Origin of the sequence: Ktedonobacter robiniae, assembly GCF_016587375.1 — a bacterium.
GTDB lineage: Bacteria > Chloroflexota > Ktedonobacteria > Ktedonobacterales > Ktedonobacteraceae > Ktedonobacter > Ktedonobacter robiniae.
Genome location: NZ_BNJG01000003.1, coordinates 341,669 through 457,011 on the forward strand (window position 1 = coordinate 341,669; position 115,343 = coordinate 457,011).

Annotated in this window: 92 protein-coding genes, 4 pseudogenes and 1 riboswitch (1 of these 97 cut by a window edge); of the genes and pseudogenes, 47 read left to right on the forward strand and 49 right to left on the reverse strand. The window is 53.9% G+C overall.

Annotated elements, in window-relative coordinates; all coding sequences use genetic code 11:
• The 3 genes from JMJ04_RS34050 to JMJ04_RS34060 form a co-directional block, all read right to left on the reverse strand.
• Positions 1-681, reverse strand: the 5' portion of a protein-coding gene (locus JMJ04_RS34050; RefSeq protein WP_201374832.1) for a carbohydrate ABC transporter permease. It extends 216 nt beyond the left edge of the window; only the first 681 of its 897 coding nucleotides appear in the window; it begins with the start codon at positions 679-681; its stop codon lies beyond the left edge, outside the window.
• 59 nt (positions 682-740) lie between these two features.
• Positions 741-1,709 carry a carbohydrate ABC transporter permease gene (locus JMJ04_RS34055; RefSeq protein WP_201374833.1) on the reverse strand — a complete coding sequence of 323 codons (969 nt, stop codon included), beginning with the start codon at positions 1,707-1,709 and terminating at the stop codon, positions 741-743.
• Positions 1,710-1,980: 271 nt separating this feature from the next.
• Positions 1,981-3,276, reverse strand: a complete 1,296-nt coding sequence (locus JMJ04_RS34060; protein ID WP_201374834.1) for an ABC transporter substrate-binding protein — start codon at positions 3,274-3,276, stop codon at positions 1,981-1,983.
• A gap of 605 nt (positions 3,277-3,881) precedes the next feature.
• Here JMJ04_RS34060 and JMJ04_RS34065 point away from each other — a divergent pair.
• The 5 genes from JMJ04_RS34065 (at position 3,882) to JMJ04_RS34085 (ending at position 9,908) form a co-directional block, all read left to right on the forward strand.
• Positions 3,882-5,099, forward strand: coding sequence for an ROK family transcriptional regulator (locus JMJ04_RS34065; RefSeq protein WP_201374835.1), 1,218 nt, complete (start codon positions 3,882-3,884; stop codon positions 5,097-5,099).
• 170 nt (positions 5,100-5,269) lie between these two features.
• A complete protein-coding gene (locus tag JMJ04_RS34070; RefSeq protein ID WP_201374836.1) occupies positions 5,270-6,364 on the forward strand; it encodes an extracellular solute-binding protein in 1,095 nt (364 codons plus the stop codon).
• Positions 6,334-8,226: an ABC transporter permease gene (locus JMJ04_RS34075; RefSeq protein ID WP_201374837.1), complete on the forward strand. Its 1,893-nt coding sequence runs from the start codon at positions 6,334-6,336 to the stop codon at positions 8,224-8,226. The genes JMJ04_RS34070 and JMJ04_RS34075 overlap by 31 nt, the downstream gene beginning before the upstream one ends.
• The gene (locus JMJ04_RS34080; protein WP_201374838.1) at positions 8,168-9,265 is read left to right on the forward strand and encodes an ABC transporter ATP-binding protein; all 1,098 of its coding nucleotides are present in this window, start codon (positions 8,168-8,170) and stop codon (positions 9,263-9,265) included. The genes JMJ04_RS34075 and JMJ04_RS34080 overlap by 59 nt, the downstream gene beginning before the upstream one ends.
• 295 nt (positions 9,266-9,560) lie before the next feature.
• A complete protein-coding gene (locus JMJ04_RS34085; RefSeq protein WP_007920962.1) occupies positions 9,561-9,908 on the forward strand; it encodes a hypothetical protein in 348 nt (115 codons plus the stop codon).
• Between the two features lie 252 nt (positions 9,909-10,160).
• On the opposite strand, the gene JMJ04_RS34090 is transcribed toward JMJ04_RS34085, so the two are convergent.
• From JMJ04_RS34090 to JMJ04_RS34100, 3 genes are all read right to left on the reverse strand, one after another.
• Positions 10,161-10,595: a VOC family protein gene (locus JMJ04_RS34090; protein ID WP_201374839.1), complete on the reverse strand. Its 435-nt coding sequence runs from the start codon at positions 10,593-10,595 to the stop codon at positions 10,161-10,163.
• A gap of 141 nt (positions 10,596-10,736) precedes the next feature.
• Positions 10,737-11,669, reverse strand: a complete 933-nt coding sequence (locus JMJ04_RS34095; RefSeq protein WP_201374840.1) for an AraC family transcriptional regulator — start codon at positions 11,667-11,669, stop codon at positions 10,737-10,739.
• Between the two features lie 171 nt (positions 11,670-11,840).
• A complete protein-coding gene (locus JMJ04_RS34100; protein ID WP_268887427.1) occupies positions 11,841-13,940 on the reverse strand; it encodes an alpha-galactosidase in 2,100 nt (699 codons plus the stop codon).
• A 404-nt stretch (positions 13,941-14,344) separates the two neighbouring features.
• Between JMJ04_RS34100 and JMJ04_RS34105 the strand changes: the two genes are divergently transcribed.
• The 3 genes from JMJ04_RS34105 to JMJ04_RS34115 all read left to right on the forward strand — a co-directional run bounded on the left by JMJ04_RS34105 (position 14,345) and on the right by JMJ04_RS34115 (position 17,490).
• Entirely contained in the window at positions 14,345-15,238 is an 894-nt protein-coding gene (locus tag JMJ04_RS34105) for an aldo/keto reductase (RefSeq protein WP_236038762.1), read from the forward strand.
• 134 nt (positions 15,239-15,372) lie between these two features.
• A complete protein-coding gene (locus JMJ04_RS34110) occupies positions 15,373-16,257 on the forward strand; it encodes a nucleoside hydrolase (RefSeq protein ID WP_201374843.1) in 885 nt (294 codons plus the stop codon).
• Between the two features lie 252 nt (positions 16,258-16,509).
• On the forward strand, positions 16,510-17,490 hold the full coding sequence (locus JMJ04_RS34115) for a CHAP domain-containing protein (protein WP_201374844.1): 981 nt from the start codon (positions 16,510-16,512) through the stop codon (positions 17,488-17,490).
• 50 nt (positions 17,491-17,540) lie between these two features.
• On the opposite strand, the gene JMJ04_RS34120 is transcribed toward JMJ04_RS34115, so the two are convergent.
• Positions 17,541-18,161: a TetR/AcrR family transcriptional regulator gene (locus tag JMJ04_RS34120; protein ID WP_201374845.1), complete on the reverse strand. Its 621-nt coding sequence runs from the start codon at positions 18,159-18,161 to the stop codon at positions 17,541-17,543.
• Between the two features lie 254 nt (positions 18,162-18,415).
• Here JMJ04_RS34120 and JMJ04_RS34125 point away from each other — a divergent pair, with 254 nt between their 5' ends.
• Positions 18,416-19,780, forward strand: a complete 1,365-nt coding sequence (locus JMJ04_RS34125; RefSeq protein ID WP_201374846.1) for a cytochrome P450 — start codon at positions 18,416-18,418, stop codon at positions 19,778-19,780.
• Here JMJ04_RS34125 and JMJ04_RS34130 read toward each other — a convergent pair.
• From JMJ04_RS34130 to JMJ04_RS34155, 6 genes and pseudogenes are all read right to left on the reverse strand, one after another.
• Entirely contained in the window at positions 19,768-20,097 is a 330-nt protein-coding gene (locus JMJ04_RS34130) for a DUF1622 domain-containing protein (protein ID WP_201374847.1), read from the reverse strand. The genes JMJ04_RS34125 and JMJ04_RS34130 overlap by 13 nt on opposite strands.
• Positions 20,094-20,525: a DUF1622 domain-containing protein gene (locus tag JMJ04_RS34135; RefSeq protein ID WP_201374848.1), complete on the reverse strand. Its 432-nt coding sequence runs from the start codon at positions 20,523-20,525 to the stop codon at positions 20,094-20,096. Before JMJ04_RS34135 ends, JMJ04_RS34130 begins: the two co-directional genes overlap by 4 nt.
• A gap of 307 nt (positions 20,526-20,832) precedes the next feature.
• Positions 20,833-22,453 (reverse strand): annotated as a pseudogene (locus JMJ04_RS34140) (nuclease/transposase family protein); the annotation flags it as partial.
• Positions 22,454-22,685: 232 nt separating this feature from the next.
• Entirely contained in the window at positions 22,686-24,002 is a 1,317-nt protein-coding gene (gene melA / locus JMJ04_RS34145; protein ID WP_236038764.1) for an alpha-galactosidase, read from the reverse strand.
• A gap of 124 nt (positions 24,003-24,126) precedes the next feature.
• The gene (locus tag JMJ04_RS34150) at positions 24,127-25,164 is read right to left on the reverse strand and encodes a LacI family DNA-binding transcriptional regulator (protein ID WP_201374850.1); all 1,038 of its coding nucleotides are present in this window, start codon (positions 25,162-25,164) and stop codon (positions 24,127-24,129) included.
• A gap of 147 nt (positions 25,165-25,311) precedes the next feature.
• On the reverse strand, positions 25,312-26,220 hold the full coding sequence (locus tag JMJ04_RS34155; RefSeq protein ID WP_201374851.1) for an LLM class F420-dependent oxidoreductase: 909 nt from the start codon (positions 26,218-26,220) through the stop codon (positions 25,312-25,314).
• 324 nt (positions 26,221-26,544) lie between these two features.
• Here JMJ04_RS34155 and JMJ04_RS34160 point away from each other — a divergent pair, with 324 nt between their 5' ends.
• The 6 genes from JMJ04_RS34160 to JMJ04_RS34185 all read left to right on the forward strand — a co-directional run bounded on the left by JMJ04_RS34160 (position 26,545) and on the right by JMJ04_RS34185 (position 33,485).
• Positions 26,545-27,774 (forward strand): NAD(P)/FAD-dependent oxidoreductase, encoded by a 1,230-nt coding sequence (locus JMJ04_RS34160; protein WP_201374852.1) that lies wholly within the window; start codon positions 26,545-26,547, stop codon positions 27,772-27,774.
• 44 nt (positions 27,775-27,818) lie between these two features.
• Positions 27,819-29,042, forward strand: coding sequence for a macrolide family glycosyltransferase (locus JMJ04_RS34165; protein ID WP_201374853.1), 1,224 nt, complete (start codon positions 27,819-27,821; stop codon positions 29,040-29,042).
• A 135-nt stretch (positions 29,043-29,177) separates the two neighbouring features.
• Positions 29,178-29,990 carry an ABC transporter ATP-binding protein gene (locus JMJ04_RS34170; RefSeq protein ID WP_236038766.1) on the forward strand — a complete coding sequence of 271 codons (813 nt, stop codon included), beginning with the start codon at positions 29,178-29,180 and terminating at the stop codon, positions 29,988-29,990.
• Between the two features lie 21 nt (positions 29,991-30,011).
• On the forward strand, positions 30,012-31,274 hold the full coding sequence (locus JMJ04_RS34175; protein ID WP_201374854.1) for an ABC transporter permease: 1,263 nt from the start codon (positions 30,012-30,014) through the stop codon (positions 31,272-31,274).
• A gap of 198 nt (positions 31,275-31,472) precedes the next feature.
• Positions 31,473-32,135 (forward strand): response regulator, encoded by a 663-nt coding sequence (locus tag JMJ04_RS34180; RefSeq protein ID WP_201374855.1) that lies wholly within the window; start codon positions 31,473-31,475, stop codon positions 32,133-32,135.
• A gap of 54 nt (positions 32,136-32,189) precedes the next feature.
• On the forward strand, positions 32,190-33,485 hold the full coding sequence (locus JMJ04_RS34185; protein WP_201374856.1) for a sensor histidine kinase: 1,296 nt from the start codon (positions 32,190-32,192) through the stop codon (positions 33,483-33,485).
• 134 nt (positions 33,486-33,619) lie between these two features.
• On the opposite strand, the gene JMJ04_RS34190 is transcribed toward JMJ04_RS34185, so the two are convergent.
• Positions 33,620-35,374, reverse strand: coding sequence for a peptide ABC transporter substrate-binding protein (locus JMJ04_RS34190; RefSeq protein ID WP_201374857.1), 1,755 nt, complete (start codon positions 35,372-35,374; stop codon positions 33,620-33,622).
• Positions 35,375-35,986: 612 nt separating this feature from the next.
• Between JMJ04_RS34190 and JMJ04_RS34195 the strand changes: the two genes are divergently transcribed.
• Positions 35,987-37,150, forward strand: coding sequence for an aminotransferase class V-fold PLP-dependent enzyme (locus JMJ04_RS34195; RefSeq protein ID WP_201374858.1), 1,164 nt, complete (start codon positions 35,987-35,989; stop codon positions 37,148-37,150).
• Between the two features lie 131 nt (positions 37,151-37,281).
• Here the strand turns inward: JMJ04_RS34195 and JMJ04_RS34200 are convergent, their stop codons facing one another.
• The 3 genes from JMJ04_RS34200 to JMJ04_RS34210 all read right to left on the reverse strand — a co-directional run bounded on the left by JMJ04_RS34200 (position 37,282) and on the right by JMJ04_RS34210 (position 41,500).
• Positions 37,282-38,790 (reverse strand): glycine hydroxymethyltransferase, encoded by a 1,509-nt coding sequence (locus JMJ04_RS34200; protein WP_201374859.1) that lies wholly within the window; start codon positions 38,788-38,790, stop codon positions 37,282-37,284.
• A gap of 41 nt (positions 38,791-38,831) precedes the next feature.
• Positions 38,832-38,920, reverse strand: a riboswitch (ZMP/ZTP riboswitch).
• A gap of 76 nt (positions 38,921-38,996) precedes the next feature.
• Positions 38,997-40,799 carry a sensor histidine kinase gene (locus JMJ04_RS34205; RefSeq protein WP_201374860.1) on the reverse strand — a complete coding sequence of 601 codons (1,803 nt, stop codon included), beginning with the start codon at positions 40,797-40,799 and terminating at the stop codon, positions 38,997-38,999.
• A 77-nt stretch (positions 40,800-40,876) separates the two neighbouring features.
• Positions 40,877-41,500 (reverse strand): TetR/AcrR family transcriptional regulator, encoded by a 624-nt coding sequence (locus JMJ04_RS34210; protein ID WP_201374861.1) that lies wholly within the window; start codon positions 41,498-41,500, stop codon positions 40,877-40,879.
• A gap of 117 nt (positions 41,501-41,617) precedes the next feature.
• On the opposite strand from JMJ04_RS34210, the gene JMJ04_RS34215 reads away from it, so the two are divergent.
• Positions 41,618-42,505 (forward strand): TIGR03621 family F420-dependent LLM class oxidoreductase, encoded by an 888-nt coding sequence (locus JMJ04_RS34215; protein ID WP_201374862.1) that lies wholly within the window; start codon positions 41,618-41,620, stop codon positions 42,503-42,505.
• Between the two features lie 77 nt (positions 42,506-42,582).
• Here the strand turns inward: JMJ04_RS34215 and JMJ04_RS34220 are convergent, their stop codons facing one another.
• The 10 genes and pseudogenes from JMJ04_RS34220 to trhA all read right to left on the reverse strand — a co-directional run bounded on the left by JMJ04_RS34220 (position 42,583) and on the right by trhA (position 52,466).
• On the reverse strand, positions 42,583-43,164 hold the full coding sequence (locus tag JMJ04_RS34220) for a hypothetical protein (RefSeq protein WP_201374863.1): 582 nt from the start codon (positions 43,162-43,164) through the stop codon (positions 42,583-42,585).
• A 141-nt stretch (positions 43,165-43,305) separates the two neighbouring features.
• Positions 43,306-44,010 carry an HPP family protein gene (locus tag JMJ04_RS34225; protein ID WP_201374864.1) on the reverse strand — a complete coding sequence of 235 codons (705 nt, stop codon included), beginning with the start codon at positions 44,008-44,010 and terminating at the stop codon, positions 43,306-43,308.
• A 68-nt stretch (positions 44,011-44,078) separates the two neighbouring features.
• The gene (locus JMJ04_RS34230) at positions 44,079-44,405 is read right to left on the reverse strand and encodes a hypothetical protein (protein WP_201374865.1); all 327 of its coding nucleotides are present in this window, start codon (positions 44,403-44,405) and stop codon (positions 44,079-44,081) included.
• Positions 44,402-45,001 (reverse strand): QcrA and Rieske domain-containing protein, encoded by a 600-nt coding sequence (locus JMJ04_RS34235; protein ID WP_201374866.1) that lies wholly within the window; start codon positions 44,999-45,001, stop codon positions 44,402-44,404. The genes JMJ04_RS34230 and JMJ04_RS34235 overlap by 4 nt, the downstream gene beginning before the upstream one ends.
• 292 nt (positions 45,002-45,293) lie before the next feature.
• Positions 45,294-45,806: pseudogene (locus tag JMJ04_RS49135) on the reverse strand (4Fe-4S dicluster domain-containing protein); the annotation flags it as partial.
• A 22-nt stretch (positions 45,807-45,828) separates the two neighbouring features.
• The gene (locus tag JMJ04_RS34245) at positions 45,829-48,123 is read right to left on the reverse strand and encodes a molybdopterin oxidoreductase family protein (RefSeq protein ID WP_201374867.1); all 2,295 of its coding nucleotides are present in this window, start codon (positions 48,121-48,123) and stop codon (positions 45,829-45,831) included.
• Between the two features lie 46 nt (positions 48,124-48,169).
• The gene (locus JMJ04_RS34250; protein ID WP_201374868.1) at positions 48,170-49,339 is read right to left on the reverse strand and encodes a hypothetical protein; all 1,170 of its coding nucleotides are present in this window, start codon (positions 49,337-49,339) and stop codon (positions 48,170-48,172) included.
• A gap of 303 nt (positions 49,340-49,642) precedes the next feature.
• Positions 49,643-51,016: a cytochrome P450 gene (locus JMJ04_RS34255; protein WP_201374869.1), complete on the reverse strand. Its 1,374-nt coding sequence runs from the start codon at positions 51,014-51,016 to the stop codon at positions 49,643-49,645.
• 112 nt (positions 51,017-51,128) lie between these two features.
• Positions 51,129-51,674, reverse strand: a complete 546-nt coding sequence (locus tag JMJ04_RS34260; RefSeq protein WP_201374870.1) for a histidine phosphatase family protein — start codon at positions 51,672-51,674, stop codon at positions 51,129-51,131.
• A gap of 96 nt (positions 51,675-51,770) precedes the next feature.
• Positions 51,771-52,466: a PAQR family membrane homeostasis protein TrhA gene (gene trhA / locus JMJ04_RS34265; RefSeq protein ID WP_201374871.1), complete on the reverse strand. Its 696-nt coding sequence runs from the start codon at positions 52,464-52,466 to the stop codon at positions 51,771-51,773.
• A gap of 332 nt (positions 52,467-52,798) precedes the next feature.
• Here trhA and JMJ04_RS34270 point away from each other — a divergent pair, with 332 nt between their 5' ends.
• A complete protein-coding gene (locus tag JMJ04_RS34270) occupies positions 52,799-54,724 on the forward strand; it encodes an alpha-amylase family glycosyl hydrolase (RefSeq protein ID WP_201374872.1) in 1,926 nt (641 codons plus the stop codon).
• Positions 54,725-54,927: 203 nt separating this feature from the next.
• On the opposite strand, the gene JMJ04_RS34275 is transcribed toward JMJ04_RS34270, so the two are convergent.
• Complete coding sequence (locus JMJ04_RS34275; protein WP_201374873.1) at positions 54,928-55,470, reverse strand: hypothetical protein; 543 nt, start codon at positions 55,468-55,470, stop codon at positions 54,928-54,930.
• A 287-nt stretch (positions 55,471-55,757) separates the two neighbouring features.
• On the opposite strand from JMJ04_RS34275, the gene JMJ04_RS34280 reads away from it, so the two are divergent.
• Positions 55,758-56,486 (forward strand): bacteriorhodopsin, encoded by a 729-nt coding sequence (locus JMJ04_RS34280; protein ID WP_201374874.1) that lies wholly within the window; start codon positions 55,758-55,760, stop codon positions 56,484-56,486.
• Positions 56,487-56,597: 111 nt separating this feature from the next.
• Here the strand turns inward: JMJ04_RS34280 and JMJ04_RS34285 are convergent, their stop codons facing one another.
• Entirely contained in the window at positions 56,598-57,326 is a 729-nt protein-coding gene (locus JMJ04_RS34285; protein ID WP_201374875.1) for an SDR family oxidoreductase, read from the reverse strand.
• 150 nt (positions 57,327-57,476) lie between these two features.
• On the opposite strand from JMJ04_RS34285, the gene JMJ04_RS34290 reads away from it, so the two are divergent.
• A complete protein-coding gene (locus JMJ04_RS34290; protein WP_201374876.1) occupies positions 57,477-58,346 on the forward strand; it encodes a helix-turn-helix transcriptional regulator in 870 nt (289 codons plus the stop codon).
• Positions 58,347-58,371: 25 nt separating this feature from the next.
• Here JMJ04_RS34290 and JMJ04_RS34295 read toward each other — a convergent pair whose 3' ends face one another.
• From JMJ04_RS34295 to JMJ04_RS34310, 4 genes are all read right to left on the reverse strand, one after another.
• The gene (locus JMJ04_RS34295; protein ID WP_201374877.1) at positions 58,372-59,214 is read right to left on the reverse strand and encodes a lysophospholipid acyltransferase family protein; all 843 of its coding nucleotides are present in this window, start codon (positions 59,212-59,214) and stop codon (positions 58,372-58,374) included.
• Positions 59,211-60,368, reverse strand: a complete 1,158-nt coding sequence (locus JMJ04_RS34300; RefSeq protein WP_201374878.1) for a glycosyltransferase family 2 protein — start codon at positions 60,366-60,368, stop codon at positions 59,211-59,213. Before JMJ04_RS34300 ends, JMJ04_RS34295 begins: the two co-directional genes overlap by 4 nt.
• A gap of 46 nt (positions 60,369-60,414) precedes the next feature.
• On the reverse strand, positions 60,415-61,470 hold the full coding sequence (locus JMJ04_RS34305; RefSeq protein WP_201374879.1) for an NAD(P)/FAD-dependent oxidoreductase: 1,056 nt from the start codon (positions 61,468-61,470) through the stop codon (positions 60,415-60,417).
• Between the two features lie 111 nt (positions 61,471-61,581).
• The gene (locus tag JMJ04_RS34310) at positions 61,582-62,100 is read right to left on the reverse strand and encodes a DUF1269 domain-containing protein (RefSeq protein ID WP_201374880.1); all 519 of its coding nucleotides are present in this window, start codon (positions 62,098-62,100) and stop codon (positions 61,582-61,584) included.
• Between the two features lie 239 nt (positions 62,101-62,339).
• Here JMJ04_RS34310 and JMJ04_RS34315 point away from each other — a divergent pair, with 239 nt between their 5' ends.
• The gene (locus tag JMJ04_RS34315; RefSeq protein ID WP_201374881.1) at positions 62,340-63,458 is read left to right on the forward strand and encodes an AI-2E family transporter; all 1,119 of its coding nucleotides are present in this window, start codon (positions 62,340-62,342) and stop codon (positions 63,456-63,458) included.
• A gap of 8 nt (positions 63,459-63,466) precedes the next feature.
• On the opposite strand, the gene JMJ04_RS34320 is transcribed toward JMJ04_RS34315, so the two are convergent.
• Positions 63,467-63,676: a hypothetical protein gene (locus tag JMJ04_RS34320; RefSeq protein WP_201374882.1), complete on the reverse strand. Its 210-nt coding sequence runs from the start codon at positions 63,674-63,676 to the stop codon at positions 63,467-63,469.
• Between the two features lie 539 nt (positions 63,677-64,215).
• Between JMJ04_RS34320 and JMJ04_RS34325 the strand changes: the two genes are divergently transcribed.
• Positions 64,216-65,085 carry a GNAT family N-acetyltransferase gene (locus tag JMJ04_RS34325; RefSeq protein WP_201374883.1) on the forward strand — a complete coding sequence of 290 codons (870 nt, stop codon included), beginning with the start codon at positions 64,216-64,218 and terminating at the stop codon, positions 65,083-65,085.
• 46 nt (positions 65,086-65,131) lie between these two features.
• Here JMJ04_RS34325 and JMJ04_RS34330 read toward each other — a convergent pair whose 3' ends face one another.
• Positions 65,132-65,884, reverse strand: coding sequence for an IS630 family transposase (locus JMJ04_RS34330; protein WP_236038973.1), 753 nt, complete (start codon positions 65,882-65,884; stop codon positions 65,132-65,134).
• The gene (locus JMJ04_RS49515) at positions 65,788-66,255 is read right to left on the reverse strand and encodes a helix-turn-helix domain-containing protein (protein ID WP_201371899.1); all 468 of its coding nucleotides are present in this window, start codon (positions 66,253-66,255) and stop codon (positions 65,788-65,790) included. Before JMJ04_RS49515 ends, JMJ04_RS34330 begins: the two co-directional genes overlap by 97 nt.
• A 146-nt stretch (positions 66,256-66,401) precedes the next feature.
• On the opposite strand from JMJ04_RS49515, the gene JMJ04_RS34340 reads away from it, so the two are divergent.
• Positions 66,402-66,965, forward strand: a complete 564-nt coding sequence (locus tag JMJ04_RS34340; protein WP_201374884.1) for a GNAT family N-acetyltransferase — start codon at positions 66,402-66,404, stop codon at positions 66,963-66,965.
• Here the strand turns inward: JMJ04_RS34340 and JMJ04_RS34345 are convergent.
• A complete protein-coding gene (locus tag JMJ04_RS34345) occupies positions 66,962-67,471 on the reverse strand; it encodes a MaoC family dehydratase (protein ID WP_201374885.1) in 510 nt (169 codons plus the stop codon). The genes JMJ04_RS34340 and JMJ04_RS34345 overlap by 4 nt on opposite strands.
• 204 nt (positions 67,472-67,675) lie before the next feature.
• On the opposite strand from JMJ04_RS34345, the gene JMJ04_RS34350 reads away from it, so the two are divergent.
• Positions 67,676-68,089 carry a PPOX class F420-dependent oxidoreductase gene (locus JMJ04_RS34350; protein ID WP_201374886.1) on the forward strand — a complete coding sequence of 138 codons (414 nt, stop codon included), beginning with the start codon at positions 67,676-67,678 and terminating at the stop codon, positions 68,087-68,089.
• Positions 68,090-68,197: 108 nt separating this feature from the next.
• Here JMJ04_RS34350 and thrS read toward each other — a convergent pair whose 3' ends face one another.
• Entirely contained in the window at positions 68,198-70,072 is a 1,875-nt protein-coding gene (gene thrS / locus JMJ04_RS34355; RefSeq protein WP_201374887.1) for a threonine--tRNA ligase, read from the reverse strand.
• A 667-nt stretch (positions 70,073-70,739) separates the two neighbouring features.
• Here thrS and JMJ04_RS34360 point away from each other — a divergent pair.
• From JMJ04_RS34360 to JMJ04_RS34385, 5 genes and pseudogenes are all read left to right on the forward strand, one after another.
• Positions 70,740-71,236 (forward strand): annotated as a pseudogene (locus JMJ04_RS34360) (DUF4395 domain-containing protein).
• A gap of 6 nt (positions 71,237-71,242) precedes the next feature.
• Positions 71,243-71,695 carry a thioredoxin family protein gene (locus JMJ04_RS34370; RefSeq protein WP_201374890.1) on the forward strand — a complete coding sequence of 151 codons (453 nt, stop codon included), beginning with the start codon at positions 71,243-71,245 and terminating at the stop codon, positions 71,693-71,695.
• Positions 71,696-71,980: 285 nt separating this feature from the next.
• Positions 71,981-72,454 (forward strand): FMN-binding protein, encoded by a 474-nt coding sequence (locus JMJ04_RS34375; protein WP_201374891.1) that lies wholly within the window; start codon positions 71,981-71,983, stop codon positions 72,452-72,454.
• 2 nt (positions 72,455-72,456) lie between these two features.
• Positions 72,457-73,200, forward strand: coding sequence for an FAD:protein FMN transferase (locus JMJ04_RS34380; RefSeq protein WP_201374892.1), 744 nt, complete (start codon positions 72,457-72,459; stop codon positions 73,198-73,200).
• Positions 73,197-74,717, forward strand: coding sequence for an RnfABCDGE type electron transport complex subunit D (locus JMJ04_RS34385; RefSeq protein WP_201374893.1), 1,521 nt, complete (start codon positions 73,197-73,199; stop codon positions 74,715-74,717). The genes JMJ04_RS34380 and JMJ04_RS34385 overlap by 4 nt, the downstream gene beginning before the upstream one ends.
• An 80-nt stretch (positions 74,718-74,797) precedes the next feature.
• On the opposite strand, the gene ilvA is transcribed toward JMJ04_RS34385, so the two are convergent.
• Positions 74,798-76,138, reverse strand: a complete 1,341-nt coding sequence (gene ilvA, locus JMJ04_RS34390; protein WP_201374894.1) for a threonine ammonia-lyase — start codon at positions 76,136-76,138, stop codon at positions 74,798-74,800.
• 469 nt (positions 76,139-76,607) lie between these two features.
• Here ilvA and JMJ04_RS34395 point away from each other — a divergent pair, with 469 nt between their 5' ends.
• From JMJ04_RS34395 to JMJ04_RS34420, 6 genes are all read left to right on the forward strand, one after another.
• On the forward strand, positions 76,608-76,886 hold the full coding sequence (locus tag JMJ04_RS34395) for a MoaD/ThiS family protein (RefSeq protein WP_201374895.1): 279 nt from the start codon (positions 76,608-76,610) through the stop codon (positions 76,884-76,886).
• Between the two features lie 40 nt (positions 76,887-76,926).
• Entirely contained in the window at positions 76,927-78,306 is a 1,380-nt protein-coding gene (locus JMJ04_RS34400) for a WD40/YVTN/BNR-like repeat-containing protein (RefSeq protein ID WP_201374896.1), read from the forward strand.
• Positions 78,307-78,777: 471 nt separating this feature from the next.
• A complete protein-coding gene (locus JMJ04_RS34405) occupies positions 78,778-79,281 on the forward strand; it encodes a MarR family winged helix-turn-helix transcriptional regulator (protein WP_201374897.1) in 504 nt (167 codons plus the stop codon).
• The gene (locus JMJ04_RS34410; RefSeq protein WP_201374898.1) at positions 79,278-81,005 is read left to right on the forward strand and encodes an ABC transporter ATP-binding protein; all 1,728 of its coding nucleotides are present in this window, start codon (positions 79,278-79,280) and stop codon (positions 81,003-81,005) included. The genes JMJ04_RS34405 and JMJ04_RS34410 overlap by 4 nt, the downstream gene beginning before the upstream one ends.
• Positions 81,002-82,888, forward strand: a complete 1,887-nt coding sequence (locus JMJ04_RS34415) for an ABC transporter ATP-binding protein (protein WP_236038770.1) — start codon at positions 81,002-81,004, stop codon at positions 82,886-82,888. The genes JMJ04_RS34410 and JMJ04_RS34415 overlap by 4 nt, the downstream gene beginning before the upstream one ends.
• A gap of 146 nt (positions 82,889-83,034) precedes the next feature.
• Positions 83,035-85,170: a pectinesterase family protein gene (locus JMJ04_RS34420; RefSeq protein WP_201374899.1), complete on the forward strand. Its 2,136-nt coding sequence runs from the start codon at positions 83,035-83,037 to the stop codon at positions 85,168-85,170.
• Between the two features lie 73 nt (positions 85,171-85,243).
• Here the strand turns inward: JMJ04_RS34420 and JMJ04_RS34425 are convergent, their stop codons facing one another.
• The 3 genes from JMJ04_RS34425 to JMJ04_RS34435 form a co-directional block, all read right to left on the reverse strand.
• The gene (locus tag JMJ04_RS34425; protein ID WP_201374900.1) at positions 85,244-86,326 is read right to left on the reverse strand and encodes a fatty acid desaturase family protein; all 1,083 of its coding nucleotides are present in this window, start codon (positions 86,324-86,326) and stop codon (positions 85,244-85,246) included.
• A 311-nt stretch (positions 86,327-86,637) separates the two neighbouring features.
• The gene (locus JMJ04_RS34430) at positions 86,638-87,336 is read right to left on the reverse strand and encodes a response regulator transcription factor (RefSeq protein WP_201374901.1); all 699 of its coding nucleotides are present in this window, start codon (positions 87,334-87,336) and stop codon (positions 86,638-86,640) included.
• Between the two features lie 19 nt (positions 87,337-87,355).
• Positions 87,356-89,629 carry a sensor histidine kinase gene (locus JMJ04_RS34435; protein WP_201374902.1) on the reverse strand — a complete coding sequence of 758 codons (2,274 nt, stop codon included), beginning with the start codon at positions 89,627-89,629 and terminating at the stop codon, positions 87,356-87,358.
• A gap of 265 nt (positions 89,630-89,894) precedes the next feature.
• Here JMJ04_RS34435 and JMJ04_RS34440 point away from each other — a divergent pair, with 265 nt between their 5' ends.
• The gene (locus tag JMJ04_RS34440; protein ID WP_201374903.1) at positions 89,895-91,289 is read left to right on the forward strand and encodes an MFS transporter; all 1,395 of its coding nucleotides are present in this window, start codon (positions 89,895-89,897) and stop codon (positions 91,287-91,289) included.
• Between the two features lie 239 nt (positions 91,290-91,528).
• Positions 91,529-92,860, forward strand: a complete 1,332-nt coding sequence (locus JMJ04_RS34445) for an MFS transporter (RefSeq protein WP_236038772.1) — start codon at positions 91,529-91,531, stop codon at positions 92,858-92,860.
• A gap of 32 nt (positions 92,861-92,892) precedes the next feature.
• Here JMJ04_RS34445 and JMJ04_RS34450 read toward each other — a convergent pair whose 3' ends face one another.
• Positions 92,893-93,783, reverse strand: a complete 891-nt coding sequence (locus tag JMJ04_RS34450) for a LysR substrate-binding domain-containing protein (protein ID WP_201374904.1) — start codon at positions 93,781-93,783, stop codon at positions 92,893-92,895.
• Between the two features lie 140 nt (positions 93,784-93,923).
• On the opposite strand from JMJ04_RS34450, the gene JMJ04_RS34455 reads away from it, so the two are divergent.
• Positions 93,924-94,439 (forward strand): MFS transporter, encoded by a 516-nt coding sequence (locus JMJ04_RS34455; protein ID WP_236038774.1) that lies wholly within the window; start codon positions 93,924-93,926, stop codon positions 94,437-94,439.
• Positions 94,440-94,744: 305 nt separating this feature from the next.
• Here the strand turns inward: JMJ04_RS34455 and JMJ04_RS34460 are convergent, their stop codons facing one another.
• From JMJ04_RS34460 to JMJ04_RS34470, 3 genes are all read right to left on the reverse strand, one after another.
• Positions 94,745-96,607, reverse strand: a complete 1,863-nt coding sequence (locus JMJ04_RS34460) for an acyl-CoA synthetase (protein ID WP_201374905.1) — start codon at positions 96,605-96,607, stop codon at positions 94,745-94,747.
• 80 nt (positions 96,608-96,687) lie between these two features.
• A complete protein-coding gene (locus tag JMJ04_RS34465) occupies positions 96,688-97,560 on the reverse strand; it encodes a GntR family transcriptional regulator (RefSeq protein ID WP_201374906.1) in 873 nt (290 codons plus the stop codon).
• 40 nt (positions 97,561-97,600) lie between these two features.
• Positions 97,601-98,521: a fumarylacetoacetate hydrolase family protein gene (locus JMJ04_RS34470; protein WP_201374907.1), complete on the reverse strand. Its 921-nt coding sequence runs from the start codon at positions 98,519-98,521 to the stop codon at positions 97,601-97,603.
• Between the two features lie 449 nt (positions 98,522-98,970).
• Here JMJ04_RS34470 and JMJ04_RS34475 point away from each other — a divergent pair, with 449 nt between their 5' ends.
• From JMJ04_RS34475 to JMJ04_RS47370, 3 genes and pseudogenes are all read left to right on the forward strand, one after another.
• The gene (locus tag JMJ04_RS34475; RefSeq protein WP_201374908.1) at positions 98,971-101,196 is read left to right on the forward strand and encodes a bifunctional 3-(3-hydroxy-phenyl)propionate/3-hydroxycinnamic acid hydroxylase; all 2,226 of its coding nucleotides are present in this window, start codon (positions 98,971-98,973) and stop codon (positions 101,194-101,196) included.
• Positions 101,197-101,288: 92 nt separating this feature from the next.
• Positions 101,289-101,963, forward strand: coding sequence for a nitroreductase family protein (locus tag JMJ04_RS34480; protein WP_201374909.1), 675 nt, complete (start codon positions 101,289-101,291; stop codon positions 101,961-101,963).
• A 323-nt stretch (positions 101,964-102,286) separates the two neighbouring features.
• Positions 102,287-103,257 (forward strand): annotated as a pseudogene (locus tag JMJ04_RS47370) (LysR family transcriptional regulator).
• Between the two features lie 90 nt (positions 103,258-103,347).
• On the opposite strand, the gene JMJ04_RS34495 reads toward JMJ04_RS47370, so the two are convergent.
• The gene (locus JMJ04_RS34495; RefSeq protein WP_201374911.1) at positions 103,348-104,502 is read right to left on the reverse strand and encodes a hypothetical protein; all 1,155 of its coding nucleotides are present in this window, start codon (positions 104,500-104,502) and stop codon (positions 103,348-103,350) included.
• An 80-nt stretch (positions 104,503-104,582) separates the two neighbouring features.
• The gene (locus tag JMJ04_RS34500) at positions 104,583-105,773 is read right to left on the reverse strand and encodes a hypothetical protein (RefSeq protein WP_201374912.1); all 1,191 of its coding nucleotides are present in this window, start codon (positions 105,771-105,773) and stop codon (positions 104,583-104,585) included.
• 283 nt (positions 105,774-106,056) lie between these two features.
• Here JMJ04_RS34500 and JMJ04_RS34505 point away from each other — a divergent pair, with 283 nt between their 5' ends.
• The 6 genes from JMJ04_RS34505 (at position 106,057) to JMJ04_RS34530 (ending at position 113,431) form a co-directional block, all read left to right on the forward strand.
• On the forward strand, positions 106,057-106,647 hold the full coding sequence (locus JMJ04_RS34505; RefSeq protein WP_201374913.1) for a TetR/AcrR family transcriptional regulator: 591 nt from the start codon (positions 106,057-106,059) through the stop codon (positions 106,645-106,647).
• A gap of 11 nt (positions 106,648-106,658) precedes the next feature.
• Entirely contained in the window at positions 106,659-107,546 is an 888-nt protein-coding gene (locus JMJ04_RS34510; RefSeq protein ID WP_201374914.1) for a R2-like ligand-binding oxidase, read from the forward strand.
• A 403-nt stretch (positions 107,547-107,949) separates the two neighbouring features.
• Entirely contained in the window at positions 107,950-108,183 is a 234-nt protein-coding gene (locus tag JMJ04_RS34515) for a ferredoxin (protein ID WP_236038975.1), read from the forward strand.
• Entirely contained in the window at positions 108,180-109,694 is a 1,515-nt protein-coding gene (locus JMJ04_RS34520; protein ID WP_201374916.1) for an NAD(P)/FAD-dependent oxidoreductase, read from the forward strand. The genes JMJ04_RS34515 and JMJ04_RS34520 overlap by 4 nt, the downstream gene beginning before the upstream one ends.
• Positions 109,691-110,917 carry a cytochrome P450 gene (locus JMJ04_RS34525; RefSeq protein ID WP_201374917.1) on the forward strand — a complete coding sequence of 409 codons (1,227 nt, stop codon included), beginning with the start codon at positions 109,691-109,693 and terminating at the stop codon, positions 110,915-110,917. The genes JMJ04_RS34520 and JMJ04_RS34525 overlap by 4 nt, the downstream gene beginning before the upstream one ends.
• A gap of 120 nt (positions 110,918-111,037) precedes the next feature.
• On the forward strand, positions 111,038-113,431 hold the full coding sequence (locus tag JMJ04_RS34530; protein ID WP_201374918.1) for a glycoside hydrolase family 65 protein: 2,394 nt from the start codon (positions 111,038-111,040) through the stop codon (positions 113,429-113,431).
• A gap of 20 nt (positions 113,432-113,451) precedes the next feature.
• Here JMJ04_RS34530 and JMJ04_RS34535 read toward each other — a convergent pair whose 3' ends face one another.
• Positions 113,452-115,248 (reverse strand): ATP-binding protein, encoded by a 1,797-nt coding sequence (locus JMJ04_RS34535; protein ID WP_201374919.1) that lies wholly within the window; start codon positions 115,246-115,248, stop codon positions 113,452-113,454.
• Between the last annotated feature and the right edge of the window lie 95 nt (positions 115,249-115,343).

A 115,343-nucleotide genomic window follows, 5' to 3' on the forward strand; every position in this document is an offset into this window, starting at 1 on the left:
GGCAATAAAGGTAATCACGCTTAAGGCCGCAATGATGCCATAGGAATTAGGCACCACAATACGCCAGAAGACGCCCCAATACCCCAGGCCATCCACACGACCCGCCTCCTCCAATTCATGCGGAAAACTCAGGAAGAACTGGCGGAACAGGAAGGCCGTAAAGCCGCTAAAGACGCCGGGCACCACCAGGCCCTGCAAGGTGCTGACCCAGTTGAGATACGATACGACAACGTATACTTCAACGAAGATGACCGCAAAAGGAATCATCAGCGTGAGCAGGACAGCGTAGAGAATCGCGTTTGACCAGCGATAGGGGATACGCGCCAGGCCATAGCCAGCCAGGGCGGAAATCAGAATCTGCCCCGCCGTCTGCAAGATAGCAATCGAGGCCGAGTTTTCCAGGCCGCTGATGAAAGGCACATCGGGATCACTGAACAACTCTTGAATATTCTCGAAATGGAGGGCGGAGGGAAAGAAGGTCCAGTGGGGCGAGGTAATTTCAAGATCCGTCGCCAAGCCGTTTCTTACAATCAGATAGAACGGCAACAGAAAAATGAGCGCCAGGATCACAAGCGCCGCATAGCGTATGATGGTCCAGATGATTTTACCAGGAGAAACACTCGTTCTCTGGCGTGCGCCAACGGATGGAGATTGTACGGTCTCTGAGGTGGATGCTGCCATACCCTTTTCCTTTATTCTCTGCTAGGATTACTACTGCTGATGAGAAATTGCAGTTGCGCTTAATCACGCGTGCCAAAGCCCAGTAAACGTCCCTGGACCAGGCTAAAGATGATGATAATCAGCGTGAGGATAATGCCGCCCGCGCTACCGGTACCGTAGTTTTGCCCGGTCAAGGCCACATTATAGAGGTAGACCAGCGGAGGACGCGCCAGAATCGAGTTTCCACCCGTCATAATGTTGAAAAACTCATCAAAGGCCTGGAAAGCGGCGATCACATTCAGCAAGAGCACGGAGATAGAGGCGTTACGTAGTAAAGGGAAGGTGATGGACCAGAAGGACTGCCAGCCTTTCTTCGCACCATCGACATACGCTGCCTCGTAAAGCTCGCGCGGAATGTCCTGCAACCCGGCAATAAAAATGATCATGTAAATGCCGATTTGCAGCCAGAGGCGTACCGTCGTCAGCACCAACCAGTACCAGGGGGGATTCGGACTGGAGATCCAGAGAATAATATCAAGGCCAAAGGCATGACGAATAGCGTTCGCCAGGCCGTAGGTCGAGCCATTAAAGATGCTCATCTTCCAGATAATCGAGGCCAGAACATAAGAGCAGGCCGTGGGCAAGAAGAAGACTGAGCGGAAGAAGCTCTGGGCAAATTTTATACTATTGACCAGAAGCGCCAGACCAAGCGAGCAGGCAAAGGTCGTTGGCACAATGAAAAAGGCGAAAATGGTAAAGACCAGCAAGGCATGCGTAAAGTCAGGATCTGTGAGCATCGTAATATAGTTCTGTAAGCCCACAAACTTGGTTGGGGTGATGGTCGCGCGCGCATCGGCGAAGCTGAGGATAACACCCCAGATAATGGGAATATAAAAAAAGATTATCAGCCCAAGAATCAAAGGGCCAACAAAGCTCCAAAAGACCAGTGTCGTCCGGCGTGAGTGTCGCCGTATGCGCTTCTGGGCGCTCAGTTCCATCCCACGCGCTGGCTGCGCCTCGGGGACCGAAGAAGTAGTAAGAGACTTCATAAGTTCATCCTTCCATAAGCAGAGCTTTCCAATTCTTGGAAGCATGGGGAGGCTCCACTTTCTCAGGAGAGCCTTCGCGCCTGCGGCGCTCAGGGGTAAGGGTGTGCGCGGAAAATGGCAAAGCCATTTTCCGCGCACACCCTTACCCCGAAGGCTCGCTACGCGAGCCGAGGCAAGAGCCGGAAGAGATTTGGAAGACCCCGCTTCCATAAGGGCCTGGAATTGACAAGTTGAATTAACCAGTTAGAGAGGGTTTTCCAGGACCTTAGAACTAGCTGAGCTCTTTCTGCAACTCGCTGTTGCACTTCTCAGCCGCGGCATCCAGGGTCGCCTTGGCGTTCTGGCCAGTCTTGACAATCTGACTGACCGCGTTCTGCAAGGCTGTATCCATAGCAGCGTTCCAGAGAGGGGAGACCGCGTGTCCATACTTATTCAGGATGTCCACGGCATCCGCGGCCTGGCCTTGCGTCAGTTTATCGGTCTGGGCGGAGGTGCTAATGCGCGGAGGCACATGGAAACCATAGCCCACATTCCAGTCCTTCTGGATCGTGCTATTGGTAACCCACAGCCACTTCACATAGGCCTTAGCCGCGTCAAGATTCTTGCTCTTGGCGCTGACCATCTGCGCCCAGCCACCATTGATGGTCGCGGGCTGGCTCTGAGCGTCAAGCGCTGGGAAGGGGAAGACGCCAAAGTCATCGCCAACCGCGCTCTTCTTGATGAGCGGCATCGCCCAGAGGCCACACCACTGCATCGCTACCTGGCCCTGCTGGAAGGTCGAGGAGTCCCACCAGAAGGTAGGCGCATCTGGCAAAATACCACCAGAGGTACTCAGCTCATGCAATTTCTGATAGGCTGCGGCCATACGATCCGTATTAAACGCGACTTTATTATCCGAAGAGAGGTAATCGCCGCCAGAGGCCCAACCAGCAATGAGATAGAGCGCGTTTACGCCTCCATCGGGACCAACATAAATACCCTTGCGATCCGACGTTGTCAGCTTTTTGGCCGCGGCAATCAGATCATCTATCGTTTTAGGAATGTCCAGGCCAGCCTGCTGGAACATACTCTTGCGATAGTAGACAAAGGTGGGATCATTGATCATCTTGATGCCATAGACCTTGCCATTGACAGTAAAGGGCGCCAGCGAGGCAGGCTTGAAGTCGCTCTTAACATCGGCAATGATATCGTCCAGTGGGGCCAGCAAACCAGCTTTGACCTGGTCGAGAGAGAGGGATGAGTTCTCAAATACGTCGGGGGGATTAGAACCGAGCAAAGCCGAACGCACCTTGTCTGGATATTCATTGCCCGTGCCAGGCAACCAGCTCACAGACACCTTTGCCTTGTCATATTGCTTGGCATATTTGAGGACAGCATCGTGAGTGCCGGGCTCTCCATACTGGTGATACCACTGCGTCAAGGCAGGAAGATCGCTGCTACCGCCACTACTACCACTGCCACCGGTACCGGCGCAGGCCGCCAGCAGGGAGCCGCCCAGCATCATAGAACCAGAATATTGCAGGAATCGACGGCGAGAGAGATCCGCGCGGACACGCATGTGAGACATAGGTTAAGCTCCTTGTCACTATTTCAGTACGACAATGTAACCGAAAGCTATTCCCTCAACCTTGCAAATACTGAAGGAATAACCAACAAGCTTATAAGTATTCCATGCTCTCACATAAATAAACAAATGCACATATGTGCATACACACATGGTAGAAAGCAGATGTGCATTATTGTTCGGCAAGAACAACAGACAGATCACATGCCTTTCTACTAATCATATGATTAATAGCACACATGAAATGCTATGTGAGAGATGGAGAGAAAGTATTGCCTTTTCACAAAACTTTGTAGCGCTGCACTACATTGAACAGCTAGAACTTAAAAGATTTACTATTTTCAATGCAAGCCGTCGAAAAATACTCGTATTCCTGGCAGAAAAATCGTGGTCGCATACTGATGTCTATCAGGCAATCCTGATACTGCTGCCTGTATTCCAAATCGGCTATAATTAAGCTATAATGTTCTGGCCAGGAAGTATAACCACCACCTTCTATTGACGCATCTCAATTCTTAATTCCCACTTGTAAGATTAATAATAGCATTTTCTTCTGACTTTTGTCAATGAATGATAATAGTTTTTTGCAGGAAAAGAGGTGCAGGGAAATGCAACTACAACCTATCGGACGTAAAAAGATTCGTGCGATCAATCAAAATATGCTGCTTAATCTTATTCGCATGCATGCGCCCATCTCGCGCACACAATTGCAAAAAATCTCCGGCTTAAGCCAGGGGACGGTGGTGAGCTTAATTACACAACTCATTGAGCGCGAGCTAGTCATCGAAACGGGCATGGCTGCCTCAACGGGTGGTAGAAAAGCAGGCCTGCTAGAACTCTCTCCCCAGGGGGCCTATGCCATTGGCGTTCACCTTATGGAGCACCATATAATTGCTGCTCTCCTGAATCTACAGGGAGAGATCCATACCATTGAGACTATTCCCCTGCACCTGCGCGACCACGGAGAAGAGGCGGTCGCCCTGATCGCCTCATGCGTAGAGCAATTTATCGCAAAGAGTGGTATTCCCCGGCAAAAAATTATTGGTCTCGGCTGTGGAATTTCGGGTCCCGTGAATCGCCTGACGGGCGTAAGCGTCGATAGCTGGATTCTCAATTGGCATCAAATTTCTATCCGCCAACCTCTGTCAGAGCGCCTGGGCATACCCATATTTGTTGAGAATGCAGTGAACTGCCTAGCGAGCTATGAGAAGCTCTATGGGCGAGGAGAAACATGTAGTGATTTCCTCGTTATCTCCCTGGGGCGAGGGCTGGGGCTGGCGACCGTCCTGAATCACGGTGTTTACAGGGGCACAAAAGGCATCGGGGCCGAATTTGGTCATATTCCTCTCTTCAACAATGGCCGCCTTTGTGAATGCGGCAACCAGGGCTGCCTGGAAGCATATGTGGCGGACTACGGCATTGTCGAAACCTACCGTGAACTGGGAGGAAACATCGAACCTCTCCAGCGTGAACAGGTGGACGAGCGTATCATCGATATCCTCTACAGGCGCGCACAAAATGGTGATGCCGCAGCCATTCTTGCCTTCCATCGTACCGGCAGATTTCTCGGGCTGGGAATCGCCTCACTCGTCAATCTCTATAATCCCGCCTGTATCATGATATACGGGGGAGCCGGCCATCGTATCGAACTCATGCGCAACACGATGCATGCTACCCTGGAAAAACATATTTTCTCTCAGCTAGGACAGGGCCTAACTATGCATATCGATACAGATACAAACATGGACAACTGGGCGCGTGGAGCGGGCTGCCTCGCCTTGCAAGATTTTTTTGCACCTACGCTTTTTAACGAGCGAGCCTTGTAACAAGTGTAGCATGTAACAAGTATTCTAATGTAACAAATATTACAATTCATTAACATTTGGATTAACTTGGATTAACTTTGGGCCTTTACAATGTGTAACGTGAGACATCCTCTCCAGCCTTTCGCTGCTCTACTGCGAAATTTTCTTTATCTAAGGAGTTACACATCGTAATGGGTATACACCTTGCCTTGGCACGCAGGTCACGTTTCAATGTATTATTTTTGCTCGCTTGTATAGCGAGCTTACTTGTTGCCTGCGGCGGAAACACCTCCAACGCTGCATCAAATAACACGCAAAGCGCTGCCAGTTGTGATAAGCAAACAGGCTTCACGCTCTATTCGGCTATCGGCTATGACTCGGATGCCGCCAAAGCTTTCCAGAAACAGACGGGTATTCATGTCAAACTGGTCGACGATAGCACTGGCAACCTCCTGGCTAAGATCTCTGCTGAACGCAATAATCCTCAGTGGGATGTGACCTGGTTCGATGGCAATGTAACGATGCAGACCCTTGATGACCAGGGCTACTTGCTAAAATGGAACTCACCCAATATTAACAACTATACCACGCAGGGCATGAGCAACATTCCCAGCGATCACGCCTACTATCCTACGGGCCTTACCGCGGCTGGCGCCATCGTTTATAACACCAAGCATATCCCGGCCGCCGGACTCCCCAAGGACTGGCAGGATCTCACCAAACCCGAGTATAAAAACCTGCTCGCCGAAAATGATCCCGCGTTCTCTGGACCCGCGTATCCCTTTATCTCGGGTGTCTCTCAGGTGATGGGCGGCGAGGATCAGGGCAAGCAGTTCTTCCAACAGCTCAAAGCCAATGGCGACAAAATCTTCCAGACAAACGATCCGACGTTGAATAGCGTCGAGTCGGGCGCGCGCGAGTTCGCGATTGTACAGGATAGCGCCTATTATGCCGCGAAAAAGGCTGGACAGCCTCTGGGCATTATCTATCCCACCTCTGGCGTTACCTCACTGCCCAGCGAGATTGGTATAGCCGCTAACAGCCGGCACAGTGCTTGCGCCCAGCAGTTTGTCAACTGGGTCCTCTCGTCCGCCGGCCAGACCGTGGCGATTAACCATGATCCTACGGATGGCGATACATACTTCGTTGAGATCATCAAAGGGGTCACCCCTATCGTCTCTCGCCAGACAGATGGCATCAACTTTGTCACCCTGGACGTTCCCAAGTGGGCTAGTGTGGAGAATGAGCTAAAACAATGGTTCCACAACAACATCGTTCGACAGTAAACGATCAGGTGGCAATGGAGGTTGGAGCAGAAGCTCCAGCCTCCAGGCCCTTACCTTTTTGGCACATCCTACTACGAAGAGGCAGCCAGTTCCTTATAATAGCACTTCCGCTGCTACTGCTGCTGCTCTTTGTGCTCTATCCTCTGGCCGCCATCATCCTCCAGAGTATCTTTCCCCACATCTATGATCCGCTCCCCAACCTGGAGTTTAGCCTGAAAGCGCTTACGAAAGTCTTCTCTAACTCAGAAAACTACCTGGCTTTCTTCAATTCGCTCTGGATAGGCCTGGTGACTGCACTCATCGCCTGTGCTTTAGGCACGCTGCTGGCGTTTCTCGCGAGGCGTACAGACCTACCGCTTCGCCGGAGCATGGATACCCTGGTCTGGATCGTCTTCTTTACGCCCTCGTTCTTGCTTGGCGAGGCCTGGTCGCTGATCTTCATTCGCGGCGGCATACCCGATCAATACTTCCACTTCCCAGCGGCATTGATCAATGGTTTCTTCTCGCCTGCTGGGGTGATCTTCATTCTCAGCCTAAAGAGCTTTCCCTACGTCTACCTTTCTGTGACAGCGGCTCTGCACTGGCTAGGTTCAGAGTTTGAGGATGCGGCTCGTATCCTGGGCGCTCGTAGTTGGCGCGCATGGCTCTCCATCAACATGCCACTCCTCCTGCCCGCTATCCTGGCGGCAGGGCTGATCGTGTTTGCCGAGGCTCTCTCTGACTTTGGTACAGCGGCCACCATCGCCCAAAGTTCGAATGTGATCCTTGTCACTTATCAAATCTATACATCGATCAACACCTCGCCGGTTGATTTTGAGCTAGCGGCCTCTCTCTCGCTCTTCTTGTTTATCGCTATCAGCCTGGCGCTCCTGCTCCAGTCGGCCGTACTGCGCACGCGTTCCTTCCAGGTTATCAGCGGCAAGAACAAGCCTGCCCATACGCTCACGCTGGGTGCCTGGAAATGGCCTGCGACCATCTTTTGCATCGCGGTCTTCGTAATCGCATTGCTGGTTCCATTGAGTATGTGCCTGGTATTATCGTTACTGCATGCCTTCGGACAAGGTCTGACAGCCAACAACTGGACTCTGGATAACTATACGGCGGTCCTGGCACATGGCTCCGACGACCTGGATGCCTTGCTGCGTACGCTCTGGCTCGCCCTGACAAACGCCTCAGTCACCGCTCTGGTGGGCTTGCCGCTGGCCTTTATCATTAAGCGCACGCAGATACCTGGTCGCCAGATACTTAGCCTCGTGACACTGCTTATGATTGCCGTGCCGGGCATCATTCTTGCCTGCGGCTATATCTTTGCCTGGAACGCTCCCTACCTGGAGTATATTGGCATCGGTGGCGCGACCGGTGTCCAATTCTATGGCACGGTCTGGATCCTGCTAGCAGCCTACGTTGGGGGTAGCCTGCCCTATGCCACGCGTTTAGGCTCGGGCGCGCTGGATCAAATCGGACAAACAATGCTCGAAACGGCGCGTGTCCAGGGGGCAAGCCTCCCTCAACTGCTGATGCGCATCGTTGTACCGCTCCTGCGCTCAAGCTTGGTCTCCATCTGGTTACTGGTCTTTACCGGGACTATGTTTGAGCTAGCCGCCTCCGAGCTTCTTTATCCACCCGGACAGCCAACGATGCCTGTACGCATCATTGCTCTCTTCGATACCTTTAAGCTAGGTCCCGGCATGGCGCTGGCGATGCTCAATATCGGCCTCGTCACCCTGACCCTCATCATCATACGTTTCCTTCCCTGGCTCGCTCGCCAGGTGACGCAAACACAAGTGCGGAGAAAACCCATTTATGTACCTGAAGATCAAGCAACTGAGCAAGAGCTACGGATCACGACCAGTCGTATCTAATGTGGATATGACGATGGAAGAGGGAGAGATCCTCTCCCTCCTGGGACCATCTGGCTGTGGTAAGACCACGATTCTTAGAATGCTTGCGGGTCTCATCACACCCACGAGTGGTTCTATCGAGGTAGGTGGTCGCGTCTTCTATGATGGGTCACGTGAACTGCCCGTCGAGGAGCGCGACCTGGGCATGGTCTTTCAAGATTATGCGCTCTGGCCTCATATGACCGTGTTCAATAATATTGCCTTTGGCCTGCAACTACGGCGTAAGCCACGCGCTTACATCAAAAAACGCGTCGAAGAGTTACTTGAGCTGGTGAATCTGCCGGGTATGGGAACGCGTTACCCGTATCAGCTCTCGGGAGGTCAACAACAGCGTGTATCGGTGGCACGCGCCCTGGCAACAGCCCCGCGCCTGCTCCTCCTCGACGAGCCTCTTTCGAGCCTGGATACATCTCTGCGCGAGACCATGGGGGCCGAACTCGTTCAGCTCTTTAAACAACTCAAGATTACCGCCATCAATGTCACACACGATCAAAACGAGGCCATGAGCATGTCGGATCGTATTGTTGTGCTACGTGATGGTCAGATTCAGCAGGTTGGCACACCTACCGATCTCTATCTACAGCCTACCAATAAGTTTGTGGCCTCATTTATGGGTCCAGTGAATACCCTTCAAGGACAGCTTATGCAGCAGGCAGAAAGCACCTTACATGTTCAACTCGACAAGCACTATTTTGACAATCTCACGATGCTTGGCTCACCTCACCAGGCCAGCCATACTCTGCACGTTGATCAGCAGGTCCATCTCATCTGCCGCCCGGCCAATACCTTGCTGCATCCAGAAGTTCCTCACGGTGAGCATCCTAACATCTTCGCTGGCACCGTTACCTATTCATCCTTTGTTGGAGGACGCTGGCGAACGCTGGTAGAGGTAGGGAATGGAGAGAAACAGCATATCCAGGCCTTCGCCGCATCACAGTACCAGCCCCAGGCCAATGTGTGGGTGGAGCTCCCTCCAGAACACTGCCTGGTTGTACCATAAAGGGCCAGCAAAGACATTCTAGCGCTACCTCGATTTCTGTGCCATTTCATGCTACACTGCTATAGTAGGATGACTAAACATCCAGAGCGAGCTTACCCAGAGCGAGCTTACAAATCACATAGCGCATGTTTTGTGGCAAATGGTGGATTGATAATAGCACAACACCTATGCTAGAGAGGATATGCCCTCCCCATACACACTCCTCATAGAAGACTAATGTCCCGATATTCTCCATTCAGATAGGCTGGCCTTCCAAGATACTATCTGGATGCGGAAAGGAAAGAGAGGCAACGTCATGACTTGGACTGTACAGGCTATTGAACGAGCGCAGAGAACTGTTCAGGCAACCGAAGTCCTTCGCCAACATGCGGCAACCATTGCCAATGTCTGTAGCGAGACAGAGGGAAATCAGATTATCGTAGCCATGGTCGAGGTGGATGGCTCCTTCGCTGGCACACAGGTTATTCCCCGTGCTGAACTACAAAATCAACTGGAGATTCTTGAGATCCAGGAACATAAGTGGGTGCTTGCGCTCTCCCCCAGCTCTTCCATTCATGACATTGAACGACGCTGTGCTGATATCGGCTACTTCGCCAATCGCAGGCGCTCCGCCATCCAGCGTCGCCTGGATCAACAGCACTAGCACTCACTCCTGCGCAATTACAGCATAGTTAATAGTCATAACAGGAGAGAACTATCTCACCCGATATAGTTCTCTCCTGTTACCTCTGCTTACCAGACTATTCCCCTTTACGCCATGATACGGCTTGTATTCTTAAACCTACCTCGCCAATGGACATCTCCACGTTCACTGGCTTCGGCGAAGAGACCCGCGTTGCCGAACTGGCCGCCAGGGGAGGCGAAGAACTACTGGCCCATCCCGCTGGGATGATCCTCAACCTTCTTCCGAGGTCTCGTTTGCTGCCAGGTCACCGGAGAGCAGGATGGTGTTTCCGTCGGGGTCGTCGATCAGTGCAAAGTACATCCCGAAGGAGGTCTTGTAGGGAGCACGGCGGCCCTGGTAGCCAAAACCGGTAAGTTCCGCGTACTTTGTATCCACGGCGTCCTGCGTCTCCAGGTAGAATTCCAGAACAGAGCGATAGCTATCGGCCGCTTCCAGGTGTTCTGGCTCATCCCTGCTGACAAACCCGGGGTCCCAACGAGAAGGATCGGAGTCCAGGAAGAAGGTCAGCCCGCTTCCCATCTTAACTCCGACATGCGTCTGTTTTTCGCTCCCCTCGGGAATGTCCAGACCAAGCCGCCGATAAAATTCCAGTGCTTTGCCCATATCATGGGTGATCAGGCCAAGCATATAGAGTTCAAGTGCCATGATGCGTATTCCTTTCGCTTCATATGAATGACATGAGCGTTCAATCTCGCTTTGCCATCAACTTCGTGTCTCTATGATAGAGCGAAAGGAAGAAGGGAATCTTGCCTATTCTTGCGCATCCTGGTACAAATATGCGCGGATTTACTCCTGCTGCCGAAAGCCTCGTGGAGTGAGGCCGAGATAACGCTTGAAGATCCGGGTCAAATGGCTCTGGTTGGCGAATCCACTCTCTAATGCAATGTACGCAAGGGGGTCATCAGTCTTTTTGAGCAGATGTTGTGCTCGCTCAACCCGCTGGCGCAGCACAAATTGGTGTGGACTCTCCCCCATGGTCTGCCGGAATAAGCGGGCAAAATGATAGGAACTGAAGCCAGCCTGTTGGGCCAGGGCCTCCAGTGTGAGATCCTGGCTAAGGTGAGCTTGAATGAAGTCTGTCACGCGTTGCACTTGCTGGCGTGTCAGCCCCTGTGACCTCTCTTGTATTTGCATTGGCGCACATGTATAATGCTGCAAGAGGTGTACTGCGAGCATCTGGGCCGCAGTTTGGGCATAGAGTTTTCCCGCAGGGGTCGGCTGTTCCAGCTCTCGCCACAACGCAAACCCGATCTGTGTCAGCAAGGGATCCTGGAAACCTGAGCGCCCGATCAGCGTGAGGCGAGCGGGATCATAGTCAGCCACCTCCTCCACAGTTCGCGCAAACAGATCTTTCCTCAAATGGAGGTGGAGAGTCTGCGTTGGTTCGGAGGTCAGGCTGTTCCAGCGCAACTCGCTGGACACGCTCCCATCGGGAGCCAGCATCAGATCTTCCGCACGCATGATCCCTCCCTTCCAGGAGCCATTCACAGGCCGACGCTCCATATACATCGCCCCGCCAGCGAACAGCACCAGGGGAATATAGGGCATGTCAGGGTCAGACTCAATGAACCCCTCAAACTGCATTGGCTCATGATATGCACGCGCAACCAGTCCATCCCAACCCATCTCCTCGCTAGAGAGAAAAAGTATTGGAGGAGTCGGCTCATCCGAATGTGCTGGTAGAGATGTGCGCCGAGAAACCGCAAACTTTTCAGCCAAAGTAGTCCCTCACTTTTTTTACTCCATACACATTAAGTTAAGAGTTTCCCCGTCCATGCACGAGTGGATTACGCGAGAAGCTCGCCGTCCATACAGGTGTGAAAGATATGTGTGCCCTTCAGAAGCATTTCCTTTCGCACCTGCATGGGCGTGGGAATTAAGCAACTTCTCTCAGGCTTCGGCGCGTATATGGAGGAGGCAGCTCGCGTATGAACCGTGACGCAGTGGCAACTCCAATCCTCGTCCCATGAGCGCGGCCCCTGAGAGAATGATCTCTGGTACAGAGGCATTGCCTAGCTCTCGCACGCGATACTGCGTCGCTGGCTGTAGGCCCTGTAAACGCAGGAAAGGGAGTGGCTCCCAGAAAGGGTTGCTGCGCCGGAAGGCAAAGAGCACCGCTTCACTGCCGTCAGGCGCGACACTCGTGACCGCCGCGAGATCGCCTTTGCTGGCCGTCGGCGAAAGGAGCCAGTACTGATCGCCATCCTGCACCAGGTGGCGAATCGATTTGTAGACGGCGATCCAGCGGGTAGCTTCCGCGAGGTCCTCATCGCTCCAATGCAGCAGGTGACCACCGATCCCAAGCGCGCCCATCATCGCGACATGAAAGCGGTACTGTACGGGGATCTCATTTACCATGCGGTCATGCGGCATATCAGTCACCCAGGCCCCCATCACACGACCAGGCAGAATATGCGAGATGCCTTCTTGAATAAAGAGGCGTGCGTCAGGATGCGTATTATCGCTCGTCCAGACCTGGTCTGTGCGCCGGAGCACGCCCAGGTCTGCCCGGCCACCGCCCGAGGAACAGGACTCGATGCTCAGCTCTGGATGGCGAGCCCGTAGGGCATCCAGAATAGTATAAACACCCTGTGTATGGCGCACCCAGATCTCACGCGCGTCCCCGCCTTGCGCGACGTATTCAGGCCAGCCCGGCTCCGCGAGGGGACGGTTCATGTCCCACTTGATAAAATCTATCGCATTTTCGGTGAGCAATTGATCCAGCACCGTGAGCAGGTACGCCTGCACGTCCTGGCGGCCCACATTCAAGACTAACTGGTTACGCGCCTCGCTGCGTGGGCGCTGCGGGAAATGATAGATCCAATCTGGGTGTAAGCGGTACAGGTCGCTATCAGCGTTCACCATCTCCGGCTCTACCCACAAGCCAAACTGCATGCCCAATGCCTTCACGCGCTCGATAAGCGGACGCAGGCCATGGGGAAACTTCTGCGGATCGACGCGCCAATCGCCCAGACCAGCTCGATCATGCACACGCCCTGGGAACCAGCCATCATCGACGACGAAGAGCTCCACACCCAACCCTGCAGCACGTTCGGCCAGCAAGCGTTGCCCCTCTTCAGTCACATCAAAGGTCGTGGCCTCCCAAGAGTTATACAACACAGGACGCGGCTGGCTAGCCTGCTTTTGCGGCAGAACCTGCTCGCGAACATAGCGATGCAGGCGACGGCGTACTCCATTCATGCCATCAAGCGTAAAGCCCGCTACAAAATCGGGCGTGGTAAAACTTGTTTGCGCGGCCAGTGTCCAGGCAAAATCATGCTCGTGAATGCCACCCCCAATCGCGGTGGCCCCAGTGATCGTTGTTGCTATGCGCAAGGCCCAGTTACCACTCCAGGCCAGCGTGCCAAAGTAGACCTCTCCTTGCTGCTCATTGGCCTGGGTATCCAGCGCGAACCAGGGATAGGCATGCGAGCCCGTTACCCCTTTACGCGACTCCAGCAGCGTCGTGCCAGTCACAACCTGCTGCTGCTGCTGGAGGCGGCTCTCGCCAGCCCAATGTCCCCCTAATGTGGTCAGCCGACGTGGCACGACCTGGCGTGGCAGATGCCAGACCGCGGAGAACACGCGCTCAAGCACAATAGGGTCCGCGCCCTGATTGGTAAAACACGCGGAACGAATGATGACATCGTTTGCAACATCTACCTGGTACAGCAGAGCAACCTGCAAAGGATAGACCGCATCCTGTAAGAGAATGCGCAATGCAGGCAAACCATCTTGCTCGCCAATCTCGGCATCATGAAAGCGGAGGTCGGCATCGCGTGTCTGGTCGGCGAAGGTGATCTTCGCGGCCAGTTCGCCAAAGCGTAGCCCACCAAACGCGGGATATTCTTCGGGCGCGAGCGCCAGGCTGACATCCTGCGATGATCTGTCGGGCGGCATAGATGCTGCGGAGATATCGGAGAAGAAGGCGAGGCGCGCCCCCCAGTAGAGATTGAGTACATACTCCTCCTCTGTAACCCCAGCGCGTATGTACTATTCTCCGTCACCAGCAGCCAGCTCCGCTGCGTTGGCTGCTGGTGAATACCGGTCGTTAAAATATCTGAAGCACCAGATGTCTTCTGGTGCCATGATGTGGATGATTGCTCTAGCATGCTATGTCGTCTTCCTCATTTGCTTTTTTATCGAACCAGATGCCGGTGGTTGGCAAATGGAATAAGGCCTGGAACCTCAGTATATCACGGATATTGGCGTGCTGTGACGCTTGACGAGCTTCCCATCAATACAAGGCCCATTCTTTCTTGAGACATTATGTTTCTATAAAGCGTGTAATCACCGGTAGATTGCTAGGATCGCTAGGATCACGAATGATTGCGCCAATCATACATACCTGCGCTTACAGCAGGTCCATCTTGAAAAAAGAAAGAATACGAGCTATGAGTAGCAATGCAGCAGCCAGCGGGCAATTCACAATTGGTGGAGACCTTACCGTCAATCGCCTGGGATATGGCGCCATGCGTATCACAGGGGAAGGCATCTGGGGCGAACCCGCTGATCGTGAGGAGGCCCTGCGCACACTGAAACGGATTCCTGAACTTGGCATTAACTTCATCGATACGGCAGATAGCTACGGCCCCGAGGTCAGCGAGAACCTGATTCATGAGGCACTCTATCCTTATAAAGGTCTCGTGATCGCGACCAAAGGCGGTCTAACTCGGCATGGACCGGATATCTGGCTCCCGCTTGGACGTCCCGAATATCTGCGCCAGTGTGTACTGATGAGCATGAGACGCCTAGGTATCGAGCGCATCGATCTATGGCAACTCCACCGGATCGATCCCAAGGTGCCACGCGATGAGCAGTTCGATGTGATCAAGCAGATGCAGCAAGAAGGTCTGATCCGGCATGCAGGCCTTAGTGAGGTCAATACGGAAGAGATTCAGGCGGCTCAGAAGTTCTTCCAGGTTGTCACCGTACAGAACCTGTACAACTTAGTGAACCGCCAGAGCGAGGAGGTCCTTGATTACTGCACGCGCAACAATATCGGCTTTATCCCCTGGTTCCCACTGGCATCGGGCAACCTGGCACAGGCTGGCTCACAGCTTGACAAGATCGCCCACAAGCACAATACCACACCCAGTGGAATCGCGCTCGCATGGATCCTCAAGCGCAGCCCTGTGACATTGCCGATTCCCGGTACCAGCCGAGTCAAGCACCTGGAGGAGAACGTGGCCGCGACGAGCGTCACCCTTAGCGACGATGAGTTCAAGGCTCTCGACGAGCAAGGGAAGCGCGAGTGGCAAAACCAGGCGCAAAATCAGGCAGGTTAGGGGGGATTGATGGTTAGATAAAGAAGGATTGCAGAGGGCTCACTTGGCAAAAGGCTGAGCATGGCTTACAATAGCTTGTGTCCTCTCTATACCAGGACACATACTATTCACAGCGAGGAGGCCTTCGCGCCGCAATGACTTCACAGCCTTCTACGAGCATAAAAATTCTGCTTGATACCGATATTGGCAGCGATATTGATGATGCTGTCTGCCTGGCCTATCTACTGGCTCAGCCCAGGTGCGATCTCCTGGGCATCACTACCGTGACTGGTGAGGCAGAGAAGCGCGCGAAGATGGCAAGCGCCCTCTGCACTATTGCGGGCCAGGATATTCCCATCTATCCTGGCGTGGAACAACCCCTCCTCACTCCCATTCAACAACCGCTGTCCCCGCAGGCAGCCACGCTCGACCGCTGGGCACACACGCACGACTTCCCCCAAGGCGAGGCGATCACCTTTATGGAGCAAACCATTCGCTCTCATCCGGGCGAGGTTATTCTGCTCGGCATTGGTCCAATGACTAATATCGCTCTGCTCTTTGCGACCTATCCCGATATCCCTCAACTCCTCAAGGGCCTGGTGCTGATGTGTGGACAGTTCGCTCCATCTGGACGCGAATGGAACGCCCTCAATGATCCCTACGCGGCTGAAATCGTCTATCGCGCAGTTGCGCCCATCCATCGCTCTATTGGCCTGGATGTGACGATGCAGGTCCGTATGGCGGCCTCGGAGTTCCGCCAGCGCTGCACACATCCCCTGCTACGCCCGGTCCTGGATTTCGCGGAGGTCTGGTTCGAGCGCGCCGATATGGTGACCTTCCACGATCCCCTGGCGGCGGCGACCATTTTTGAGAGCGCGCTCTGCACCTTCTCACCTGGCAATGTCTCGGTCGAGATCAAGGATGAAGGCAAAAGTGGGCAGACCTACTGGCAACCTGGCGGCGTTCGCGCGCGCCACGAGGTAGCCCTCTCCGTCAATGCCGAACGCTTTCTTGAACACTACTTCCACGTCTTTCAATAGGATGATGGTGTTGGTGGGTTGACGTAGGCAGCCCACCAACACCATCATCCTATTGCTGAAGATGCCCCTTGCGCAGTACATATTCTTCCCTCTAACAGCCTGATCTTCCTATTCTATTATATAGAACTTGACCAATATAAGGGTTCTCAAGTACATTGAGGCATAAGGATACAGTGCGCTGATCTCATATATCTACATTGACCAACTCCAAATTATTTGCAAAAAATTTCATGAAATTAAAGGACTTATGGCATGCCGATGATGGATCTCAACCCAAACAAGCCGGGAGGCCAGGGCCACACACCTCTCCCAGAGAGTATGGGCCAATTCCCTTCAGAATCCGCCAGCTTCTCTCATAATCCTATTTCTGAACATGGAATGTTCCCAAATGCAGCAGGTTCCGGGACCAATCCTCAACGCTTCAATCCTGTCACTGACCCAGGGGTAAACCCGTTATTTCCTTCGCCCGAGCAGCCCAAAGCCACCCGTCAACTGGTGCCAGCATATAGAGAGGCTAATGCCAGTGACAACAAAATGACAGTCCAGCGCGAGCCTGTGGTCATCAAGCCGGCTGGGATTAAGAGTGGGATTCCCCGTCCACCCCAGGGGCGCAGGATGGTCATTCAGATCGCGGTGGCCTCGCTCCTGCTCGTCATTCTGGCTGGGACATTGCTCGCCACCATTCCCCTGGGGTTCGCCAATGGAAAGACTGGCCTCACCACCATTCTCTCGAGTAGCGGCCTCTACGATACGAAAAACGATAATTCCACGCTCTTAGCACAGCAGGCCGCGACTGCGACCGCGGTGACGCAGGATGGCTTTGATGCCGGCAATCAGGCCTATGTCGGTGTCAACCCTGGGCCCGCCCTCGGCGGCTCGGGCAATCGTTTCTTCCAGGGACAGTGTACCTACTGGGCGGCCTATCGCTTCCACCAGCTGCATGGCATATGGGTGCCCTGGCTTGGCAATGCCTGGGAATGGCTGGGACAGGCTCAGAACTACGGCTGGAAAGTCTCCGCGCAACCAACAGTGGGCGCAATCGTTGTGCTCCAACCAGGTGTACAGGGCGCGGGCGGCTACGGACATGTGGCCATCGTTGAATCGATTAACTCCAATGGAACGGTCCATACCAGCAACTATAACTGGTATATGGGTGGAGGCGGCTTTGGCGTGCTCTCCTACTGGGACTTCTCCTATCCCGGCTATCCCGGCATCGCCTTTATTACTAACTAACCATTATCCCCTAAAAAGAGGTGTAGGAGCTCGGCTCTCACCTCTTTTTTTTATGTATGGACCAGGGGCATCAAATAGGCCAGGAGCACCGCCTTCAACTCCTCAAGCAGGCGCACACGCTCCTCCCCTTCAACTGCCATAGCCAGGGCCATCAAGGCCTGGAAAATAGCGACGCAGACATGGGCGCAACGCAGGCGCTGCTCCTCGTCCAATTGGGGTGCGCGCACCGCGAGCAGGTCCACAATGCGCTCGATGACCTCCTGGCGCAACTCCTGAGTCGCCTGCTCAACGTCAGAGAAAGACTGCGCACCAAAGAAGAGTGGGCGAAAACCAGCGTGCGCCTCCCGCAGCTTCGCCAGACCCTGAATCAGATGCTCTAGAAAGCTCGCCAGCGGTAGCTTATCCGCATCCACCGAGAGCGTTTGTGCGAAGAAGGCCCGCAACTCCTCGACATAACGCGCCACAATCGCGCGCAAGATGGCCTCTTTATTGGGAAAAAACTGGTAGAGCGAGCCAATTGAGGCCTGCGCCCGCGCGGCTATCAGGTTCGTCGTCGCATCCCCATACCCTTTCTCTGAAAATACCTGTTCCGCCGCGTCCAGCAACTTATCGATTCGGCGCTGCCCCCGCGCCTGCTGGGGCATACGACGAAGAGAGAGCTCCTTAGCCATGTGAGACCCTACCTTCTATTAACAGTATGCCGACGCTGCTAAAGCACGCGTCTACATATAATGGACGATATATAGACGCGTGCTTTAGCAGCGTCGGCCCCATACAACTCCTAAATATCTCTTGACAACGTGAGTAAATGCTCATATTCTTAAGAGAGAAGAAGTGAGCTTCTACTCATATTTTAGCGCTCCTATTGTAGACCGGGTATGGGTAGCTTGTCTACGTTATAGGCAAGGAAAAGAGGACTTTTCTTATGCAGCAGTTCAACGCGCTTCCAGGCCCCAGGGGGCTTCCTCTCGTGGGCAATGCCCCTCAGCTTCAACGCAATCCACTCGCTTTTATGCGCTCTACGCGTACGCAGTATGGGCACCTTGTGCGCCTCTCCCTGGCTGGCACACCTGTCGTCTGCGCCTATGCGCCAGAGCATGTGCTCTACTGCCTGACAGAACATCCACGCGACTTTACTTCGCTCCAAAGCCAGCAACGCAGCAATATGCGCGAGGTCCTGGGCGAGGGCTTGCTGACGACTGAGGGCGAGATCCATCGCCAGCAGCGTCGCCTGGTACAGCCAGCCTTTCATCGCCAGCGCATCGATCAATATGCCGATGTGATGGTGCGCTATACCGAGCAGATGCTTGAGACCTGGCAACCGGGACAGGAGCTTGAGCTGGCCTCCACCATGCAGCACCTGACCCTGCGTATCATCGTACACACTCTTTTCAGTGTTGAAGAACTCTCCCAGGCCAATCAACTCAGCGAGGCCTTTACGGCGGTTATTGGGCGTCCTCCTCAGGGTCTGGGCAGGCCGCGCGTGCTCTCACGCTTCTCAGCCCAGACACGCGACTTCAATCGCGGCAAGAAGACGTTGGACAACTTTGTGTACGGGCTTATTCAGCAGCGGCGCGCAGCGGGTGGCGATAGGGGCGACATCCTCGATATGCTGCTCACTGCCCAGGAGGAGGGCCAGGGCATGAGCGATTCCCAGGTCCATGACCAGGTAATGACACTGGTGGCCGCGGGCCATGAGACGGCCCAAAATAGCCTCTGCTGGACCTTCTATCTCCTGGCTCAACACCCGGAGATTCGCCAGAAGCTCCTGCTGGAACTCCACACGGTGCTCGCTGGACGCGCCCCAACAGTTGCCGACCTGGCATGCCTCCCCTACCTGGAATGGGTCATGAACGAGTCCTGGCGCGTGCTACCTCCCGTCTGGCGCATGGGACGACGCGCCATCCGCGACTTCACGCTCGGAGACTACCACCTGCCTGCAGGGACTATCGTCCTCTTGAGCCAGTGGGTCACCCATAACGACGCGGAGATCTGGCACGATCCCCAGGAGTTCCAACCCGAGCGCTGGGACCCTATCCAGGGTGAGAACGTGCCACGTGGCGCCTACTTCCCCTTCGGCCTGGGACCACGCATCTGTATTGGCATGCCCTTCGCACAGATGGAGACCAAACTCTTGCTGGCCACGATCCTACAACGCTACACGCCCGAACCTGTGCCAGACCATCCCATCGAACTGCTGCCGCGCGTCACCCTCCGCCCAAAGCATGGCATGCGTGTGACGCTCAATCCGACCAGTATCCAGGAGCAGATGGTAAATTACAGGTTATGAGGTTGCAGGTCCTGTTGCAGGTGGCTGCGTTCCCACGCGAACCAGCGTTTGAGCACTGTCCGTAGCGCAAAAATTGCTGCGAACATGGCTATCTGTCTCCATGACCGTAGCTCAATAGTTTTGAGCAGCGTTCCAGCCAGCTTAAAACTTAAGCCGGTAATGATGCCATCGGCCACTATCAGCCGCGCTCCGGTCACCTGCCCGGTCTTGAAGAGGACCACAAGACTCCTGAGCAGATACGCGATGATGAGCAAAGCGCCAATAAATTCAATCATAGCTGCCCAGAGGCTAAATGTTACAAGATGGGTCAGGTTCATTGGGGCTTTCTCACCTCCGTTTGGAGCGGCACTGGTGGCTGTATATGAGTTGGCGGGCGGTGCCCCGGTGCTTGCGGATAGCGTTGCGCCGCTCGATCTATTTCCTGCTGTAAGAAGTAGTTCAGGAGCGTACGTATCGTCGCGATAGCGACGAGCTGACCAATTTCGGTCCAGGAAGGGGCAATGGCGGTACGCAGAATATCAGCACCCAATTCAAACTCCAGCGCCAGCGCCAGCCAGCGACCCAATCCCAGGCGGATATACTCTGTGTATGGCTCCTGAACTCCTATCTGCTGGCCTGGTTTGTGTAAAACCAGGCGCAGGGCATGAAAGGTGGCTTGTAGAGCGGCGAAGGCGATAATGAGGCCAGCGATGGCCTCAACGCCTGAAGCAAGGTACCCCGTCCAGATTTTAAACAGTTCTTCCATACACAAACACTACATTCTCAATAAGCAAGTCAGCCCAGGCCTGGTTGCTACGCGCCTGGACCCCGTTTAGCCAAAGCCAGGAAACCAGGGCTGACTCTTCGATATTTAATGCGCGGTCGCCCGGTCGCTATGACTTACACGATGACGGAAGACCCAGTAGTTCCAGATCTGGTAGGCCAGGATAAAGGGGAGCAGCGCCAGGGCAATTCAGCTCATCAGCGTCAAGGTATAGGGGCTCGAAGGTCGATTCCAGAAAGAAGAAAGGCTCATTGCAGATCTGAGAGCTCCCCACGCGAAAGCAGCGGGTTTCCAGGGGTTCGGCCCACGCTTCCCGTTCTTCACCCCGAAGGAGAAGCGCTGGCTCTTGTGGTGGTTCCCCTGACCTTTTGGGCAGACGCGCTCCGGCTCTGGGAATGCCAAAGCTTCGGGGTATGCTCTGCCCCTCTTTCGCGCGTTGTGTTATACGCTCATGTGCTGCCCGCAGGCACACTTCCACACCCTCCCAATACCCCTGGTATCGGGCACACGAGGGAATGGAATCTGTTGAATCAAGATAGGCGGCAAGAAAGGCCGAATACAGGTCGCGTTGCACGGGACCCACCCCACATTCGCATTGGTGCCAACGCTGAGAGAGCGGCTTCTTGACCTTCTTGCCACAGCCATGGCACCATTGGCTCAGCGCCGTTGTGCGTGTGAAAACTTCCACTAGGGTGCCGCCCGTACTCTCAACGGTGCGTCTCAGGAGTTCTACAAACATCCCTGGTGCTCGCAGCCCCACACTCTTGCCAAACTGCCTCTGCCATGCCTTGTAGGAAATCTTTTCGATGATGATGGTGTTACCTAGCTTCACCACCTGATGCACCTTGCGGCCATGTAGGCTCTTGCGGTGGGCCGCCAGCTTGCGCTCTCTGCTCGCCTTGCGTCGCCGGGTGGCTTGGTAGCGTTTACTCTGCTTCCAGTGCAGCTTCTTGCCTTGTTTTTTGATACGCCCCTTCTCATCGTAGTTCTCCGGATTGGCGGCTCGCCGCTGTCGCTCCATCTGCCGTTGCAAGCGGCGAATGGCACGGGCCTCGGGAGCCAGTTCCGCGCAGAATACTTCCAGGCTTGCCTCCCCCTCCTGGGGAACGAGAGCCAGGGTCGAGGGGCCTAGATCCCCCTCGACGGTGCCTGTGCCAATGGTGTGCTTGGGCTTGCGGTGTGGCACGCCTTCCAAGGCCAACTGCACGACGTAGCGATACCCCTGAGCATCGGCTCCCGCCGCTCTCTTGCTGCTGGCTGGACGTTGGATGAGGCGAGCATATTTGATGCGGTGCTTGAGGCTATGGGTCACCACCTCATCCTTCCAATCGATGAGAGCGGGCAGCTGGGCTCCGTTCCAGAGCAGATACCCCGCGTTTCCGGCTTCGGGGGGCTGCAGGACAAAGCGGAGGCTGGTATCATTGGCGCTTGTTCCCGATACTGGAGAAGCCACGACCTCGGCTCTTAAAACGCACGCGTCCGGCCTTGCCCAGGCAGACGCGATTGAGGGCGCGATAAGCACGGCTAGCTAGCGTTTGCGCCAACACGGCCTCGAGATGCTCGGCAATCCAGCCCACACGCGGGCCTTTGACGGCTTCATGGAGTGCGGCCTCTGTGAAGCCATACGCCTTGCGCAAGGCGGAGAAAGCGGCGGCTCGCTCGGCCTTATGGGTACGAGGAAGGGAACGAGCTTCTTGCCAGGCGGGGTCAGCCCGCATGCACCTCAAACGCTTTTGACCTTGGGAGAGGATGGCATTGTAGAGCTGACGAGCAGCTTCTAGATGCGCACGGAGGCGTGCGGCTTTTCCTGGATCGACCGCCAGAGGCAGTTCGAGCAGGAACGTGGGGGTCGCAGGCCGTTTCTCCTGCTATTCTTTCTGCTTGCGCGATCCCTGGCGTGTCTTCGGCACACCCGCTCCTCCTTCAATCTCGTACGTCCGATCGATCCTCGACGTCTATTTTACCAGAGAGAGTGGAAGAACACAAGTTCTTAAGACATGCTTTCTCCTATTCCCTTCTCACTTGTAGAGGTGGCAATTCATCCCCGGCATCAATGACCGGGGCTTTCTCGCCCCGGTCACTGTAAAAAAGCGCATGACCGGTTCACATCGCGAACTGGTCATGCGCTTTTTTACATCTCATCTATTTTTCGAAGGGCTGAAGGTACTCTCTCTCTGCCTCCCACATCTCATCAAAGAGCTCGCTCAACTCAGCAGGCGAGCAGACAGCCGCGCTCAGCGGATCGAGCATCAGCGCATAGCGGGCCGCCTCCTTGTTCTTGCTGAGCAGGGCCTCACACATTAAGGAGTGAACGGCCATGTGGCTACGGTTCAGAGCCGCAAGCTGCTCTGGCAGTACACCAAAGTGGGTGGGCTGGACGCCATTGCGGTCGACGAGACATGCGACCTCAACACTGCCATCTGGCAGGTTATCGATGAGGCCAGTATTGCGCACGTTTCCATAGATCACCTGGGGCCGGTTCAATGTCACACCCTCAATGATGTATGAGCCATATTCATGGCTGCGACGGAAAGGTAGCTCGGCGCTACCATCAAGCATCTTCTGAATGCTTTCATCGTTCTTACGCCGCCACTCCGGCCAGTTGTTGGCATAGAAGCCGGTCTCGCCTAGATAGCCCGCGCGGCCATAGCGCTCAATCAGCTCTGGTCGCTTGCGGAAGTAGGGCACATACTCAGAGAAATGACCGCTGCTCTCCGTGACAAAGGCGCCGAAGTAGCGTGTCATCTCGAAGCGCACGGGGTCCTTCTCATAAATCTCGCTCTGCTGAATGCGCTCCAGCAGCAGCGGATAAGCATCCTTCCCCTGGTAACGCAGCTCGGTAAACCAGGCATTATGGTTGATACCCGCACACTTCCATTCCAGGTCCTCATATGGCACGTCCAAATAGTTCGCGAGCTGTTTGGAGCTTCCCTGCACACTATGGCAGAGGCCCACTGTACGCATCGAGGTGTCTTTGAGAGCCGCATAGGTCAGGATCGACATTGGATTGGTATAGTTCAATACCAAGGCCTCAGGACACAGCTCTTCCGCGTCATGCAGAATATCCAACCAGGCGGGACCAGTACGTAACGCTTTGAAGATGCCGCCGGGTCCGATGGTATCACCGATGCACTGGTTGATCCCATACTTCATGGGAATATCGAAGTCATGGCGTACATTCGCCAGGCCTGCCACTTCAATTGTATTGACGATAAAATGGCTGCCGGGCAGCATTTCGCGCCGCTCGGTAGAGCTCTGCACACGCCAGTGCTTGCCACTATGTGCCACCAGTTTCTCTGCGATATTGCGAGCCAGTTGCAAGCGCGTAGCATCGATATCAACCAGCGCAATCACACCCTCGTCCAGTCCCTCAATATGAAGAACATCTGTTATCAACTGGCGCGCAAAAACGGCACTGCCCGCGCCAATAAAAGTAATCTTTGGTGAACGTATAGGCATAGTTGTTGCCATCTCCTTCCTTGGGAAAGCGTAGTGAACATTCATTGTCCCCACCTGGTACAAGAGCGGCCTCCCCACTCCGTTAAAGCGCACACGTGTGCGCAAATCACTAAAAAAAGAGAGCCTAGACCGACGGTGCAGGACCCGTCGATTGGCGTGCAATGAGCTGGGTTGGCAGGATGAGCGGAGCAAGGTGCTGCTCGCCCTGAATCAGGCGCAACAGCAATTGAATCGCGCCGCGCCCCATCGCGACGCGGTCCTGGCGCACCGTCGTCAAGCCAGGATCAGTGTAGGACGCAAGCTCCAGGTCATCAAAACCGCTCAGGGAGACGTCCTCTGGCACATGCAAGCCCCGCTCACGCAGCGCTCGCAAGATCCCGATGGCCATCAGATCGCTCCCTGCGATTATCGCGGTAAAGTCACGCCGCTCAGAGAGCAGCTGTGCCGCCGCTTCATAGGCCTGCTGCATGTTCCAACCCGACTGGCGTACCAGGCTGGGATCGAGGCTACGGCCCGCTGAGGCAAGAGCCTGTTGCGCACCAAAGAGGCGCTCCATACCAAACATATTGCTCGACGGACCAACAAAGAAGGCCATACGTTTATGGCCCAACGCAAGCAAGTGTTCTGTCACCTGGCGCGCTCCGCTGACATGATCACCCTTTACATAGGTCGCGCCTGGTCCCTGACCCACAGCATCGATAAACACCGTTGGGATGTGAGCTTGAACCAGGGCCGGAATACGCGGGTCCGTGGAGCTAAGCGCTAGCATAACTGCGCCCGCAACCTGCCGTGTTTGCAGCGTACGCACATAGCTCTCAGGAGTACGCCCCAGCGGACGCGAGGGCTGAAGCAGGTCATAACCGGCGTTCGCCGCTTCCTCTTCGATATACTTCAGTACATCGAGGTAGAAGTGGTGCTTGGTTTCGCCCAGGCGCGAGAACGAAAGCCCTTCTTCTACGTGAAACAGACCTAACGCAATCGTACGTGAGCGCTGGCGCACCATACTCTGCGCCACCACGTTTGGTTCGTAGCCCAACGAGGCTGCAGCCTCTAACACGCGCTGGCGCACCTCTTCACTGATACGACCCGACCCACTGAGCACGCGTGAGACCGTTGTTCGCGATACACCAGCCAGGCGCGCGACCTCCTCACTGGTCACCATGCTCAACTCCTCCTGCTAATTGCGCACACGTGTGCATAGATATATAGCAATTATGTCTTTTTATATGCCCGCTTGTCAAGGGATAAAAAGAGGGTAGGCATGGGAAAATGGGCTCAAGCCCATTTTCCCATGCCTACCCTCTTTTATCTAACGGCCTGCGACCTGAATCTTGTCGACAACGGGAACGATATCGTTCGCCAAGATCTCGAAGGTCTCGGGCTCATGAACATTGCCCAGGCTGAAAATGGCGTGGTCAATACCCAACTCGGCCAGTTTACCAAATTGGTCGATGGCGGCCTGGGGACTCAATGTGCCATCGCGTCCATCTTTAGTGAGCACCATCTGGTCGAGCGTTGTCTTCTCAATCTGCTCATAGGGGCGATTGAGGTTGGCACAATGCTCGCGCAGCACGTTCAATTTATGCTTGAGTGCCTCATCCCCCATACGTGCGAAGAAGTTACAGGCATCGCCGTATTGAGCGATCATGCGCAGGGTCTTCTTCTCGCCGGTCCCGCCGATCAAGATGGGCGGATGTGGCTTCTGTACCGACTGCGGTGAGTTCAGCGGACGCGTAAGCTGATTATGCTTGCCTTCAAAGGGTCTCTGATCGCCCGCCCACATCTGGTGCGCGATCTGCAACGTCTCTTCCAGGCGCTCAAAACGCTCCTTTAACGGTGGGAAGGGGACGCCCAGACCCAGGTGCTCCTCTTCGTTCCAGGCTGCGCCAATGCCTAAATAGGCACGTCCTTGAGAGAGAACATCCAGGGTCGTCGCAGTCTTCACCAGAATGCCAGGATACCTGTAGGTGACACCAGTCACCATCGTTCCAAGCTTGATCCGCTTGGTGCGTCCAGCCGCGAAGGCCAGGGCGCTCCAGCCCTCTAGCATTTCGTTCTCTGCCGGGCCAACGAAACCAATCTGGAAAAAGTGGTCCATGACCCAGAAGCTATAAAGACCCACCGCGTCAGCGCGCTCCGCGATCTGACCAAAGGTCGTACCAAGCTCATTCTGCCCATTGGGCCATGTAAAATTAGGAACCTGTAAACCCAGGCGCATGTTATCTTCTCCTTAGTTTTATGCGTAACGCTTCCGACTCTTCTTGTGAAGAATCCTCAGCGCCGTAGGTGGTCAGCTATTTTGTATGGGTAGCTACAACCTTCATAATGAATGATATAACTATACTCGGTACGCAAGCAAAGCACACTGGCAAAATCAACAGCATTAAACTGGGAAAAATAGGCTGTCTGCATACCTGTCTATTTCTACAGGCCAACCCTCATAATCTACTATAATGAAACGCCTAACGTAATGTATACATAGGAGGACACTTAGCGCTTTGTTATATGCTCATGTCTGGAAGAAATGTTGCAGGAGTAGGAAATGGTATACGACGCGATCATTGTTGGCGCTCGCTGCGCGGGATCATCTCTGGCCCTTCTGCTAGCACGCAAAGGGTATCGCGTCTTGCTACTCGATAAAGCCAGTTTTCCTAGCGACACCCTTTCCAGCCACTTTATTCATCCACGTGGACTCGTCTATCTTCAACATTGGGGAGTTTTGGATACACTACTTGCTACTGGTTGTCCTCCAGTACATGGGATCTCTCTCGACACGGGACGCTTCACCCTCTCTTCGACGGTCCTGCCTCTAGAGAACATTAACTTTGGTCTTGCTCCTCGTAGATACATTCTTGACACATTGTTAGCCCAAAAGGCGGTTGAGGCAGGTGCTGAGCTACGCGAGGCGTTTAGAGTCCAGGACGTGACGAGAAATGGAACCCATATCACCGGCATAAAGGGTCGCACAACAACAGGCACACCTGTGACCGAGAAGGCCAGGCTTGTCATCGGTGCCGACGGTCTACACTCCCTGATCGCACGTGCGGTCGAGGCACCAACCTATCATAGGTATCCAGCATTAACATGTATCTACTATGCTTATTGGAGTGGGATGAAGACAGGTAGCACTGCTCTGTACTCGCGCCCTCAGTGCGTCTTTTTATCCTTTCCCACACATGATGGGCTTGCGCTCATAAGTGTCACCTGGCCACGTCGCCATTTCCCCAAAGTGCGTGCCTCGATTGAGAGCCACTTTCTTGAAGCACTTGCGCTTGCCCCAGCTTTTGCGGCCTGCGTCCATCAGGGAAAACAAGAACAACGCTTTATGGGTACTGGCAACACAGCCAACTTCTTTAGAAAGCCCTACGGCCCTGGCTGGGCTTTATTGGGAGATGCTGCCTATCATAAAGATCCACTTCTTGGGCATGGCATAGCCGATGCCTTCGCGGACGCGGAACGGCTGGCCCAGGCCATTGAGAGCAGTTATACAGGTCAACAACCTCTAGAAGAGGCTTTAGCTGAGTATGAGCAGCAACGCAACAGGGAGGCCCTTCCCCTCTATGAGCTAACCATTCAACTTGCAACCCTGAATCTCACACCCGAGATACAACAGGTACAGGAGGCACTACAGGGAAATCCAGAAGCAACTCAGCTCTTCTTCGCGGTCCTAGAAGGCACTATTCCTGCTGCAACCTTCTTCGCGCCCGAACACATCCAGGCTCTTCTTACCGGGACACAAACGAAATTGAGCAGGCCTGAAGTAGTCAGCTAGCGTCAAAGCAAGCACACCAGTGTCCTCACGGGAGGAAATGAAAAATGGCAACCGTAGTATTTTTAAGTTTGCCTGCGCAGGGACATATCAATCCTACTCTTCCACTCGTTACTGAACTGGTCCGTCATGGCGAACAGGTCATCTACTATACAAGTGATGAATTTCAAGCAGCAATTGAGCAGACCGGAGCGACATACCGTTCTTATGGCAAAACTTTTCCACTCGACCTGGTACACAATCAGTACAAGTTTGAACATCATCCCTTGCTAGCAGTTGAAACGCTTTTGGAGGCAAGTCTCTGGGTGCTGGCGCACTTGCAAGCAGAGATACAAGCATCTTGCCCAGATTACCTCATTTATGACGCATGCTGCCTCTGGGGCAACTTCCTGGCACAACTTTTACATCTATCAGCTATCGCCTCGCTTTCAACCATGGCGGCCAATCAACGTATCCTGAACGAAATACTCGCTTCCATTCATGAGAACGTCACGCAGGCGCCGTCCAGAGAATATGAATATCTTCAGCGATGCCTGATCCTACTCACTATCCTATGCGAACGCTATCATCTCAAGCCCCCTCAAGACATTTTTGCCATATTCCACAATTATGGAGATCTGACCCTTGTCTATACCTCCAGAGCATTTCAACTCGACGCAGACTCCTTCGACGAAGGCCACTTTAAATTCGTTGGGCCCCTCATCACATCACGCTCTCAGGCTCCCCCATTCCCTTTCACCAGGCTAAGCAGGCAGCCACTCATCTATATTTCGCTAGGTACCATGTACAGTGACCGTGCCGCCTTCTTTCACACGTGCCTCGAAGCTTTAGCTGAGAGCCCCTGGCAAATAGTCATGGCAACCGGTCATAACCTTGATCCTGCCTCATTAGAACCACTACCTTCTAATACCATCGTGGAGAGATTTGTGCCACAGCTCGAGGTACTCCTACGGAGTGCGCTATTTATTACTCACGGTGGTATGAACAGCATTAGTGAGGCATTGTATTATCATGTGCCGATGGTGGTTATCCCCCAAAGTATGGACCAGCCATGGAACGCGGCACGTGTTGCTGAACTAGGAGCTGGCACGATGCTTACCAATGCCCAGGTCACACCCGAGAACTTACACCACAACGTCGAAGAAATTCTAACTCATCCCAGCTTCACGAGAGCAGCCACATCTATAGGAGAATCGCTTCGCCAGGCAGGAGGCGTGCAAAGAGCCATAACTGAGATTCTGGCCTTTAAACGTGCAAGAAACATTCCCTAACAAACTTTTGAGGCCATGACTTTCGACATACTCCAAAATGTGTCTTTCCATCCTTCCTCTTGGATACCACATAAGGCTATACTTTTCTCGATCTCGACAATACACAAACCTTTAATGTGCAAGGAGCACTCATATATGGAAGAAACACTCAAAACGTCACTAGAGACCTGGACTAGGAACGCATCACAAAGTGGTATGGAGGTTGAAGCGCAGCATCTAGACAAGACCTTTGGCAAGCATCATGCAGTCAAAGATGTCTCGTTCACCATCGGCAAAGGTGAGATCTTTGGCCTGCTGGGTCCCAACGGGGCAGGCAAAAGCACCACCATCAATATGCTCTGTGGCTACCTTGAGCCGACATCTGGCGAGGTTCTTATCGACGGCCGCGCTATTACCAAAGAGACACGAAAGGTAAAGCGTATGCTTGGTGTCGTGCCTCAAGAGATAGCTCTCTATAAAGAGCTCACAGCCTTAGAGAATCTGCATTTCTTCGGCGAGATTTACGGTCTTTCCTCACAAGAATGCCGGCAGCGCGCCGATGATTTGCTGCTCTTCGTCGGACTCTATGAGAGGCGCAAAGACCCGGTAAAGACCTTCTCCGGCGGCATGCAACGCCGAATCAATATCGCCATCTCGCTCATGCACACACCAGCCTTCTTGATGCTGGATGAACCAACCGTGGGCGTTGACCCCCAATCTCGGGAACACATCTTCGCCCTCATTGAACGCCTGCGCGACCAGGGAACAACTATTCTCTATACCACCCACTATATGGAAGAGGCCGAGCGGCTCTGTAACCGCATCGCCATTATGGATGAGGGCCAGATCATCGCCCTGGGCACACTAGAAGAACTCCTGGCCTTGCGCCAGCAGAACCGCGAGATACAACGGCCCCATGGACTCCAGGAACTGTTCATCCAGCTCACAGGAAAAACCCTGCGCGACTAAACACTATGGAAGAGGGAAAGCATGAAAACGCTCTGGTCCATTGCCAAAAAGGACCTCTTACAGGTCATGAAAGATAAAGGCTCTCTGGTGCTCCTGCTCCTGGTCCCCCTGGTCCTCATCACGGCGGTCGGGCTTGCATTTGGTAATCTCTATGGTAATAGCTCTACCCAGACTACGATTAGGGTAGCCGTAAGCAACCAGGAGACGGCCTCTAACGCCTATCTTGGTAAAACGATTGCAAACGCGCTCAAAATCAATACATCTCAACTCCAGATTACTGTCAATGAATATCACACTTCAGCTCAGGTTATTGACCAGGTTAAGGCCTCAAGTGATGCGGCAGATGTCGGTGTCGTCATTCCAACCGGGGCGAGCGAGGCCTTGCTGAGCACTACACCTCAGCATATCGATGCTACAAAGCAAGTCCAATTCTATACTCTGCCCAACAACAACGATGCGCGTATTACGCTCGTACGTAACATCGTCAATGAGGTTGTACAGGCTCAACTCACAGGAAATGCAGCTGTAAGTCAGGTCTACGCAGTATGCAATCAGCCTGGCAACCACTGCACACCAGGCACTATTCATCCCACGAGCATCGCTGCAACGGTTGTCCAGGCAAACCAGGGAAGCGACCAGGCTGTTCAAACACTCTCCGCGGGTGAAGCCATCAAAGTGAGCGCATTCGATCAATTGGTACCTGGATACGCCGTCTTCTTCGCGCTCTTTGGCCTCAATGCTGTGGCGGCGACCATCTTGCAGGAGAAAGAAGATGGCACCTTCCGCCGCCTGCTGGTCGCTCCAATTCAGAAGTATGCTCTGCTAGGTGGCAAGTTGCTGGCACAGTTTCTCCTAACCCTGGCCCAGCTCGTGGTGCTCTTTGCGATTGGCTACTTTGTATTCAAAATGCATATTGGCTCCTGGCCTTCGGTCATCCTCTTACTAATCAGTACCAGTTTCGCGATGACGGGCCTGGGAACACTGCTCGTATCACTGGTACGTACCCGCCGCCAGATCAACCCGATTGTCAGCCTGGTAACTCTGGTAACCTCCGCGATTGGCGGTGCCTGGTGGCCCCTCTTCATCGAACCCAGATGGATGCAGCAAATCGCCAAGCTCGGCATTACGGCCTGGGCCATGGAGGGGCTAAATGAGACCATGATCTTCGGCAAAGGCTTTATGGACATCCTTCCAGATATTCTAGGTCTGCTCGCCTATGGCGCGATCTGCTTTATTATCGCCTTGCGCTTCTTCCGTTTCCAGGAGAAGGCCGCAAGCGCTTAGGGCAGAAGGTTTCGCGCCTACGGCGCTCATAAGGTAGTGGGTGTAGGCGTGGAAAAATGGCGTTGCTATTTTTCCACGCCTACACCCACTACCCCGAAGGCGAATTTGTAAGCCAAGGCAGATTCATTTGACAAGAGCTGGGTTTGCGCCATAATAAAGGAAAAATCACAACATCTGATTGCCGGGAGGAGAGCAGGCATGACTGAGACGATTCGTATCTTGCTTTGTGAAGACCAGACGCTTATGCGCCAGGGCCTACGCACTATTCTTGAGCTAGAGCCTGGCATGCAGGTCGTCGGCGAGGCTGGCGATGGCGAAGAGGCGATCAGGCAATATGCGTCGCTACGCCAGCAGGATAAGGGGCCTGGCGTGGTCTTGATGGATATCGAGATGCCACGCATGAATGGGGTTCAGGCAACGGCTGCCATCGTCCAGAGCGATCCCCAGGCGCGCATCATCATCCTGACAACCTTTGACTACGAGGACTATGTCTTCGATGCCGTCAAAGCCGGGGCCATGGGCTACCTCCTCAAGGATGTTCCCGCCAACGAACTGATGTCAACGATTCGCCAGGTATACGCAGGTATGCCCTCGATTCAGCCCAAGATTGCCAGCAAGCTCCTCGTTGAGTTTGGGCGCAAAGAGCGGAATCCTCACCCGGTACAAGAAGAGGCGCTGAGTCCACGCGAGATAGAGATCCTTAAACTCCTGGCTGAGGGGGCCAGCAACCGCAAGATCGCGGAGCAACTTGTCCTGGCCGAGGGAACCGTCAAAAATCATGTCTCGAATATCCTGAGCAAGCTCCACACCAGGAACCGCACCCAGGCCGCTCACCTTGCACGTGAACGCAAATTGCTCTAACTCGGTTAAAACATCAAAAAGGGGTGAGGTATACAAATGCAAAGGAAAACAACATTGAGCATTGATATAGCCAGGGATGACGCACGCTTTCATCGGAACTTCAGCCGTATGCTGATTGGTTTTGCTATCTTCACATTTTTCTACCTCACCACACTCACCTATACTATCTTAAAGGCCACGCCAATCTACATGCACGATTGGCGTGGCATAACCTGCATCCTACTCATGATACTCGCTTTCTCGCTTTACATCTTTCCAATTCTGGCGTCACTCGGTATACTTCCATTCGATTGGGACTGGCCACCACCTTTATCGTATACTGTGTTCATTTGGGGAAGCTTTTATCTCGTTGTATTTCTACTCACCCGGATCGATCAAAGCTTTTTTCTGAGCTTATATATTCTTTTTGGGCTAAGCTTCAGCCTGTTTACGTCGCGACGCTTGTTTCTCGCCATTGGTATTATAGCTCTCACAACCTTTATGTATGAGGGATTGCTCACCTGGCCGCTCAAGCAAATTGCGCTCTTCAGTATCACAAGCCAGTGTTTGGCCTTCTTTAGCGTCACAGGCTTTAGCATCCTCATTCAAAACCTTATCGCCGAACGCTTTGAACGTAATCATCTTTTTCAACAACTGCAACTTGCAAATACCAATTTAGAGGAGGCACATCGCCAGTTAGCACAGTCAGTAGAGCAGGAACAGGAACTAGCTGTTCTGCGCGAGCGCACACGGCTGGCACGCGAGATGCATGATACCCTCGGCCATGCCCTCGTGCTTATCACAGTCAAGCTAGAGGCGGCTCAACGGCTCCGCGAGCGTGATCCCGAACGCTGCGACCAGGAATTAGAGTCTACCAAAGAGATCACGCGTGAGAGCATGGCCGCGCTGCGAGCCTCCATCGCGAACCTGCGCACGCCTGCCTTACAACATAAGGGCATCAAGCAGACACTCATCCGCTCACTCGATGAACTGGGGCAACGCGCTGGCCTGGATGTTAGCCACACCTTTCAGGGAGAGCTTGAGAGCCTGACAGATCCATTGAAAGAGACGCTCTGGAAGGTAAGCCAGGAGGCATTCGCCAATATTGAGAAGCACGCCCACGCACAGCACGTGACGCTCTCCCTCAGACAAGAAGAAGGGAACCTCATCTTGACCATCCAGGATGACGGCATCGGGCTACCAACGGCCTCTTGCCAGCATCAAGAGGATGGTAGTCTGGCATGCCACAGTCCAGAAGGCCACTATGGCCTACGGGGCATGCTCGAACGCGTCGAGGGCATCGGAGGCCACCTCTCACTCCGCTCTGGCGAGAAACAGGGCACAACCATTGAAGTCACGCTCCCATTTTAATTAACGGCGCTGCTAAAGCACGCGCCGCCCACCCTGCAGCATCACCTCCAGCGTCGGTCCACAAAAAGAGGCATCCCGGATGGTATATCCGAGATGCCTCTTTGCCTGCCCTCTGTGAGGACTAGAGCTCCGACTTACTTGTACGAATTGGTGTTGGCACAAGAAGAATCGGTGGTCTTGTAGATGTTCGCCCAGTCATCTGGTGGGGTCATGTTCTGCGCGTTGTCTACCCAACCCTTCACGCAGGGCTTGAGCACATAGCTGACCGCTGACTGGTAAGTTGGCGCCCAGGCAACATCATTGATGAGCTTCTGCTCAATCTGGTTGTACTGTGCCATGCGGCTGGTCTGGTCGACAATGGTATTGGCTTTGACCATCGCGTCCTGGTTAGCCTGCTGCTCCACAGCGGTTTTGTTGCTGCCCAGGCCATAGTTGACCTGGTTGTTGGCCGAACCCTTGCCAAAGAGCAAGTCGGTCCAGTCCTGGGGATCGGGATAGTCAGCAACCCAGCCCGCGCTCCAGATCTGAAGGCCTTTGGCACTGCCAACGGTCTGCGCCTCATCGTCGAGAAGCTTGTTAAAGTCCTCGTCGTTGATGGTGACATTGACGCCCAGGGCATCTTTCCACTGCTGCTGCACATACTGGAACTCGTTTTTGGCGGCGGCTGAACCACTGGTGGCAACCGTCAGAGAGACCTGCGGGAAGTTAGCGGTGGTGTAACCCTCTTCCTGCATACCCTCCTGGAACAGCTGCTTCGCTAGCGTCTTATCGCCTTTGGTGCTTGACACACCGGCAGGGCCAGTTAGATTCTGGTTATAACCAGGCATGCCCTGAGGAACGATATGGTTGGTTGGCGCCACGCGATCTTTGTAGATGCTATGGGCAAGCGTATCGCGGTCGATAGAGAGCGCGAAGGCCTGGCGGATCTTGATATTATTGAAGGGTTTGGCCAGGTAGTTCATGCCATAGTAGTAGATGGCCAGGATAGGCGACTGGTGATACTGCTGGTTAGGCATGGCGCGTGCCTCATCCAGGTTGGGTCCAGGAACACCCGAGAGATCGACCTGATTGGACTTATACGCCTTGTACACCGTCTGGGCATCTTTATAGAAGGGGAAGACAACCTTCTTCAGCTGCGGCTTGGCATTATAATAGTTCTCATTAGGTACAAAGCTGATCTGCTGACCGCTGATATGCTTCTCCAGCTTGAAGGGGCCAGAGGCACCACCTTCGCTCAGGTGATCAGTCCATTTCTGATCGCCATACTTCTCGACGAAGCTCTTCTCCACAACGTAGGAGGTTGGATAAGTCAGCGCATCCAGGAAATACTGAGCCTTCTGGTTGGTCACGATCTTCACGGTCGTGGGATCGGGAGCAAAGAGGCTATCGCCGATCAGGGTAGGCACCTTGCCAGCAAAGCGCTTATCCGAATCTTTGACCAGGGCCAGATACGAAGGCGCAACCGTCGACTTCAACTCAGGCTTGAGCGCGCGGTCAATGCTATAGACCACGTCGTCAGCGGTGATGGGGTTGCCATCGCTAAATTTAGTGCCCTGGCGCAGCTTGAAGGTCCAGGTTACGCCATCGGAGGCAACGGAATAGGACTCAGCCAGCTGAGGCTTGACCTTAAGGTTATCGTCCAACTGTACAAGGCCCGTGAACATCATCTGAATAGCCTGTGCAGATGCAGTATCGGTAGAGAGACCCGGGTCCAGGGTCGCGACATCAGATATGCCTCTTTGTGGATAGACAAAGATCTGCTTATCATCAGAGAGTTTCGTGCCTGCACTCGAACTACCTGTACTACCGCCACAGGCAGAGATGAGTACCGCAAGCAAAACAAACAAAGCGGGTAGGAAGCGGCCAGCCACTCGCTTGCGAGAAAACATAAGTCATTACTCCTTGTTTTAGAAACGCGAAAAACCTTTGCTCACTTATATTTTATAAATAGAAGCAGAACAAAAAACTATAAAGCACAATGAGCAATTATGCTCGATGAAAGGTGTCATAGTTTGATAGCGTCGGAGCTAAGAAGACTATGCTTATGTCTATCTTCGATGAATTGACAGCAAGCATCGATCAATATATAGATATCTCAAAGAAGTTTGCCCTGACAAATCTATAGCCTGATAAGCGATAGAAATAGAGCGCCTTCTTGTGACCTCTGTAATATACTACGTAGCCTCAATAAAAAATCTCACAGTAATTTGCTGTATTTTAAAAAACTTGCAAATTCTTGCAAATTCACTCAACAATAATGAAAAAATAAAGCATGCTCGGCCATTATCTTTCTTAATTAAATCGACTAAACGTACTCATTCTTCAGGAAGGCCTTCTCGCCTGCGGCGCACATCACCCCTTACTCTCATAAGGGAGTGGAAAATTAGTGTGAGTGGCGGTATGATAAAGGAAATAACCTCGCTTAAAGACCCAATGTGCAAGAGAACACGCCGCAGGCGCGAGGTATCACAAAAATCCCAGGCGAAAGGAACCATCTATTTATGAGCGTTAAGCAACTTCTTCTCCCGGTGGCCGCTGAACACTTTCAGGTGCGACCCGATATTACATTCTTGAATCATGGCAGCTTTGGCGCATGCCCTCGCCCCGTCTTCGCGACCTATCAGCAGTGGCAAAGTGCTTTGGAGGCAGATCCCGTCGAGTTTCTGGGTCGGCGCATAGATGATCTGTTGCGCGAAGCCCGCCTATCCCTGGCCGCTTACCTGGGAACACAGGCCGATCACCTGGTCTTCGTGCCCAATACAACGGCAGGCGTCAATATCGTCGCGCGCTCGCTTCAGCTTGGACCTGGAGATGAGGTGCTGGCTACCGATCACGAGTATGGAGCTTCAGACCGTACCTGGCACTTTCTCTGCACCCAGAAAGGAATGAGTTATATCAATCAGCCAATCCCACTCCCGCTTGAGGGCGAAGAGGAGATGGTTGAGCAGTTCTGGCAGGGAGTAACACCTCGTACAAAGGTGATCTTTATCAGTCACATCACCTCACCCACGGCGCTGATCTTTCCCGTGGCAAAGATCTGTCAGCGCGCCCGTGAGGCCGGTATCCTTACCATCATCGATGGGGCGCACGCGCCGGGACAGATTCCCCTGAACCTCGAAGAGATCGGCGCGGACTTCTACATTGGCAACTGCCATAAATGGCTCTGCGCGCCCAAGGGGTCCGCGTTCCTCTATGCCTCGCCCAAGCACCAGGCCATCCTGCAGCCTCTAATCGTCAGCTGGGGCTACGAAAGCCAGAAACCTGGCATCTCAAGCTTTCAGGATTATTTTGGCTGGGTCGGCACGGATGATCCTGCAGCCTTCCTTAGCGTCCCCTCCGCCATCGCCTTTCAGCAAGAGCACAACTGGGATGCCGTACGCGCCGCCTGTCATGAGCTAGCGGCCTCGACGCGCCAGGAGATTACTTCTCTGCTTGGTACCCAGCTTATCTGTTCCGACACCTGGTTTGGGCAAATGTGTGCCATCCAGGTGCCTGATGGCGACTCCCAGGCACTACAACGCACCCTGCGCGAGACCTGGCACATCGAGATGCCCGTCACCTCCTGGAATAACCATCGTTACATTCGCCTCTCCATCCAGGGCTACAACAGCCCCGCCGATGTCGAGCGCCTCCTGACCGCCCTCCACGCCATTTTTGTGCAATAAATCGTAGGGTCCATGCTTGCATGGACTCTCCCGCCCCCAGGACGACATCCTCACGCTGGGAGATCGCTGCGCTCGCAGTCCATGCAAGCATGGACCCTACGATTGTTTCACGATATGTTTCAGGTGCACACTTAAGCGAGCAGGGTGGTATCCAGTTCGGGATAGAGGGGATACTGTGAGAGCAGCTCATCGACGCGCTTGCGCGCCACGGCCTGCACGCTCTCATCCAGGACGTACTTGGCAAGGCTGGCCTTGCCACTGGCGGTCACACTGGGCTTGGTGTGTGACAGCACGTATTTGATAATGCTCGCGATCTCGCGCATCTCTGTACCTCCCATGCCCAGCGTGGTCAGGGCTGGCGTACCTAGACGCAAACCACTGGTATACCAGGGGCCGTTGACATCAAAGGGCAGCGAGTTGCGATTGAGCGTAATCTGGCAATCCCGGAGCGCCGCCTCAGCCTGGCGGCCTGTAAGACCAAAGCTCTGCGCCACATTGAGGAGCAGGAGGTGATTGTCGGTACCACCGGTAGGCACCTGAAGACCCTCATCGATGCACGCCAGGGCCAGGGCCTGGGAGTTCTCGACAATGGCATGGGCATAGGTCTCAAACTCCGGCTTGCTTGCCTCGCGGAAGGCGACGGCCTTGGCGGCCAGTACATGTGGGAGCGGACCGCCCAGGATCGCGGGACAGCCCTTGTCAACCCACTCGGCGAACTCTTGCTTACACAGCACCAGGCCCCCACGCGGGCCACGCAAGGTCTTATGCGTGGTACTGGTCACAACATGCGCGTAGGGAATGGGATTGTACTCGCCAGTAAAGACCTTGCCCGCCACCAGGCCCGCGAAGTGTGCCATGTCTACCATCAGGATCGCGCCCACCTCGTCGGCCATCTCGCGCATCTTGGCGAAGTTCAACTTGCGTGGATACGCGCTGTAGCCTGCCAGCAGGATCAGTGGACGCACCTCGTGTAGCTGCTTGCGCAACTGGTCCAGGTCAATCAGGCCGCTCTCTTGATCGACGGCGTAAGAATAGACATCGAAGAGCGTGCTGGAAATATTATGCCGGTAGCCATGTGTCAGGTGCCCTCCGGAGTAGTAATCGAGCGCGAGCAGGCGCTGATTCTGCACGGTAGCTCGCACCTTATTCCAGTCCTCGCGGGTGGCCGTGGAGATATTCTCGATATTCAGGCTTTCAAGCAAGGGCTTCTGGGCTTTGCTTGAGAGGATGGCCAGGAAGGCCACCAGGTTGGCGTCAGCACCCGAATGAGGCTGGACATAGGCATGCTCAGCACCAAAGAGCGAACACGCCAGTTCTACCGCCTCGGCCTCAATAGCGTCGACATTATCACAGCCAGCATAGAAGCGATGATAAGGATGCCCTTCAGCATACTTATCGGTCAAGAGGTTGCCCATAGCAAACTGCGTCGCCAGGGAACTATAGTTCTCGCTAGCGATTAACTTCAGGTTCTGGCGCTGGTCCTGTAGCTCCTTTATGACGGATGCTGCGATGGTCGGCGAGACGCTGTTGATCTGGTCGAGCGAGGCATAAAAAGCCGCGGCGGCTGAGTTGGGGGTGGCTCCATTGAGCGCTTGCAAGTAGCGGACAAGAAACGTGGTTGATGTTGCATTGATCGTCATAAATAGGTGCTCCTCCCTTTGCTATCAAAACATAACATAGGTGAAGCAGCCCAGGCGAGCGACTGTCTACTGCTTATTCCCAGGCTCCCTTGTGGTTCTTCCACTCTTATCGCCAGTTACCAGGGAAAAGGAGATACTCTCCATGCCTAACTATACCAGTCTGCATCATCTGAGTCAAGAATATCTCGAAAAACGACCATACTCTCTTAAAGCGTGGCTAATGGTAGGGTGAACCAGAACGTCGAACCCTCTCCTGGCTGGCTATCAACTCCTACCTGTCCCTCATGACTCTCAATGATCTCTCGGCAGATAAAGAGGCCCAGGCCCAAGCCTGTGCCAGAGCCATACTGCACCTCGACGCCAGGCACACGATAGAAACGTTTCCAAACCTGCGCCTGCGCCTCTGGGGCAAGACCCGGCCCATGATCACGTACAGATACTCTCGCGCATGCCTCCTCTTTGGCGAGCATCACAAACACAGGCTGATGAGCCTCTGAGTACTTAAGCGCATTGGTCAGATAGTTGAGCAGCACCTGGCCAATACGATCAGCATCAGCCTCAACGAGTAGTGTATCCTCATCTGGAAGCGTAAGCTGTATACTCCGATCAGGTGCGGCCTGTCTCGAATCTGCAACAGCATTGCGAACTATTTCCACCAGGTTACAGGGGTTCTTTACAATGATTAACTTCCTGGCCTGTATACGTGAGGCATCCAATAGTTCACTAATCATTCGCTCCTGCACCTGCGAGCGTTGGAGCGCATAATCAAGCGGGATCTGGATACGTTCAAGCGGGGTCTGGAGTTCTCGGGAGTCTTCCTGCTGTCTGAGCTTCTTCAAGCGCCGCAGTGCCAGTTCCACATTGCCTTTAATCGTGGTCAGCGGCGTTCTTAGCTCATGGCTGGCAATGGAGATAAACTCATCGTAGTGCTTATTCAGCTCTTGTAGTGCCTGTTTTTTGGCATTCTCTGTCGCCCACGACTCTAGCAAACGCACCTGTGCGATCACCAGGGCTGTTAATTTAGCTACAGCCTTGGCCAGGGCGATCTCTTCCTCTGTGTAGGCACACTCAACGCAGGGAAATTCCTCTTCCATCTTCGCAATGATAAAAAGACCTACCAAGCGCTCATGAAGCACCATGGGCGCCACCAAGCGATAGCGAGCACCAAAGCTCGCGTGCGGTTTAACATACGGCTGCTTTTCCAGGTCAAGTAGAACCACTTCATTTGCATGCAAAAGAGCGATGTTTTCTGCGTTAACGTAGTCGGCAAGAGGCGCCTGCTCAGTTTCCGACCGTAAGCGTTGCGTCTGCTCATACGTCAAATTGCCTGTACCTAGTAGATGCTGTCGCTCATCAGGACCTGATAGAGCAAAGACATCTACATACCTGCAATCCATGACCTGTGCAATAACATCTGCCAGAGCCTGGCCTGCAATATGAATAGGCGAAAGTCCCTCAGCTACCTCTGTGCATGTTTTTTGCTCCTGTCCTGGGATGGAGACCAGCCTCTCGATCAATGTCAGCAAAGAGGTAAAGGCCTGGAGTGCGCGACACTCTTTCTCATGTTGCGCACTTATATCGTGAAGGAGCATATACCCACCAATTAAATTCCCCTGTTGATTATAGAGTGGCGCACTGGTAAGGTGAACATGAATTTCCCCTTTAGCATATGTCTGGATCGCGGTATCGCCCTGCTGGGCGGTCAGGAACGGCTCATTTTTGAAGGCACCAGTTGGTTTATCCTGGTCTACAACAGGAAGGTGACACTCTGCCTCTTGCATTTTTAATTCGTCGATAAACTGCTGATAGGTCTTTCCCAGCACCATTTCTGCTTGCACACCAAAGAGCTGTAATGCGGCGACATTGGCATGTACAATTACACCTTGCAGTGTGTAGACCAGCACACCTTCATTCAAGGATACGAATGCCGCATTAAACAATGTGTTGAGTTCCGCCTGTTCATGGCTGCCTATCAAGTCAATCACCTTCACATTCTTTGTGCCAGGCACTTTGGCCTCTTTGAAGGAAACAAGCTTTCCAGAAAAAGTATCCCCCTTTATGGTATGCACCTATAAAAAACTGTGCTCTACATTGCCTTGCCAGATACTAGCGCAGCACGCGCCAAGCGCTGTATCGCGGGTACAACCTCCTCTACAGGGCGCGCTGGCCCGGCCAGAGTGTCAAAACACTCAAAACTAAGCAATGTGTAGAGCATATTGACGATATCCTCGTGGGTCTGAAGAGCAGGAGGGCTCTGCCGCTCTTCAAAACGCTGGACGAGTACATGCAAACCCTTGCGTCGCCGCTCATCGCGCGCCCGGATAACTTGCTCAAATTCAGGGTCGAGTGCGGCCAATCCTCGCAACCTGCGCGTCACCAGGCGATCCGCCTGCCAGAAACGAGCAAAAACGGCGATATATGTATCCAGGGCATCGAAGGGATCCGCCTGGCGAAAGGCAGAGGCTAATTGCTCCATGCCACCAGAGGTCGCAAGCGAGTCACAAAGCGCTTCAAGCAGGCCCGTTTTAGAGCCAAACTGATGATAGACTGTCATCCTGGCGACGTCTGCCTGACGCGCAACGGCGTCAATGGAGAAACCAGATATGCCTTCATCTGACATCAGTAGCTCACGCGCAGCGATGAGAATACGGTTTCGCGTCTGCTCAGTTGCGGCCTGTCTCTGACCAAGACGATAAGGGCGCGGACTCATAGTTGCCTTGACACCTCTCATATTTTCATTGTATAGTCTGCCTATCTAAATTAATTAAGCAGTTTGTCTATATAATATTCTTCGCGCACGAGAGAGTAAAGAGAGGAGTTTATCAGCATGTCACGTCCATTTCGTTTCGGTGTCGTTGCTGCATATGCGCAATCGCATCGTGCCTGGATTGAAACTGCTCGCAAGGCCGAGACATTGGGATATGCCACGTTGCTCATACCAGACCGCGCCAATATTGGCAGTCTCGCGCCTCTCACGGCCCTGGCCACGGCCGCTGAGGCCACCACATCTCTGCATGTGGGGAGCTATGTCTTCTCCAATGAATATCGCCATCCCGTTATCCTCGCCCGAGAGGCGGCAACACTCGCCCTCCTCTCTGAGGGCCGCTTTGAGTTGGGGCTGGGAGCTGGCGTCGGAGAAGCCGAGGCCCGGCAACTAGGCATAGATTTTCCCAAGGCAGGCACACGGGTCGCGCGCCTTGAAGAGACGCTTCAGATTACCAGGCGCCTCTTTGCAGAAGAGGTCGTCAATTTTACAGGCAAGCACTATACCCTGCGTGACGTTAAGGGCTTTACGGGCCCCATGCAGCAGGGACGGCCACCCCTTCTCGTCGCGGGAGCAGGCGAACGCATGCTCAAACTGGCCGCCAGGGAGGCCGATATCATCGCCATTGGATCTAAATTTACTGGGCGTGGACCAGACCCATCTGATGCGACCCTGGAGCAAAAATTGGCCTGGATTCGCGAGGCCGCAGGAGAGCGTTTCTCCGAGCTTGAGTTGAGCCAGACCATCTATCATATGCAGATTAGCGATAGTGTCAGCGAGCTTGCTCCATCGGCTGGAGGACCGCCCATACCTAAACAGGCGTTTACGACAGAGCAGGCTGTCGCACATCTCCTTGAGCAGCGCGAGCGCTTTGGCTTCTCGTATCTCCAGGTCTACGAAGGTCAGATGGAGAACTTCGCGCCCGTCATGGCCCTCCTCGCTGGAAAATAATGGTGTATAGGATGGTGTGTACTGGCAACCTACGGTTGCCAGTACACACCATCCTGTACCATGACCAGAAATAAAGCCTATGCCTCGGCTGGTTGCGTCGTCTCGATCATGGTCGAGCGCTTTTTCAAAGTGAGTATGCATCCTGCGCCCATACCCAGGAGAATACTCCCAACCATCACCAGCCAAGTCTCGAGTAGGCCTGGCTTGAGCACCATCAGGTAGATACTACCTACAGCCATAGCATTCATGCCCAGAACCGAGGACCAGAGGATAGGGTCCTGTATCCTCCGTCGCAGGCTGGTGGGTACAGGCCCCTCCGGCAGGGCCAGGGCCTCACGATGCAAGACTTTCAGTCGGCGCGTGTTAATCAGCGGCCCCAGGCCAGTCAGGATCAGCAATCCCGCCAACGAGGCATTGATCCAGGCTGTAGACCAGCCCCAGATCGTAAAGGTCATATGCATCCCCGCGCCCAGTGTGAGTACAAAAGAGAGGGCAAAGATGCGTAGGAGAACAGTGTGCATTCCACACCACACGCGTACCTGCTCAACGGTTCGCGAGCGCAGAATACCAATCATACTTGCCAATTGCAGGCTCATCGCGATAAACAGGCCAGTTACCCCCAGAATATGCGCAAACAAAGCATATGAATATGTGGCCATCAGTACGGTATACTCCTTCTCTAGAAGCAGTTTTTTGGCAGGGAGAGCGTACACAAAAACCCTACCCTCTCTTTAGCATAGCTAATGCACCTATAGCCGCATAGAAATGCTGAGATCATACATCAAAGTATCGGCCTGGGATTATGATTCACCGGGAGTATGACTGACCTTGTTTGCGTTCATATGCCTGGGAGGTGAAGTCGCCCGCCAGGCTGGGTAGGGGAGGCCTGCCAGACGATTGATGACGAAGGCCTGAACAGTAAGCAGGATGACGGCTCCCATCAGTAAGACAAGCTGCCAGGGCTTCGTCAAAATCCCCAGGGAAACAATCAGCGTCGTCGCCCCAGCGGGTGGGTGGGCTGCGTTACAGAGCACCATGACGCCCGCCGTCAGGCCAAGCGAGAGGGCAGCGGCGATCACACGTGGCCACGTCACCCCCGTAGCCAGGGCCGGACCGGCGGAGACTAGGCCGGTAATCAGCAGGCTAAAGTAGCCAGCCAGCGTTCCTATCAAATGTCCAATGATCGTATTACGAGGAGAGGCGCTTGCCGCAGTCGGTGTATAGAAGAAGAGAAAGGCCGTGGGGCCAAGTGAGGGAAAAATAAAGGGAGAGCCTGTAAGTACCGCCAGGGTTGCCATCAAGCCAATGCTGATACACCCATTCACAAAACTAAAGAGCGCGAGCATAGCACGGTTCGAATGGTGCTGCAAGAGTACAGGGAGACGCACACGTGTAAGCAAGCCTGCGACGATATCCGCCATCTCATGGCTTGCTAGCGGCCTGGTATGCAAGGGAAAGTCTGGCCGCTCCTTAATGCGTTTCTGCTCATTTGTCTTATGTGGCATAACATCTCCCGCGCGCTTCACGCTATTGTCTGATGGTAAAATCCTGCCAGCCGCTTAACAGGAGTGCTTTATGGCTCTTTGATACGGCGGCGCGGCCAGAAAACAACGATCAGGGCCAGCGCGAAACCCAGCACACTCGCCAGGGCCAGCCAGGCTAGGCGCGCAACGCGGCCAGAGAGCAATTCATATAACGCATCAGTCACAAGCCAGAGCTGGGCAATGACAATGATAGCAACGATAAAAACCTGGCCCTGCACTATGGCGATACGCCCCTGTAAGCCAGAATAGTTAGGTCCCGGCACCCATCCGCGCGCGCCTCGTGGTGGATGCTTGACCTGGGGATCATCCGGATTTGCGACCCTGCGCGGAATATCTCGTGTATCGCGCTTACTCATCTTGCCACCTGCCTGACCGCGTAAATAGTCCCGTTTTCTATGGCGAGCTGGATAAAGGGGAGCGGGCGCGTCGGAGGGCCGGCGAGCACATTGCCGGTCACCGCGTCAAAACGGCCCTCGTGACATGGACAATGCAGGGTCCCATCTCCTTTATAGAGCACGGCACATGAGAGATGGGTGCAGACATCGCTATAGGCCACCAGCCCTTTACCTGGCAAGTTGATCAGGATACCTTGCTCATACTGGTCAGGGAAATTAAAAACCTTCCATTGATGCTCTCTCAGCTCACCGACCTTCGCGATTGCTACATGCTGAACGCCCGGACCTGACGGAAGATTTCCCAGGATAGCAAACGCGCCCGTGGCAAGGCAAAGCGCACCCGAGCCCGCCAGGAGAAAGCGCAGTGTATCGCGCCGCGTCACAATTTCATCTTCATCCCAGGGATAGGGAAATTCCTGGCGCCATTCTTCCTGCTCTTGATGAGGCTGCGGTTGCGGCTCGCTATTCGCCTCGCGCACAATGTCAGGATTCAATGCTGGCGCGGTAATATTGCTCACCTTACCCTTTTTCTCGGTCGGATCAATTTTTCGTACCATACACTTAGTCTCCCCCTGATGATGCTTGCTTTCCGTCAACACCTGGCGTTACGGGAGCACGCTCAGGCTGCGGATGAGTGGATGGCTCCGGTTCAAGCGGCTGGCGAGGTGTCCAGGGCTGTGCGGGAACGGCTCGCTCTGGAATACCCGCTGTCTCTGCCGGCATCCAGGACGCGGCGTTATTCTGCGCCGTTGGCGCGGGCAGGTTCGCCGATTTGCCAAAGTCGGCGGTCTCCACAAGCGCCAGAATATCTAGCTCCTGATCCTGCTCCGTCATAGTGACATAGTTGCGCGTCCGTACACGCTGATTGCCAAAGAAGAATGTGTTGATCGGTTTGGCCCCCTGTTGCGCTCGCCCTGCCGTGACCCATTCCTCATAGGTGCCATAGAAAATAGCCTGCGTCGGGCAGACCGTTGCGCACATCGGCCCCTTCCCCTGACTGGTCCGGTCATAACAGAGATTACATTTCTGCATGTAATGGCCCGCGATATTAAATTTGGGGACGCCAAAGGGACAGGCATAGCCACAGTTTTCACAATAAATGCAGCGCGTCTCGTCAGCCGACTGCACAACCCCATCGGGGCTCACCAGGATGGCCTGGGCTGGACACACCTGAGCACAAGGCGCCAGCGGGTCTTCACAGTGCATACACAGCGTGGGTGAGGAGGCTACCGTGTTGTGCCGCTCCAGAAAATCTATGTAGATCATGCTCTCGCCCTTGTGCGTATCGCACTCACGGCAGGCCGCGACACATGAACGGCAACCGATGCAGCGTGAGGGATCAAGGAAGATTCTTTTGACCATTTCGGGCATGGCTCTCTCCTTATTAGCGCAGTGTCGGGGTCGGTCGTACTTGTGCTATGGGCAGTTCTTGGCGACGCTTGCGAGCCGCGACAAGGGCCTCGACATCCACATCGCGTGCCCAGGCGGGTTTCTCCGCGGCCCGTGCCACGCTGGCCGCGCATACTTTGTATTCAGGAATTTTCATCATCGGCTCTAGAACTGGGTTGGTGAGCTGGTTCACGGCCTCTGTATGCCCATAGTGGTAAGGGATAAACAGCGTATCCGGACGAATTGAACGTATTACCAGCGCGGGGGCCGTCATCTCGCCCCGCCTGGTACGTACCGTTACCCAGTCCCCATCTCCTATCTCCAGGCGCTGCGCCGTCTGCTCATGCATCTCTACCCAGGGGAAGGGGGCTTGCTCCTTTAAGAATGGGGTCCGCCGCGTCTGGTTGCCGGAGAGATAGTGATAGATCACGCGTCCAGTGGTGAGCACCAGGGGATACTCAGCGTCCGGCTCTTCGGCGGGTGGGATGTAGGGGATGGGATGCAGGCGCGCCTTGCCATCGGGGAAGCCAAAACGCTCCTCGTAGAGGCGGGGCGTCCCCAAATGCTCCTCTGTAGGGCATGGCCAGAATACCCCATTCTGTTCCTCAATCTTTTCATAGGTAATACCCCAGTAATCGGACTTCGCGCCTTTTGTGCAGAGACGATACTCATCGAAGATCTGGCGCGGGGACGTAAAGTTGAAGTACTGGCCCTTCCCCAGGCGCTGCGCCAGTTCACAGACAATCTCCCAATCTCGCTTGGCCTCGCCAGGAGGCTCAACCGCCTTATTGTATTTGATAACACGCCCCTCCAGGCTCGTGGTCGTCCCCTCATCCTCGGCCCACACGGTACCAGGCAACACAATATCCGCCAGCTCCGCTGTCTCCGAGAGGAAGAAATCAGCCACCACAAACAGGTCCAGCCCGCGCAGGGCCCGTTCAACGGTATGCTGGTCGGGCAGAGAAACCATGGGATTGGTACAGACCATAAAGCAGGCACGAATCTCCTGGCGCAGCATGGCCGGAATCATCAGGGTCGCGGGATAGCCAGCATGGGGAAGTTCCTTTTCATCGATGTCCCAGACTGAACTGATGTACTCGCGGTCCTCAGGATTCTCGATATCGCGGCAACCGGGAAGTTGCGTCGCCTTCTGCCCGACTTCGCGGCCCCCCTGGCCATTCCCCTGGCCAGTCAGAGTGCCGCAGCCCGCGCCGGGACGCCCAAAGTTCCCCGTGGCCAGGGCCAGGTTCATGGCCGCGACACCATTATCGACGCCTTTGCTCTGATGCTCCAGGCCACGCGCGGTATAGGTCAGCGCAGCTTGCGCGCGACCATAGAGGCGTGCCGCCTCGATGATGGCTTCAGGTTTCAGGCCACACACCCGCGCCACACCCTCGGGTGGATACTGCTCAATCAGAGCCTTTGTCTCCTCCCAACCAACCGTGCGTTCGCGTAGAAACTTCTCATCGACCAGGCCCTCTTTGAGAATAACATGCAGCATACCATTGAGCAGGGCAGAATCCGTGCCTGAGCGCAGGGGGAGATAGATATCAGCGGTGCGCGCAATGGGGGTCTGGCGTGGATCGGCAACGATAAGCTTACAGCCTCGATCTCGTGCCTGCCAGAGATAACTGGTAATGATGGGGAAACACTCCCCCACGTTGGCCCCGATCACGAAAATGCAATCGGCATGCAACATATCACTGATAGGATTGGCGGCACGATCTATACCGAGTGAGCGCTCATTGGCGCCTGTGGCCGAGGACATACACAGGCGGCCATTATAATCGCAATGGCGCGTGCCAAGCGCCACACGGGCAAACTTGCCCATGATATAGCACTTCTCGTTGGTCATGGAGGACCCGCTAAAGACTGAGACGCAATCTCCGCCATGCTCGGCCTGCAAGGTTTGAAAGCGCCGGGCAATGGTATCTAGCGCTTCATCCCAGCTTGCTGGCTCCAGGGGGCTATTTTTGCCATGGCGACGCATCAAGGGACTGGTTAAGCGATCAGGATGGTGAACTGTCTGATAGGCTGTCGAGCCTTTGGGGCAAAGCATCCCGTGATTCAGGGGAAAATCTTCGCGTGGCTCCACGCCAACAACCCGCCCTCGAGCAACCTTGAGATACATACCACATTGGACGCCACAATAGCAGCAATGCGTGGGCACATAGCGATCAATAACCTCGTCTGAACGCCAGCGGTTCGGCACATGGTCTCCGGTGTGGAAATCAAAGGTTTCGGGTTGATTCCTGCGCAAATGGCGAAAAATATTCTTGTCAACGCTCATATGCTTCCCTCATTTCAAGAATCTCTCTGGCAAGCAGAATCAGCCATTACAAAAAGCGGTTCCCCTCATGGCCCAACGCCGCGAGATTGGCCTGCGCGCGCAGGACGCGTTTGCAGGTGGGGCAGAGATCCTGCCACCAGAGCGTATCCGTGGCCCGCTCCTCTACTGCTGGTGCATCTGGATGAGTTGCTCGCTTCTCGGGACTATCCACACGCAGGGTATAGTTCTCGCCAACCTCATACAGCGTCTTCTTTAAGTCCTGCACAAAGCGCACCGGGGCAAATTCTTCCTGGCAGCGCGCACACTTCTGCATTGCGGTCCCTTCGCCTGTACGCCAGTACAGCTCGATCCCAACCGTAGCCGGGCGCTCAATAAGGTGGAAAAATTTGCCAAACGGGAGCGAGATCAGCCAGAGCACCACAACCGCTTCATGGACCAGGGAGATATACCAATAATATGCGCCTCCCAGCCAGGTACTATCAGCGGTAAGCGCCAGGCCAGTCACAGCGATAGCCAGCAGCAAGGCCAGGGGCATAATATCGAAGCGGAAGCGCTGCACTGCGATCAAGGCCAGATCATGAAAGCGACGATGAAAGGCTAGCACCAGGCCGACCAGCAAGATCATCGCCGTTATATCCAGCGCATGAAAAATGAGAAAGGCCAGGAACGTATCGGCTGGTAAGGAGAAGAAAGGGAAACCAAAGACCCAGATCTGATAGAGGCCAGAGGCGGTCTGAGTAAAACGCAGCCAGCCAAAGGTCAAGGGGAAGGTAATTGCACAGGAGAGGATGACGCCCCAAAAGATACACTGGTGTGTCAGCCAGCGATATAGACCACGCCTACGAATAAATTGTTGCGCGAACAAGTCGAACAGGGCGCCTGGTATCAGCATCGTATAGCGCCGAAAATTGGCATAGGGGAGAAATAATTCCCAGCTACGCTTCCAGTAGCGTCCCGTCGGCGGGCGAAATAGCCAGAACGAATATTTATACGTCACCGCCGCGACCGCGAAAATAGTTGCCACAGCATAACCAATGAGCGCGGCATCAAACCAGTGGAAGCCTCGCGAGCCAAACGCGATAAGAAGCACCAGGACGACAGCCGCCAACACACCAAAGCAGACCGAACGTATCCGCAGACCGATCGGCTTGCGTCGTCGCCGAAGGTCCACGGATTTCCGCACTGGCCCAGGAGAAGGGATGGAGGTCTGAGCCATACAAGCATATCCTTTCGCCCAAAGAGAGAGCACTCTCATATGTAGCAAACAGAACAATATACATCGCTTAGCGATACAATATTGACACGCATGATATCGCCTTCAAGGTGACAATATGCCCCCAGAGTCACGCTTCTCGCCTGGGCGAACAGGCATCAAATGATCTCACCATGTAGGGTCCAAGCTAGCTTGGACTGGAGGTCCACAGGCCGCCGCGTCCCCGAATGGGGAATACCCATTCGCAGAGGAGGTCGCTACGCTCGCAGTCCATGCCAGCAGAGACCCTACAGCTTGCAGTCGACCCTACATATAGCGGCGTACCACCATTTGCACATGCCTATCTGGTCGCAAGGTAAGTGACTTGCCTGGATCAGGTGTAATCTGTTGTCCTGGCACCAGTTCGAAGGTGACACGTTGGGCGAGGGTTGAAAGAAGAAGTTGTCCCTCCATCATGGCAAAGTAGTTGCCAATACAAATGCGCGGGCCCGCGCCAAAGGGGAGATAAGCATAGCGTGGAAGCTGCTTCTCACGCTCAGGTGTAAAGCGCTCAGGATCAAACTCAAAGGGGTGCGGGAAGTAGTCGGGACGATTATGCATGACATAGGGCGCGATGAGAACCAGATCACCCTTATGCACCTGATAACCATCAATCACAATGTCCTTCAACGCGGCACGCCCCATAGCATACGCCGGCGGATACATACGCAACGTTTCTTTGAAGACTTGCTGGCTGTATGGCAACTTTGTGAGATCCGCATAGGTGGCTGCTCGTCCTCCCAACGCGCTCCGCGCCTCCTCTTGAAGCTTGCGGTATTGCTCAGGATGCTGGGCCAGCAGGTACCACGCCCAGGTCAGGGCCACAGCGGTCGTCTCATGCCCCGCGCCAAAAAGCGTCAGGCACTCGTCGATCAACTGCTCATTATCCATGGGCTTGCCCTCGTCGTCACGCGCCCGCAACAGGATCGAGAGAAAGTCGTTGCCCTCCTCCGCACTGGCACGCCGCTCCTCAATCATCTGTTGAATACGGCTTCGCAGCAGCGCAATCGCCTGGTGCGCCCGCTTATTCTGTGGTGTCGGCCAGTTATATGGAGTTGGAAGCAGGCGCGCCAGGCGGTGACCTACAAAATTGAGGGTCGTCGCCATCGCCGCACCAAGCTCATCGGTCTCTGTAAACACATCCACGTTGAAGAGCACCTTGCCAATAATGCTCATGGTGATGGTGGTCATCTCTTCGTCGATATTGATCCGTGCGCCATCCTGCCAACGCTGCTGTACCTGCTCGCCATAGTACACCATATTATCGGCATAGCTAGCGATGTGGCGTGGCTGGAAGGGCGGGGCCATAATCTTACGCTGGCGACGGTGGAAATCACCCTCGCTGGTAAAAATACCATTACCAATCACCGGGCGAAAGACATTATGAATGGATTCGCCTTTATCGAAGTCATAGGCATGCTCCACCAGGATACTATGCACATGCTCAGCGGAGAAAAAGGCTGGCAGGGGAAAGGGCCCCATATGGAAGCCACTCACCGGACCCTGCTCACGCCACATGCGCATAAACAGATTCAGGCGATCCCGCTGATACTTGAAGAGGCTTCCCACGACGGGCGATTCTTTAATAAAGGGTATAGACTTTACGGTAGTTTTCTCTTGCGTTTCCAGTTCTGTGACCATAATCTCTCTGCCTCACTTCCTGGGTATATATCTATCACTTCTTCCCAGGATGTTCATTTCATTCATACAATTTTTTCTACCTCTATTTAATCACAGAACGGCCGCATGTGCTTCAGCGAGGGGTAATTTCAAAGCGCCAGATTGGGATATCACGCCATTCCCAGGGTATATTCACAATCTCCTCGAGGGTGGAGGTACCGCACCAATAGCGAATCCCATACATGGTCGCCCTGTGGCCAATTACGACGATTGTTTTCCCGTCATATCCACGCGTTACATCCTGGAGAAAGGCTCCCACGCGTTGGGCGGCCATAGAGACGCTCTCGCCACCTGGGAAAGGCTCTGTGATGCGCCGTGGGAACTCCCCCTCCACCTGCTCCCTGGGATACTGCGTCATCTCGCCATAGTCAAACTCGCGCAGGCGTGCATCGGGCATCACAGGCAAACCACGCTCGCCAAAGAGAAGATGCGCCGTTACAACCGCGCGTTGCAGATCGGAACAGAAAACAGCGTCAATCTTCTCACTCGCATGGTGCTTTCCCAGTTCAACCGCCTGCTGCCTCCCCAATGCAGAGAGCGGCACATCCGCGTGTCCCGAGGCCCGCCCCGCCTCGTTGTCCACGCTCGTCGAATGAGGTGAATAAAAGAGCGTCAACATTTATGCTTCCTTCCTTGCCTTTTACAATTCTTTTGTATGCACGTTATAGCACAAATTGTAGGAGGCATGCAGGGCTTCCTCCTTTAGCGGATATTTTTACTGGCGCGAGAAAGGGAGCGCCCATTTCCAGACGCAGAAGACAAAGATTGCGCTTCCCAGGATGACAAACAGGTGGAAGATCTCGTGGAAGCCAAAGACGCGTGGGGAGGGGTTGGGCCAGCGCAGAGCATAGACAATTGCACCCAGCGTGTAGGAGACCCCGCCAAGAATCATGGTTACCACAAACGTCCAGGAGAGCGCGCTTAGAAAGGCGGGAAAGGCCAGGAGCGCGACCCAGCCCATGATAATGTAGAGCACGGTCCCAATCCAGCGTGGCAGGCGCAGGGTATAGGGCACTACCGTAAAGGCCAGACCCAGAAACGCGAGCGTCCAGATCGTCCCAAGCAGGGCGATACGTATCCAGCCGCTGAGAATATTGAAGCAGAGTGGAGTATAGGTGCCCGCGATCAGGACAAAGATATTGGAGTGATCGATAGCACGAAGCACATGGCGTGTACCAGGCTTCCAGGTTCCGATATGATAAAAGGCGCTTACGGTATACAATTCCATCATACTCAAACCAAAGACGAGCAGCGAAATTAGGCGTGGCACATCCGAACGGCTGAGCCAACAAAAGAGAAACGTTAAAACAAGGGCGGCAAAGGCTGCCAGCGCGTGTGACCAGCCTCGCAACAACGGTTTGATGACCTTTTGTATCTCTTGCTCCAACGACGATACTTGTTCCTGAACCATGTTATTAGCACATCCTTATGTTCTATCTTCTACGTATGTAACCAGATATACAAGCTATTGGTTTGCCCCCTCGCGCCTGCGGCGCTCATTCGGTTATATGGTGTGCCCAGGCAGCCTGCGACTGCCTGGGCACACCACATAACCACTTGTCTTATTAGAGCAACTTCTCGTGGTGAGAGTTTCACGAGAGCGTGCAAGAGGAATAGGAGACCCGCACAAACACGCGGTTCTGGGTTGACATTCCCGCGTTTCTTGTATATAGTTTATCTGTCAATTGTTGGATGATCAACAAACATATGTTGTTAAATATAGATCTCAAGGAACGCAGCGTTATGCCTGATCTGACCAAGCAAGTAACGAACAAAACACCGCCAATGCCGGCGGTAACAGAAATGACCGATAATATTACCTCCGCCCCCGGAGATTTACCTGTCCCTGAGATTGAAGCTCGCATTCTCGCTCAGCAGAACCAGTTTCGCCATGACAATATTCTCATTCCTTCTGCTCCCCAGGCGGGTCAAGCTGTGGAGATCTGGGCAACGAGTGGTGAAAATCATCCCCTGGAGCGCGGCGTCCTCTTCTACACCACAGATGGAAGTCTGCCAGATACCTCCTCAATGACCTTGCCACTGGAAAAGGTACGCGTCGATTGGGAGACGCAAACTGGCTACCTCACACGCTGGCGGGCCATTCTTCCCGCGCAGGCTGCACACACCATTGTCCGCTACCGCATTGGCGGCTGGTATCGCCATTCATATCAGGAAAAGCCAGATGTCTGGGCACAAGATGGGCAGGGGCACTGGTACCGCCAGCGGGGTCCACTCGCCGTCACTACCTTCGCCTATACCGTTGAGTCGGAAGCACCTCATTTTCCACAATGGACCCAGGATGGCATTATTTATCAGATCTTTGTGGATCGTTTTCGCACCAGCGAACCAGGTGGCGCCTTCCAGCATAATCCTGATCTCCAGGCGCTGCATGGTGGAACGCTACAGGGTGTCATCGACGCTCTGCCCTATCTAGCGGATCTAGGCGTCACCTGTCTCTGGCTCTCACCAATTCACCAGGCCGAGACCTATCATCGTTATGATGGGATAGATTTTAATACCGTCGATCCCAGGCTGGGCACAAATGAGGATGTCAAAGAGCTGACGCAACGTGCCCATGCTCAGGGGATGCGTGTTATCCTGGATTTTGTTCCCAGCCACGTCTCCTGGCATCATCCCGCCTTCCTTGAGGCTCAGCAGAATCAGGATGCGGAATCAGCCGACTGGTTTACCTTCTACGCCTGGCCTGACAACTATCGTAGCTTCCTCGACATGGTTCCCTCGCTTCCCTCTTTTAGCACCGATAGTCGGGGTGCTCGCCGCTATATTTTTGAGAGTGCCGTCACATGGTTAAAGGACTACGGAATAGACGGTTTTCGCCTCGATCATGCGATTGGACATAGCATGGATTTCTGGACCGAGTTCCGCCAGGTCACACGCATGGTCGCGCCTGAATCTATCACGGTAGGCGAGGTGACGGATACACCTGATAGCATGGCTCGCTTCCATGGTAAACTGGATGGGCTGCTCGATTTCCCCCTGGCCTCTGCCTTGCGCCACACCTTTGGAATCAAAGATTGGAATGTCCAGAGGCTCGATACATTCCTCTATAGCTATGAACAATTTATGACACAGGCGCCAGAGCGTGTGAGCTTCCTGGATAACCATGACATGAACCGCTTCCTCTTTGTAGCCAACCAGGATATCCAACGCCTCAAAATGGCGGCTCTCTGCCAGTTTACCCTGACCGCAACACCTGTCATCTACTATGGAACTGAGGTTGGGATGTCTCATTCCGTAGACATTGGAACGGTGGCTGGTGGTGATGCCCTCGTTCGCCAGGATATGCCCTGGGCCACAGAACAATGGAACCAGGATCTGCTCTCCTTCTATCGCTCACTTATTCAGATAAGGAAGACCTTCCCAGTTCTGCGGCAGGGAAAACGTCGTACCATGTACCTGGATGTAGCTCAGAAAACCTATGCCTATGCCCAAACATCGAGTGATATAGATGCACTGATCTATGGCGATATCCTGGTGACCTTCAACCTGAGTAATACACAACAGATCTTGCTTCTTCCCAAGCCTGGCAAGGCTCGCGAATATACATGCCTCCTGGCAACGCGCGGACAGGTAAACGCACGCCTCACTGAACAAGGCATCGAGATTGCCCTGCCGCCACAGAGCGGAGCGGCTTTCACAACATTGTAGGATCCAGGCTAGCTTGGGCTCGTCCAGTCCGCAGGTCAATACCTTAGGTACGGGAAGGTCGCTTCGCTCGGAGTCCAAGCCAACCTGGACCCTACATGTTATTACGACTCATTTACTACTTCTCCGAACACCCTGAGCGCGAAGCGCTAGACACGCTAGTGGCGCTGCGCCCCCGAATGGGGGTTGGGTTTCGGAATAAGATCTTAGTATGTTGGAGGTTTGACGGTGACGTGCCCGGTCAGTACCGCTACCTGGTTGACATGGAGCAGTAGAGTAGGATCCACTGCCCCACTTATCTGTAAGACTGCGCCCTGATGAATATCTTTGAGGCTGCCTAACGCGATGGGCGTCGATGTGGGAAGCCATTGCATGCGAATAATTTGCCCTGTGCGCATGTAGGAGAGATCGTTCTGGCGTATAAGCAGGGTCGCATAGATAAAATAGTCAAAATTATCGTACTTTGGCCTGCGGTCGATGACCTGGGTCTTCGTCACCTCGCAATAGATTTTGACAGGCATATCAGGAGTGACGCTGGCGGTAGGGGTAGGCGTCGTCTTCATCTGGGTTGGTGTGGCGGTCGGCGTAACAAAGGTTGCCAGGGGACCCATCTGGGTTGTACCATCGATGAGTGCTTGCTGCGTGCGATTCCAGGGTACATACAGTACCCAGGCAAGCAGCGCAACCATCCCAATCAGGATGCAGATACTCACTAGCGGTTGCCACCACCTATGTTGCGGACTTTTCACACTAATTTACTTCCTCTCAATACCTCTGGCAAGTAGATTTTGTCTCCCCATATATTCGCCCATTGACTACTCTCTCTGGTGCCGGAATATAGCACAGGCAGGGCGAAAATGCAACCAGGTTGAGAGAAGAGGCAGTGTTGTGCAGCTTTTTTGTCGCTTTATAATGCAAGTGATCACCGCTTTCGAGCTAGCCAGGCTCATCGTAGGTATCTAGAGTCGCGTCTATGCGCTTCATAAATACATCGTTGTACGATACGTAACGCGTCTATGCGCAAAGGAGAAGATCTATGGATTCTGCTACAGTGACCGTCTTATGGGTCACATCGCTCATCATGATCCTTTGTACACTCGTCTTTACCTACCGCTCATTTCGCGCGCGTATCGAAATCAAACACTTTTACTACCTTACCGCCCTGATTACGTTGATAGCAGCCACCCTATATATGACTATGGCCAGCGGTTATGGTGGCATCGGGCTGAATGGGAAGGTCATCCTCTTTGGCCGCTACATTGACTGGGTCATTACGACGCCGCTCCTACTCATGAACCTGGCCTTGATTGCCTTACCACGTAATTTCCCCAGTCGCTTTGCTGTCATCGGCACCATGATTGCTGCCGATGTATATATGATTGTTTCAGGACTGGGTGCCTCGCTTATTCGCAGCAACTTCCGCTGGGCGTTCTTTGCTGTAAGTTGTGCGGGCTTCCTGGCCGTACTCTACTTTATTATAGTCAAACTTACTCCAGAAGCAAATGTACGCAGCGGGCCAGTGCAGCGCCACTATAGTACACTGGCGATTATGCTCATCGCGCTCTGGGTCTGTTACCCCATCGTCTGGATCCTGGGTACCGAGGGCTTCGGCATCATCTCTCTCTTGCCTGAGGTCATTCTCTACGCGATTCTCGACGTCCTGGCCAAGGGTGCCTTCGGCTTCGTACTTCTGAGCAAACCTGGCGTCCTCCTCGAAGCAGAGCGCGAGACTGCTCCTATCAACAGCGTAGCCGCGCAGTGGTAACAAACATATTGTGCGCAGGCACTACGCGCCATAGAAAAGAGAGAGGACTTTGCCCTCTCTCTTTTCTATGGCGCGTAGTGCCTGCGGTGCCCAAAGATATGCGAAGAAACTTCACACCAAACGATGACCGCCGTCTACAGGCAAAACAGTCGCAGTTGTAAACTCGTTCTCCATCAGGAAGATGGCTGCATGACCTATGTCCGAGGGGCGGCCAATACGGCCTGCTGGCAGACGCTGCGCCATCTGCTCAAAATTGGCTAATTTGTTGGCTGCCAGGGCCGATGTCTCCCAGATCGGTGTATCGATCCAACCGGGGGAGATGGTGTTGACACGTACTGGTGCCAGGCCAATGGCCAGGGCATAGGTAAACGAGAAGAGACCACCATTGACTGCTGCCACAAGTGCGGCTGTTGCCATTGGGCGCTCAGCAGCGATTCCAGCCGTAAAGGTAATCGAGCCGTGCCCATTGATCTGCCGCGAGGCATATTTCGAGAGCAGTAGCGCCGCGATAAGCTTCGCATCGATAGTCTTGCGCGCAGCCTCCAGGTCAAAGTCGCGAATTGGCTGGTAAGCGAGATGAGAGGCAGCCGAGACAAAAAGATGATCGAATCTCCCGGCAGTCTCAAACAGGTGGCGCACCTCGTCTTCACGCGTGACATCGGCCGAGATCGACTTTACACGCTCTCCGCCCGCCAGGTTCTCAGTAGCCTGGGCCAGTCGCTCCGAAGAACGTCCCACAATGACTACTTTAGCCCCTTTCGCCAGGGCAGCCTGAGCGACGCCAAATCCCATGCCAGAACTTCCCCCCACCACAATGATTGTATTCCCGCTAATATCCATATTGTTGTCTCCTTGAGATATCGTCCTGGGCCGGTAAAACCTCGTCCTCAACCCAGCGAAAGTGTATAATGAAAAGTATTCTTGAACCAGACGAGCGTTTATCATAGGAGTGGGGCTCCTATGGAACATCAATAGCTAAAGGGAGCAGTCATGGCAAGCCAGCAGGAGCAATTACGCGTACAGGAACTCGGAGATTTTTTGCGCACCAGAAGGGGACGGATTGCTCCTGAATCGGTTGGCTTGCCACGTGGGGAGAGGCGGAGGACGCCCGGATTGAGACGCGCAGAAGTGGCGCAACTGGCGGGCGTAAGCGTGGATTGGTATACCTGGCTGGAACAGGGACGCCCAATCAGCGTTTCAATTCAGGTGCTCGAAAGTCTGGTTCAAGCCCTCCAACTGGATGCTAACGAGCGCGAGCATCTCTTCTTCCTGGCTCATCAGCAACCACCTCCAGAAGGAAATTCACTGCGCGAGACGGTCAGCGCGACCTTGCAGCATTTTCTTGATCATCTTGACCTCAGCCCAGCCTTCGCTATCGGACCACGCTGGGATATTGTTGCCTGGAATGATGCCGCGCGCGTCGTGTTGTATGATTTTCCTCATATGACGCCACGCGAGCGCAACGTTCTCTGGCTCACCTTTGCCTCTGCCTCTCATCGCCAACGAATAATAGATTGGGACAAGCACGCGCGCCGTATTCTAGCACAATTTCGGACGAGCTATGGACGTTTTCCCGGCGATCCATGGATGACGGAGTTAATTGCCGATTTGCAAACCATTAGCCCCGAATTTCGCGCGTGGTGGTCCGATCACGAGGTGCTACGTGGGCCAGAAGGTCAAAAGGTGCTCAAACACCCCCAGGCGGGTAGCCTGGCCTTTGAGCATCTCATGTTTCAGATGTACGATGAGCCAGATTTGAAGGTGGTTGTGTATACACCCATCAAAGAAGGGGAGACAGGGGAGAAAATCCGTCAGCTACTGATGCAAGGATACGGTCCCGTGGAAACGGTGCCCCCCTAAACCAGTAGCAAGACTGGTCCTCTTTTTAGTGGGAAAGCTCCTGTACACGCTCCTCAATCACGCTTGCAAGGGCAGTGGCATCTTCATAGTCCTGCCGGTAGAGCGGCGTACCCAGCCGCAGTGTCACCTGCCAGCGCCGCTTGCCAGGCGTATAGCAAAAGCCTGTAGGGACAATGGCAACCCGCGTCTGCTTGTCCCGCTCTGCCAGTGCCACCAGGCGCACAAAGCCCGCCCGGAAGGGGAGAAAAGCGGCGCCACAATCTTTAGGATTAGGATCGGGATCGACATTTGGGTAGGCCTCAGGGAAGATTACCAGTCCCTCCCCCTGACGCAGGAGTAGCATCGCGTCCTTGACCGCGTTTCTCAGATATTTCTTCACCTCGTCAATTCGGAAAATACGCTCTCCTTCCTGACCATCTGTGGTTAAGAAGAGTCGTTCAGTACGTAAGACCGTTGGCCAGACGAGGGTAGTACATGCCCACTCCATGAGCGAGCGTTGCCAGCGCGTGCGTATCCAATCCAGCGCCACAAAAATATGCATACGCCTGGGGATGCAGCGCAAGAGGATGCAGCCATCATACAGGTGATGGTAGTGCCTGGCTGCGATCAGGAGTGGCCCCTTCTCTGGAAGGTTCTCAAGCCCCTCCACCGTTATCCTGGTTCCTGCAGTGGTGATAAACCAGCAGCCAATCTGAAGCACACACTGCGAGATAACCCGAATGACACGCACAACAAATGGGGGTCGGTCAGGGGCGTGCCCGCTCTGTTTCCCTTTCTCAGAACGTTGACGCACAAGCATAACAGGAGCCAGGCCAAGTACAACTCCTAACGCGGGAGCGACTGTTATAGAGTGCCACAATGAACTCATAGAGAACCTCTGCGTATGACGGTACGACCACGCCAGGTATGCTTACGCCTCAAAGCCATCCTGCCCAGTTGCATGGCTACCGGCAGGTCACACAACGGCGAAAACCAGTATGACCATGGGCGCCTGGGATAGGCACGCACCGTTCCCACCAGGACTCCCAGGCGCATCGCTAACAGGACTCCATTTACCGTTAGTATATGCCAATCGCGCGTGCGGAGGAAGAGGAGGAGGAAAAGCAAAAGCGGGAGAGGTAGAGCCTGCACCAGGAGAATTTCCAACCAGCCAAGAGCTGTCTGCATTCCTGAGAAATGATCGTGCAGGGGGAGCGAGCGCGTCCAATTCTGCCAGGCCTCACGCCAGTTCTCATACATCCTTACTGATACGAGGTCATCTGCTTCATAGAAACCAACGCGATATCCATCGCGTACCAGCATCCGCGCCATAGTAACATCTTCACTGACCGAGAAACAAGTGCTGGCAAATCCATCATAGCAGGCCAGCGCTGTGCGTCTGAAGAGAAAGCACTGGCCGTTAGCCTGAACGTCTTGTATGCGTTGAAATTCTCTCCCGGGGACGCCAAAACGATAGACCAGCGTTGTCAGCAAAGCGGGATGTACAAAGCCTTCGCCAATGCTTCCCAATTCCTGTTGTGTCGCCAAGCTCAGCCCATCAAGCTGGGCTGACCTGGCATGCTCCAGTAACGTTGAGGTAAGTAGCGGCTTTGTGCGGACATCCGCATCTATGATTAATATCCAGTTGGCTGTAGGAGCGACAGCTTTCCAGCCTGTTTGCAGCCCCCAGACCTTGCCGTTCCAATCCTCTGGAATGGGACTGGCATCCATAAGGCGGATACGCGTGTCGCGCTGGGCATAGGCAGTCACAAGTTGTTGTGTGCCATCAGTCGAACCTCCATCGACAACCAGGATCTCGCAGACCGCGCTTCCCTGCGCCATTAGCCCTTCCAGGCAAGGTGCCAGGCGTGTATATTCATTCAGGACAGGCACAATAACGGCTATCTGTTCTCCGGCTGCCTGCACTGTCTCCCGCGCCTGGAGACGTTTCCTGCCGCCTCCCTTTGCTAGACGCCATGCCACACGAGCCGCAAAAAATAGTTGCACACACGTTATCAGTTGAAGGGGATATCCTTTGCCCAACGTTGGTTTCCTCTATTTCTCATGACGCCGCTACTGGCGTACGCGGCTACTGTTGATCTGGCGGAGTAGGCGCGTACGCCAGTAGCGAGGCCATCTGTATTCCGTGTTCGAGCGCGCGATGGACGCGACCACCGACGAAGCCATCACCGCAGAAAGCCAGTCCGGATGGCAGGGTAAGCGTGTGCAACTGCTCGCTATCGGCCTTCTGGTCAGGCAGAGCATAGCGCCAGCGCTGGACATTGCTAAAGATGGGGGTTGCCAGTTCCTCTTCCTGCACCAGTTGCGCCACCATGTCTGCGCCCTCTCGCACAAGCTCCGAGTCTTCTCTCTCCCATTGCACACGGCTATAATCAGGGGCCATCTGGGCAATAAGGAGTCCTGCACCCGAGGGAACGCGCTCTGGCGCTTTCTCGTGTTCCCAGGCCAGCCAGGAGATGGGGTGGGCCTTGTCGATATTGACCAGGGCATAATATGGACGCCGCTGTGGCGTAGGGCGATACCCAAGCATAATGGAGAGCAATGGCCGATAGGTTGCTCCACCCAGTTGGGCCACTATGGCCTCCTGTAAGCCAGGCTCTAATTGGCTTCTCTGGAGTAATTCTCGGGCCTGGGGAAGGGGAAACGTTATGAGAAGCCTGGAGAAAGGGCCTTGCGCTGCTCCGTGTTCAGGTACAAGCCACCAGCCTTGAGGAGTCTGTCGGACATGATCGATACGTGTCTCCAGATGAATGTCGAGTCCCCTGGCCATCTGTTTGGGCAACGTGGTCAGGCCGCTGCGATAGGTCCACTTCTCCTCAGCGTTTTGCGCGGCGTCGCCCTCCTGGATCTCTCCCTGGCCGTTGAAGACCCAGACTGGTTTCTCGATATCGATAAGATCAGGGGTACGAAAGCGCCCCGTAATCCAGGAGATCGAGGCAGGTGCTCCCGGCTTGATATACTGTGCGCCATGATCGTAGATAAAGCCCTCGCGGCTGAGTGTCGCAACACGCCCACCCACGTCCCGGCTCTTCTCAAAGAGCGTCACCTGCCAACCCGCATCTTGCAAGACATGGGCTGCCGCCAGCCCGCTACATCCCGCCCCCAGAATGGCAATCGATGTCATAACCTGCTCCCTTCGACGAAATATGTACATGCAGCTCTATTGTACCGCACGGTCAGGTGCAACAAGAAGCGCGAGGTCAGTAGCCTCGCGCTTCTTGTTGCACCTGACTCTTTACTGAGCGCGGGCTGAGCCGAGCATTTCGCGCAGTTGGGCCTCGTCCTGGCTTGAAAGTGAGGTCTGGATGACCTGGAACTGGATATCTTTAATCTGAGGTATGATCTTGTCCATGACCGCCTCGCGAGTAAGCAGGAAGAGTGCGGCCTCTCCAGGCTGAATCGCGTTGGCGACCTGCTTAATAAAATTATCGTCAATGCCGATATCGGTCATTTTTCCGGAGAGGGCACCCGCACCGGCTCCTATCGCCATACCAGCCAATGGATTAAGAAAGAGCATGCCAACCAGCAGTCCCCAGAAGGCGCCTCCCATCGCTCCAGCGCCCACCAGGTTGTGCGCCTGGCGGATCTTGGGACGCCCATCGGCTCTGCGCGTGACCAGAGCAGCGTCATCACATTTAATTAACTTCTGGGTCTGTAGCTGGGTTATGACATCGAGCATACGTTGGGCCGTTGCTTCATCAATAAACTTGAGCACGAAAAGATTTTCCTTGGAACCTCCTGCTGGGGCTTGCATAGCACGTTATCTCCTTGTGTGTCGCTTTTTAAGGTAGAGGATATTCCCTCTACCTTCTCCACTATAATGAGCATCTCCCCATATGCCATCACATATTAGGAGTATTTCTCCTGCCCCTTTGGAGTGATCTCTTCAACACAGGTAGGGAGCGTGTTTGGTAAGGCAGTACAATAGAAGTATCCCAACGTAAACGTTTGTCATAAAGGCTGGAACTTTCCTCAGTAAGGAGCGATTCCGCAATGCCTATGCGTGTTTCTTCAGAGGGCGAGGCAACAACTATCGATCTCTGGCGCAAACGATTCTTCATTTCAGTGACGCTCTTAACCTGGCTGGTTATAGTTGGTATTCTTGCGCGCTTTATTGGCCTTATCGCGGGTCCCATCATCTTGCTCACGCTTGCGGGGCTTATCGCCTATATCATTCATCCCCTGGTGAAAATCCTGGAGCGTGTGCTGCCCCAGCCCCTGGCGATTGCCGTGGTCTTTCTGGCGCTGCTGCTACTCCTGGTTTCTCTCCTGTATTTTGTGATACTCGCAGCCATCCAGCAGCTCGCCTCCCTTATAACTTCGTTACAGACCTTTGTGCAGCATCCCACCTTTCAGAAGCAGCTCCAGCCCATCTTTCACTTTCTGACCCAGATCGGCTCCTCTCCACAGCAATTAGTGAGCGCGCTCCAGCAGGTCGCGGGCTATCTACAGGGCGCAGTCTTTAATATTCTTCCCTTTATCAGCAACCTGTTCGCGATCATCATCAACGCCATTATCTTAACCTCATTCTGTCTGTACTTCTTAATCGATGGATCACGGGCCGTACGCTGGTTCAGGCAAAACACGCCGCAGCGCTTCAAAGCAAAGATAAACTTCTTTATCGATACGCTTGAACGCTCGTTTGGAGGTTATGTCCGGGGGCAGATTATATTGGCCGTCATTATTACGCTGATTACTGCGGTTGGGGCCTCGTTTATTGGTGTCCCCTTTATCATCCTGCTGTCAATCATCGTCTTTGTCTTTGAGTTTGTACCTATTATTGGGGCCTATATTTCGGGTACGATTGGTGTACTTTTTGCCCTCGCGAACGGCTGGCATACGGCACTGATCATGGCGATTTTTGTGACGATTATCAATGGTGTTCTGGAGGGACAAATCCTGGCTCCTCGTATCCTGGGGCATGCTATCGGCCTGCACCCTATCGTCTCTATCTTTGCCTTGCTCATAGGTAGCAGCCTCTTCGGAATTATCGGCGCGGTTCTGGCGGCACCCGTAGCTGGTCTCTGCCAGGCCCTGGTCCAGGCCTATTGGACAAACTGGCGCGACACCCATCCCGAAGAATTTTCTCCTAAAACCCCAGAGAAGACTTAAATGGGAGGCTACTTTCTCTCGGCCTCTATACGTGCAATCTCTATGTGCGCTCGCTGTACTTCACGCACGATGAAGTATGTTGCCGTAGCCCAGGCTACTGATGCGACCACTGATACCAGGGGAACTGTAAGCGCCAGCAGTTCGCCCACACTATATCTTTGCTGATCCTGAATATATGCCTCTCTTGAGGATTTGCTATCAACACTGCTATTTTTCATGCTCGCTTGCTCTCTTCCTTGGTATTATCTTGTTCAGAGCGGCTTCTCGCCTAAACTGATCACGCCTGGTGTCTCCAAGCACAACCTTATCGTACCTGATCGGTATTGGGTCTGGCAAGCTATCCTTTAAGGCAAGCTTACAAGCCAAAATCTGCTGCAATTTTGTTGTAAAAAACCCGGCAATATGCTATTATGGATAAATTCAAGGCGTTTCTAGGTAAAAGAAAGGGGCACAATTCATGAAAAACACATTCTATTATACGAGGTTGTGCGACCTTTCCGCGACAAGAGCCTAAGTAATACCCATCTAACAGACATTCCCAATATTCGTTTATCCACATCTGATAACCCGGCATGTCTCATCATCTTTGTTCCTCGCGGAAGCACTTCTGTAAAAGGCATTCAGCTATTTTTAGCTATGCAGCTTTAGCCTTATTCAGCACATCCTCTCTACACAAACCTTCTTCCTGGCATTTCTCCGGATCGCTACATGCCCGAAACTAAGAACATCAACTTTTGAGAAGAGGAAACATACTTTTATGGCACAGCACCAAGCACAAGATGTAATTAAAGCTGAGGTCACTCTAGCAGATCATGCCGACGTTAAGGCTTTGCTGGATCTCTGTGCTCAGCATGATGGCCTGCCTTTGGCAGTCAATGTAGATAACCTGACGCATGAACCTGGCAATGGCTTTCTCTACTACAGAGGAGGGCAGCTTATTGGAGTTGCTTTTCTCTTTGGAGAGTGGACCATTGAGGTTATTGGCGCGATCCATCCTGCATATCGTCGCCAGGGTGTAGGGCAGCGCCTGTTAGACGCGATCAAAAACTACTGTCGAGAGCAGGCCAAAGAAGAATTGACCATTATTGGCGTGGGTGGATGGGAGGCTGGCAAGGCCTTTATTCATGCTGCTGGAGGAACCTATACCCTTTCAGAGTACCATATGGAACTGGCTACTACTGACATTAAGCGACCAGCGGTGTGGCGTGATGGCCTTACTCTGCGCCAGGCGACCCCTGCTCAAGCCGCACAGGTAAGTGGAATTGCCATTCAGGCCTTTGGCGATGCTGAAGAAGAGGTTGCTCCATGGGTGGCAAAAGCCATTCTTAAACCCGCGCGCCGTTTCTTTCTAGTTACTCTAGACTCCGGTGAGGCGGTAGGCTGTATCAGCACGGTCGCAGTGGGAGATGGACAGGTAGATATTACTGCCTTTGGTATCCTTCCATTGTTCCAGAGAAAGGGCCTGGGGCGCCAGGTTCTTACTATGACGGTCGAGATGCTACTGGCTGAAGGCTGGCAACGTATCGGCCTCGATGTGGAAACAGAGAATAGCCATGCCCTTAGCCTCTATCAGTCCTGCGGCTTCCAACAAACACGCGTTGATCATTACTATCAACTGCAGCTATGATTTTAATCAACAATTTTTCATGTCTTATGTGTTTAGTTTCTAGTAGTCAGTCCAGTTTGTTATTGATAACAGGATAGAGATCATGAAGCTTGTCACGAGCATCGTTGCAGGTAAAGCGCCAGGAAATGGTACAACGCTGAGCATTTCGCTCGGACTCCAAAGTCGCAATGCGTTGACGTAGCTCAGACAGACTTTGCACCCGACGCGAAAGACAGCCACGGGTAAAAATCCCAATCTCAATTTCAGCCATGTTAAGCCAGCTAGCATGTTTGGGCGTGTAATGGAATTCGATCCGTTGCAAGAGGCGTCTGGCCTCAGCGGGCTCAAACGTCTCATAGAGAGCCGCAGCGGTATGTGTGTTGAGATTATCCTGCACCAGACGAATGTACTCAGCGTGCGGATAGGCCTCATCAACGAGCCAGCGGATGCAATGAGCATAATCCCGTTTGGTCCTCTGTTGGGTCATCTCAACGTGACGCCAGCCTGCAAGCGGCTCCACAAAGAAAAACAGGTTGGCTGTGCCCAAGCGTTCGTATTCATAATCGATGCGTTCCACTTGCCCTGGTTTGGCTGGCACAGAAGGTCGCACATCGGCCTCTGGAGCCACCAACTTCTCATCGAAGCAGACAGTGGGAGAGTGTGGATCGTCCTCTTCCTCATAGAGGTCGAGGACATCTTCCATCGTCGCGACAAACTCGGCTCCTACTGTTGGGATGCACCAGTGCTCGTGTTGCCAAGGTTTAAGTTCGTTTTTTTCAGGAGCTGGCGAATGGTTTCTGGCGAGATGGATTCGGCAAATCCCAGCTCGACAACCTTGCCAGCCAACAATCGCAACGTCCAATGGTCATGCCCATCAGGAGTGGGACTGCATGCAATGGCAATCAGATGAGCCGCTTGGCTTCCTGTGAGAGCCTGACGACGGCGCTGCTGCCGCTTGTCCTGCAAGACCGCTTCGAGTCCGCCTTGCAGATACAATTGCCGAACTCGAATGGAGGTATTGCGGCTGATCTGGAAGGTCTCGCAAATCTGCTGATCGGTCCAGCCATCGGCCGCTTTGAGCAAGGCGTGGGCTCGGGTAAACGTTCTGGCATTGGCTTTGCCTGCATGGATGAACGTTTGCAGCGAGGCACGATCTGTCTCAGTCAACGTGACAGGGATGGGATGTTTCATGGCAAGCTCCTGGGTTTTTCATGAGTATCTCACCCTTGTCAATTGCTAAATGGATTTACTTCTAGCTACCCCTAAGTTCTTTTGACTATAGAAAATTATCCTCCTATGATCAAGTTCAAGTTTGCTAATTGAAAGGATTCTGTCTAATGTCTTCTCAGCCCACACTACACATAGCTGTAGATAACGATATCCAACTTCGCCTGCTTGAGCTTCATCATGCGCAGATCTATAATGACCTGACCAACCGCAACAGAGAGGCTCTGGCAGTCTGGATGCCCTGGGCAGCATATGAAAATTCTCTTGAGCAGACGCAGAGCTTTCTCCAATACAAATTGCGCCAGTTTGCTGATGGCAAAGGCGCTCAGTTCGGTCTCTGGTATCAGGATCAGCTTGTAGGTGCGCTGGGACTCAATGATCTTGATAGAGAGGATAGCAAGGTCGAGATTGGGTACTGGATCGATACCTCTATGCAGGGCAAGGGGCTTGTGACCAGGGCCAGCCGTGCTCTTATCGCCTATGCCTTCCATGAGTATGGCTTAAACAAGGTCGAGATTCACTGCGCGACTGCTAATAAGCGCAGTCGCGCAGTTGCGGAACGCCTGGGATTTCTCCACGAAGGCACAATTCGTCAGGCCCAGCGACTAGGTGACCACTTCGTTGATATGGCTATTTATGGCATGCTAGCAAGCGATTGGAGAGAGGAGCGCTAAACATCTCCACTTTCGGGCGCCAGACGCGGTATCTCTGGCGCCCGCCCACGTTTGTAGACCATCAGGGTGCGCTTAAAGGTAATTACAAGCTTACCATCCTGGTTATAGCCCGTGGTCTTTACGGCGATAATCCCAACATCCGGACGTGAGCGCGATTCACGCTTCTCCAGCACCTCTGATTGTGAGTAGATGGTATCGCCCTCAAATACAGGACGTGGCAGGCGAACTTCATCCCAGCCCAGGTTGGCAAAGACGTTCTGTGAGATATCCGTCACGCTCTGGCCTGTCACAAGTGCCAGGGTAAAAGTCGAATCCACAAGCGGCTTGCCAAATGTTGTCTGTGCCGCGTAGTGGTGATCAAAGTGAATGGGAGCCGTGTTCTGAGTCAGCAGGGAGAACCACATGTTGTCTGTCGTGGTCACGGTTCTTCCAAGTGGATGCTGGTAGATATCGCCTATCTCAAAGTCCTCAAAAAAGCGACCACGCCAGCCTTCTTTTGTTGCCATGAGTAATCCTGCCTTTCACAAAATATTTGGCCTGTTAATATTTTTCTGCTGCGACGAAATACCACAAAGCTTTGGAGTTGCAAAAACCTTATATGAGTATCCTTCATAAAATCATGATAAATATGATTTGCACTCATTGTAGTAGATTAAGTATACTCCTGACAAGCAAAGAAATTGTGAATGAAGAAAGGCATCTATTCTACTATGACAAATATTCCAGAATCCCATCTCGATATTCTACAATCAACAGCAGTGGCATATATGGCGACAATCGGGCCAAAGGGGGAACCACAGGCAAGCCCAGTCTTGTTCGGCTGGGATGGAACACATCTCTTTTTCAGCATGAACAAAATTCGCCAGAAACACCGTAATCTCCTACGCGAACCGCGAGTGGCGATCGCAATCGCTGACCCAGCCAACCCCTACCGCTCTCTTGAGATTCGTGGTAATGTGGTAAGCATCGATGACGATCACAACTATCACATCGCCAATGTGCTATCACAAAAATATACCGGTCAGGATGCAACCCCTAATATGCTACCAGGAGAGCAGCGGGTCGCGGTCGTTGTCGAACCGGAACGTGTTTTTGCCTTCCCGTTTCAAGAAGACAAAAAATAATTAGCAGCCAACTAATATCATATCCTTTCAGAGTCTTCCAAAAATGATGAGGGCAGGTGGATATCCACCTGCCCTCACCGTACAGCTTGGCTTCCTATAAAGGATGAGCTACTCGCGTGGGAGATCGTTGCGCGTGAGAATTTCCTGCTTGATACGCTCGGCGAGAGTGCTTACCGCGAGCGTGCCCAGGTTGACGCCGCTACGATGGCGTACGTTTACCTCGCCGTTCTCGGCCTCTTTATCACCGAGGACGAGCATGTACGGGACCTTCTGCAACTGCGCGTTGCGGATCTTCTTCTGCATGGATTCACGCGCCTCGTCAACCTCTACGCGAATCGACTCGCGCGCTGAAGAGAGACGTACATCCAGCAGGGACTGTTTCACCTGGTAGGCATAGTCGAGATGGCGATCCGCGATGGGAATGATCATGGCCTGCACTGGTGAGAGCCACGTGGGGAAGGCACCCGCGTAATGCTCGATCAAGACCGACATAAAGCGCTCAACGGAACCCAGCACGGCGCGGTGCAACATGACCGGGCGCGCGGCATGACCATCAGGTCCCATGTACTCCAGGTTGAAGCGCTCAGGCAGGTTAAAGTCGAGCTGAATCGTCGCGAGCTGCCACGTGCGCTCAAGGGCGTCCAGGGCCGTGAAGTCGATCTTAGGACCATAGAACGCAGCCTCGCCCACCTCTTCTACCCATTCGATGCCCTTCATGCGCAGGACAGCGCGCAACTGCTCCTGGGCGCTATTCCAGAGTTCGGGCGTGCCCAGGTATTTCTCAGGATGCTCCTCGTCCCAGAGCGAGAGGCGCACCGCGAGCGTCATACCAAAAGGTTTGTAGAAGTTCTCGATGATCGAGTAGATGCGCAGCACCTCTTCCTGCACCTGGTCAGGCGTACAGAAGACATGTGCGTCGTCCTGCGTGATCGCGCGTACACGCGAGAGACCATGCAACGTTCCCGGCAACTCGTCGCGATAGACCGTCGTGACCTCGCTCAGGCGAATGGGCAGCTCGCGGTAGCTGCGCATGCGGCTGGCATAGATCTGCGTATGGTGCGGGCAGTTCATGGGCTTCATGCAGAAGTCTTCGCCACTCTTGCCGCTCACATGGAAGATGTCCTCCTGGAATTTCTCCCAGTGCCCCGACGTCTTGTAGAGGTCGTTCTTCGTGATATGCGGGATATGCACACGCTGGTAACCCAGGGGTTCCTGCAAGGACTGCACAAACTCTTCCAGCAGGTCGCGCACCAGCGTTCCTTTGGGCGTAAAGAGGGGCAAGCCGCCACCCACCAGGTCAGAGAACGTAAACAGATCTAGCTCCTGACCTAGTCTGCGATGATCGCGCTTCTTCGACTCTTCGAGCAGCCAGAGGTAGTGATCCAGTTCCTCTTTCGTATTGAAGGCCGTGCCATAGAGGCGCTGGAGCTGCGGATTATTCTCATTGCCACGCCAGTATGCGCCCGCAATGCTCATGAGCTTAAAGACGCCAATGTGCGTCGTATCCTCGACATGTGGTCCACGGCAGAGATCCAGGAAGTGGCCCGTCTGATAGAAGGAGACGACCGTGCTTCCCTCCTGGCCCTCGCTCAAGCCTATGGCCTCGGCATCGCCCGTTTCCTGCACAACCGCCGTGCTACCGCGCTCTTTGAGTAAATTCAAGAGTTCTACTTTGTAGGGCTGATTGCGTTTGCTCATCTCTTCGATGGCTTCATCGATGCCAACCTCGATACGGTCATAGCCCAGCTTTTTATTCTTGAGCTCGCGCATCTTCTGCTCGATGCGTCCCAGGTCCTTGGGCGTCAAAGCCTCGGGAAGCTCGATATCGTAGTAGAAACCATTCTTAATTGCGGGACCCACGCCAAATTTGGCCTCGGGCCAGAGCAACTGGACGGCGGCGGCCATCAAGTGCGCCGTTGAGTGGCGCATACGATCCAGGTCCTGCTGCGCCTGCTCTTTCTCTGCTGCAAGAGACGTGCTCATTCTCTATTCCTCTATCTTTGCTGTGTTTATTGTCTGCCAATGAATGCGTTACTTATTGCAATCGTCAACTCTCTGCTTTTATATACCAGCGCGAGAGGACTATCAAAAACGTGTGGCTATAGATAAGTCCCACTGCCGACGGTGAGTCGGCAGTTTCGATCCTCCTGCTGCTGAGAGTCCTGTCTCATGGCGCGTTCCTTCCAACAAAAAAACTCTTTCTCCCTCAATACAGGGACGAAAGAGTCACTCTTCCGTGGTTCCACCCACGTTCACTGGTTCGCTATACAATCTTTCAAATGGAACCAGCCTTAAAGCCCGCTAACGGGGGCCTCCCGCTCTTCACTTTACAGGGAGAGATGGCTTCTTGAGTGGTATCCATCGTGTGCGCATAGGACAAATTACAGCCAGGATTGTCCCTCTCTGGAAACGCGGGAAGACGATGACATTGTCTCAAGCAGTGCCTGCCTTACGGCTACGATTATACCATAGTCGCGAGAAAATGCAAGAGTACGCAGGCGCCCTTAAGCTTGACATTCTTCCTTACAAAACTCTATAATACAGCACAATAATTTATATTGTTGATCTATTTAGTACACATTTTTTACAGCCCACATATATAGGTCCATACGGCTTCAACGAAGCCGTTGTCCTTCAGGAGGATGCGTTCATGGCTACTCTTCCTTCGGCGCCAACATCCACAAGCGCTCCACGTGTTGACACCAATTTTGGCAAATTTTCTCAGGGCAGCACAGTGCTCCTTACAGCTCTAGCCTTCCTCTTTAATCTTCCTGTGCTGGTGCTGATTGCAACCATCATCATGGCCTGGAGTGCGATCTCGCCCTCTACCAGCCCTTATCGCCTGCTCTACCAGGGAGTAGTTATACCGCTGGGCCTGCTCAAGCCGCGCGTCGTCGAGGATGATCCTGCCCCCATCGTTTTGCTCAGGGCATCGGTGCGGTGTTCCTCTTGCTCTCAAGTATCTTTCTCTTCTTAACGCACCTGAGTCTGCTTGGCTGGATTTTCGATTTGATCGTCCTGGTCCTGGCTGGCATCAATCTAACGGTCGGCTTCTGTATGGGATGCTTCGTCTATTATCACCTGGGCCGCTGGGGCATCTTCCCCCGCGTGCGCTATGAAGGTAGCTTCCACTGGCGAGGGGTATAGAGAAATATGTCTGACATTACACTACGTCTGGTTATCCTCTTGCTTGTAGGCATCGGTGCCTGGCTCCTGATCTGGGTAGGTAAACGCTTTGTAGCGGCACAGCGGGAGAGAGCACTGCATGCTGCACCTCTCCTTCCGCAAACACCGGTTGATGAAAAGAACATGACCCCTGTCCGTATTCTGGCCTTTAGTAGCCCTGACTGCCACCAGTGCCATCAACTCCAGGCTCCAGCGCTCCAGCGTCTCCTGGCAGCACGGGGAGAACAGGTCTCAGTGGTAGAAGTAGACGCCACCAGCGAGCATGAGCTTACCCAAACCTATCATGTACTGACCGTCCCCAGTACCGTCGTTCTAGATGCAAACGGAAAAGCTCACGCCGTTAATTATGGTTTTACGCCTACACCACGCCTGCTCAAGCAAGTTGATGATCTTCTGGCTATAGGAATATCTATTGCCTGATCACCTCTATGCTAACCAGGATGAGAGCAAGCTCGCTTGTATAATAGTGATAAGCACACCTCTCTCATCCTATTATACCTACACCTCTTCGCATTTATGCCTCGCCAGAACGCCAGCCCCAGTCTTGAGGGATTTTTTACAAATCTCTACCGCTTTTTTCATACTTTTACGATACTATAGTCTCGGCGATTTGAAGCTATACTACTACTATTATCATCAGCATCCTCATAACATCCATGCTTCTCTATATGCATTTACAATTTCGCTGGAAGGAAACGACAGACAATGAAGAAGCTTACGATTGCGGTCTTTATTATCGGGATCTTTATTTTGTACAGTTTCACGTATAATCAGGCCATAGCTCTGTTACCCGATCAGACGAGATATTCGATAGGTGTGGCTGGAAATGATAGCCCTTCCTCTACTGGGACGACACCTGCATCTATCACGACAAACACAAACACAAATGGTGCGCAGTATAAAGATGGCTCTTATACAGGCGATGTTGAAGATGCACACTGGGGCAATATCCAGGTCAAAGCCATCATTCAAAATGGCAAGATTACGGATGTGCAGTTTCTCCAGTTTCCCAATGAGCGGAATCGCTCTGTAATCATCAATAACTATGCCGATCCCATTCTTACTAACGAGGCCATCCAGGCCCAGAACGCTAATGTTGATATCGTCAGCGGAGCAACTGATTCCAGCGAGGCGTTTATGCAATCGCTCACAACGGCCCTCTCTCAAGCGAAAGCATAACGATGGAAGAAACACGTCTGATTATGGGCATGCCCATTACTATCGCCATACTAGATGCAAGTGCCACACAGGCTGACCTGAATACAGTGTTCACCTACTTTGTGGCCGTAGATAACATCTTTAGCACCTATAAGCCTGAGAGCGAGATCTCTAAGATTAACCGGGGCGAGCTTCTTCTGACACACGCTAGCGAGGAGATGCGCGAGATTTTCGCATTAAGCGCGCAGACAAAAAAAGAGACCAGTGGCTACTTTGATATTCAGCATAACGGAGCGTATGATCCCTCTGGCATTGTCAAAGGCTGGACAATTCGTAATGCCGTCGACATGCTTAAAACCTGGGGCTTTCAGAATTTCTATATCGATGCTGGTGGCGATATTCAAGTAGCTGGAAAGAAAAATGGTCAACCATGGCGCGTCGGGATTCGCAATCCCTTCAATCGGTATGAGCATGTCAAAGTACTGGTCCTCACAAACCAGGGAATCGCGACCTCAGGAACCGCCATTCGCGGCCAACACATTTATAATCCGCACAATGCCGATGAGCCACTGTCAGATATCGTAAGTATGACTGTTATTGGCCCAGATGTGTATGAGGCTGATCGCTTCGCGACCGCGGCATTTGCCATGGGTAGGAAGGGCATCCAGTTTATTGAGAAATTGGCAGGTTTTGAAGGCTATATGATCGATGCACACAGGCGAGCAACCCTTACAAGCGGCCTTGAAAGGTATGTACTCCACCAATGATGAATAAAATAGATTACTACTTAGATCGCATAACCATGTATCGCCTGGTGCTGTATACCCTACTGAGCTTTATTGGCCTGGCAACCATTCTGGCCTATATCAAGGTTCTGCCATTCTCTCCCCTGGCGCTACTTGCCTCAACCGCGTTCTTGCTCGTCATCTGCTGGGCGATGAATGTCATTATGGAGCGCGTCTTTAATGTTCCAGCAAACATCGAATCCTCGGCGATCACGGCGCTTATTCTGGCTATCATCATTGATCCCGCGCAGTCACCAACTGCCTATGCACTCCTTGGCTGGGCAGCGATTATAGCGGTATGCTCAAAATATATCCTGGCTATACGCAAAAACCATCTCTTCAATCCCGCCGCCATCGCGGTTGTGATCACATCGCTGGTGCTCGGACAATCCGCTAGCTGGTGGGTCGGCACAGCCAGTATGACGCCATTGGTGCTCATAGGTGGGCTACTGATAGCCAGGAAAATACGCCAGGTAGATATGGTCGTGAGTTTTTGTGCCACTATAATCGTAAGTACTCTGGCTATTACTCTAGTTCAGCGGCAGTTGGTCTTTGTAGAACTCAGCCACTTGCTGCTGCAATCGCCCCTCTTTTTCTTCGCCTGTATCATGCTCACTGAACCGCTGACCGCGCCTCCAACAAAGCAATTGCGAAGGCTCTATGCTGTGCTTACCGGCATCCTCTTTATCCCTCAGATTCACATCGGCCCCATTTATTCAACACCCGAACTGGCGCTCGTCCTGGGCAACGTCTTCTCTTACCTGGTCAGCCCCAAACAGAAAGTCATTTTACGCATAAAGAAGAAACTTAAGCTCGCACCGAACACAATTGATTTTGTCTTCAAGCCTTCGCAACGACTTGTCTTTCTCCCCGGACAATACATGGAGTTCACGCTCGCACATTCTCACTCCGACAGTCGAGGCAATCGCCGCTACTTTACCCTGGCCTCATCTCCCACCGAGGGTGAGGTTCACCTGGGCGTGCGCTTTTATGAGCAGGGAAGCAGCTTCAAACAGGCGATGGCGAGCATAGATGGAAGCGCGAAACTGATTGGCGCCCAGGTGGCTGGCGATTTTACCCTGCCACCACAGCCCCAGCAGAAACTTGTTTTTATCGCAGGTGGCATCGGCATCACGCCTTTTCGAAGTATGCTAAAGTACTTGCTCGATACACAACAGAGGCGCGATATCATCCTATTCTATATCAACAAGAGAACAGACGAAATTGTCTACAAGGATGTCCTAAGCGCAGCGGCAGCAAAGCTGGGTGTCAAAATCTTCTATACATTGACCGACATCACCGCCGTTCCACCCAACTGGCCGGGATTAGTCGGCAGAATCAATGAAGAGACCCTGGCGAGAGCGATCCCTGATTTTCAAGAGCGCCTCTTCTACCTGTCTGGGCCACCGGATATGGTGAGAGCGCAGGAGCGCATCCTGAAAAATATGCAGGTTAAAAGCGGTCACATCAAAAAGGATTTCTTTCCCGGCCTCGTATAGTTCCTTTATAAGAAGCAGAGAACCCGTTCACGCTATAACGCGAACGGGTTCTCTGCTTCTCACAACATTGAAGGATTATTTTAGCTGTTTAGCGGAGCTACCGGTTGAATAGCCTGGGCCTCTTCTACGGCGAAGCCCGCGGCGCGCAAGACCTGCAATAGCTCTTCGCACTGGGCGCGGTTCCTCGTCTCCAGCGTGATCATCGCCTCGTGCTGCATAAAAGGCAACTGGGCGGAGACATGCTGGTAATGGACATCGATGATATTGACGCGCATGGCCGCGATAATGTTCAGCATGCGTGCCAGTTCTCCCGGCCGATCAGGGAAACTGGCGCGTAGGGCAAAATGGCGGTTGGCATTGATGAGTCCATGTTCAGCGAAACGTCCCAGCAGATTAGTGTCGATATTTCCTCCCGTCAAGGGAATGAGCACTTCTTGGCCTGGCAGTTGCAGCGTACCGCTCATAAGGGCCGCAACGGCGGAGGCGCCCGCGCCCTCTACTAGAATCTTGTGCTTCTCCATCAGAAACAGGGCAGCATGAATAATCTGCTCATCTGTAACCAGCACAATATCATCCACAAGGTGCTGGATGATGGGGAAGGTCACTTTGCCAGGCTGCTTGATGGCGATACCATCAGCAATGGTCGCCAGGGCGGGCAGGGTTGTCAGCTTGCCCGCGCGAATTGAGGCACGCATGCTGGCAGCGCCATCAGCTTCAACGCCGATAATCTTGATTGTGGGCTTCATAGCACGCGCCGCGATGGCGATACCAGCGATCAGGCCACCACCCCCAATGGGAACGACGATGGCATCCGCGCTTGGGACCTCATTCAACATCTCCAGACCCAATGTACCCTGGCCCGTAACCACGTCGATGTCGTCAAAGGCAGGAATATAGGTCGCGCCAAGCTCTTTCTGCATCTCCACACAGTGCTGGACGGCGTCATCATAGGTCGCTCCAGCCAGGACAACCTTCGCGCCATAACTCTGGGTCGCCGTGACCTTGGTTAATGAGGCATTCTCGGGAACGACAATCGTGCAAGGAATACCGTATGAGGCGGCGGCGATAGCCACTCCCTGCGCGTGGTTTCCCGCCGAGGCAGTGATCACGCCCGCCTTGCGCTGTTCCTCCGAGAGTCGCGACATCTTATACGTCGCGCCACGAACCTTAAATGATCCACCACGCTGCATCTGTTCAAATTTCAGGTGTACCTTCGCACCAGTCAGGGCGCTTAAGTCCCGCGAATAGACCAGGGGAGTGTGCTCGATAAGGGGGAAGAGAAACTGGCTCGCCTGCCAGATATCGGCAAAGGCGACAGGCACCCGATAGGCTTCACGCGTTCTTTCAGAGACTGGCGCTATTTGGGCATTGAGAGATAGAGCATTTACATCTTTCGATGTTGAGTTTTCCGTAGCAGACATAGACGTTGATAACTCCTCCATGGAGATTATACTTGTGGAGAGCGCGATGGGTAGAATCTTTTCTTCCAGGCATCCTCTCGCTCTTCCTTGAGGACGAGATAGACAATGAAGAGGCCTATACGCTCTTACGAGGCCTGGTCGCCTCTTCCTCTGATGTATTCTAGCAGTATTGGACCTTCTACGCCAGAATTTAGTGGCTATACTTTTCCAGGATTTACTTCATATTTATATAAAACAAACATATGCAGAAGATGTGAATGGTATACTCTCATACATCATCACACAATTATCATCAATGGCGAGTATATTTCAAGAGATACGTGAGAGGTATGCTTTTGCCTCTTATCATTTAGCATTGCCAACTTGGTGAGGCCATCCTCAAAAAATGAGCAAGATAGGAGAAGTTTTATGTTGATAAGAGGTGATACTTAGTATGGACATCTTTAGTGATAAAGAGAGGTGAGCAGATATGTCTTCCGTCACAGTCATCTTCCCATCTGTGCTTCGTGCAAAAATCAACAACCATTCCTCCATAACGGTTATGGGTCACACGATTCGCGAGGTCATCGAAGCGCTGGAGCAGCTTGCTCCCGGGATGCAGTTCAACCTCTGTTATGAAACAGGTGAGCTACGCCCCTATGTCAACATCTTTCTGGAAAAAGAAAATATTCGCTTCTTACAAGGCCTTGATACACCGGTACCCACTGGAGCACATATCCGCATTTTACAATCGGTAGCGGGTGGTTAATACGAACATTCAAACAACCTTTCTCAAAAAGGAGCTATTCATGACGCATCATCATAAGTACCCCACAGGGACTGTTATTGTCGGACTGGGCACGAAGTGCGGATTATTTCTGCTGACCTCCCAGGATCGCGTGACGTGGAATATTGAAGCAACCTCCCTGAGCAAAGGGCGCATCTTTTCGGCTATCTTCGATCAACGTAACGGTTGTCGTCTCTTTGCCGCCGAGAATGGCGATTTTTTCGGCTCGTTCATACGTTACAGTGATGATTTTGGCCAGAGCTGGCAAGAGCCCAGGCAAGGTATCCAGTTTCCACCTCAGAGCGATTTGAAACTGCAGAATATATGGACTATTGTACCCGGTCGTGCAGCGGAGCCTGATGTGGTCTATGCTGGCGTAGATCCAGCCAGTCTTTGGATAAGTACTGATCGAGGTGAAACCTGGGAACCCAATCCCGCTCTCTTGTCTCATCCCAGCCGCTCACAATGGGGGCCTGGTGCTGGCGGGCTCTGCCTGCATACCATTATTGCCGACCCCACACTGCCCTCACGCATGTGGATAGGTATCTCCGCTGTTGGCTGCATGCGCACAGATGACGGTGGAAGAAGCTGGGTCTTCGCAAATAAAAATACGCGTGCCAGTTTCCTTCCCGACCCTTATCCTGAGTTTGGGCAATGCATTCACCGCCTGGTCCAGCATCCTACCCAACCAGATGTCCTCTATCAGCAGAATCACTGTGGTATCTATAAAAGCCTTAATGCTGGGGAAGATTGGATCGATATCCAGCACAACTTGCCATCGGAGTTTGGCTTCCCTATTGCCCTTGATCCACACCATCCCGAAACCCTCTTCGTCGTTGTGGAAGACCCTGAAGGTCGACATAACAGTGGAACACATTTCACGGTGTATCGCACGGAGAATGCCGGAGAGCAGTGGACTCCTCAGACCCATGGTTTGCCTGAGGGACAAGGTGTGCGAATGGGTGTCCTGCGGCATGCCCTTTGCACTGACAGCCTGAATCCGTGTGGTGTCTACGCTGGCACCAAAACGGGTCAGTTATTTGCCAGCAATGACCGTGGAGATAACTGGCAGTTGATCGCTGATTTTCTGCCCCCATCTATTCTGTCACAGCCACAGTCTTGCTATAACAAGAGAAGTAATCCTTATCCTGCTACTCATCCCATAGGCAGAAGCGGGATTGCCCCGGTTTTAGTGGAATGTGAGAAGCTCTGGTGGAGATGCATGCAACCATTACCTCTCCGCCAGAGCGTATTGAAGCCATCAAGCAGCAGGAACGCGAGATTTTGGCCTGTTATGAGTAAGCGAGGAATAACAGAGTTAGGGAAAGATTTATTTCCCATCGTTTACGTATTGACAATACGATATATCTCTATTAAACTAATAGATAGGTTTCCAAACTAATAGATAGGTTTCCTAGTGAACTACCACTGAGCTGAAGACGCAGTGGCTTCTTCGGGAGTCACTAAAGACTCAGTTCAGCAGCTTCGCAAGAAGCCTGAGTTCACCAGACTCAGCCCCAGAAATGGGTGCTACGTTCGAAGAGGTCATAACACCTGCGGTTGACGCATCAGACCGCTGCTCTGTCGCTTGGGTTTAAGTAGGACTGAGGAAAGGTCTGGTGATCCAGGTGCAAAAAGCCTTTTGAACATCGTCGAGATGAAGCCGAATTCCCTTGGTGGTCACAGCGAAGGGATACGCATCACCTGCCTTCGGGCAGCATTTTTTGAGTCAATGGATCGTCTCCTGCGCAAAAGAACAAGGGGCGGTCCGGCGATTCATTCACGAGGCTGAAGACCTCGTGGTTTTCTCGCCACGCCTCTATAAATTAGTTTCCAATCTTTTAGCAGTACCTTCAAAGGCGGATAACCTCTTATGGATTCAGACACCAATGCGACAGCAAGGAAGCTTGCGCAGTCACTGATGCAGTTCAATAAGACCTTTATGCAATTCCATCGTAGCGAACTGCATCAAAACTTTGCCGGGTGCAAACCCAGCGAGGTGGGAGTGTTATTCGCGATCCGGCATGGAGTACAGGGCAATGGTCGCCCAATTAAGGTCTCAGAGATCAGTAAGCATATGCATGTGACCTCTCCAACGATCACGCAATTGCTGAATAGCCTCGAAGCCAATGGCCTGGTTGAACGCCATACTGACCCGACAGATAGGCGTGCCGTAGGTATCGCGTTAACAGAACATGGAGAACAACTTGCGCTGAAGGCCGAAAATGTCTTGTTCGAGACGTTTCAAAACCTGAGCGAATACCTGGGAGATCAACAGAGTAATCAACTTGCGGACTTATTGATAAAAGCATTCCAATACTTTAATGAGAGGGACACTAATGGTTACTTCTTTCCATGGAAGGGAGAAGAGGCATGATTAAATTGCTACGGTTTATGAAACCGTTTAGATTAGCCATCGTTCTCATCCTGATCCTTGCTTTTGCCCAATCTATGGCAAACCTGTATCTGCCAACTCTTATGGCGGATATCGTGGACAATGGTATCGCCAAAGGCGATACAGACTACATCTGGCGCATCGGCGGCTTGATGCTACTGATCACCTTTGGCGGAACAATCTGTGCTATTATTGGCAGCTTCTTCTCCTCCAGGGTCGCGACCGGCTATGGAAAAATCGTTCGCAGCAACATTTTTACGCGCGCGGCCAAGTTCTCGCTACATGAGTTCGATACCGTCAGCACGGCGTCGCTGATTACACGCACCACCAACGATACAACCCAGGTGCAGCAGGTTTATGTCATGATCCTGGGTATGATGGTGACGGCTCCGATGATGGCCATCGGTGGCGTTATCCTGGCCCTACAACAGGACGCGGGCCTTTCCTGGATTCTCCTGGTCGTGATTCCGATTCTGGTTGGAACCATTCTCCTGATCATGACGCGGGCCATTCCGCTCTTCCAGATGGTGCAGAAGAAGTTGGATAAAATCAACCTGGTCGTTGATGAGGGGCTGACCGGCGTGCGCGTCATTCGCGCCTTTGACCGTGTGAAGTACGAGGAGAAGCGCTTCGATGATGCCAACCTTGACCTGATGGACGTCTCGATCAGGGTCAACCGGATCATGGCCTTCTTGATGCCTGTCATGATGCTGGTGCTAAACGTCTCCAGCGTGGCTATTCTCTGGTTCGGCGCCATTCGTATCGATAATGGTCAGATGCAGGTCGGCGCGCTTATCGCCTTCTTGCAGTATGCGATGCAGATTCTCTTCGCCATGCTGATGGTCTCGATGATGTTCGTCATGGTGCCACGCGCCGCGGCCTCGGCTGACCGCATCAATGAGGTCCTGGCTATCGAGCCGGAGATCAACGATGCCGAGCAGGTGCGCCTGGCGAACGAGCAGAAGGGCTACGTCGAGTTCCAGGATGTGACCTTCAGCTATCCTGGCGCGGAAGAGCCTGCGCTCTCTCACATCTCCTTTAGCGCAAAGCCCGGCCAGGTCACGGCGATTATTGGCGGTACCGGCTCTGGTAAGTCAACCCTGGTCAACCTGGTTCCGCGCTTCTACGATATTGATAGCGGTAACCTGCTTGTCGATGGTGTCGATGTGCGTGAGATGCCCCAGGAACACCTGCGCGAGAAGATCGGCTTTGTGCCACAGAAGGCCATCCTCTTCTCCGGTACCATTAACGAGAATATTCGCTTTGGCAAGCGCGACGCCACGGATGAAGAGATTCGTCACGCCGCCCAGGTCGCCCAGGCCAGCGACTTTATTGGCGAGATGAAGGACGGCTTTGATTCAGCCATCGCCCAGGGTGGTACCAACGTCTCTGGTGGCCAGAAGCAGCGTCTCTCAATCGCCCGCGCCCTGGTCCGTCGACCCGAGATCTACATCTTTGATGACAGCTTCTCAGCCCTGGACTTCAAGACCGATGCCCGGCTGCGCGCCGCGCTCAAGCAGGAGACCCAGGAGTCAACGGTCATCATCGTGGCCCAGCGCGTCAGCACCGTCATGGACGCCGATCAGATCATCGTCTTGGATGAGGGTCACATGGTTGGTATTGGAACCCATAAAGAGCTGATGGAGAGCTCTGAGGTCTATCGCGAAATCGTCACTTCCCAGCTCGCTCTGGAGGAAATAGCATGAGCCAGGTACGCAACGGACAGCGCCCCGGTGGAGGCATGGGTGGCGGCCCAATGGGGGCCATGGGCCGTCCTGTAGAGAAACCTAAGGACTTTAAAAAGACATTTAACCGCCTGCTCGGTTACTTCGCACCCTATAAAATCCGCTTACTGGTGATCCTGGGCGCAGCCATCATCGGTACGGTCTTCAATATTGTCGGACCAAAAATTCTGGGTCTGGCCACAACCAAGCTCTTTGATGGCCTGATCGCCAAATACCAGGCCTTTATGCGGCACCAGCCCGCGCCCAGCATCGACTTTACGTATATCGCGCAGGTGCTCTTGCTGCTGCTCGGTCTCTATGTGATCAGCGCCATCTTTACCTATATTCAGCAGTACATCATGGCCACGGTCGCGCAGAAGACCGTCTATAACCTGCGCCGCGATGTGGAAGAGAAACTCTCACGCCTGCCCTTGAAATTCTTTGATGGTCGTACGCATGGCGAGATTCTCAGCCGCGCCGTCAACGACATGGATAATATCAGCACAACGCTCCAGCAGAGTGTGACGCAGGTCATCACCTCCTCAGTTACCCTGGTAGGCGTCATCATTCTGATGTTCTCCATTAGCTGGCTGCTGAGCCTGATTGTCCTGGTCACGCTTCCCTTGAGCCTGCTCGTGACAGTGGGTATCGCCAAGCGCTCGCAAACATACTTCCGCAATCAACAGCGCTCGCTGGGGCACCTCAACGGTCACGTCGAGGAGATGTATTCAGGCCATAAAATCGTCAAGGCCTTTGGTTACGAGAACGAGTCTCTGAACCAGTTCACCAAGCTGAACGAAGAGCTCTACGAGGCTGGCTGGAAGGCGCAGTTTATGTCAGGCATGATCATGCCCCTCATGCGCTCGATTGGCAACCTCGGTTACGCCTTTGTAGCCGTGATTGGCGGCATTATGGTCACACAGAAGGGTATCACCATCGGTGACGTCCAGGCCTTTATCCAGTATGCCCAGCAGTTTACCATGCCTATCACCCAGCTGGCGAACTTCGCCAACGTGATTCAGTCCACTATGGCCTCAGCCGAACGCATCTTTGAGCTTCTGGATGAGCCAGAGGAAATTCCTGAAGCCGTGCCTGCCGCGACTATCGAAGAGCGCCAGGGCGCGGTCGAGTTCCAGCATGTACGCTTCGGCTACAAAGAGGACGCGATCCTGATGGAGGACATGAATATCCATGTCGAACCCGGACAGATGATCGCCATTGTTGGTCCTACGGGCGCGGGCAAGACAACTCTCGTCAACCTGCTGATGCGCTTCTACGAAGTCAACGGCGGTAGCATCCTGGTCGATGGCGTGGATATCACGCAGCTGAAGCGCGGCGACCTGCGCCGTACCTTCGGGATGGTGCTCCAGGATACCTGGCTCTTCAACGGTACCATTCGCGACAATATCGCCTATGGACACGAGGGAGCCACGGAGGAAGAGATCGTGCGCTCGGCCAAAGCGGCCTACGCCGACCACTTTATCCGCACCCTGCCCGAGGGCTATAGCACGATCCTTAATGAAGAGGCTAGCAACATCTCGCAGGGTCAGAAGCAGTTGCTTACCATCGCACGCGCCTTCCTGGCCGATCCTGAGATCCTGATCCTGGACGAGGCCACCAGTAGCGTCGATACTCGTACCGAGATCCAGATTCAGCGAGCCATGGGCGAGCTAATGAAGGGCCGCACCAGCTTCGTCATTGCGCACCGTCTCTCTACGATTCGCGATGCCGACCTGATCCTGGTCATGAATCACGGCACGATCATTGAGCAGGGCACCCACGAGGAACTGCTAGCGAAGAAAGGCTTCTACGCCGATCTCCACAACAGCCAGTTCAGCCAGGCACCTATCAGCGAAGCAGTGTAGTTTGAAACAGAAAAGAGGGAGAGGAGGGCAGGCTTGCCCTCCTCTCCCTCTTTTCTGTTTGTCATGTTGCATATTTGAGGTGGCACCCATTTCTTCGTTATACCTTACAGAAGAACGCATCTTAGAAAGAGACGAGAACGTTTGTCATGCAATCCTCAACCCGGTTCTGTGATAGCTGTGGCGCGATCAATCGCGCCGACGCGCGCTTCTGCTACGCCTGCGGGCAACCTCAACTCACCTATGCCAGCACCGCTACTGGCCTGCTCACCACTTCACACACACTGAAACAACGCTATAGTATTCTGGACAAAATAGGCCAGGGAGGCTTCGGCGCGGTCTACAAGGTTGAGGATATGCTCTTTCAAAACGCGTTGAGGGCGGTCAAGGAAATGGGCATGCGCGGGCTAAGTCCCCAGGAGACGCAGGAAGCCATTGCCGCCTTCAAAAACGAGGCCGTGCTCCTCGCTAACCTGTCCCATCCTAACTTGCCTCACATCTATGACCACTTTGAGGGGCATGGGCGTTGGTACCTCGTCATGGACTACGTCGAGGGCGAGACGCTTGAGAAACGCCTGGAGCAGGCACCCGGTGGCAAGCTCTCCATAGAACAAGTTCTGGAGATTGGTCTTCAGCTCTGTAGCGTCTTGAACTATTTACACAATCACCAGCCTCCCATTATCTTTCGTGACTTAAAGCCCGACAATGTTATGCTTGGCGACGATAATCACCTCTGCTTGATCGACTTTGGCATCGCACGCTTCTTTAAACCTGGACAGGCCAAAGACACGGTAAGCCTGGGGACACCAGGCTATGCCTCGCCCGAACAGTATGGGCGCATGCAGACCTCCGCCGCCTCCGATATCTATAGCCTGGGCGCGACGCTCCACCACCTCATCTCAGGCATCAATCCAGGGTTGACGCCCTTCCTCTTCCAGCCACTTGAACTTGACCAGGCCACCTCCGGCAATGCCGCACTTGATACGCTTATCATGTCCATGGTCGAATTAAAAGTCGAGAAAAGGCCAACCAGCACGGAGAGCATTAGAGAGGAATTACAACACATTCAGCAGATGCGCCAGAATCAACAAGCTTCCTACAAGAGGCTTGCAAGACGCATACCACCTCCTCCACCAGCCAGCATAGAGCCCACCATCCCCCTGGAGCCACAACAGATTCTCGTTGTCGCGCAGGAAGGTGACGGACAATATACAACCATTGGCGAGGCCCTACAACATGCGCAATCCAATGCCTTTATTCTCGTGCGCCCAGGTATGTATCAGGAAAGTTTGCAGCTCGATAAAGAGGTTACTATCATTGGCAATGGGGCAAAGGAGGACATCATCCTTGAAAACTGTGAGAGTCATACAATTGAGATGCAAACCAGCCAGGCCACCATACGTGGCCTGACCATCCGTTGCCTGGCCAATGCATCGAATCAAATCTATCACGCGCTGGCCATTGTGCAAGGGCAACTTCTGATTGAAGACTGCGATTTTACCTCTCATGCGGGCACCTGTGTCACGATCCAGGGAGAGAATACCAATCCTACGCTGCGCTACTGCACTCTGCATGACAGCTTTGGACATGGCATACTCGTCTCAAAAGATGCTTGGGGAACATTCGAGCGTTGTGATATCTTCGCCAGTAGCCAAGCGGCCGTGTGTATCGCCAGAGGCGGCAATCCCATGTTCCGCCACTGTACCCTGCATGATAACCAGCAAGAGGGTATCATCGTTGAGGAGGGTGGGCAGGGGACCTTTGAGGACTGCACGATCTATAATAATGGTGCCTCGGGAGCGATAGTTAGCGCACAGAGCAATCCCCTCCTGCTCCGCTGCCAGATACACCATAATCAGCGCCATGGCATCACTATCCAGGACAGAGGACAGGGATCTTTCCAGGAATGCGCCATCCATGCCAACGGAACCGACAACGTCCTGATAGCCTCTGGCAGCACCCCCTACTTCTATCACTGCACCATATTCGAAAGCAGCCAGAGCGGCGTCCTCATCAAGGATCAAGGCCTGGGAACACTCGAATATTGTGACATCTACCGCAATCAGCTCGCCAATATCAGCATCACGACCGGCGGGAATCCGCGTATCACACATTGCACAATCCACGAGGGTAAACGCAGCGGTATCGCTATCTCTGCCAGTGGTCAGGGCCACATCGAACAATGTACCTTTCGCGAGAACGCCGAGAAGGCCCTGGCAATTACTCCAGGCTGCGAAGTAACGCTCAAAGCCAATCACATCGAAGAGGCCAAAAGTGCCTCTTGAGTGAGCACGCCAGCATAAGAGAGAGGATACTCACGGTGAGTATCCTCTCTCTTATGCTGCTATCTTCTTTAACTCAGGCTCGTCGCAATGGCGCACCAATCAGGTGTAAGTGTTGGAGAATCTCTTTGAAGGACTGAGTCACATTGGTTTCATGATAGGGGATAGAGCGCTCCTGGCAGAAGGCTTTCACGATCCCCTGTGCTTCCTTCAACTTATTGCGCGGCATGGCAGGGAACAGGTGATGCTCAATCTGATAATTTAAGCCACCATACACAAAATCGGTAAGTGGATGCGCATGGATGTTACGCGAGGTCATTATCTGGCGCTGCAAGAAGCTGACTTTACTCTCTTTCTCAAGCACAGGCATGCCTTTATGGTTGGGAGCGAAAATCGATCCCAGGTAAAATCCGGTGGCAGCCTGGTGGATAACGATGAAGAGGATACCCGCCCAGAATGGTACATGCGAGAAAACAAATGCGAAGTAGAGAACGTAGTGGGCAGCCAGAAGAAGCCACTCGAGGCCTTTGTACCTGGCCTTCTGGTGCAGCAGAAACTCAATGCTATTATATTGCAGGCCCCCCGCGACCGTCATCAAGGCTGGAAAGAAGAGCAAGGCCTGGTGTTTGACCAGAAATTGTCTAAACATGCCCATCTGCTGCACATCTTCCATGCCTGTAAATTCAAGAAAAGGGATTTCAATATCCGGATCCATATCCACTTGATTGGGATGGCTATGGTGCTTATTATGCTTATCAAGCCACCAGCCATAACTCATGCCGATCAAGAGGTTTCCTCCCACCAGGCCCAGAAGATCATGTTTCCATGAACGAGCAAACATCTGGCGATGGCCTGCTTCATGGCTTACTAAGCCAACCTGAGCAAAAACAAAGGCCATGTAGACCGCGTCAAGAAGTTGTAACCAGAGCACATTAACGAGCAAGAAAAACACAATGCCAATGAGAAGGAGCCCCAGAAGCAGGGCAACTCTATATGTATAGTAAGCAGGCTGCTTTTCTAGAAGCCCTCTCTGCTTCATCAGATTTTTAAGCTCGGCATATTCATTGCCGGCTTCCTTTGGCGTAGTAGGGCGCTTGACAGGGGACGGCTTGAAGTCATCGCGTGATAACACCATCGTGGTGAATCGGTTCGCTGTCATAAAATGCGTTTCCTTACGGAGAAGTAATACCTTCTCCTTATTTCTTTTTACCTGCGCCTCAGTGGCACATGGAATATAAGAGTGAAGTCAGGTGGAGTTTGTTTCAGAGTGGTACTTTGTCTTCTAGCAGTACTAGCGAACGGTCCATCACTACCAGATGAGGAGTATCTTTCTCTCTATTTCCATGTGTTATCGACGTAGACAGAACTTAGCTTGAAGCGGGTAGTACTTCTCACGCCTGCGGCGCTCGCCTGGTTGGGATATGATACGTGCCGGTAGCCACAGGCTACCGGCACGTATCATATCCCATATTAGTTGGTCATATAGTATCCGATGCCTGGCTCGGTCATGATATGCGTTGGGCGAGAGGGGTTAGCCTCCAGTTTGCGCCGCAGGCGTCCAATATAAACGCGCAAATACTCGGACTCGCTGCGATACTCTACTCCCCACACCCGGCGTAATAGCGCTTCATGAGTAAAGATTTTTCCTGGATGCAGGGCCAGTTCCTGAAGCAAGTGAAACTCGGTTGGCGAGAGCTTAACAGGATCGCCATCGCGCCAGACTTGCTTCTGCTCAAAGTCGATCTCCAGGCTGCCAAAGCGCTTCACGCCAGCCGAGAGAGGCACTTCATCAAATGCCCAGTGACTTCGTCTGAGCACAGCCTTCACCCGCGCCATCAATTCGCCCACGCTAAAGGGCTTCGTCAAATAATCATCGGCGCCCTGGTCCAGGGCCACGATTTTATCGGCGTCCTCTCCCAACGCGGTCAGCATAATAATGGGAACAGTGCTCTTCTGCCTGATACGGCGGCATACCTCTAAGCCATCCATATTGGGTAGCATGATATCCAGGATCACCAGGACCACGTTAGCCTGGTCAAAGTGCGCCAGGGCCTCCAATCCATCGCTGGCAAGCAAGACTTTGAAGGCGCGCAATTCCAGGTTACGCCGGATAAAATTGCGAATACCCGGCTCGTCATCAACGACGAGAATATATTTCTCCTGTGGCATATAGTAACACCTCTCTGGGTTACAAAATATTGAGCAAGGCAAACATGTCTGGCTGCGCGTCAGGTGGGTAAAGCACACGAGGCGGCAACCAGATATGAAAGGCAGCGCCTGTTGCTCCATCGGCCCGGTTCTCGGCCCAGATTCGCCCTCCATGTGCCTCGATAAAGCCACGACAAATGGCCAACCCCAGCCCCACACCACTGCTGCTACGTCTACGTCCACTATCAACCTGGTAGAAACGCTCAAAAATACGCTCGGTCAGATCCGCTGGAATACCGGCGCCATTATCGATCACACTCAGATAGAGTCCTCCCTTTACCTCGCCATCTTCCTGTTCATACCTGACCACGATCTCGATGAGCGCATCGGCGCCAGCATAACGCCGGGCATTCTGGAGCAGGTTGCGCAAAACCATCTCAATCCTCCTCCCATCTACGTTAATCAGCGAAGGTTTCATTGGCAGACTGATCCGTACCTTTTCGCTTTCCTGTTCTGGCAGAGCTTGCTTGATTAATACATCGAGAGGATAGAGACCGGGTGAGAGCTTGAGCGTCCCAGCCTCGATTTGCGACATATCCAACAGGCTCGTTACCAGCTCCGCCATGCGATCAGTCTCAATCACAATCCCGCGCAGAAAATCCTCCTGTATAGCGCTCTCCATCTCAACATCGGTTTCAAGCAAGCTCGTAGCATAGCCTTTGATAGATGTTAATGGCGTTCGCAACTCGTGCGAAACGATGGCAAGCAGGTTCTTCTTGATAAGCTCCGCCTCGTTGGTACGCGTCACATCTTGAAAGACCTTTCCGCGTCCAATAAGCTCGCCTGTCTGGTCGCGCACCTGGAACACGCGCAGGCGAACAACCCTGCGCACAGGTATATGTTGTCCAACCGGATTATGGTAGCCACGTACATAAAATTCAATCACATCGGGTCCGCTACCGGTCTCGGCTGCGTGTACAGCTTGTTGGTACACATCAGGATCTTCAATGAGCGAGAGTAGCGCATCCTGCGCCTTATGCTCATCGAAAATAGGGGGTAGGAGATCATTGGGCGAGAGGCCCACAAACTGGGTAAAGCGCTGATTGGCATAGATGATATGCCCGTTGGGAGCTTCGAGGAGCAGGCCTTCATTCATGCTATGCATAATGGCATCCAGGGTGTACAGGCGCGCCTGGCTTGTCGCATCGCTTTTGCGAAAGAGGTCATGCACCTCGTCCTCCATAGCGGAGAAGGCCGCGATGACCTGCCCAATCTCGTCGATACGCTCCCGCTCCCTGGCAAGAAGCCTGCCATCCATGACCTTCGTCTCCTGATCTGGCTTGATCATGATGACCGCCTGCGCCAGCTTCTTCAGCGGCGCGACCACTCCCCCATGCATCGCGAACCAGAAAAAGCTGGCCCCGATAAGCACCATAAAGAGCGCGATGCCCAGGCTATTACGAAAACTCACGACTGTGGCAAATGTGCTGTCAGTTGGCCTCTGGATCACCACGCCCCAGTAGCCACCGTCCAGGCTGACAGGCATATAGCTATAGAGCCAATCACGGTTAGACTCCTGCGCGATCAGGCTCCCCTGCCTCCCCTGTAAAGCCTCCTTCACTCCAGGCAATGACACGCGCGAATCGGCCGCGAAAGGCCCCTGTCCAGGCTGTATTATGGGATGGCCTTCGTGGTCAACCACCCAGGTACGCAGTTCACCATTCGTATTCCATTGCTTCTCCATCGAGAGCAGGCGCGCTGCCAGTCGCTCAAGCTGGAGAGTTACCAACATGGTCCCGACTACCTTTCCTCGATCATCGCTAATGCGCCGCGCAAGCACGACCAAAGACCCACCTGAATTGAGACTAATACGACTGATAGAGATTAGTGATCCATTTGTCTGCATCGAAGGCAGAAAGTGGCGGCACAACTGACGTTCACTCAAGTTGTGGGCCTGGCTCTCTGGCGAGGCAAGCAGCAGGTTTCCAGATACATCGCAGACCGCATAGAGGTTGCTGGAGGGCTGGGCGAGTGCTGCCAGGGAGAAGGCAGTAGTGAGTTGCTGTCGATCAAGCTGCTTAGCTTCCTGGCTATAAGATAGAGTGGTGTCAATATTTATCGCGGGGCCAATAATCGCTTCGACATCAAGGGCAACTGCCTGGGCGAGACTCAAATCCGCGCGCGTGGCATTCTGCTGGAGCGCGTTGCGCTGAAAGAGATACAACTCAACACCGCCCAACAGCAAGGGCAGCAGAAATAAGCAGTAGAAGACAAGCAGTTGCAATGTAATACTTCGCTCAAGTAATCGCAGCATAATCATCCTCGCCAGGGTCAGGCCCTAAACATCGTGCCTCGGTATATTTAAGTATGCCGGAAAGATCTTCTTATTGCAAGTAAAGTGCATGAGATAGCGAGCGGGCTGCGCCCGTCACCTCACGCACTTTACTTGCAATATTTATATTTTTGTTTACACTCTCTCGCCTTTGTTTACGTGATATTTACTCTCCAGCCTCTACACTTAGCTGTAATCAAGTACAGCGTAGTACAGCAGATCTTATTTATTCGCACTGGAGGGAAATATGGCGACGGCCAATGACAACATCACACGCTCACGCATGGGACCTGTTATCTTTTCAAGCACTCTGGGCACGGCTATTGAATGGTATGATTTCTTCCTATATGGAACGATGGCAACCCTCGTCTTCCCCAAGCTTTTCTTTCCTGGCTCGGACCAGGTAGTTGGTACCCTCCTAGCACTATTCACCTTCCTGGTTGGCTTTATCGCGCGCCCCTTCGGTGGAGCGCTCTTTGGCCACCTGGGCGACCGCATCGGTCGCAAATCTACACTTATCGCAACGCTCTTGTTGATGGGTATCTCGACGCTGCTCATCGGTTTCTTGCCTGGCTATACGGCGATAGGTATTGCCGCACCCGTGATTCTTGTACTACTACGCCTCGGCCAGGGGCTGGGTGTGGGCGGCGAGTGGGGTGGCTCAGTCCTGCTGGCACTTGAATACGGTCATAAAGAACGCAGAGGCTTCTGGGCTAGCTGGCCACAGATGGGCGCGCCCCTCGGCCTGGTGCTCTCCACTATCGTGGCCAACGTTGTGCAGTCCTATACCGGAGCCAGTTTCCTCGACTGGGGTTGGCGCATCCCCTTCTTTGTCAGCGCACTCCTGATCATTGTTGGCCTCTACATCCGCTTAAGCGTGCTGGAGACTCCACTTTTCGCGCAGCTCAAAGAGCAGAAGCGTGAAGCCAAGGCTCCGCTCGTCGAGGCTTTCCGCCACAGCACACCGGAGATCCTACTCAGCGCCGGCTCCCGCTTCATTGAGCAGGCACCTTTCTACCTGTTCGTGACCTTTGTCATCACCTATGGCCTGGATAAACTGGCCTTGGATAAGACGTTTATCCTCAACGCCATCACAGTCGGCTCCATTCTGGAGATGATCACTATCCCACTCTTTGGGCATCTCTCCGACCGCTTCGGGCGGCGCAAATGGTACCTGATCGGCTGCGTGCTTATGGCAATTTTCGCCTTCCCGTACTTCCTGTTGATGAACGCGGGAACAGTTACCTTCTTCATCGCGGTCGTTCTCTCTCTTGCTATCTTCCACTCCTGGGTCTATGGTCCACAGGCGGCGCTCATCGCCGAACGCTTTGGCACCCGCTCTCGCTATAGCGGCGCCTCGCTTGGCTACCAGCTAGCCGCGCCCTTCGCTGGTGGCCTGGCTCCGATCATCGCCCTCTTGCTCCTGACCGGAAAAAGCAGCCTCTCTGCCCTTGGTCTGAGCACAGTCGTAGTTAACATCGGAGCGGGTTCCTGGCAGGCGGTCGCAATCTACATGGTCGTACTTGCAGTCATCTCCTTTGCCTCGGTTCTGGGCCTTAAGGAATTGACAAAATCAGATATCTCAGGTGCCGAGGCACCTATAGCCAATGAGCCGGAGATAAGCCTGACTCCCGCCGATTAACATTACCACGCCCGGCGTAAGTTTTCGCGCCTGCGGCGCTCATAGGTAAGAGATGGTGGTGTGATGGATGGGCAAATGCCTATCCATCACACCACCATCTCTTACCTGGAGGCGAGCTCACGAGCCGAGAAGTCCAGTTGCCGCAGACACAAGTATTGACGAAATGCACATACCTCTGGTATGAATGTCAGCAAGAAAACGTATACGAGCTATTTCTAGCCGGAGGGAGGTGCAGCACAGTGGCATTACCTGCGAAAAACGCGACGCCTATCACCTTTCGTGAGATGCTGCCCCTGATCAGCGCCAGCACTATTGGCGCTTCTATCGAGTGGTTTAATTTCTTTCTGTATGGCTTCCTGGCGGTGACGGTCTTTCCCCAGCTTTTCTTTCCCACACTCGATCCCTCTGCCGGCGCCATCGCGGCCTTCACGACCAACTTTGTGGGCTTTGCCGCCCGCCCCATTGGCGGAGCCTTCTTCGGCTGGTTTGGCGACCGCATTGGTCGCAAGTCTACCCTGGTCGCGACCCTCTTGCTCATGGGCACAGCTACGATCTTGATGGGCATTTTGCCAGGTTACGCGGAAATCGGGATCGCGGCCCCCATCCTGCTCTCGCTGCTCCGCTTCCTTCAAGGTATGGCCCTTGGTGGAGAATGGAGCGGCTCAATCCTCCTGTGTATGGAACATGGTGATGATCAGCGGCGCGGCTTCTGGACAAGCTGGCCACAGACAAGCGTGCCTATTGGCCTGGCCCTCTCCGCGCTGGCTGTGCTGCTCTTTCAGCAGCTCTATCCAGGTGAGGCCTTCACCAGCATTGGCTGGCGCATCCCCTGCCTCATGAGTTCTGCGCTGATAATCATTGGTCTATACATCCGCTTGCATATCCCAGAGACTCCGGCCTTTCAGCGTATTAAAGAGGCGCAGCAGATCGCTAAAGCGCCCCCGCTTGAGGTTCTTTATTCTCACTGGCGCGAGGTTTGCCTGTGCGCCCTGCTTCGTTCAGCCGAGAATGCCCCCTTCTACCTTTTTACCGTGTTTGTGCTCTCTTATGGGGCCACAGTCATCCAGCTAGATTCCAGCCTTCTCTATACCGGGATCTTCTTTTCGGCAATCATCACCTTCGTCACCATCCCTATTTTTGCCCTCATCTCTGACCACATTGGACGCAAGCGCTGGTTCATGTTGGGCGTAATTCTTATGGCACTCTTCGCCGTTCCTTATTTTGCCTTGCTTCAATCTAGAAATCCACTCCTGGTGGTCTTCGCCATCGTTTTCTCCATCGGCATCTGCATTAGCTGGCTCTATGGGCCAGAGGCGAGCTTGATCGCGGAGCACTTTGGCCCCCGTTTGCGCTACAGTGGCGCCTCATTGGGGTATCAACTGGCTTCTATCACAGCAGGGGGACCAGCGCCTATCATCGCCACCTACCTCCTCTCACTCCACAGCCCGCTTACTGCTGGCCTTCCACCTTACATATTCATTGCCTTATATATAGTGTGTATGGCAGTCATCTCCCTTCTGGCCGCCCTCCCACTCAAAGAGTATGCTGGCCAACAACCTGCGAATGACTGAGACACGAAACAAACTTCTAGCCCACACGCTACCTAGTGGAGATCTGGTGTCGCCTCACGCGCCACCGAGAGAAAATTTTGGATAAGCCTGGAATGGGTGTCACTCCGCCAGGCCACAGCCACCTCCGTTATAGGCGCATCACCCTCCAGTTCGCGATAGACCACGCCCTGGCTACGAATATTTTGCGTCGAGAGAGGCACCAGGGAGACGCCAATGCCAGCGGCAACCATACCCACAATGGCATGCATCTGCGTGACCTCCTGAACGACATTGGGCGTAAAACCATAGCCCAGGCATAGCTTCATGAGATACACATGATAGCCCGACCCCTGTTGACGCGATTGCAAGACAAAGGGCTCCTGTGCCAGCAAAGCTCCTGGAATTCGCTCATAGGCTGCCAATAGATGCTGCTCTGGCAAGACACATACAATGGGTTCGCGTCGCACAACCTGTACGCTTACCCATGGTGCGTTAATAGGCAGGCGGATAAGTCCAATCTGGATAGCACCCTCCTCTAAAGCACGCAATTGCTCATGCGTCGTCAATTCACGCAGGGCTACCTCAACCTGCGGGAAGCGCTCACGAAACAGATGCAACATCAAGGGCAAGACATCATACGTACTAGAGCTAATATAGCCAATAACAAGCCGCCCCGCCTCGCCTCGGTGCGCCCTCTGGGCAGCCTGCTTTGCCTCCTGCACCTGGATAAGTACCTGCCGGGCCGCATCAAGAAAGACGCTACCCGCATCCGTTAATTCTACAGAGCGCTTCGTCCTCAGGAAAAGCGGGAAGCCCAGCTCCTCCTCCAACTGCTGAATCTGCTGACTCAATGATGGCTGCATAATTGCTAAGCGCGTTGCGGCCCGCCCAAAGTGCAGCTCCTCAGCAACAGCCACAAAATAGCGTAAATGCCGTAGTTCCATTCTCGTAAATCCCCTCTCATAGATTTTACCTATGAATCTTACCAGAATTATCTATTGGACATATATACGTTGAGAATTTTATACTTAAATAACCACAGCGTATGCAAAAGCACTTATTAAAACACACATGGGAGATCTCTATGCCCTCTAGCTATGAACAAGATACTGGATCACATATGCATGTTAAAGCATCTTCACCTGCGGCCCCATTCCAGGAACCACGTTATACAGCCGTCGAGACCTATAAAGGCCTTGAGACATCATCCCCTGCAGTCAATAAATGGATCATTCTGGCTCTGGCCGCCTCGTCCAACTTTATGACGACGCTTGATGGCTCTATTATCAATATTGGTTTACCTACTATCGCACGTACCTTTCATACAGGCATCAGTGGATCTACTGAGTGGATCATCATTGGTTATCTCGTCATCATTGCCGCGACCCTGCTTACCTTTGGCCGGCTGGCTGATATCCTTGGGCGCAAACCTATTTTCCTGGCGGGATTGGCTATTTTTGTCCTGGGATCAGCGCTCTGCGGACTGGCGCCCTCGCTGCTCTTTCTGATTATTGCGCGACTCTTCCAGGGCATTGGGGGTGCGCTGATATTCTCCGTCAATATCGCAAGCTCTAGTTGGTGTACCACTCTCAATACGTGAGGTGAGAGAGAGAGCTCTCGCTTTGCGTGCACTTATGAGCAAATTTGGATAAAAGAAAAACACTCTTGTCACTGTTACTCAACTTAGGCTGGGGGCCGTGTCGTCGCACTCGCTTTCCTCCTAAAACAGGTGAGCGTTGTTCCTGGAGCGTTGCGGAGAAGAAGCATCTTATAAAATTCCTTCTTCACTCGATATTGATAGAGCTATCCTCGTGTTCCAACGTATCCTTAGCCGTTGTGAGAGCTTACTTGTCACGATTTAGGTTCTCTTCATCAGAACTAAGATTGTAGCCCCAACAGTTCAGTTCACCTCCATTGGATCTGGTACTTCACGACATACGCACCTAGTGCTCGCGCAATCTGTTCGTGCAAATGCGCTCGCTGCTCCTCTGGGACGCCCGAAAGGATCAGCGTTGCAAGCATCCCATACTGGTGGTTCGGTTCAATCTGGATCTCTAGAGAAAGATGAGCAGGCAGAACGGCGGAGAGGTCTTCAGCATAGACCCTGCGCACGGCATCACAACGAAGCGGAGGCTTGAAGATTTTGCCGACCGCGGTCACTGGCATCTGATCGAGGATCACAATGCTTTTGGGGATCGCAGCTCGTTCTTTCACCGTCTGGTACGCGTGGTCAAGCAACGCCTGTTCTGTGGCGGTCGCCCCTGCTTTGAGTACCACATAGGCCACGGGTAGCTCGCCGGCGTAGGCATCGGGCTTGCCAACGGCGGCAGCCAGCGCGACTGCGGGATGCGAATATAAGGCTTCCTCGATCACGGCTGGGTCAAGGTTATGCCCACCACGAATAATCAGATCCTTGGCACGCCCACTGAGCCAGAAATAGCCATCCTCGTCCTGCCGACCCAGATCCCCGGTATTCAACCAGCCATCGGCAACCCACAGCCCAGTGTTCTGCTCTTCCTGGACATAGCCAGCAAAGACATTGGGACCTTTCACGACGAGCGCGCCGGTTTCATTGGGCAAGCAATCGCGCAGATAGCGACCATGCTGGTCGAGGACCACGGTTTTCATGGCCTGATACGGATAGCGCAACCCAATGGACCCCACGCGCCGCTCTCCATAGCGCGGATTGGTACTGCTCGCACAGGTTGCTTCTGTCAAACCGTATCCCTCCAGAATGCGCACGCCAGTATGCTGTTCGAAGGTGGTGTACACATCAATGGGCATGGGGGCGGCCCCACACACCGCGGTTTTGAGCGAATGAATATCGGCATCGATGGGCACGCGCAAGAGGTTGGTATAAAGCGTTGGGACTCCGCTGAACGAGGTCGCTTGATACTGTTCGACAATCTTCCAGAAGTGTTTGATCACCCCAGGGTCACGATATCCCGCTGGACCGAGCAAGACAATCGAGGCACCGATACTCAGAGGCGCCAGTCCTGTGACATGGACAGCGTTTACATGAAAGAGCGGAAGCCCACAGAGCATGACATCCTCTGGACGACTATCCGCCACCTGTGTTATGGCCCAGGCATCGAAGACCTCGTTGGCATGGGTGTGCCGTGCCAATTTGGGCGATCCAGTCGTGCCACCCGTATGAAAATAGGCTGCCAGTTCGTCTGGAGCGATAATTCGTCCTGAAAGGAGTCGGTCAGCAGGATACTGCTCCAGTTGCGTCTCAAAAGGCACCCACTCCTTCTCTGGGCTCGGTTCACCGAGCACCTGGATCACGGTGGTGAGGCTAGGCACCTGCGGGCGAATCGTCACCACTTTTTCCCAGATATCGGAGTTGGGCAGCGGTCCTAACGCAATCAACACTTTCGTGCGTGCCGCTCGCAGAATAGTGGCGATCTGGCTGGCTTCCAGCAGTGGATTGACCGGATTCACAATCCCAGCCGCTTCCGCTCCCCACAACGCGAAATGCGTCTGCGGCAGATTGGGCAAGAGCAATGAGACCACATCGGTTAGTCCAACCCCAAGGTCAGCGAGCATGTTCGCGACCTGGTGAATCCGCCCCAAAAGCTGGCGGTAGGTCACTTGGAGAGATGCTTGATAGTGTTCTCCATCTGGAAAGAAGACCAGGGCAGAATGGTCTGGAAAGGTCAGCGCGCTCCGCCGAATCATGGCATATGTGCTCTTCGGGAGCTGTCGTTGCGCGAGTGGTACACGTTCTATCTCTTCAATATCGGAGAGGATGCGGATTTGCCCCATTGCTCTTGCTCATCCTTTCTGTTGCCAATGCTTTGTCGCCACCACAGGAGCCATCCTGTGGAGTCTTGCGAGAAGCCGCGTCATTGCAGTTTATCCTGATCCTTCATAGCTGCCTCTGGCATCATCACCAGAAGGGCGCACCTGCTCTTATAATTCCAGAGATGTTCGGGTGAGATCCTTCTTTTTCTCACCATCTGCAAGCCTTCTTGACCGGGGGCTTCCGCTGGGTGCGATGAGCCTGTTTGGGCGAGCGTCAGCGCGGTGCGCACGGCAACTGGTTCGTACTCGGGGGCCATATGAGCCAGGACGGTTAAGGCTGTTCTCGCCAGGTGACGCGCTAACTGCTGAATGGCTTCCGCTCGATTGCGCTCCCGGCAGGCTTGCAGAATCTGCCCGTGTTCCACCATACTCACCGATTGGGCATGGATCTCCCGATCTGCCAACATCAAGCGATAGCGCTGGCTCTGATCAGCATAATTGCTCATGGTAGCACAAAGCTGTTCCCCTGCTTGCGCGACCAGGAGTTGATGAAAAAGACGATGCGGCACCTCCCAGCTCTCCATCGTGGTAGCGGAGCGCATTGTTGCCAGAGCCGCATCGAGCTCAGCGAAATCCTCCTCTTGCAAATGGGGAAACGTCAGGGCAAGGCCCAGCGTTTCCAACTGGATTCGCCCGGCATAGAGCCTATCCAGGGCCATCGGGTCCAACGGCGCAACCCGCGCGCGCTGATATCTGCCTGTCTCCACCAATCCCTCGCGCTGGAGCATACGGAGAACCTCGCGCAAGGGGGTGCGGCTGACGCCGAGGGTATGTGCAAGCTCCCGTTCAGAAAGCCTCGCGCCCGGAGGATAGACGCCATCCAGAATCAGCTTGCGCAGGCGGTTATGGAGCATCGTGATTCCGCCTGTTTTCTCGTCTTCCTCCGGCATTCCTGGTGTCTCGATCTCTGTCATAGACTAACCTTTCAAACGTTCCTGTTCCACATCACAAGCCTTAGAGCGGTTGGGAACGGGTCTCAGCCACCATTTGATTACGGATCATCCCAATCGGCTCGATCTCAACCTCTACAATATCACCTGCCCGCAAGAACAGGGGGCGCTGGCGCCTGGCACCAATCCCGGATGGCGTCCCGGTCATAATCAAATCGCCAGGTTCTAGGGTCATAAATGAACTGAGAAAGGCAATGGCAGCGGCGACAGAGAAAATCATCTGTGAGGTACTTTCTCGCTGGACGATCTCGCCATTCACTAGTGTGGTGAGGGTTAATGCCTGTGGATCGGGGATATCTGCGGCAAGCACGATGCCTGGCCCCATCGGGGCAAAGGTATCAATGGCTTTGCCTGCCGTCCACTGGCTGGTCTGCATCTGGAGATCACGCGCGCTCACATCATTGCCAATCATGTAGCCTGCCACATAGGCCAGCGCCTCTTGCTCAGGCACGTGTTTACAGCGTTTGCCGATTACCGCGACCAATTCGCCCTCGTAGTCAATGAAGGGACTGACAGCAGGCAAGCTGACCGGGCTGGTGGGGCCAACCAGGCTGTTGCGAAATTTGGCAAAAAAGGTGGGGACTGGCGGGATATCAGCCTGGGCTTCGGCGGCATGCTCCGGGTAGTTGAGACCCAGGCACAGAATCTTTTCCGGATCAGGGATCGGTGGCCCAAGCTCTACCTCATTCAGAGAGAGCACCTGCTCTCCTGCATCGAGCTGATGTGTGGCCCAGGCCAGGATCTGTTCTTGCTCATCCGGGCTTGCTGCGAGGAAGGACCGCACTGACGAATAGGTTTCGCCCGCCAGGCTGCGCGGAGGAACGCCTGCGTACTCAGAGAGATCGATCAGTGCATGATGAGAGGCAACACCCCCACGCCAGGTAGGTGCAGTACGGTCGGTGCGATAGCTCACAAGACGGAGCATAGGAACTCTCCTTCTTACCGCCGGAAACGATCAGGCGGAACATACAAGACGCTGAAACACTTCCCTCTCGCTCAGGGCGAGAGGAGGCATTTTTCTCCCATATGGTATACCATTATTGCGGAGATTGTCAAGGGAGTCCGGAGCAGACACAAGAAAAGAGGCGGGTAATCCGAAAATTACTCCTCATCCCTTGACAAATAACCCTCATCAGTCTATATTTTGGTATACCAAATAAAGCTGTGCCTATCGTTCGTGGTATACATTGAGTGAAAGAAGCCTCTGTGTCTTCTCAAAGCAGAGGATGGCGCTGGGCTGAAAAAGGAGCTCTTTCATGACAGCATATTTGGCAGCGAACGAAGACGCGGCGAAATGGACCTGAGAAGATGATTGTCTCTTGTATGTTTCGTGCTGTATGAAAACAGCACTTCCTCAAGGAGGAGAGTATAATCATGAGTGAGAGTATTTGCGATGTGGCAATCATTGGGTATGGGCCAATAGGCCAGATGCTTTCGTTGCTCCTTGGTGAGAAAGGATATCGCGTCGCGGTCTTTGAGCGCTGGCCAAATCTTTATCCCTTGCCGCGTGCCATCGTCTATGACCATGAAATTGCCCGCATTTTCCAGATGGTAGGAATTGCACAGGATCTCACGCCTATTGTTGAACCGGGTGGAGTCTACGAATGGCGGAACGCCAGAGGGGGGACATTGCTGCGCTTTGATTTGTCAGAGCAAAGCGTCTCAGGTTGGCCGCCGAGCACGATGTTTTCGCAGCCACAACTCGAAGCCATCCTTGATGCCAGGGTGAAATCGCTTCCAACCGTGACCGTCTATCAGGGGTGGGCGGTCGAACAGGTTGAACAAACCCAGAACGCCGTTCACTTGCAGGTCAGGAAGCATACTGTCAGCTCTTCAGGTGAACTGGTGCCTGGTCAAGAGTACCTGACCATTCGAGGTCACTACGTCATCGGTGCCGACGGCGCGAATAGCTTCCTGCGTCAGCACATGCGTACCTCGCTCACTGATCTCGGCTTCCTGTTTGACTGGCTTGTGGTCGATATCATTCCTCATGAGACGCGTGAATGGAATCCACTGAATATGCAGGTCTGCGACCCGGCGCGTCCGACGACCGTTGTTTCGGGAGGGAAGGGGCGTCGCCGCTGGGAGTTTATGCGACTGCCAGGAGAACGCGTGGAAGACCTCAATTGCTCGGAGACGGTCTGGCGGTTGCTAGCTCCCTGGGATATCACTCCTGAAAATGCCACGCTCGAACGCTATGCTATCTACACCTTTAAGGCACGTTGGGCTGACTGCTGGCGTGATGGGCGTTTTCTTCTCGCGGGTGACGCTGCTCATCTCATGCCTCCGTTCGCCGGTCAGGGGATGTGTGCAGGGATGAGAGATGCCGTGAATCTCGCCTGGAAGCTCGACCTGGTGCTCTCAAGGCAAGCAGAGGAGAACTTGCTCGATACCTATACGAGTGAACGGCTCCCCCATGTGCAAGGCTCTATTCATACCTCGCTCGAATTAGGGAAGATCATCTGCATCAGCGATCCTGAGGAGGCGAACAAGCGTGACGAGCACATGCTTGCCATGCGGCGGCAATCAGCCCAGGAAGGGTCGCTCCTACCTTCGTTTCTCCCCGGCCCGGGTCTCTTCCTTGACAGCGATCCTCTGGTAGGTCAGATGTTTTTGCAGCGAGAGGTCGCGCACAACGGCAAACAGGGATTGTTCGACGATATTATCGGCAGAGGCTTTTGTCTTATCAGCATAGTCGGCAATCCAGCCGCGCACCTTTCTCCAGCTGACGAGGCATTTTTCACGTCGATCGGCGGACGCATGGTTTCTATGAAGAGCAGCGCAGACGAGCACGCAGACCATGTCATCGACATTTCTGGGGCGTACGTCGATTGGTTCGCGGCCAATAACTGTGCGGTCGTTCTGACACGACCGGATTTTGCGATTTATGGGACTGCGCCTGATCTGGCTGGCGCGGTCCAGCTAGTCAGGAGCCTGCGCGAGCAGTTGCACCCATCAGCATCGACAGATGAAAGGAGCCACACTATGGCAGAACAGCGTCAAACGAGTCCGGAGCAAGAGGGGTCTCTTAATGAAGTTATTGTTCCCGCGCGCTTGCATCATGTCAACCTGAAAGCGTACAGGTTTGAGGAGATGCGCGAGTTCTATACGGCGCTTATCGGAATTCACCCCAATGCCGAGGTCGGCACGTTTGGCTGGTATACCTACGATACCGCCAACCACCGCCTGGCGCTCATGCACGTTCCCACGATCACCGAGCGCGTACCAGCAAGCGCGGGTATGCATCACATGGCCTTTGAGTATGACTCACTCGATGACCTGATGCGTACATACCTCCGGCTCAAGAAGATCGGCATTCTTCCGGCAGGGGTGTTGGATCATGGAATGACCACCTCCTTCTACTATCGTGATCCTGATGGCAATTATATTGAGTTGCAGGTAGATAATTTTGGGTTAGACCCGGCAATGAGTACCACCTTTATGCACACGCCCGCCTTTCTCGACAACCCCATTGGCGTACCCATCAATCCGGAAAGCTATATGGCTGCCTGGCAAGAAGGTGCTTCCCTAGAGGAAATGCACGAGCGTTCCTACGCGGGAGAGTTCACCGAAGGTGCGTCGACGTTCGCTATCGATTAATATCCCATAAACAATGGGGAGGGAATTGGCATCATGCTCTCTCTCCCCTTCTTTCTTTTAGGCCCAACGAGAATATTTCTGCGAGGAGAAATATGAGTATCGAATTGACAACAACAGAAGAACTACGGCAATCGGACAACACTGGACTCCAGACCTACCTGAACGTTGTCCTGAAGCGGCGTTCTATCCGCAAACTGACATCAGGCCCCATCACTGATGAGATGATCCGTCATATCCTTGAGGCTGGCCGCTGGTCGCCTTCTTCTGGCAACACACAACCGGCGCGCATCGTTGTCATCAAAGAGCGGCAGAACGAGTTCTGGGATTTTGTTGCCAACACATTGCAGCAAAAACTCCAGGGGGATCAGTTGGAACGCGCCCTCAATCGCATTCCTGGGTACCGTTCAGGCATCTTCACCCTCCTTTTTTACGAAGATACCACCATTTCCAACAACCCACCGTTGCCTGGAGGAGCGGAAATCTGGAAGAATTTTGCTGCGCAAGCTATGGGGATCGTGCAGTCCAATGTATGGAATGCTATCGCTGCCGCCGGATTAGCCGCCTCAAATCAGCATATAAATCTGCAAATAGAGGACGAATTGCGTGAATTCCTGGGTGTCCCTGCCACCTGGAAAAGCTATTCCATTTTCCCCGTTGGCTATGCTAACGAGACACCAGTTGAAAGAAGCCGTCACCCTCACGAAAGCACCATCTTCTACGAGCACGGTCCTCTAGAAGAATCCGTAGAAGTTTTAAGCCAGGAGTAGGCCAGATGCATGAAAGAAGCCATAGAAATCCTTTGTAAAGAAGGGTGAGAAAGCTTGTAGACCGAAGAAAAAAGATAGCTGCAGAGCACTTCAGAGCACCACTCTGAAGTGCTCTGCAAGCACATCCCCTCGTGTGGGAGCGGTACGCTGTAGTTGGCTGGCCAACTACAGCGTACCGCTCCCACACGAGGGGATCATAGTTCTGCGCCTTACCTTATCTACCAGCCTGCTTTGTAAACTGAGGCAACCACTCAAATACACAACATTCTAAACCCTTTGCGCGGCGAAGCCACACGAGCATCTGGAGCGAGTGCACGAAAACCATGCGAATTAGACACGCTCTGAGGATAGAAAAGAAAGGCAGAGGATCGGTGCAACTACGTCAACTGGAGTATGTCGCGGCCATCGTGCAATGGAAAACCATGCGCAGGGCCGCGCAGGAACTGTATATCAGCGAAGCGACCATGAGCGAACAGATTCGGGCATTGGAGGCGGAATTTGGCTTTCCTCTGTTTGAACGGGAGAAGCGCTCGCTGCGTTTGACGCCCGCAGCCGAGCAATTATTGCCAGGCCTGTACACTCTTTTACAGGCCAAACAGGCGCTCGAACAACGCGTTGCCGAGATCAAAAATCCTGCTGCTGGGCAGATTCGCCTGGGGATCACGCCAATTCCCATGGCCCTGTTTCTGCCCACCATTCTCCAGGAATTTCGCAAACGCTATCCAAAGGTGCAGGTCGATATTTATGAGGGGGACCCTATGCGATCGCAGAACAACTGGAGAACCACCGCCTGGACATCGCAATTTTAACTATTTCTGATCTCGTCCCGTTCAATTTCAAAAAGCTGATTCTGCAGCCCCTGATGACAGCAGAATTTGTTGCTCTGACCTCCCGGCATCATCATTTAGCGCATAAAGAGAGAATCTCCAAAGCACAGTTTTGCCAGGAGGAGATGGTCATGTATTCTGAGAAGATTGTGCACCAGACGCCACTCCAGGCGATGCTTGGCCCCCACTTTGAGCGGAATATTGTCTATTCCACGAATCACCCTCAATCAGCTATCTCGCTGGTTCAGGCCGGAATGGGTATCGTTTTCTTGCCCAGATATCTGGTAGAAGCGCAACAAATGGCCGCGCACCTGCGTGACCTGAGGATCCTCGACCTTGCCCCGGAGCTCGCGCGTCCCATCCAACAGTTTCACCACGTCTGCGCCTATCCGCAGCAACAGTACCAATCCAAGCAGGTAAAAGTGCTGGCCGACATTATCCGCGAGTGTTTCCACGCTTTTTCCTGAATCTTCCAAAATAATCTCTCTCAATTCAAATGGCTGTGATTGGTCGAGCTTCGCTCAGCCAATCACAGCCATTTCTTTGAAAAAGCCTACTTAGCACCCATCCGAGCTCGAATAGCTCTTAAACGTGTCTAGATAGCTGTAGTTGCCCTGATAGCCAATTGAAGGCGACTGGCGCGCGAACCAGGAGAAGAAGGCTTCATCCTGCAGTGTGTAGCCATTTTCCTTGAAGATCGTGCCGACCAGCGGATCACCGTCCTCAAGGACAGGAGAGCAGCCATACTGCGGCTCGTTCGGCACACTCCAGGTCGGAACGGTATTGTTGGTGTAGGGATCGGACATCCACTCAGAGAGCTCGTGGCTCAGCGCTGCCACGTCCGAGAACCCGCTGAAGAGATAAGGATCGAAGTACGAGGACCAGGCGTAGGTGGTATCGCCGGAGACGCCCTGGCCGGTCGTGCTGTGATATCCGCCAACGCCGCCCTGGATGAGCACATCATAGCTGAGAAAGATCGTCAACTCATTCGGGCTCGCCTGCTCGGTCTGCAACAGTTGCTGCATCATCCCATCCCACCAGTTGATGTCGCCGATGTTGCCATAGTAGCTATTGCTGAAGATCAGCAGCCCGCCATGACTGGCATCAACATTGATCGTGACCTCCTTCTCAACCTTGGGCTTTCCCAGCAGAACGTGATAGTCGGGGCTGCTCTGCTGGATGGTATTCCAGAACGAGCCGCGCTGGATCGCGTCGGTATACTGGGTATCGCCGGTAGCAAAGGAGGTATTGCTGAACAGCGGCGAGTTGATAACCGCATGCACATTGTTCGATCCATCGAACACGTTCGAGCCAATGACTACCTTCAGGGGAACAATCTTGACCGGGATAGTGGTTGTGGCCGAGCCAAGCTTGGGATCGGTGCCAACCATCGTGTAGGGGTAAGTTGTCCCATTATAGTCAAACGAGGATGTCCAGGTTGCCAGGTCCGACGGCGCCTTCTTGCCCTGTTGCTGGGGCTGGCTCTTGTGCTGAAAGTGGTAATTTTTAGGGACAAAGGGCGAACTCTTTGGCGAACTCTTTAAGCTTGGCGTGGCATCGGCTATTATTGGATTTGTGTTGTCAGTCGCGGAAGCAGGGTTGCCCGCCGCAAGCGTCCGGTGGTTGGCCGCGAAGAACATAGTGAGCGCGAGTACTGTCACCAGGAGCAGGCTAAACGTGGCCAGACTGATAAATAGTTTCCGAAATTTCAAAGCTTTTTCCTTCTTTGTGGATTTCAGAGCATGTAGAGCAAAACATTAGTAAGAATGCAGAAGTAGGTACATAACGCACATTATGGGCAGGTGTGCATGATCAGGGAATCTAATTCCTCATAACCGATAAAGGTGTCACCTGCTGTCCAGACCTGCTCGCTGCCTGACGCATGGGTGACGCCCTGCAGAATATTCCCATCAGTGCTAAGATTTGGACTCGTGACTATGTTCCAGCTTTTGCCATCCCAGTGCATTGTCAACGTATTAAGCGGAGCGGTGGGATCGGTGCTGTTCATCTGCGCGCCAACCGCCCAGACATTGTTGGAGGCGAGCGTGGTCACGCCCAGGAGTTGCGCGGAGGTTTGTGGGATTACAGGGTTCTGCGCGATGCTCCAGCTGGTGCCATCCCAGTGCATCATCAGCGTGGAATAGTTGCCGGAGAGGTCGTCAAAGCCGAAGCCGACCGCCCACATGTTCTTGCTGCTAGAGGCAGAGACAGCGAGCAGCTTGGTGTTAATTCCTTGCAGGGTTGGGCTATTCACGACGCTCCAGTTGGTGCCATCCCAATGCTCGATCAGAGGAGCGTCGATGAATGCATTGACGCCGTAACTGCCGACGGCCCAGACATCGTTCGCGGAGATGGCGGTCACACCATTCAGCGAACTGCTGCTGGTGTCGGGGTTGGGGATGATGCTCCAACTGGTGCCGTCCCAATGCTCGATCAGCGGCTTACTGGGACTTCTGAACCCTGCCTGGGCGTAGCCAACGGCCCAGGCGTCGTTGCTTGAAACAGCCGTGACCGCCTTCAGGAAGCTGTGGCCGGTGCTAGAGACATTGGGGCTGGGGACGACGCTCCATACCTGTCCATTCCAGTGCTCGGTCAGCGTTTGGGCATAATAGTCGGCCGACTGAGCGCCAACTGCCCAGACATCATTGCTCGCAGACCCCGCAACACCGTAGAGTGACTGGAGCAGGGTCGGATTAGGCGTGGAAACTATGCTCCAGCTCTTGCCGTCCCAGTGTTGAGCCATCGTGGAGTACCCCACCGTCCCCGACGTATTGGACTGCCCAACCATCCAGATGTCGTTCGGGGACAGCGCCGCGATACCCCGATCCGCCGTGATGTTCTGCGGATTGGAGCTGGAGGTAACGGTCCAGCTGTCACAACCGGTAGTGGGCATGGCAGTGGCAAATGAGGAAGTGGAACAGAATACGGTCAAACAAAGAGCCGTAACCAGGCCAATCAAAAAAGTACGAAAAGGTTTTTGCATACCTGACCTCCAAATAAGATTGTTTTGGGGATTTGCTTCCCCCCCTTCTCCCATCCATCTGGTCAGCCTGGTGAACAGGGAAAAAATGAGAGTGAATTTTGTTCTCCGCATTCATGCCAGGCGCAACCATTATAAGGGATATTTTTGCCCGGTTTGATCGGTTTTTCCGTTCACGTAATCGGTTTTTCCTGTCACGTTTCTTGGTCCTTGACTTTGCTTCCTTGGAGGACTATACTTTATTTATATCGAGCGCTTGATATAAAATAACTTAAGGAAAAAAACGATGCCGAAACTGGTCGATCATGTAAGTTATCGCAAGCAATTGTTGAGGCAATGTTTTGATCTGTTTGCCCAACGGGGCTATAGCTCACTGACCACGCGTCAGATTGTCGAAGCACTCAACGTTTCGAGTGGAACGCTCTACCATTACTTTCCCTCCAAAGAAGCCTTGTTCCAACAGCTGGTTGAAGAGATTACACAACAAACGGTCGTTGATGCCATGGCTCGGGCACAAGAGCATGCCACTTTTGAGGAACGCTTGCTGGACTTCTTTCGCTTTCTGGCTGAGCATGAGAAGCATTTCCAGAAATACCATCTGATCATACTGGATTATTATCAACATCGCGAGCTCTATGGCAGCGATGCGCAAGCGATCCTCCAGGCGGCTATAGACCGCTATGACCAGGCTATCCAGCAGTATGTTGGGGTATCTAATTTCAATCTCTGTTCACAGCTTCGATATTATATCAATGGTTTGTTGAGCGTGAGAATGATGCTTGGCACTACTATTCCCTTCGTTGAGCAAGCGCGTCCTTTTATCGACATGTTCACCCAGGCTGTGCAAAACGCGCCAGGTGAAACAACAGAAAGGTAGGAACCATTTCGATGGCAATGACCCCTCCACGCACTTATACCACGCTGACCAGTCGAGGTCTGCGTCATGACATCTGGCCCATGCGGCTGTACCACAAGGCCAAAAAGCTGGGCACCTGGAATCCTCGCGACATTGATCTGACTCAGGATCGAGAGGACTGGTTACGTCTTCCTGAGGAAAGGAAAGAGCGTCTGCGCGGTCTGATTCTGGGCTTTCAAGTGGGAGAAGAAGCTGTGACGCTCGACCTGCTTCCACTGGTCCTGACCATGGCCCGCGAAGGTCGCCTGGAAGAGGAGATGTTTCTGACCACGTTCTTGTGGGAAGAGGCGAAACACACCGAGTTTTTCCGGCGTATGCTGGATGAGGTGTTAGAGGAGCACGAGGATTTGAACCAGGTTCGTGGCGTAACAAATGAGCGGGATGTGTTCTCTGAGGAGTTGCCTTCCGTCATGAATCGCTTGCTCACCGATCCTTCCCCCGAGAATCAGGTCAGAGCATCGGTCCTTTATAACATGATTGTTGAGGGGGTTTTGGCAGAGACTGGGTATTATACTTACTCGCGAGAGCTCAGCGCAAGCAAGATGATGCCAGGATTACTACAAGGCATTCAATTGATTAAACGCGACGAGTCCCGGCATATTGCCTATGGCGTCTTTCTGATTTCCCGCCTGGTTGCCCATGACAAGTCCCTCTGGCCTCTGGTGGAAGAGAGGATGCACAGCTACTTTGACGCGATTACCCGTGCTCAGGACCACAATGAGGCTCCTGAAGATATCCGCGCGTATGCTAAACAGCAGTTTGAGAAACGGTTGGCGCGCATCGCGCGTGCCCGCGAGCAGAGCGTGGAGCAGATCTATCAGCAGAGCAGCGATGAGGTGACCGAAACAGCGACATTTTGAATGTAAAACTCGTTCTTTCGACTGTTCCGTTTTTGTATTGCTGTGATCGAGCTAAATCAACATACATGGAGGGAAGAATGGTAGATTCCTTGCTTCATCATTGGTTAGCACTGTGCAAGAAGCCTTCTTCCCTGCTCAGGCCTCTCCCCATCCCTGGTGGCGAAGCTGCGTCCCTGCTCTCATCTCAAGAATTCTGTTGAAATGATGGGCCATCTTCGAAAAACAAGCAAGTTGTACTTTGAGATAGACGAAATCGCTCGTCCTCTTCATAGGAATTTGGGCCTATGCATATTACTGAGATCATTCCACAGATGTGGTTCTCTCCGTGAGTATCTTGGAGACAGAAGATCCTTTGTTTGCAAAAGCCAGCCGGAGACACGAAAGGAGCATTCATTTGAGGATTGTGGTTGATTTGACCCGTTGTCAGAGCTATGGGCAGTGCGTCTTTGCCGCGCCGAGTGTCTTCCGCTTTCATGGCGAAGAAGCCCTTGAATATGACTATACCCCCGATGACCAGCTACGTGAACAGGTCAGGTGGGCCGCAGCGGCCTGCCCGGTCCATGCCATCACACTCGATTACCTGGATGAGCAAGCGGAGGCCGTTTCTCCATCAGAAAATGTTAGAGGCAAGGCATGACAAGCAGCCATCCCTCCTTGTCAAATGGCTCCTCCAATGGCCGTGTGGTGATCGTTGGTGCCTCGCTGGCCGGTTTGCGCGCAGCAGAGACCCTGCGCGCAGAAGGATTTACTGGTCAGCTGACCCTGATCGGTGATGAACCTTACGAACCCTATGATCGCCCGCCCTTATCCAAAACCGTCCAGGCCGGATGGATCTCGGAAGAGCACACCACCCTGCCCCGGCGACGAGATGTCGCGGCCGAATGGTTGCTGGGAACCCCGGCGACGGGGCTGGATCTGCCCAACCGGCAAGTTCTGCTTGCCGATGGACGCCAGGTTCCCTTTGATCGCCTCTTGATCGCCACAGGCACCCGGGCGCGTCCCTGGCCGGACAAAGAGCAAGCTGCCCTCGACGGGGTGTTTATAGTTCATACCCGTGATGATGCCGCCCGGCTTCATGCTCGTCTCGCAGCGGGCCCCAAACGAGTGCTAGTGATTGGTGCTGGCTTTACCGGCTCTGAGGTGGCCTCTGTCTGTCGCGAACTCGGCCTGGAAGTCACCGTCACTGAACGCAGTGTGGCGCCACTAGCGGGCGCCCTTGGCCAGGCGGCAGGCACCTTTGCCGCCTATTTACAGCGCCAGCACGGGGTGGATCTGCGCTGCAATACCACGGTTCTGGTCCTGGAGGGGAATGCCCAGAAGAAGCTACGCCGCGCTCAGCTCTCCGATGGCAACGAACTGGACGTGGAGGTGGCCGTGGTGGCCCTTGGCTCTCTGCGCAATACCGAATGGTTACAGGGCGCCGGACTGGCCGCCGACGCCCGCGGGGTGGTGTGCGATGCTTCCTGTCGCGCCTTTGATGCCGATGGAGTGGTCACCGATGACATTTTCGTCGCAGGAGACGTGGCCCGCTGGCCCCACCCCCTCTATGACGGGCAACTCCTGGTGGTCGAGCACTGGAGCAACGCTGTCACCCAGGCTGAGACCGCGGCTCATAACATGCTGGCCAGTTCGGCGACGCGCCGCGCGCACAAACACCTGCCCTCCTTCTGGTCCAACCAGTTCGGGGTCAATATCAAGGCCATCGGTCTGCCCACCATCGCCGATACCATAGTCCTGACCCAGGGATCGATCGAGGAGCGTCGCCTGGTCGCTGCTTACGGTCATCAGGGCCACATCGTCGCGGCGGTTGCCGTCAACGCGCCCAGGTCCTTACCAGCCTATCAAGGACTGATCGAGGCCCGTGCGCCGTTTCCGCCAGAACTGCACGCCTCCAATGGGCCAACTGAGCTGCATCCCTTACCGGCAGGCTTTCCGAAGCGTGGACAGCCCACTCACGATCCGGGGGCCGTGCCCACGGGTGCCGGCCCGAATACACCGGAACAGAGGATCTCGGAAGAGGTACTCAAGCTGTTGGACCCGCGGGTGCCCCTTGGCGCGCCACCCCTCATGATGATGCACGCGAACAATATGGACATGGGGACGAGATCCGTCATGCAAGAAGGACACACAGGAGAAATGCGCTCATGACCCAGACACCTGTTGCCCCAGAGAAACTGTTTGCCCAGGTGCTCGACCCGGTCAGTCGTGCCAATCCTTATCCACTTTATGCCCGCTTACGCGAGACACCGGTCTCAGTACAAGAGGATGGGACCTATGTCGTCAGCACATACCGGGAGATCAGCCTCCTGCTCCACGATCCACGGATCAGTTCTGACGAGCGCAAGAGCGCGCATGGAGCTGGCGCCTTAGCTGCATCGGGGCCTTTGTCAACCACGCCGCCTTTCATTTTCATCGATCCTCCTGAGCATACGCGATTCCGCCGCCTGATCATGCATCAGTTTACTCCGCAACGAATCCGGGGCATGCAAGAGCACATTGAACAGACAGTCCATGCCTTGCTCGATGCCAGGAAGCAGCAGCACCAGCTCGATATTGTCCAGGATTTTGCGTATCCGCTGCCGGTTACCATCATCTGCCACTTGCTCGGGGTCCCGCCCGAGGACGAGCCGCGCTTTCGTGTCTGGTCCTCAGCTCTAGTGCGCACGCTTGATCCGACAGAAAGCTTGAGCGAGGCGGAGGTGCAGCAGGCGGTGCAAAGCCGCACTCAGATACGGGAATACATGGAGAAACTCAGCGCGGCCCGCCGCACGCACCCTCAGGATGATTTGCTTTCTGGCCTGGTGGCAGGGGACGACCCGGATGGTCGCTTGCCTGAGCCGGATCTGCTGGCCACGATGCAATTGCTGCTCATCGCCGGTCACGAAACGACCGTCAACCTGATCACGAACAGCATGCTGGCACTGCTGCGTAATCCAGAGGTGTTGGATCGCCTGCGCCGCAACCCGGATCTGGCAATCCCAATGGTGGAAGAGGTTCTGCGCTACGATCCGCCAGTGCAATTTCGCACGCGCACGACCCTGACTGATGTGCCACTCGCCGGAGTGACTATCCCGCAAGGGGCCTCGGTCGCCCTGTTGCTGGCGGCGGGCGACCGCGATCCCGCTCGCTTCGTTGAGCCCGATCGCTTCTGGCCTGAACGGGATGACAACGAGCATTTTGGCTTTGGCGGTGGGGATCACTACTGTGTCGGCGCGCCGCTTGCCCGGCTCGAAGCGGTGACGGCCTTGAAGGCGCTCGCGCGTCATCTTGATGGCCCACGATTGGTTACCGATCCGCCGCCCTATCGAAGGAATGCCGCTTTGCGTGGCCCGGAACACTTGCAGGTCGCTTTTGAGCGCTTGAACGACTGAGAAAGGAGAGCCAGCCCTCATCTGTCTTCTCACGATGAGGGTGGAGCGTCTTCTGAATGTTCCTTCGGCTGCTTGTGCTTCAGGTCTTCTCATCATGGAGTCGAAAGGGAGAAACCATCGATGATGAAACAACCAGCCTTCGCAATCGAAGCGTGGAAAATTCACGAGACAACGCTCAACCTGGATGTGCTGGCACAGACCGAGTCGGTGTTCGCCCTCTCCAACGGGCACATCGGGCTGCGTGGCAACCTGGATGAAGGAGAGCCGTGTGGCCTTCCCGGCACCTATCTCAATTCTTTGTATGAGCTCCGCCCCCTGCCGTATCCCGAAGGAGGCTATGGCTATCCTGAATCGGGGCAGACGATCATCAACGTGACCAATGGCAAAATCATCCGCCTCCTGGTCGATGATGCCCCGTTTGACATCCGGTATGGCCAGCTTCAACGCCATGAGCGGGAACTCGACCTGCGCGAGGGAGTCCTACGCCGTACGGCCTCGTGGATCTCGCCGACCGGCCGCTCGATCAAGGTTTCGTCGAACCGCCTGGTTTCCTTTACCCAGCGGGCCATCGCGGCGATTAGCTATGAGGTAGAGCCGCTTGACACTCCTGTGCGCGTCGTGGTGCAATCGGAACTCGTGGCGAATGAGGCGTTGCCAGGTGTCAGCACTGATCCGCGAGCGGGCACCGTTTCCCTAGCCCCGCTTGAAAGCGAGGAACACGAAGTTCAGAACCTGCGTGGACTCTTGATTCATCACACCCAGGCCAGCCACCTGCGCATCGGCGCAGCAATGGATCATCTGGTCGTGGGGCCGGAGGGGATGACGATGGAAGCGGAAAGTACCCCGAACATCGCCCGCGTCTCCGTCAGCGTGCGCTTGCGACCAGGTGAGCGACTGCGGATCACCAAGTTTCTCGCCTATGGCTGGTCGAGCCAGCGCTCGCTATCAGCCATCCACGACCAGATCATCGCGGCGCTCACCGCTGCCCGCTCCACGGGCTGGGAGGGCCTGCTCGCGGAGCAGCGTGACTTTGTGCAGGAGTTCTGGAAGAATGCACGTCTCGAGATCGAAGGCGATGCAGAGCTTCAAGAAGCTGTGCGCTTCGCGCAGTTCCATGCGCTCCAGGCGGGCGTTCGAGGAGAGCAGCGCCCGATTCCGGCCAAGGGATTGACCGGACCCGGCTATGATGGGCACACCTTTTGGGACACCGAGATCTTTGTCCTGCCTGCTCTGACCCTGACCTTCCCTGCCGCTGCCGCCGGAGCCCTGCGCTGGCGGCACTCGACCCTCCCGCTGGCCAGGAAACGCGCTCACCAGCTCGGGTTGCGCGGAGCTGCCTTTCCCTGGCGAACCATTCATGGTGAGGAGTGTTCGGGCTACTGGCCGGCTGGTACGGCCGCGTTTCATATCAACGCGGATATCGCGTACGCGGTGGCCTTTTACATCGCATGCACCGAGGATCGCGTGTTCGAGCAGGAGGTAGGGCTGGAATTACTCGTCGAGACTGCACGCTTGTGGCGCTCACTCGGTTTCCTTGATATCCATGGGCAGTTCCGCATCAATGGTGTCACCGGGCCCGACGAGTATAGCGCCCTGGCCAACAACAATGTCTATACCAATCTGCTGGCTCAGCAGAACTTGCGCGCAGCGGCAGAGGCTTCCAGGCGTCATCCTCAGGTGGCCCTCTCCCTCGGCATAGACACGGACGAGATAGCTAGTTGGAACGAGGCCGCTGAGAAGATGCTCATCCCCTATGACCAGGACCTCCAGGTTACCCCTCAGGATGATGCCTTTACTTCGTACGAGCGGTGGAACTTCGCGGACACCACACCAGAGCAGTACCCCTTGTTCCTGTACGTTCCGTATTTTGACCTCTATCGCAAGCAGGTGGTCAAACAGGCTGATCTCGTTCTGGCCATGCACCTGCGTGGCGATGCCTTTTCGCCAGAGCAGAAGGCGCGCAACTTCGCCTACTACGAGCCGCTGACCGTCCGCGACTCCTCGCTCTCAGCAGCGACGCAGGCCGTCATTGCGGCTGAGGTGGGGCACCTTCAGCTCGCGTATGACTATTTCGCCGAGACGGCGTTTCTGGATCTGTATGATCTGGCGCAGAACACGCGCGATGGCCTGCATCTCGCGTCGCTGCTGGGAACCTGGACGACCCTGGTCGCTGGCTTCGGAGGACTGCGTCTGCGCGGCGGTTCACTCGCGTTTGGCCCCAGGCTGCCAGAGGGGATCACCCGTCTCACCTTCCACGTGGTGTTCCGCAACCGTCGCATCGGGGTGGACATCACGGCGACCGAGGTCAGGTATGCGCTTCTGGAAGGCGAGCCCCTGGCGGTCTGGCATGAGAGAGAGAATATCACCCTTTCCACCCAGGAAGCCGTCATCCAGCCCACGCCACGGATCCAGGCGGGACCACGGCCGAAGCAACCACCAGGGCGCGCCCCGCTGAAACGGGCTGCCCACTCCCTTTCCAAGGGAACACCCGAGCCGCTCCATCACAACGGGTAGGGTGGTAATGCTGTTAACGCTCACACAGGTCGTGCGAGTGGTAAGGTCAACCAGAACGTGGTTCCCTGACCAGGGATGCTTTCAACCCCAATGCTGCCGTGATGACATTCGAGGAGTGCCCGGCACAGGTAGAAGCGTAACCCTAAACTCAAATCCAGTTCCTGCTGAACCGAACTGCCCTTTCCCCGGTAGAAGCGATCCCAGAGGCGAACCTGCTCTTCAAGAGGGATACCTGGCCCTTCGTCATGGACCGAGACGCGGGCCATCTGCTCCTCTTCTCGCACCTGGATGGTCAGGGGGCGCTCCGCTGGGGAAGAGGCGAGGGCCGTGGCCAGGTAGACGGTGAGCACCTGGATGATACGCCCGGCATCAACGAGGACGGGGATGCTGGGTTCGGGTGTCAGATTTTCGAGCTTGATCGCCCGTTCGGGCACGGACTCCTGCTGCTTCGCCACGGCTTGTTTGACCAGCATGAGCAGATCACAGGGAGCGAGCGTGAGATCCAGTTGCCCGACCTGGATACGCGCGTCATCGATCATATCCTGCACCATGCGCTCTTGCAGCCGGACGCTCTGCTCGGCGGCTTCCAACGACTGCCTGGTCTGTTCAAGGCGCGCACTCGTGCTCTCGAACTGTTGGGAAAGCTCGCTCTGTAACCGCTCTAAGCGACGCTGAGCTAATTGCACATTGCCCTTGATCCCCGTCAGCGGGGTGCGCAATTCATGGCCGGCCAGCGCCAGGAAGTCGCTGCTCAACCGATCCACTTCGGAGAAGACCAGTTCTCTGGCCTGTTTCCCCAGGTATGTTTGCAAGGAGCTCAGACATTCAACGAACAGCCGGACGTGCTCTGCGACCGTTCTCACGAGATCGATCTCCTCCTGGGTATACTCACCCTCCCACTGGTGTTTGTGGATCACAAGCATCCCAGCCAGATTCTGCTTCCAGAACAGGGGAAGCACCAGGAGGTTCGCGTTCCCCAGTTCCTCAGGATACCCGGTCGGAATGTGGAAGCAACTTGATGCGAGAACCACGTCCTGATTGGCCTGGAGACGAGCAAGTACGGTTTCGTCAAAAAAATCGGCGAAGCGAAAGCGCTCACTCGTCGCCCGGAAGAAGTGTTCTCGCTCTGCGGTGAAACCGCTCCCCACTACATACGCTAGGCTCAGAGCGCGAAAGGCGGCCAGGCTCACACACCAGCACGCCAGGACCTGGCTAATGACATCCACGAGCTGTTGGTTGACAAAGAGTACTGGAGGAGAAAGAAGAAAGGTTTCCTCAGAACCCTCTCCCTGCAATTGCTCAGGCAGCCGCGCGATGGCTTCGTTCAAGGCCATCAACGCTTCGTAGACCCGCTGCGTATGGAGGGCCTTTTGATAGTGGGGAGCTACTGGATGAAAGGCCGAGAGCACGCCGATCGGCCGCTGCTGTCCGTCGCGCACCAGTGAACAGCGCAGTTCCAGGCACGCCTTGTGCTGGGAAGGAAGAACAAGCACAAGGGTTTGCTCGTAGGGAAAGAACGCGGCTTCTTTCTTGAGGGTGGTCAGGTCCAGCAACCATGGGGGAAAGGAGAACGGTCGTTGCTGTTCGTCACACCATTCATACCGTTGGAAAAGCTGCTGAGCAGAGGTGCCGAGCCAAGCGTCAGAAGCTTGGGCCTCAAAGAGTGTCAGCGCCGCAGCATTCAGGAAGATGAGCTTCCCTGCCCGGTCCCACACCATGATGGCATCAGCAAGAGAGGCAAAATACACGTCGAGTTGTGGTGACAACTCCCGCTTTTGAAGCGTTGTTCGTGCTGTTCGCGGTGCGTTCTGACCCATCTCGCCCCTCCTTTGTGGACGCGAGTGCACAGGCAACGAGGAAGCAAAAAGGCACAGAAGGAATCCTCCAATGCAGGAGAAAAAGATGGCATGCT

What these genes read in the sequence shown, in the direction of transcription:
- JMJ04_RS34305 (WP_201374879.1), bottom strand. Translation starts at nt 61,470, where the DNA reads ATGACATCGATTGCCATTCTGGGGGCGGGATGTAGCGGGCTGGCGGCA.
- JMJ04_RS34425 (WP_201374900.1), bottom strand. Translation starts at nt 86,326, where the DNA reads ATGACAGCGAACCGATTCACCACGATGGTGTTATCACGCGATGACTTC.
- JMJ04_RS34370 (WP_201374890.1), top strand. Translation starts at nt 71,243, where the DNA reads ATGTCTGACATTACACTACGTCTGGTTATCCTCTTGCTTGTAGGCATC.
- JMJ04_RS34460 (WP_201374905.1), bottom strand. Translation starts at nt 96,607, where the DNA reads ATGGGGCAAATCCGCATCCTCTCCGATATTGAAGAGATAGAACGTGTA.
- JMJ04_RS34420 (WP_201374899.1), top strand. Translation starts at nt 83,035, where the DNA reads ATGCAATCCTCAACCCGGTTCTGTGATAGCTGTGGCGCGATCAATCGC.
- trhA (WP_201374871.1), bottom strand. Translation starts at nt 52,466, where the DNA reads ATGGTTCAGGAACAAGTATCGTCGTTGGAGCAAGAGATACAAAAGGTC.
- JMJ04_RS34195 (WP_201374858.1), top strand. Translation starts at nt 35,987, where the DNA reads ATGAGCGTTAAGCAACTTCTTCTCCCGGTGGCCGCTGAACACTTTCAG.
- JMJ04_RS34285 (WP_201374875.1), bottom strand. Translation starts at nt 57,326, where the DNA reads ATGGATATTAGCGGGAATACAATCATTGTGGTGGGGGGAAGTTCTGGC.
- JMJ04_RS34135 (WP_201374848.1), bottom strand. Translation starts at nt 20,525, where the DNA reads ATGGAAGAACTGTTTAAAATCTGGACGGGGTACCTTGCTTCAGGCGTT.
- JMJ04_RS34345 (WP_201374885.1), bottom strand. Translation starts at nt 67,471, where the DNA reads ATGGCAACAAAAGAAGGCTGGCGTGGTCGCTTTTTTGAGGACTTTGAG.
- JMJ04_RS34190 (WP_201374857.1), bottom strand. Translation starts at nt 35,374, where the DNA reads ATGTTTTCTCGCAAGCGAGTGGCTGGCCGCTTCCTACCCGCTTTGTTT.
- JMJ04_RS34405 (WP_201374897.1), top strand. Translation starts at nt 78,778, where the DNA reads ATGGATTCAGACACCAATGCGACAGCAAGGAAGCTTGCGCAGTCACTG.
- JMJ04_RS34255 (WP_201374869.1), bottom strand. Translation starts at nt 51,016, where the DNA reads ATGGTCACAGAACTGGAAACGCAAGAGAAAACTACCGTAAAGTCTATA.
- JMJ04_RS34510 (WP_201374914.1), top strand. Translation starts at nt 106,659, where the DNA reads ATGGCAATGACCCCTCCACGCACTTATACCACGCTGACCAGTCGAGGT.
- JMJ04_RS34055 (WP_201374833.1), bottom strand. Translation starts at nt 1,709, where the DNA reads ATGAAGTCTCTTACTACTTCTTCGGTCCCCGAGGCGCAGCCAGCGCGT.
- JMJ04_RS34270 (WP_201374872.1), top strand. Translation starts at nt 52,799, where the DNA reads ATGCCTGATCTGACCAAGCAAGTAACGAACAAAACACCGCCAATGCCG.
- JMJ04_RS34385 (WP_201374893.1), top strand. Translation starts at nt 73,197, where the DNA reads ATGATGAATAAAATAGATTACTACTTAGATCGCATAACCATGTATCGC.
- JMJ04_RS34395 (WP_201374895.1), top strand. Translation starts at nt 76,608, where the DNA reads ATGTCTTCCGTCACAGTCATCTTCCCATCTGTGCTTCGTGCAAAAATC.
- JMJ04_RS34070 (WP_201374836.1), top strand. Translation starts at nt 5,270, where the DNA reads ATGGGTATACACCTTGCCTTGGCACGCAGGTCACGTTTCAATGTATTA.
- JMJ04_RS34200 (WP_201374859.1), bottom strand. Translation starts at nt 38,790, where the DNA reads ATGACGATCAATGCAACATCAACCACGTTTCTTGTCCGCTACTTGCAA.
- JMJ04_RS34340 (WP_201374884.1), top strand. Translation starts at nt 66,402, where the DNA reads ATGTCTTCTCAGCCCACACTACACATAGCTGTAGATAACGATATCCAA.
- JMJ04_RS34290 (WP_201374876.1), top strand. Translation starts at nt 57,477, where the DNA reads ATGGCAAGCCAGCAGGAGCAATTACGCGTACAGGAACTCGGAGATTTT.
- JMJ04_RS34525 (WP_201374917.1), top strand. Translation starts at nt 109,691, where the DNA reads ATGACCCAGACACCTGTTGCCCCAGAGAAACTGTTTGCCCAGGTGCTC.
- JMJ04_RS34225 (WP_201374864.1), bottom strand. Translation starts at nt 44,010, where the DNA reads ATGCCACATAAGACAAATGAGCAGAAACGCATTAAGGAGCGGCCAGAC.
- JMJ04_RS34125 (WP_201374846.1), top strand. Translation starts at nt 18,416, where the DNA reads ATGCAGCAGTTCAACGCGCTTCCAGGCCCCAGGGGGCTTCCTCTCGTG.
- JMJ04_RS34105 (WP_236038762.1), top strand. Translation starts at nt 14,345, where the DNA reads ATGAGTAGCAATGCAGCAGCCAGCGGGCAATTCACAATTGGTGGAGAC.
- JMJ04_RS34060 (WP_201374834.1), bottom strand. Translation starts at nt 3,276, where the DNA reads ATGTCTCACATGCGTGTCCGCGCGGATCTCTCTCGCCGTCGATTCCTG.
- melA (WP_236038764.1), bottom strand. Translation starts at nt 24,002, where the DNA reads ATGCCTATACGTTCACCAAAGATTACTTTTATTGGCGCGGGCAGTGCC.
- JMJ04_RS34245 (WP_201374867.1), bottom strand. Translation starts at nt 48,123, where the DNA reads ATGAGCGTTGACAAGAATATTTTTCGCCATTTGCGCAGGAATCAACCC.
- JMJ04_RS34470 (WP_201374907.1), bottom strand. Translation starts at nt 98,521, where the DNA reads ATGCTCCGTCTTGTGAGCTATCGCACCGACCGTACTGCACCTACCTGG.
- JMJ04_RS34215 (WP_201374862.1), top strand. Translation starts at nt 41,618, where the DNA reads ATGTCACGTCCATTTCGTTTCGGTGTCGTTGCTGCATATGCGCAATCG.
- ilvA (WP_201374894.1), bottom strand. Translation starts at nt 76,138, where the DNA reads ATGTCTGCTACGGAAAACTCAACATCGAAAGATGTAAATGCTCTATCT.
- JMJ04_RS34295 (WP_201374877.1), bottom strand. Translation starts at nt 59,214, where the DNA reads ATGAGTTCATTGTGGCACTCTATAACAGTCGCTCCCGCGTTAGGAGTT.
- JMJ04_RS34065 (WP_201374835.1), top strand. Translation starts at nt 3,882, where the DNA reads ATGCAACTACAACCTATCGGACGTAAAAAGATTCGTGCGATCAATCAA.
- JMJ04_RS34175 (WP_201374854.1), top strand. Translation starts at nt 30,012, where the DNA reads ATGAAAACGCTCTGGTCCATTGCCAAAAAGGACCTCTTACAGGTCATG.
- JMJ04_RS34090 (WP_201374839.1), bottom strand. Translation starts at nt 10,595, where the DNA reads ATGGCACTTGAACTCTATATGCTTGGCCTGATCACCCATGATATGGGC.
- JMJ04_RS34085 (WP_007920962.1), top strand. Translation starts at nt 9,561, where the DNA reads ATGACTTGGACTGTACAGGCTATTGAACGAGCGCAGAGAACTGTTCAG.
- JMJ04_RS34350 (WP_201374886.1), top strand. Translation starts at nt 67,676, where the DNA reads ATGACAAATATTCCAGAATCCCATCTCGATATTCTACAATCAACAGCA.
- JMJ04_RS34530 (WP_201374918.1), top strand. Translation starts at nt 111,038, where the DNA reads ATGATGAAACAACCAGCCTTCGCAATCGAAGCGTGGAAAATTCACGAG.
- JMJ04_RS49515 (WP_201371899.1), bottom strand. Translation starts at nt 66,255, where the DNA reads ATGAAACATCCCATCCCTGTCACGTTGACTGAGACAGATCGTGCCTCG.
- JMJ04_RS34150 (WP_201374850.1), bottom strand. Translation starts at nt 25,164, where the DNA reads ATGGTGACCAGTGAGGAGGTCGCGCGCCTGGCTGGTGTATCGCGAACA.
- JMJ04_RS34320 (WP_201374882.1), bottom strand. Translation starts at nt 63,676, where the DNA reads ATGAAAAATAGCAGTGTTGATAGCAAATCCTCAAGAGAGGCATATATT.
- JMJ04_RS34435 (WP_201374902.1), bottom strand. Translation starts at nt 89,629, where the DNA reads ATGCTGCGATTACTTGAGCGAAGTATTACATTGCAACTGCTTGTCTTC.
- JMJ04_RS34220 (WP_201374863.1), bottom strand. Translation starts at nt 43,164, where the DNA reads ATGGCCACATATTCATATGCTTTGTTTGCGCATATTCTGGGGGTAACT.
- JMJ04_RS34535 (WP_201374919.1), bottom strand. Translation starts at nt 115,248, where the DNA reads ATGGGTCAGAACGCACCGCGAACAGCACGAACAACGCTTCAAAAGCGG.
- JMJ04_RS34325 (WP_201374883.1), top strand. Translation starts at nt 64,216, where the DNA reads ATGGCACAGCACCAAGCACAAGATGTAATTAAAGCTGAGGTCACTCTA.
- JMJ04_RS34120 (WP_201374845.1), bottom strand. Translation starts at nt 18,161, where the DNA reads ATGGCTAAGGAGCTCTCTCTTCGTCGTATGCCCCAGCAGGCGCGGGGG.
- JMJ04_RS34075 (WP_201374837.1), top strand. Translation starts at nt 6,334, where the DNA reads ATGGTTCCACAACAACATCGTTCGACAGTAAACGATCAGGTGGCAATG.
- JMJ04_RS34415 (WP_236038770.1), top strand. Translation starts at nt 81,002, where the DNA reads ATGAGCCAGGTACGCAACGGACAGCGCCCCGGTGGAGGCATGGGTGGC.
- JMJ04_RS34480 (WP_201374909.1), top strand. Translation starts at nt 101,289, where the DNA reads ATGAGTATCGAATTGACAACAACAGAAGAACTACGGCAATCGGACAAC.
- JMJ04_RS34475 (WP_201374908.1), top strand. Translation starts at nt 98,971, where the DNA reads ATGAGTGAGAGTATTTGCGATGTGGCAATCATTGGGTATGGGCCAATA.
- JMJ04_RS34130 (WP_201374847.1), bottom strand. Translation starts at nt 20,097, where the DNA reads ATGAACCTGACCCATCTTGTAACATTTAGCCTCTGGGCAGCTATGATT.
- JMJ04_RS34505 (WP_201374913.1), top strand. Translation starts at nt 106,057, where the DNA reads ATGCCGAAACTGGTCGATCATGTAAGTTATCGCAAGCAATTGTTGAGG.
- JMJ04_RS34155 (WP_201374851.1), bottom strand. Translation starts at nt 26,220, where the DNA reads ATGCGCCTGGGTTTACAGGTTCCTAATTTTACATGGCCCAATGGGCAG.
- thrS (WP_201374887.1), bottom strand. Translation starts at nt 70,072, where the DNA reads ATGAGCACGTCTCTTGCAGCAGAGAAAGAGCAGGCGCAGCAGGACCTG.
- JMJ04_RS34375 (WP_201374891.1), top strand. Translation starts at nt 71,981, where the DNA reads ATGAAGAAGCTTACGATTGCGGTCTTTATTATCGGGATCTTTATTTTG.
- JMJ04_RS34110 (WP_201374843.1), top strand. Translation starts at nt 15,373, where the DNA reads ATGACTTCACAGCCTTCTACGAGCATAAAAATTCTGCTTGATACCGAT.
- JMJ04_RS34260 (WP_201374870.1), bottom strand. Translation starts at nt 51,674, where the DNA reads ATGTTGACGCTCTTTTATTCACCTCATTCGACGAGCGTGGACAACGAG.
- JMJ04_RS34170 (WP_236038766.1), top strand. Translation starts at nt 29,178, where the DNA reads ATGGAAGAAACACTCAAAACGTCACTAGAGACCTGGACTAGGAACGCA.
- JMJ04_RS34180 (WP_201374855.1), top strand. Translation starts at nt 31,473, where the DNA reads ATGACTGAGACGATTCGTATCTTGCTTTGTGAAGACCAGACGCTTATG.
- JMJ04_RS34210 (WP_201374861.1), bottom strand. Translation starts at nt 41,500, where the DNA reads ATGAGTCCGCGCCCTTATCGTCTTGGTCAGAGACAGGCCGCAACTGAG.
- JMJ04_RS34235 (WP_201374866.1), bottom strand. Translation starts at nt 45,001, where the DNA reads ATGGTACGAAAAATTGATCCGACCGAGAAAAAGGGTAAGGTGAGCAAT.
- JMJ04_RS34230 (WP_201374865.1), bottom strand. Translation starts at nt 44,405, where the DNA reads ATGAGTAAGCGCGATACACGAGATATTCCGCGCAGGGTCGCAAATCCG.
- JMJ04_RS34250 (WP_201374868.1), bottom strand. Translation starts at nt 49,339, where the DNA reads ATGGCTCAGACCTCCATCCCTTCTCCTGGGCCAGTGCGGAAATCCGTG.
- JMJ04_RS34160 (WP_201374852.1), top strand. Translation starts at nt 26,545, where the DNA reads ATGGTATACGACGCGATCATTGTTGGCGCTCGCTGCGCGGGATCATCT.
- JMJ04_RS34520 (WP_201374916.1), top strand. Translation starts at nt 108,180, where the DNA reads ATGACAAGCAGCCATCCCTCCTTGTCAAATGGCTCCTCCAATGGCCGT.
- JMJ04_RS34380 (WP_201374892.1), top strand. Translation starts at nt 72,457, where the DNA reads ATGGAAGAAACACGTCTGATTATGGGCATGCCCATTACTATCGCCATA.
- JMJ04_RS34310 (WP_201374880.1), bottom strand. Translation starts at nt 62,100, where the DNA reads ATGCAAGCCCCAGCAGGAGGTTCCAAGGAAAATCTTTTCGTGCTCAAG.
- JMJ04_RS34440 (WP_201374903.1), top strand. Translation starts at nt 89,895, where the DNA reads ATGGCGACGGCCAATGACAACATCACACGCTCACGCATGGGACCTGTT.
- JMJ04_RS34410 (WP_201374898.1), top strand. Translation starts at nt 79,278, where the DNA reads ATGATTAAATTGCTACGGTTTATGAAACCGTTTAGATTAGCCATCGTT.
- JMJ04_RS34115 (WP_201374844.1), top strand. Translation starts at nt 16,510, where the DNA reads ATGCCGATGATGGATCTCAACCCAAACAAGCCGGGAGGCCAGGGCCAC.
- JMJ04_RS34400 (WP_201374896.1), top strand. Translation starts at nt 76,927, where the DNA reads ATGACGCATCATCATAAGTACCCCACAGGGACTGTTATTGTCGGACTG.
- JMJ04_RS34280 (WP_201374874.1), top strand. Translation starts at nt 55,758, where the DNA reads ATGGATTCTGCTACAGTGACCGTCTTATGGGTCACATCGCTCATCATG.
- JMJ04_RS34165 (WP_201374853.1), top strand. Translation starts at nt 27,819, where the DNA reads ATGGCAACCGTAGTATTTTTAAGTTTGCCTGCGCAGGGACATATCAAT.
- JMJ04_RS34450 (WP_201374904.1), bottom strand. Translation starts at nt 93,783, where the DNA reads ATGGAACTACGGCATTTACGCTATTTTGTGGCTGTTGCTGAGGAGCTG.
- JMJ04_RS34465 (WP_201374906.1), bottom strand. Translation starts at nt 97,560, where the DNA reads ATGACAGAGATCGAGACACCAGGAATGCCGGAGGAAGACGAGAAAACA.
- JMJ04_RS34455 (WP_236038774.1), top strand. Translation starts at nt 93,924, where the DNA reads ATGCCCTCTAGCTATGAACAAGATACTGGATCACATATGCATGTTAAA.
- JMJ04_RS34500 (WP_201374912.1), bottom strand. Translation starts at nt 105,773, where the DNA reads ATGCAAAAACCTTTTCGTACTTTTTTGATTGGCCTGGTTACGGCTCTT.
- JMJ04_RS34080 (WP_201374838.1), top strand. Translation starts at nt 8,168, where the DNA reads ATGTACCTGAAGATCAAGCAACTGAGCAAGAGCTACGGATCACGACCA.
- JMJ04_RS34430 (WP_201374901.1), bottom strand. Translation starts at nt 87,336, where the DNA reads ATGCCACAGGAGAAATATATTCTCGTCGTTGATGACGAGCCGGGTATT.
- JMJ04_RS34315 (WP_201374881.1), top strand. Translation starts at nt 62,340, where the DNA reads ATGCCTATGCGTGTTTCTTCAGAGGGCGAGGCAACAACTATCGATCTC.